A 112,492-nucleotide genomic window follows, 5' to 3' on the forward strand; every position below is an offset into this window, starting at 1 on the left:
CGGCACGCTGGTCAACGAGGGCCACATGGACCGCGTCGTGCGCCATGCGATCGCCCAGGGACTGAACCCGGTGACGGCGATCCAGATGGCGACCATCAACACCGCCCAGCATTTCCGGCTTGAACGCGAGCTCGGTTCGATCGCGCCCGGCCGGCTGGCCGACGTGCTGATCGTATCCGATCTCGCCACGCTAGAAATCGACGAAGTGTTCGCGCGCGGCGTCAGGCTGGCCAAGGCCGGCCGTCTGGAAATCGAGATCGCGCCCTACCCTTATCCGGCGAGCGCGCGCGACACGGTCCGGCTCGGCAAGACGCTTGCCGCGGCCGATTTCGACATTCCCGCCCCCGACAACAGCGCCGAAGTGCGCGCCCGCGTCATCGGCGTGATCGAAAATCAGGCCCCGACCAGGGCGCTGGAGGCCGACCTTGCGGTCGAGGACGGGATCGTGGCGATGGACCGGCGCAACGATGTCTGCCAGATCGCGCTGGTCGAGCGCCACAAAGGCAGCGGCGCGGTCGTCAACGGCTTCGTGTCGGGCTTCGGCTATACCGAGGACTGCGCGATAGCCTCCACCGTCGCGCATGATTCGCATCACATGATCGTCGTCGGCACCAACAAGGACGACATGGCGCGCGCCGCCAACCGGCTCGGCCAGGTCGGCGGCGGCGTGGTGATGGTCTCGAAGGGCAAGGAACTGGCGCTGGTGGAAATGCCGATCGCCGGGCTGATGTCGGACGAGCGCGCCGAGATCGTCGCCGCCAAGGCCGAAAAACTGTCGGCGGCGATGCGCGACATGGGCTGTTCGCTCAACAACGCCTACATGCAGCACTCGCTGCTGGCGCTGGTCGTCATCCCGGAACTCAGGATCTCCGACCTCGGCATCATCGACGTGACGAAATTCGAGAAGGTGGATCTGTTCGTGTGATCAGCCGGCGAGCGCGGCGGCAACCATGAAGCGGTGGCCGTCGGGCGTGCGCACGGCGAATTCACGCATGCCCCAGGGCCGGTCGGCGGGCGGAAACAGAATGTCGGCGCCGCGGCCCGACACCGCCTCGAACCAGGCATCGACGTCGGCCACCTCGAGATAGCCGAAATATTGGTGGTCGCCCAGATCGCGCGGATGGATGGCGTCCGGACAGCTGCCGAGCATGATGGTCACCTTTCCCGAGCGCACGAACACCCAGCCCTCGGGTTCGCCGGCGATTTCGAACCCCATCACCTCGACCCACCAGCGGGCGGTGACCCCGGCATCCGGCACGGCAAGCACGTGGGCGGCGCCGCGCATAGCCTGCGGCATCACTCGACCCCCACCGTCGACAGGACCTCGGCCGGCGTGGTGATGACGATGCTGGCGGCCGAGACCGCGGTCTGGCCGAGCCCCTTGGCGAGGTTTTCGATATTGCCGGCAAGATCCGTGCGGCGCTGCACGAACGTGTCGCCGGCCTTCAGCCGGTCGCCGATCAGCTTCACCAGCACCGGGTTGTCGGCGAACTTGGTGTGGTTGAGCCGGTCGCCCGCCTCGACGTCGGTGACGTTGATGACGACGATGCCGTAGCTGGCAATGTCGTCGGCGTCGGCATACTCGCCGAGCCTAGGCCGGTTGCCGGCGATCAGGCCGGACAGGTTCAGCGCCCGGTCGTTTTGCGACAGCATGACGAAGAATGGTTTGTCGGGCTTGCCATAGCGCTTCATCTGGCTCTTGAACACGTCGACATCGACGTCCGGCGACGCCAGCACCACGTCGCCGAGCTTGCCGCCGATATCGCGGTCGCCGGAAATTGCTAGCTGGCGCAGCGCTTCCAACGTCAGCCAGTTGCCCATCGAATGGGCGATGATGTCGATGCGCTGCGCCCCGGCGCGGCGCACGAGCCGCAACGTGCGCTCCAGGCCGTCGCGCGCGGTGGTGGCGGAATCGCGATCGTAGACATAGTCGACGGTGCGCCCGCGCGAGGCCCAGGTGAAAAGCACCGGCGCGCCGTCATAGCCGGCGTCGTGCACGATCTGCGTCAGGCGGTAGACGGCTTCGTCGAAACGGGTGTTGAAGCCGTGGATGAAGACCAGGGCCCTGCCCCCGCGCGCCGCGATCGTCTTGGCGAGCCCGGCCTCGAAGGCGGCCTCGTCCTCATAGCCGCCGACCCCGGTGGCGGTGAAATATCTGGATGGGTCGCGGGTGCTGTTTTTCGGCCGCTCGAGTGCGCCGACCTTGTGGATCGCCGGCACGGTCACGTCTGTCACCGCAAAACTCAGCGTCAGCGAGCGCTCGCCGTCGAAGACCTCGCGTGGCTCGGCCGAACGCTGGCGGGTTGTGGCAACGAACAGCCGGTGCTTGCCGGCGATCTCTGCCGCGGTCGCCGACACCGTCTCGGTGCCGACCAGGAGATGCGCGCCCTTGTTGGCGCAGCCCGCGAGCGACGCCGCCAGCACCCCGAAAGCCAGAATTTTTAGGAACTTCGCCGCCACCGACAGGATCCGACCTCCACGCCTGTGCCTTCCGATAAGCAGATCGGCCAGGCCGCGTCTACCCGTCATGACGGCAATAAGGGGCGCGGACGAACACAATGTCTTGCGCACTGTCACGGATCTGCCCGGCAACCGGCGGATTCGGCGCGCCGATCACCGCGCCCAAAATACCGGCGTAAAGATCACCAGCACGGCGAGAATCTCCAGGCGTCCGAGCATCATGGCGAGCGACAGGATCCATTTCGCCACATCCGGCAGCGGCGCGAAATTGCCGGCCGGGCCGATATAGTCGCCGAGGCCCGGGCCAACATTGGTGAGCGCGGTGAGCGCGCCCGTCATGGCGGTGATCAGATCAAGGCCGGTGGCCGACAACAGCACGGTGGCGATCGCCCACAGCACGAAAAACGACGAGATGAACAAAACGACCGCGCGCTGCATGTCGTCGTCGACCGGCCGATCGCCGTAGCGCACCGTCTGCACCGAACTCGGATAGACGAAACGGCGCAAACCGTTGGCCATCAGTTCGAACAGGATGATGAAGCGATAGGCCTTGATCCCCCCGCAGGTCGAGCCGGAACAGCCGCCCAGAAACGTGGCGACGAAGGCGCAGGCGACCACGAACGGCCCCCAGGACGTATAGTCGTGGGTCGAATAGCCGGTGGTCGTGATCAGCGACATGAAGTTGAAGGTGGTGTGCGTCAGGGTCTCGAAGAACGGCGCCCCGGTGGTGATGCGCGTATAGATGGCGGTCGCGACGGCGAAAAACACCACATAGCCGGCAAACACGCGGATCTGCGGGTCGCGCAGCGCGTCGAGCCGGCCGCGCACCATGAACAGGATCAGGATCGAAAACGGCAGCGCGCCGATGAACATGAACACGATCGCGATCCACAGGATCGCCGAATTGTGGGCGAAATAACCGAACGAGGCGTCGTGGGTGGAAAAACCTGCCGTGGAGATGGTGGTGAGCGCGTGGTTGAGCGCGTCGAAGCCGCTCATGCCGGCAGCCGCATAGGCGATCCCGCAGGCCAGCGTCAGCGCCGAATAGATGCTGATCAGGCTGATGGTGAAGGTCGACAGCCGCTCGAACGGGCGGTCCTCGATATCGGTCGATTCGATCTTGAAATAGGACACGCCGCCGACATTGAGGAACGGCAGGATGAACAGGCCGAGCGCGATCACACCGAGCCCGCCCATCCATTGCAGGATCGAACGCCACAACAACAGGCCCGGCGGCAGGAAATCGAGCCCGCTCAGCACCGTACTGCCAGTGGTGGTCGTCGCCGAGACCGATTCGAAGATCGCGTCGGCAAGCGACATTTCCAGCGACGAGGCGAGAAAGGGCACCGCGCCGACCATCGCCGTGGTCGCCCACAGAAGATTGACCATCAGGAAGCCGAAACGCGAGGAGACCGGCGGCGGCCGCCCCTGGGTGGCCAGCGCGACGGCAAGCGACAGACCGCCGGTGAAGAACGCCGACAGTGCGAACACGCGCCAGTCGGGATTGCCCTGGTAAAGGTCGACAAAAGCGGGAATCAGCATCGCCAGCGACAGGTAGATCCCGAAAATCGCGGCTATGTGGATCGCGGCGCGGAAGGCGAAGCTCTGCACGAAAAGCAAACCCCGATCTGAGCGGCTGCCGGACTCCTGTCGGCCCCGTCGTGGCGCGCCGACAGTGGCGGGACGCGGCCTTTTATGCAATAGGGCGCGAAGGTGCAACCTGCAGGTGGAACGGATCGTGGTCGACAAATCGGGGCTCGCCGGTTTCTGTGCCCGCGTGGACGAGGCCGCACAGGCCATGCGCACGCTGTTTGCCGAAACGCAGCTGCAGGAAAACGAACACCTGTCGCGCAAGACCGGAGCCCGCGTCTTCTTGAAGCGCGAGGACCTGACCCCGGTACGGTCCTACAAGATACGCGGCGCCTATAATTTCTTCCGCAAGGCGCTGGCCCGTCGCGACGCGCCGCAGTCCTTCGTTTGCGCCTCGGCCGGCAATCACGCCCAGGGTTTCGCGCATGTCTGCCGCCAGATGCGCAAGACCGGCGTGATCTTCATGCCGGTCACAACGCCGCGCCAGAAGATCGACAAGACGGCGACGTTTGGCGGCGACTTCATCGACATCCGCCTGACCGGCGACTTCTTCGACGAATGCCTGGCCGCGGCGCTGGCGCACGCCGACGAGACCGGGGCGCTGATGGTACCGCCCTTCGACCATGCCGACATCATCGAGGGCCAGGCAAGCGTGGCGCATGAAATCGCGCGCCAGATGCCGGACGGAGCGCCCGACATGATGATCCTGCCGGTCGGCGGCGGCGGGCTGGCTGCCGGCATAACGCGCTACGGCGCGGCCAACGACTGGGCGACGCGCTTCGTGTTCGCCGAACCCGGCGGCGCGCCCAGCCTCAGACGGAGCCTCGAGGCCGGACGCCGGATCAAGCTCGCCCGTGTCGACAATTTCGTCGATGGGGCTGCGGTCGCGGAAATCGGGCGCGAGCCGTTTAGCCGGCTGAAAGGTTTCGCCGCCGCGGACGTGCATCTCGTTCCCGAAAACCGGTTGTGCGCGACCATGATCGAAATGCTCAATGTCGAGGGCGTGGTGCTGGAACCTGCCGGCGCGCTCGCCATCGATACGTTGAAGGATTTTTCGCGCAAGGAGTTGAAGGGCAAGACCGTGGTCGCGGTCGTTTCGGGTGGCAATTTCGACTTCGAGCGCCTGCCCGACGTGAAGGAGCGCGCACTGCGTTTCGAGGGCTTGAAGAAATATTTCGTCTTCCGCTTTCCCCAGCGGCCGGGCGCCCTGCGCGATTTCCTCGACCTGCTCGGCCCCGAGGACGACATCGTGCGGTTTGAATATCTGAAGAAATCGGCGCGCAATTTCGGCTCGGTGCTGATCGGCATCGAAACCAGAAAGAAGAAGAATTTCGCCGCGCTGCAAAAGCGCTTCGACCAGGCCGGCTGGTCCTATCAGGACATTACCGACAACGAGGTGCTGGCGGGTTTCATCATATGAGCGACACGGTCTGGATCGTCCTGTTCCGCGGCGTCGGCGGCAAGAGGCAGCTACCGGTCAAGCTGTTGCGCGAAAAGCTCCAGCAGGCCGGCTTTCGCCGGGTCGCGACCTATATCAACAGCGGCAATGCCGTCGTGGCGAACGACCGGCCGCGCGACGCCGCGCACGCTGCGATCGTCCAGCTGTGCGCGCGCGAACTGGGCTTCGAGAAGGACATATACCTGCTGTCGCTTGCCGAATGGGAGCGGCTGATCGCACAAAACCCGTTCCCCGGGGCAACCGGTACGGGCAAGTTCCTGCACGCCGCGGTCCTGGGCGCGTCGCCCGACGAGGCCGATGTCGCCGCCCTGCGGGCGCACGCCGTCGACGGCGAAAGCATCGCCGTCGTCGATCGGGTCGCCTATCTCCACACACCGCACGGTTTCGGGCGCTCCAAACTGGCGGAAAAATTCGACAAAGGCATCGGCGTTCCCAACACCGCGCGCAACTGGAACACGGTCGTCAGACTGGCCGAACTGGCGCGCGCCGCGGCCGAGAACGCGTGAGGCAACGCGGCGCAGAAGCAATATCGCCGCGGAACGGCAGAAGAGATTTCGTTTGCTTTCCCGGCCGAACTCCCCCATATGGCAGCCAGACGCAAGGGCCGGCACCGACCGGCCCGCCTGAACTGGCCTTGCTGCGTCTGGTTCCCCTTCCCCGTTTTGGTAGGTGCGAACGATCACCCGCGCGCGTTGGCGCGCGGAACGACAGCGCAGCCGCGCGTGCCCTCAGGTTCGCCGCCTCGTCGTTTTTGACATCATCTTAACGGCAGGTTGCGCCCTGCCGCGCAAAAGGCGGTGCCAAGCCGCCGAAAGAGAAGAATTTTGACAGTTATCGATACCGCGAACCCGCAAGGCGGCTTCGCCGATCTCGGCATCGCCGGCGCCCTTTTGAAAGCGCTGGCCAAAGCCGGTTTTTCCGACCCCAAGCCGATCCAGAACCAGGCCATCCCGCATATGCTCAAGGGCCGTGACGTGCTCGGCATCGCCCAGACCGGCTCGGGCAAGACGGCCGCGTTCGCGCTGCCCGTCTTGTCGGCCATCATGGCGCTCGGCGCGCGCCGGCAGCCCAAGACCGCGCACGCGCTGGTTCTGGCGCCGACGCGCGAACTCGCCGTGCAGATAGAGGAAGCCTTCCGGCTGTTTTCGCGCGGCGCGCATATCACCACCGCGCTGGTGCTCGGCGGCGTCTCGCGCAGCAGCCAGACCAAGCGCCTGCGCGACGGCGTCGACGTGCTTGTCGCAACGCCCGGCCGGCTGACCGACCTCGTGCGCGCCGGCGATGTCCGGCTTTCCGAGACGCGCTGGCTGGTGCTGGACGAGGCCGACCGCATGCTCGACATGGGCTTCATCAATGATGTGCGCCGTCTGGCGCGCGCAACCCATCCCAAACGTCAGGTCGCGCTGTTTTCGGCGACGATGCCGGCCGAGATCGAAAAGCTCGCCATGGAGCTGCTCAAGGACCCGGTGTCGGTGTCGGTGGCGCCGCAATCGACGACCGTGGCCGAAATCCGCCAGCACGTGGTGCTTGCCCGCACCAAGCAAAAGCGCGTCGTGCTGACGCAACTGCTCGCCGAGCCGGCGATGAAATCCGTGATCGTGTTTTCCCGCACCAAGCACGGCGCCGACAAAGTGACCCGCCAGCTCGAGCAGGATGGCATTTCGGCGGCCGTGATTCACGGCAACAAGTCGCAGAACGCGCGCCAGAAGGCGCTCAACGGCTTCCGCGGCGGTGACGTGCGCGTGCTTGTGGCAACCGACATCGCCGCGCGCGGCATCGACGTTCCCGGCATCACCCATGTGGTGAACTACGATCTGCCGGACGAGGCCGAGACCTATGTGCACCGGATCGGCCGCACCGGCCGCAACGGCGCCGACGGCATCGCCATCACGCTGTGCGCGCCCGATGAACGCGCCAAGCTGCGCGCCGTCGAACGGCTCGCCCGCACCCGCCTGGAGATCATGGCCGACCATACCGGCGAACCCGATCCCGCCCCGCAGCCCCGCCCGGCGCGGGGTACGGCCGAAACCGAAACGGATCGCCCGCGGGCCAAGGCCTTCAAACCGGCACGCAGCCATGACGGCAAGCACAAGCCCCGGGCCGCCGCCGCCAAGGACGCCGGCGCCCCCGACAAGGCGCGCCCGCAGCGTCGTCGCCGGCGCCCGCAGCGCGCGCGCTTCGCCAAGGCGGCCTGACCGGCCCTGGTCCAATATGTGACGGCCCCGCGGCGATTGTGCGGGGCCGTCGTCTTTCTGTAGTCTCTGCGGCAGGGCCGGCCCCGGCTGGCCATGGCGCGAAGGATCGCGCCGTGAGCTCCAGCACATACGGAAAAAGATGGCCGGCATCGTCGCATTCGCCTTCGCATACATTCTCTCGCAGTTCTACCGGTCCTTCCTCGCCGTTCTGACGCCCGCGCTCACAAGCGAGCTCGGCGCCAGCAAGGCGGATCTGTCGCTGGCCTCCGGCGCCTGGTTCATCGCCTTCGCGCTGATGCAGTTCATCGTCGGCGTCTCGCTCGACCGGTTCGGACCGCGCCGCACCGCCTCGATCATGCTCGCCGCCGGCGCCGGCGGCGGCGCCATGCTGTTTTCCCTGGCCAGCGCGCCCTGGATGATCGTTGCGGCGATGACGCTGATCGGCATTGGCTGCTCGCCGGTGCTGATGGCGCCGCTGTTCATCTTCGCCAAGACCTATTCGCCGGTGCGCTTCGCGGTGCTGACGTCATGGTTCGTCGGCATCGGCACGCTGGGAAACGTGCTGGGCGCGGCGCCGCTCGCCGCCGCGGCCGAATTGTTCGGCTGGCGTCCGGTGATGGCCGGGCTCGGCGCGGTCACGCTGGCGGTCGCCGCAGCGCTCTATCTGATCGTGCGCGATCCGCCGCCCGACGCGGAGGCTGCCGGCGGTTCGACCGGGTTTTCCGGCTATCTCGAGTTAATGCGGCTGAAGGTGTTGTGGCCGGTCATTCCGCTGACGGCGATCAACTATGCCCCGCCGATCGGTATTCGCGGCCTGTGGGCTGGTCCGTTTCTGACCGACATGCACGGCGCCGACACCCTGATGATCGGCAACGTTACCCTGTTCATGGCGCTCGGCATGGTCGCCGGCTCGTTTGTCTACGGGCCGCTCGACACCGTCTTTCGCACCCGCAAATGGGTCGTGATCGCCGGCAATGCGATCTGCCTCGCCGCGATCGTCTTTCTGGCGCTGTTTCCGGCCGCCTCGCTCATGGCCGCGGCGACCGCGCTGGTGGTGATCGGCATCACCGGGGCGAGTTACGGCATGCTGATGGCGCATGCGCGCGCCTTCTTCCCCCGCCACCTGACCGGCCGCGGCGTGACGCTGATGAATTTTTTCGCAATCGGCGGCGTCGGACTGATGCAGTTCGCCACCGGCGGGGTCGTCAGCGCGGCGACGAGCCCGCAGCAGCCGGCGACCGCCTATGTGGCGCTGTTTGCCTTTTATGCGCTCACCCTCGGTGGCGCCTTCGTGATCTATCTGTTCTCGCGCGACGCCGCGCCGGAGCGCGGCTGAGGCCGGTCATGCAACGCTTGCCTTTTCGCCCCAACTGCGCATAAGGCTGTGCCGCATCGAGATGCTGAAAAAGAGACCGTCGCGATGTCGCTCCCCGAAAAAGCCTTTCCCGTCTCCTGGGACCAGTTCCACCGCGACGCGCGCGCCCTCGCCTGGCGACTGACCGGCAATGGCGGAACGTGGAAGGCGATCGTGTGCATCACCCGTGGCGGCCTGGTGCCGGCCGCCATCATCGCGCGCGAACTCGGCATTCGCGTCATCGAGACGGTTTCGATCGCCTCCTATCACGACTATACCGCGCAAGGTGAGCTGAAGGTCCTGAAGGAAGTGAGCCCGGTGCTGTTGGAAAACGACGGCGCCGACGTGCTGATCGTCGACGATCTTACCGACACCGGCAAGACGGCCGCCGTTGTACGGGCGATGATGCCGAAAGCCCATTTCGCAACCGTCTACGCCAAGCCGAAGGGGCGCCCCCTGGTCGACAGTTTCGTCACCGAAGTGTCGCAGGACACCTGGATCTACTTTCCCTGGGACATGGGTTTTACCTATCAGCGGCCGATTTCCGAAGACGACCGCGACTAAGGCCAGCCCGCCGGGCATCATGTCCGCAAAGAAAAGAAGCATCAGGAATATCAGCGGTCGACCGCAGGTTCTTGAATTCTCACGATAAAGCCGTATTTGATTTATATAGTCGGCTCAACGGCCCGCAAGCCGTCGCGCCGACGATATGAAATATTCACCGCCGGCTGGCATGTTTCATGACATCGGCTAAGCTACTGATTCCTTACGCGGAGATTCGGTCCACCCATGCTGATCAGTCAGCGCTCTTGGCAACATTCGGTCGACAGGGTCAGGCGCCTTCTGGGCGGCGTGCCGCCGCGCGTCCAGGTGGCCGCGCTGCCCTGGCGCCAGGGCGGTCGCGGGCTCGAGGTGATGCTGATCACCAGCCGAGAGACCGGTCGCTGGGTGCTGCCGAAGGGCTGGCCGGAAAAGGGCGAATTGCTGCACGAATCGGCCGCGCGCGAAGCAGCCGAGGAAGCCGGCCTGCACGGCACGATCTGCGCCGAGGAGATCGGGCATTATCTCTATGGCAAGAACCTCAAGACCGGGCTTGAAGCCCGCTGCGAGGTTCTCGTTTTCCCCCTGAAGGTCGAGCAGATCGACAAGACTTGGCCCGAGAAGGGCCAGCGCCTGCGCAAATGGTTTCCCACCGGCGAGGCAGCGACCCGGGTTCGCGAACGCGATCTCGCCGAACTGATCGGCGACTTCGCGATTCCGGCCTGATCCGCGCGCGCCGCCGCTTGGACGGTTTTCCACGACTATTCGTCCTGTCATGCATCGAGCACCGTGAAGCGGCCTTGAGCCCGCACGCCACCTCCTCTACCGCAGGGGCTGAGATGGGAGCGGGATCGTGATGACCGAGACCAGCGAGACGGCGCGCAAGGCGACGCTCGACAAGGATCTGGAAAAGCTTGCCCAGGTCGAGGAAGCGACCAGCTTTCTCGCCCGCGGTCTGGCCGCGCCCGGGCTCGCGCTTTTCTTCATGGCGTTCGTCGCCATCGCCGTCGCCATGTTCGTCGCCGGCGAGCCCGGCGCGGTCGCCATCATCGCCGCCGCCGCGATCGGCGCCTATATGGCGCTCAACATCGGCGCCAACGACGTCGCCAACAATGTCGCCCCGGCCGTCGGCGCGCGCGCGCTCACGATGGGCGGCGCCCTGGTCATGGCCGCGCTTTGCGAAACCGCCGGGGCGCTGATCGCCGGCGGCGACGTCGTCGACACCATTTCCAAGGGAATCATCGACACCGGCGCCGTTGCCGGCCCGGGCATTTTCGTCAGCGCCATGATGGCGGCCCTGCTCGCCTCGGCGGTCTGGGTCAATCTGGCAACCGCGATCGGCGCGCCGGTGTCGACCACCCATTCCGTCGTCGGCGGGGTGATGGGCGCCGGCATCGCCTCGGCCGGCTTCGCCGCCGTCAACTGGCCGGTCATGGGCGGCATCGCGGCGAGCTGGGTGATCTCGCCGCTGCTCGGCGGCGTGATTGCGGCGCTGTTTCTGGCCTTCGTGAAATCGCGCATCATCTACCAGGACGACAAGATCGCCGCCGCGCGCCTCTGGGTCCCGGTGTTGATCGGCATCATGGCCGGCGCGTTCGCCGCCTATCTCGCCACCAAGGGACTGAAGAAGATCGTCCACCTGCCGGCCGCCCATATCGCGCTGATCGGGGTCGGAAGCTTCCTGCTCGCCTGGGGCCTGGCCCATCTCGGCGTCGCGCGCCAGTCGCGGGGCATGGAAAACCGCAACCAGTCGCTGCGCCGGCTGTTCGCGCTGCCGTTGATCATCTCGGCCGCGCTTCTGTCTTTCGCGCACGGCGCCAACGATGTCGCCAACGCCGTCGGCCCGCTCGCCGCGATCGTCCAGGCGGCCAGCGGCGGCGAACTCGCCGCCAAGGTCTCGATACCGTTCTGGGTGATGCTCATCGGCGCGTTCGGCATTTCGCTGGGTCTGCTTCTGTTCGGCCCAAAGCTGGTGCGCATGGTCGGCGAGCAGATCACCAAGCTCAACCCGATGCGCGCCTTCTGCGTCGCGCTTTCGGCCGCGATCACCGTCATCGTCGCTTCCTGGTTCGGCCTGCCGGTCAGTTCCACCCATATCGCCGTCGGCGCCGTGTTCGGGGTCGGATTTTTTCGCGAATGGTATACGCAGAACTCGTCGCGCCGGCGCGCCTATCTGGAACGCAAGGGCGTGCGGCTGCGCGCCGAGCGCCGGCTGCAGGCAAACAACGACGACCCCGTGGTGTTCGACGACGACGAGGACGAGGCCGACGCCGGAGCCCAGACGTTTTCGCGCGAGGAGGCCAAGCGGCGCAAGCTCGTGCGCCGTGCCCATTTCTCCACGATCGTCACCGCCTGGGTGGTCACCGTCCCCTCCACCGCCCTGATCGCCGCGCTGATCTTCCACGGGCTGGCCTTCCTGTCCTGACAGCGGCCGGCCGTCCCGGCCGAACGGCGGAATTGCAGCCTTCCAGCAAGCGCCACCGGCAAAACCCCGCCATCCCCGCTATCCACATTTACGACACACAAGATGTTGCGGTCATAAAACTTCCAAGAACGAGCCCTTGACGCTAAGGGACGAGTCGCTTTTTATTGGCCATGCGCTCTTGTTGAGGGTGCGGCCGGAGAGTTCCGAGCCCGGTCTTTTTCCAGATTATTGTGCGTTTGAGCCGCTGTCCGCCCTGATCGAAGGGCTGATGGATGCTGTGGAAAAAACCGTGCCAAGGGGGACCTGAAATCGACGGATCGGGGTGGCAAAAATTGTTCGTTAACACTATATTTAGTGTTTGCGCCCAACCTCGACACTAGATAGCGTATACATCCCCTGGGACGGGGAATCGCGTTCAGCGGCAGTACGAGGAACCCGCCGCCCTTGCCGCTCGGCCAGGAAGGTGCTTTTGAGACACCTTCTCGACCACGGACAAGGATCGGCGAAAGGAGACCCGGGCGCGCCCGACGGCGCGGACGGGAAAGGCGGACCTGTGCGTTTGGGCGAGCGTTTTGCGCTCGTGGACGAAGGCACTATATTTAGGGACTAGAGGGACCAGGATGCGCATCGAGCGTCGTTTCACCAAGCACGGCCGGTCGGCCTACGCGGAGATCGATTTCCGCAAGGCCACGAGCGAAATCAAGAACCCGGACGGCTCGGTCGTCTTCAGGCTCGCCGACATTGATGTGCCGAGACAGTTCAGCCAGGTCGCGGCCGATATCCTGGCCCAGAAATATTTCCGCAAGGCCGGCGTGCCCGCCCGGCTGAAGCGGGTCGAGGAAAACGACGTGCCGTCCTTCCTGTGGCGCTCGGTCGCCGACGAGGCGGCCCTGGCCGAGCTGCCCGAGGACGAGCGCTACGGTTCCGAAACCGATGCGCGCCAGGTCTTCACCCGTCTCGCCGGCACCTGGACCTATTGGGGCTGGAAGGGCGGCTATTTCGACGGCGAGGACGACGCTCAGACCTTCATGGACGAGCTGTGCTACATGCTCGCCACCCAGCGCGTGGCGCCCAACTCGCCGCAATGGTTCAACACCGGCCTCTACTGGGCCTACGGCATCGACGGCCCCGGCCAGGGTCATCACTACGTCGATCCCTTCACCGGCAAGCTGACCCGGTCGAAATCGGCCTACGAGCATCCCCAGCCGCATGCCTGCTTCATCCAGTCGGTCGGCGACGATCTCGTCAACGAGGGCGGCATCATGGATTTGTGGGTGCGCGAGGCGCGCCTGTTCAAATACGGCTCCGGCACCGGCTCCAATTTCTCGCAGCTGCGCTCGGAAGGCGAAAGCCTGTCGGGCGGCGGCAAGTCGTCGGGTCTGATGAGCTTTTTGAAGATCGGCGACCGCGCCGCCGGCGCGATCAAGTCGGGCGGCACCACCCGGCGCGCGGCCAAGATGGTGGTTGTCGACGTCGACCATCCCGACATCGAAGCCTATATCGACTGGAAGGTGAAGGAGGAGCAGAAGGTCGCCTCGCTCGTCACCGGCTCCAAGATCGTAAAAAAACATCTCGACGCGATCATGAAGGCCTGCGTGAACTGCGAGGCCGACAATGGCGACTGTTTCGACCCGGCCAAGAACCCCGCGCTCAAGCGCGAGGTGCGCGCCGCCAAGAAAAACGCCGTGCCGGAAAACTATATCCGCCGCGTCATCCAGTTCGCGCGCCAGGGCTACACCGCGCTCGATTTCAAGACCTACGACACGGACTGGGATTCGGAAGCCTATCTGACTGTATCGGGGCAGAATTCCAACAATTCGGTCTCGCTCAAGGACGACTTCCTGCGCGCGGTCGAGGCTGACGGCGACTGGGACCTGATCCGCCGCACCGACGGCAAGGTCGCCCGCACCGTCAAGGCCGGCGATCTGTGGGAGAAGATCGGCCACGCCGCCTGGGCCTCCGCCGATCCGGGCCTGCATTTCAACACCACCATGAACGACTGGCACACCTCGCCGGCCGCCGGCCCGATCCGTGCGTCGAACCCGTGCTCGGAATATATGTTCCTTGACGACACGGCCTGCAATCTGGCCTCGCTCAACCTGCTCGCCTATCGCGGCAAGGACGGCGCCTTCGACATCGCCGCCTACGAGCACTCGGTCCGGCTGTGGACCATGGTGCTCGAGATTTCGGTGATGATGGCGCAGTTCCCGTCGAAGGAGATCGCCAGGCTTTCCTACCAGTACCGCACGCTCGGCCTCGGCTACGCCAATATTGGCGGGCTGTTGATGACCGCGGGCATTCCCTACGATTCCAAGGAAGGCCGCGCCATCTGCGGCGCGCTGACCGCGATCATGACCGGTGTGGCCTACGCCACCTCGGCCGAGATGGCCGGCGAGCTCGGCGCCTTCCCCGACTACGAGCGCAACGCCGACAATATGCTGCGCGTGATGCGCAACCATCGCCGCGCCGCGCACGGCCAGGCCGACGGCTATGAAAAGCTCGCCGTCGACCCGGTGCCGCTGATCGCCGAGGATTGCCCCGAGCCGGCCCTGATGGAGCACGCCCGCAAGGCCTGGGACCGCGCGCTCGAGCTCGGCGAAAAGCACGGCTACCGCAACGCCCAGGCGACCGTGATCGCGCCGACCGGCACGATCGGCCTCGTCATGGATTGCGACACCACCGGCATCGAGCCCGATTTCGCGCTGGTGAAGTTCAAGAAACTGGCCGGCGGCGGCTATTTCAAGATCATCAACCGCGCCGTGCCGGAGGCGCTGCGCACGCTCGGCTATTCCGAGGCCCAGATCGCCGAGATCGAGGCCTATGCGGTCGGCCACGGCAATCTGAACCAGGCGCCGGGCGTCAATCCCGGCACGCTCAAGGCCAAGGGCTTCGGCGACGAGCAAATCGCCGCGCTCAACGCCGCGCTCAAGAGCGCCTTCGACATCAAGTTCGTGTTCAACAAATGGACGCTCGGCGAAGCGTTCTGCAAGGAGGGTCTCGGCCTCACCGACGAGCAGCTCGACGACTTCTCCTTCGAGATCCTGCCCGCGCTCGGCTTTTCCAGGAAGGAGATCGAGGCCGCCAACATCCATGTCTGCGGCGCGATGACGCTGGAAGGCGCGCCGCACCTCAAGGACGAGCACCTGCCGGTCTTCGACTGCGCCAATCCGTGCGGCAAGGTCGGCAAGCGCTACCTGTCGGTGGAAAGCCATATCCGCATGATGGCGGCCGCCCAGCCCTTCATCTCGGGCGCGATCTCCAAGACGATCAACATGCCCAACGACGCCACGGTCGACGACTGCAAGGCCGCCTACATGCTGTCGTGGAAGCTGGCGCTGAAGGCCAACGCGCTCTACCGCGACGGCTCCAAACTGTCGCAGCCGCTCAACGCCTCGCTGATCGCCGACGAGGAGGAGGACGAGGACGACGCGGTCGAGACCCTGGTGGCGCATCCGGCCGCCGCGCGGGCCGCCGCCGTCACCGAAAAGATCGTCGAGCGCATCGTCGAGAAAGTGGTGCGCGAGCGCGAGAAACTGCCCAACCGTCGCAAGGGTTATACGCAAAAAGCGGTGGTCGGCGGCCACAAGGTCTATCTCAGGACCGGTGAATTCGACGATGGCCGGCTCGGCGAGATCTTTATCGACATGCACAAGGAAGGCGCCGCCTTCCGCGCGATGATGAACAATTTCGCCATCGCCATCTCGCTCGGCCTGCAATACGGCGTGCCGCTGGAGGAATATGTCGAGGCCTTCACCTTCACCAAGTTCGAGCCGGCCGGCATGGTCCAGGGCAACGACGCCATCAAGAACGCCACCTCGATCCTCGACTACGTGTTCCGGGAACTGGCGGTTTCCTATGTCGGACGCCACGACCTCGCCCATGTCGACACGTCGGACTTTTCCAACACCTCGCTCGGCAAGGGCATTTCCGAGGGCCGGTCGCTGCCGGTTTCCAAGGGACTGACCCGTGGCGCCGCCTTCCAGGTGGTGTCGGGCTCGGGCGAGCCCAAGGGCCAGGCCAGCGGCGGCGACAGGCTGGCCCGCCAGCCCACCGCCCAGGGCAGCAATGTGCGCGCCATCGCCACGGCCGCCACCGCGGCCGCACTCAAGCCGGCCGTGTCGGAACTGCAGCACCAGGCGACCGCCTTCAAGCGCGACTACGAGGAGCGCGCCAGGGAACTCGCCGACGATGTCGCGGCAGAAGACGGCGCCGCGGAGACCTCCGGGGCCGGAGCGGCCTTTTCCGATGCCGCGCACAAGGAAGCGAGCGAAGCCAAGGCGCTCGCCGCCGAACGACGCCAGAAAGCGATCATGCAGGGCTATACCGGCAATATGTGCTCGGAATGCCAGAACTTCACCATGGTCCGCAACGGCACCTGCGAAAAATGCGACACCTGCGGGTCGACGTCAGGGTGTAGCTGAGCGGCGACCACACCGATCAGTGAGAAACCTCCCCGTGATGGCCTGACCCATCGCGGGGAGTTTTTCCGAAAGGCCGGCGCCATCATCACGCAGGTCGAACGGTTCGCTACCGCCCCGCTCTCGTCATCCCAGGGCGAAGCAGAAGGCGCAGACCCTGGGATCCATGCCTGAACGGCGCGGCCGCGGGAGGGTGAAGAATGAGAGGGGTCGCATGCACGGCCATGGCAACGGCTTCGTTGCAGCAATGGCGGGTGTTGCGTGCGACCTCGACGCCGTCGGCGCCGCGTTGGCCGAAGGAGTCGCCGAGGGCCGCCACCAGCGCCAAGCCGCCTGATGCCCGGCGCGGCGACGTCGGTGCGCCGCCGGCAACCCGGCTTCTATTCGGCGGCCTGTTTGTCCTGTGTCATCGTGTCGAAATCGGAGGCGTCGTGGCGCTCGTGCAACTGGCCGGCCGGATCGCCGGACGTCCGGTTGACCATGCGCCCGCGCTTGACCGCCGGCCGGGCGTGTATCTGGTCGGCCCAGCGGATGACATTCTTGTATTCGTGCACCGACAGGAACTCGCCCGCACTGTAGTTCCAGCCCTTCACGAGACCGCCATACCAGGGCCAGACCGCCATGTCGGCGATCGTGTAGTCGTCGCCGGCCAGATAATCGCTATCGGCCAGCCGCCGGTCGAGCACGTCGAGCTGACGCTTGACCTCCATGGCGAAGCGATTGATCGGATATTCCCATTTTTCCGGGGCGTAGGCGAAAAAATGACCAAAACCACCGCCGAGATAGGGCGCCGAGCCCATCTGCCAAAACAGCCAGTTCAGACATTCGGTGCGCGCCGGCTGCGTGGTCGGCAGAAATGCCCCGAATTTTTCGGCCAGGTAGAACAGGATCGAGCCCGATTCGAACACCCGCACCGGCTCGGAGCCGCTACGGTCCATCAGCGCCGGGATTTTTGAATTCGGGTTGACCTCCACGAAGCCCGAGCCGAACTGGTCGCCGTCGCCAATGCGGATCAGCCAGGCGTCGTATTCCGCGCCGGTATGGCCGAGCGCAAGAAGTTCCTCCAGCATGATCGTCACCTTCACCCCGTTGGGCGTGGCCAGCGAATAAAGCTGCAGCGGGTGCTTGCCCACCGGCAGGTCCTTGTCGTGCGTCGCACCGGCGACCGGCCGGTTGATCGAGGCGAAGGTGCCGCCGCTTTCCTTGTCCCACGTCCAGACTTTCGGCGGGGTATAGGCGGTGGTGTCCGGCATGCGTTGGCTCCTGGAGCTGATTGTATGGTGTCGGGCTGAGATAGGTCGATCGTCCGTCGAACGCCATGCCCAACGATTGGTCCACACAATATTGTGTTCTCCAGGCCACAATTCACCCGATGCGGCATGACCGAGCGGCCGATCGCGGGCGACGGCCCGTCCGCCTGCCTATCCGGCAGCCCGCGCCAGCCATTTTCGCCATGCGCCGGCGTCGCCGCGAAACACGTTCAGGTCGATGCGGCCGTCGACGCCATGCGACAGGCCCGAGCCTGAATATTGCCAGAACAGCCATTCGCGGCCCGGATAGACTTTTGACGGATGGGCCGCGACCGAGCGCAGCCAGAACGGATGGTTCGGGAACGCACCCTTGAGATTGTCGGCGTAGAAATCGGGCGCGGTGTAGATCACCGGCCGCTGGCCGTAGTGCTTTTCGAGACGCTCGAGAAAGACCCGCATCTTCTCGAGCACGGTTTCGCGCGACGGGCGCTTCTTGCAGGCCGACAGATGGTTCCACTCCACGTCCAGGACCGGCGGCAGCGCGCCCTTTTCCTTCGGCACGTTGCGGATGAACCAGTCGGCCTGCGAAGAGGCCGAGCGGCACCAGTAGAAAAAATGATATGCGCCGCGCGGGATGCCGGCCGCCCTGGCCGCGCGCCAGTTCGTCTTGAACATCGGATCGACATGGTCGCCGCCGTCGGTCGCCTTGATCCAGGCGAAATTGGCCCCCTGCCCGCGCAGCTTGACCCAGTCGATCTCGCCCTGCCAGCGCGATACGTCGACGCCGTGCACGGCGTGATCGGCGGGCGTGACCTTGCCGAAATTGATCGGATGGGCATCGCGAAAGCGCTGGCGCACCACCTTGCCGCCTGGCGCGGGCGCGGGCCTGACAGTAGGTCTGGCCGGCGCGATCAGGGCGACCTTTTCGGCCGCCGCCGCGGTCACGATGTCGGGCTCGGCAAGCGCCGTGACGCCGGCGCCGATCTCCTCCTCACCAGCGCCGTCGCCTTCCGGCACGACGGCGGCCGGCCGGACGATCGAGCTTGTCGTTTCCTGCGACGGGCCGACGCTGCTCAAGGCATCAAGCCCGGGGCTGGTCGTGCACGCGGCAAGCGCGACACAGGCAAAAACGAGGACGGCGATGGCGGGCGAACGCATGAGGACCTGTACGCGGGACAAAACAGGGCGACGGCGCATCACGCACCGTTTGACCAAACCGGCGTCGATCCTCGTTCAAAAAGACCAAGAAAGTTTGAATCGAATTTTTACCATGTCCGCTTCGCGCCTCGGCGCGAAGCGGCCTTCGATCAAGATCGCGGCTCAGGCGCAGAGCCGCAACGGCCCCGCACCCACCGTACTGACGGCGCCCTCGCAAAAGGTCCGCGGCGACCGGCCGGTCTTATGGGCGCGCATATGCACCTTGTCGGCCAGACGTCTGATCTCGCCAGGCGACACGCCGTCGCTCCTCATCATCATCAGAATGATCGGATCGTTCAGCAATTCATCGAGTGTGGCTTCGTCCTGCAGCATGTCCGTCTCCGAATCTTCAAGCCCGCCCGTTTCGTCTAGGCGGGCAAGGTGACGGCCCGATGTCCGATTGGTGACGAACCGGTGGCCGGTCAGAGATATCGCGGCCATATTGCTTAACGCTCAGACGATCGTCAGGCCGAGACCGCCGATCGGCAGACCGAGCACCGACGTGCTCCAGTGCTGGCCGGCGACGACCGGCAAGGCGCGCGTGACGGTGCCGGTAGCGATCACGTCGCCGGGTTCGAGGCCGCGCGCGAACGGATGCGGATCGAAGCCCTCGACAAAATGCCTGAGCGCGGAGACCGGACCGCCAAGCACGTTTTCGGCCGCGCCGCGCTCCACCACCTCGCCGTCGCGCATCAGGGCAAGCGTGAAATCGCGCAGCGCTTCCAGCCATTCGCCAACCGGTCGCGCGCCGACCGGCAGCATGGGTCCGAGCAGAAGCCGCCCGTGCAGCCCGCACGCCGCCACGGTGTCGGCCGGCCGGAACCGCCAGCCGGGATAGACGGACTGCACGATCTCGAAACCGTGCCCGACCGCGTCGATACACGAAAACAGCGCCGCCTCGTCCATGCCCCTGTGCGGCGCGCTTCTGAGCCGAAAGACGATCTCGGGCTCGATGCGCGGTTCGGGCATGGCCGTCACCGCCATCGCGCCGGGCGCCTGCGGCGTACCGGCCTCGCCGAGCGTGTGCTGGTAGACCGGTCCCCAGATCGGCGCAAAGACGCCGTATTCGGACCAGATCGTGCGATTGGTGAAGCCGATCTTCCAGCCGGCAATGCGTTCCCCGCGCAACCCGCGCCGCGCGGCGATCGCAGCCGAGACGCGATAGGCGTCTTCAAGACCGAGATCGGGCCAGGTCTCGGTCACCGGCGCGATCTGCCGCCCGGTTTCCAGCGCGGCCAGGATCCGCTCCCCGAGACCCTCGACCTCGCGCAGCGGAAGGTTGCCGGCATCGTTCATGACCAACCCGTCTCACGATTTTCGCCGCGCCGCCATGCCTGCGACGGCGCGAGCATCTGCTTCGTCAATGCTTGCGCGCCTGCACGAAATAGGCGTCGATCTCGGTCTCGCCAAGCCATTTTGCCGCTTCCAGCCGGTGCAGCCCTTCAACCAGGACGTTGCGCTTGCCGTCGTGCCGGACCTGGATCGGCATCTTCATGCCGTTTTCCAGAATATCCTCGGCCAGATGCCGCACCGTATCGGCGTGCAAAGTCTTGCGCCGCGCGGTCGGCACGTAAATCGAGGCGATCGCGACCTTCTCAATCCTCAGCATCTGGGCTCCCGGCTGATTGTCCTGAAACCGCGATCATGGGCGGGCCGACAGCCAGAGTCCAGCACGGCGTACGCCGGGCCAATCGCCCAAAGCCGCCGCGCGACATATCCGCCCGTACGCCGCTGCGGATGGAAACCAGGACCTGCCCGGCCGCATTTCGGGTCGCGGCGGGCCGAAACCATACTTGACCTTCCAGTTACCGGAACCACGATATTGATCGCAGCGTGGCGCGCCACCCGAACGGCATGTCGCGTCAGCCCCATTCGAGGAGACGCCCTTTGAAATCATCCCGAACGTTCTTTCTTGCTTCGACGCTTGTTCTTGCCCTGGCATCTCACGCTGCGCTCGCGGCCGAGCGAGGCACGATCACGGTGTGGAAATCGCCCTGGTGCGGCTGCTGTCAGGCCTGGGCCGACGCGGTCGAAAAGGCCGGTTTCGACATCAAGATGCACGATGTCGAGGATCTCGCCCCGGTCAAGAAACAGGCCGGCGTTCCCGACGCCATGCAGGCCTGTCATACCGCCGCCATCGACGGCTATTTTCTCGAGGGTCACGTGCCGCTGGAAGCCGTGGACAAGCTGCTTTCGGAACGGCCGCAGATCGCCGGCATCGCCGTGCCCGGCATGCCGCAGGGCTCGCTCGGCATGGGCCACGATCCGGACGCCAGCTATCTCGCCTATGCGATCGCGCGCGAGACCGGTGTCGAACCGTCGGTGTTTTATCGCGCCGGCCGCTGACGGCGAACGACTATACCTGCCGCAAACGCTGCCGCGGCCTCCTCGGCCACCCGCCTGCCTTGCGCGGCGCCCAGTCGCCAAAGGCGGTCGGGCCGGGCTGCGATCTGCGCGCCGCCCTTACCGAAGGGCGTCGTCGGCGGCCGACAGGCCCGCCAGCACGGCCGGGATCGCGGCGGGCAAATCTTCCGCGACCAGCCCCGCCCCCAGGCGCAGTCCGGCGTCGCCGTGCAGCCACACCGCCGCCGCCGCGGCCTCGAACCCCGGCATGCCCTGCGCAAGCAGGCCGGTAATCAGACCGGTCAGCACGTCGCCGGACCCGGCGGTGGCCAGATAACGGCTGGCATGCGCGTTGATTGCCGCCAGCCCGTCCGGCGCGGCGATCACGCTGTCGGCCCCCTTCAGCACCACGGTCGCGCCGGCGCGCGCGGCCGCCCGGCGGGTACGCTCCACCTTCGAAGCGCCCGAATCCATGCCCAGATCGGGAAACAGCCGGGTGAACTCGCCTTCGTGCGGCGTCAGCACCACGGACCCGGCCTTTCCGGCTCCGTCCCCTCTCAGGCAGGCAAACAGCGTATCGGGCGCGTCCTCGAACGAGGTCAGCGCATCCGCGTCGAGAACCAGGCCCAACCCGCGTTCGTGTCGCAGTCCTGCCGCCATGGCAACGAAAGCGCGGCATTTTTCGCCGACGCCGAAGCCCGGCCCGATCGCCAGCGCCGACAGTTTGCGTTCGCCGGCGAAGGCGGCGACATGGTCGGGATCGTCGGCGCGTTGGAGCATGATCGCGGTCAGATGCGCGGCATTGACCTGCAGCGCCGAGGCCGGCGACAAAAGCGTGACCGCCCCTGCCCCGGCGCGCGCCGCCGCCATCGCCGCCAGCCTGGCCGCGCCGGTCGCCGCGGGGCCGCCGGACAACACGCCGGCATGGCCGCGGCTATATTTGTGGCTGAGCGGGTCCGCGACCAGAAGAGCCTCCCGCCACAGGCGGGGTGCATTTTCAAACAGGTCGAGGCCGATCTCGGCCAGCACCCGGCGCGGAATGCCGATATCGGCAACCTCGACCGCACCGCAAAGCCCGCGGCCCGGAAAAAGCAGATGACCGGGCTTGCGCCGGAAAAAGGTGACCGTGTGCCGCGCGGCCATCGCCGCGCCGAGCACGGCGCCGCTTTGCCCCGAGACACCGGACGGCAGATCGACGGCCACCACCGGCGCGCCCGACAAACGCGCCTTGTCGACCAGCGCGGCAAAAACACCGTCGAGCGGCCGGGCAAGGCCGGCGCCGAACAGCGCGTCAACGACAACGTCGTGCGGCGTGGCGCAAAACGCCTCCAGCGGCCGCACCGTGTCGGGGAAATCGGCAAGCGCGCGCGCCGCGTCGCCGCCCTCGCGCGGCGCCGGACCGAGATAGGCCGAGACCTCCATCCCCGCCTCGCGCAGGAAGCGCGCCGCCACCAGCCCGTCGCCGCCATTATTGCCGGGACCGCACAGAATATGCGCATGGCGGGCATGCGGAAAATGCGCCAGCACCGCGGCGGCCACCGCGCGCCCGGCATTGAGCATCAGCCCGTAGCCGTCCAGCGGTCCGCCCGCAATCGCCAGACGATCGGCTTGGGCCATCTGGTCCGGCGTCAGCAATTCGTCGTTCACCGCGCATCTCCCTGTTTGCGCCGACATTATCCGCCCGGGCGTGCCCTAGCCACGGCGTTGCCTGCCGTTTTTTTGTGCCGGTTGCACAAGAATTAATCACGCCTCATGATGTGAGGGCACAGCCTGCAATCCTGTGCCTCGTCAAACCAGCGCCCACATCGCACAAATTCCCTATTTTGCGCGCCGTGGACGAAGGCGGGGTTTGTCTCTCGGGCATGGACCGAACTGGCACGGTTCATGCTTTTGAGGTCGCAGCGCGGGAAAACCACCCGACATCGATGCCAGCGGAGGCCGAAACCTAGATGAAAAAGATCGAGGCGATCATCAAGCCGTTCAAACTCGACGAGGTGAAGGAAGCGCTTCAGGACGTGGGCCTGCAAGGCATCACCGTCACCGAAGCCAAGGGTTTCGGACGCCAGAAGGGCCATACCGAGCTCTATCGCGGCGCCGAATATGTCGTCGACTTCCTGCCGAAGGTGAAGGTCGAGATCGTGCTGTCCGACGATGCGGTCGAAGCGGCGATCGAGGCGATTCGCAAGGCCGCGCAGACCGGACGGATCGGAGATGGCAAGATCTTCGTCTCCAGCATCGAAGAGGTCGTGCGCATCCGAACCGGCGAAACCGGCGTCGAGGCGATCTAGCCCGGCCGCGCCGGGTTCAGGCCGAGTTTTCAGGCAAAGCGGCTTTGACAGGAAAACCGGGCGGCGTGTCTGTTTGCAAAAAGACGACGACCGCTCATCACAAATTGCCCGCAAGGCATGTCACACGTCAGACAGGGAAAGAGAGACCATGACGACAGCCAATGATATCCTCAAGCAGATCAAGGACAACGACGTTAAGTTCGTCGATCTGCGCTTCACCGACCCCAAGGGCAAGATGCAGCACGTCACCATGGACGTGGTGGCGGTCGACGAGGACATGTTCGCCGACGGCGTCATGTTCGACGGCTCCTCCATCGGCGGCTGGAAGGCGATCAACGAATCCGACATGGTGCTGATGCCGGACACCGAAACAGCCCATATGGACCCCTTCTTCGCGCAGTCCACGATGGTTGTGCTGTGCGACATCCTCGATCCGGTGTCGGGCGAAGCCTATAATCGCGATCCGCGCACCACGGCCAAGAAGGCGGAGGCCTATCTGAAGTCCGAAGGCGTCGGCGACACCTGCTATGTCGGTCCGGAAGCCGAGTTCTTCGTTTTCGACGACGTCAAATACAAGGCCGATCCCTACAACACCGGCTTCATGCTCGATTCGACCGAATTGCCGTCCAATGACGACACCCACTACGAAACCGGCAATCTCGGCCACCGCCCGCGCGTGAAGGGCGGTTATTTCCCGGTGCCGCCGATCGATTCCCTGCAGGACATGCGCTCGGAAATGCTGACCGTGATGGCGGAGATGGGCGTCGTGGTTGAAAAGCATCACCACGAGGTCGGGGCCGCACAGCATGAACTGGGCATCAAGTTCGACACGCTGACCCGCAACGCCGACAAGTTGCAGATCTACAAATACGTCATTCACCAGGTCGCCAACGCCTACGGCAAGACCGCAACCTTCATGCCCAAGCCCGTTTATGGCGACAACGGCTCAGGCATGCATGTGCATCAGTCGATCTGGAAGGACGGCAAGCCGACCTTCGCCGGCAACGAATATGCCGGCCTGTCCGAAAGCTGCCTGTTCTATATTGGCGGGATCATCAAGCACGCCAAGGCGATCAACGCCTTCGCCAACCCCTCGACCAACTCCTACAAGCGGCTGGTTCCGGGCTTCGAGGCGCCGGTGCTGCTCGCCTACTCGGCCCGCAACCGCTCGGCCTCCTGCCGCATCCCCTACAGCACCTCGCCGAAGGCCAAACGCGTCGAGGTCCGCTTCCCCGATCCCGCCGCCAACCCCTACCTTTCTTTCGCCGCCATGCTGATGGCGGGGCTCGACGGCATCAAGAACAAGATCCATCCGGGCCAGGCCATGGACAAGGATCTCTACGACCTGCCGCCGAAGGAACTGAAGCGCGTGCCGACGGTGGCCGCGTCGCTGCGCGAGGCGCTTGCCAGCCTCGACAAGGACCGCGCCTTCCTCAAGGCCGGCGGCGTGTTCGACGACGACCAGATCGACGCCTATATCGAACTCAAGATGCACGAAGTGCTGCGTTACGAGATGACGCCGCATCCGGTCGAGTTCGACATGTATTATTCGGTCTGATCGCCCCCCGCGGGACCGTTGCGAACCGCACGAAAGCCCCGCGGCCAGGCCGCGGGGCTTTCTGCGTTGTGGAAACACGACATAAAGCGGGGCGGCGCATTGTCGGCATGGGCACGAACTCTCTAACTGGGCGCCTTGAAAATCGGCAACGGGGAACGGACATGATGGCGGCAGCGCGCTTGGCGGTGAGCGGATCGGTCTTGGGCGTGCTGGCGATCGTGCTCGCCGCGTGTCAGACGATGAGCAAGGAAGAATGCGCGGTCGCTGACTGGCGCATCGTCGGCGAGACCGACGGAGCGGCCGGACGCGGCACCGACTACATTCTCAAACATGCCAAGGCTTGCCAGCGCGTCGGCGTCGTGCCGGACCAGTCGGCGTGGCTGGCCGGACGCGAAACCGGCCTGATCCGCTACTGCACGCCGCAAAACGCCGTCCGGGTCGGAACCGAGGGCAAGAGCTACGCCAATGTCTGTCCGCCGCAGCTCGATGGCCTGTTTACGCAGGGCTACCAGTTCGGCATGCGCGTGTATGACGCACGCGCCCGGCGCGACAGGGTTCAAAACGACATTTCCCGCAAGGAGAACGAACGCCGCGAACTGACCGCCTCGCTCGGCAAGGACCCGGCCAAGGACGCCGCCATCCGCGCCCAGATCAGCCAGCTCGACCGCGACATCGGTTTTCTTTATGGCTCCCAAAGCAGCGTCAATCTCGAACTGGGCCGCGCCGAGGCCGAGGCGGAGGGCTTCCTAGCCTCTCTCTAGCGCCTCGTCCGCGGCAACGGCGCGGGCGTCGAGACGCCGCGCCAATTCGCGCCGGATCTCGATCCAGGCGAATCGGATTGAATTTTCGACGATCTCGGCGTCGTAGCGCTTGAGCCCGTCGGCGATCGGCGCCCAATCAAGCAGCGCGCGGGGACTTTCGCTAAAGGCGTCGCCACCCGCCTCCAGGTTCGCCCAATGCACGCCCTCGAGCCGCGCATCGAATGCCGTCAGCCATGCAGCCAAAGTCGCTTCGTCGCGCATGTCGGCCGCGTTGTCGGCCAGCCCGGCACGAAAGCAGGTTCTGGCGAGGGCGCTCCGGCCCGCTTCGTCCAGCGCCGCCTCCGCGCCGACACGCACACCCGCATGCACGGCGAGGTCGGAAAGCGCCGCGACAAACACGTGCATCTTGGCGATGTTGACCGAAGCCACGAACACCTCGTCCTCGAACATCGAGGGATAGCGCGTGCCCATGCGCGCCTTGAGATAGCCGTAGAGCTTCTTCTGCGTGACGAAGGCCGCCCGTGTGCTGACGAAGTCGCACAACGCCGCCACGCTGTCGATCGGCGCCGTGTCGCGCCGCACCGACAGCCGCGACGCGAATTCGCGCAGGAACGTCAGTCCGGATGCCAGTTTTCCGCTCATCCCGCGCCCCGTCCACAACCGATGAATACGACCAATGTCTCAATTTCCATTGTCTTGCCGATAGCCGATCCTGCCCGATCATCGGTGTGAGTCCCGGCCGGGATTCCGTGATGAGCCCGCTCGCAGCCAATGCTGCCAGCACAATGTAGGGAGGGAAAACACCATGTCCGGCGAACACGCTCAACTGAGCGACGAAGCCCGGGATCGCTATTGGTCGAAAACCAGGAGCCTGACGATCGTCGTGCTCGTGCTCTGGTTCTTCTTCTCACTTGTCATCCCCTGGTTCGTCAGCTCGCTCAACAGCGTCAATTTCCTGGGCTTTCCGCTTGGCTACTACATGATCGCCCAAGGCTCGCTGATCGCCTTCGTTGTTCTCATCTTCTTCCAGAACTGGCGCCAGGACCAGATCGACGAAGAATTCGGCGTAGCCGACGAATAGGAGGCGTATCATGGCCATGATCAAGGGAAATTTTCTAGACAATATCGGCCGCGTCTACGGCATCTACACCGGCGGCTTCATCGCCTTCATCATCCTGATGGCGATCCTCGAGCAAATGGGGGTTGGCGCCGACACGATCGGTATCCTGTTCGTCGCCTTCACCATCGCCATCTACGCGCTGATCGGCTGGCTGTCGCGCACGATGGAGGTCGACGCCTACTATGTCGCCGGCCGCCAGGTTCCGGCGGTCTATAACGGCATGGCCACGGCGGCCGACTGGATGTCGGGCGCGTCCTTCGTGGCGCTCGCCGGCGGTATCTATTTCGGCGGTTACGGCTACATGGCCTTCATCGTCGGCTGGACCGGTGGCTACGTGCTCGTCAACTCGCTGATGGCGCCTTATCTGCGCAAGTTCGGCTGCTACACCGTGCCCGACTTCGTCGGCACCCGTTATGGCGGCAATCTGGCCCGCTTCTGCGCGGTCGTCGTCCTCGTGGTGGCGTCGTTCACCTATGTGACGGCACAGATCAACGCCACCGGCACGATCGCCGCCCGCGCCCTGCACATTCCCTTCTCTTACGGGGTGTGGTTCGGCTTGCTCGGCATCCTGCTGTGCTCGATGCTGGGCGGCATGCGCGCCGTCACCTGGACCCAGGTGGCGCAGTATATCGTGCTCATCATCGCCTATCTGGTGCCGGTGATCTGGATGTCGAACGCGCAGGGTTTCGGCATCATTCCGCACTTCACCTATGGCGAGGCGGCGACCACCATAGCCGGGCTCGAAACGCAATACGGGCTCAATCCGCCGGCCGAGGCCGTCCCCGGCCTGTCGGTGCTGACCACGCCCCATACCGGGCCGGTCGGCGATCTGGCGGAGTGGAAATTCGTCACGCTGGCTCTTTGCATGATGGCCGGCACGGCATCGCTGCCGCACATCCTCATGCGTTACTTCACCACGCCGTCGGTGCGGGCGGCGCGCAAATCGGTGGCCTGGTCGCTGCTGTTCATCTTCCTGCTCTACTTCACCGCACCGGCGCTCGCCACGCTGACGAAACTGCAATTGCTCGATCCCAGCCTGCCGACGGCCATCATCGGCAAGTCGATCGAGGAGGTGCAGAACCTGGCCTGGATCCAGAACTGGTCCAGCGTCGGCTTCCTATCGGTCGTCGACCAGAACGGCGACGGCATCCTGCAACTGAACGAGTTCTTCATGCGGCCCGACATCGTCGTTTTGGCAACGCCGGAAATCGCCGGCCTGCCCTACGTCATCTCCGGCCTCGTTGCGGCCGGCGGCATGGCGGCGGCGATGTCGACTGCCGACGGTCTGCTTCTGGCGATCGCCAACGCGCTTAGCCACGATCTTTACTACAAGATCATCGACCCGAAGGCGGACACCGCCGTCAGGCTGATCGTGGCCCGCGTGCTCCTGGTCGTCATCGGCGCGGCGGCGGCCCTGATCGCGTCGATGCAGCTGACCGGCATTCTGGGAGCTGTGGCCTGGGCATTCTGCTTCGCGGCATCGGGCCTGTTCTTCCCGTTGGCGCTCGGCGTGTGGTGGAAACGGGCCAACACGCCCGGCGCGATCGCCGGCATGGTCCTGGGCTTCGCCTCGGGCTCGGCCTATCTCTACTACGTCTATACCGGCGGCACGCCGTGGATGGGTCTCGACCATCTGCGCTTCGGCATCGTCGGCATGGCGACCAGCCTCGTGGCCATGGTCGTCGTCACCCTGCTGACGCCGGCGCCGGACGAGGAAACCCAGCGCATGGTCGACGAAACCCGGGTGCCGACCGGGCCGGCCATTCTTGCGGCCAAGCACTGACTTGACGCACACTGCGCGCGGGGACGGGAACAACTCCCGTCCCCGCGTTTTCGCGCAACGGACCCTTTCGGCATGGACCACACATTCGCGGCCTTCCCCCTCTGGGTGATCGTCATCGACTACCTGCTCGGCATCGTCATGTGGACGCTGATCGGGCGAGCGGCGATGAACGTCTTTTTGCCGGAGGATTCCGACTTCTTTTTCATGAAATTCTTCGTGCGGGCGACCAACCCGATCCTGCGCCTGTTCCGCCCGATCACGCCGTCTTTTCTGCTCGAACCGCTGGTGCCGGTCTTCGTTGCCTGGTTCTTCTACATGATCCGCTTCTACCTGATGCCCTGGCTCCTGGGCTATTCGGTCATGGGCATGCTGTCCTTCCCGCTGGAAGGGGAAATCGCGCGGGCGCTCTACCGGATGTTCGGCGGCGGCTGAAGAAAGGCCGGCGCGGCCGCCGGTTCAGTCGAGGGTCGCCATAAGCGCGTGGGCGGCGGCGATGTCGGCAAAGCGCATGGCGCGCTTGCGCGCCGCCTCGGCATCCTCGCCCCACTGGGCGATGTTCCAGTCCTCGTCCACATGCGCCCCTGCCCAGGCATGGTCGAGATCGATGGCGCCATCCTCGAGCGACAGGGCGATCAGCGCCGAACCGGTCAGCGTTGTCATCACATGCAGGCAGGCGAGCCGGAAAGGATCGCTGCGCGCGCGCAGATGGACACCAACCGCGGCGATCGACTCGCGCGGCTGCTCGACATGCATCACCCCCTCGGCAAGCACGAAACGCGCGCCCAGCCGCGTCAGCGCCCAGTCGAGCACCGGGTCCCAGGCCTCGGCCTGCAGCGCGGCCAGCCGTTCCGGGTTGCCGGCCCGGTAGCACACCAGGTCCGACGCGGCGAAGCGCAGAATATCCTCCAGCACCGCCTGCGGATCATGCGCGACGCCGTCGATCACCGTATTGGCGATGCGCGTCACCGGCATCGTCATCGGATCGATGATCTCGCCTTGCGCGGCGAACTCGCCGGCCACCAGTTCGGCCGCCGCCGCATTGGGCAGCGCAAGCAGCGCCCTGCCCGGCGTGCGCACCGGCTTGCCGTCGAGCCGCACCTCGTGGCCGCTGTCGCCGACCGACACGGTGGCCTGCGTGTAGAAGCGCTTCGGCAAAGGCTGGCGCATCTTTTCCTGCGCCCGCTTCATCGGATCGGGCCCGGCCAGACCGCGTTCGTCGTCGAGATCGTTGAGTATGTCGCGCATGATGTTGTCCATCGGCAAAAAGAAAAACGGTTGAGGCGGCTCAGCCTCGCGGCTGGCGCCGCGACGGCCGGTTGGCAAGCACAATACCGACCGCGATCATGCCAAGCGCGGCCACGATGCGCACCGAAACCGGTTCGGCAAGCAGCAGGCCGCCCAGAATGACCCCAAAAGCCGGCGTCAGAAAGGCGAAACTGGCAAGCGCGCCGGCCGGGTAGCGCCGCACCAGCCAGAACCAGACCAGATAGGTGAGTGCGACGACGTAGATGGCCTGAAACAGCATCGCGCCGCTCGCAAGAGCCGTGACCTCACGCAGGGCGGGACCCGAGACCGCCAGCAGCGGCACGGCCATCAGCGCTGACACAACAAGCTGGTAGAGCAGCACCTTTTCCGGGCTCGCCGCGGCCAGGCTGCTTTTGCGGACCACCAGCACCGTTGCGCCCCAGAGCGCGCCGGCGATCAGGCACATGATGTCGCCGCGGACGGCGGTCGGACCGGGGGCGCTGAGCTTGTCGGAAAAGACCAGGACCACGCCGCCGAAGGCCAGCACAGTCCCTGCGAGCTTCAGCATCGACATGCGTTCGCCGAGAAGGAAATGTGCGCCCACCAGCACCCAGAACGGCATGGTGTTGAGCATCAGCGCGCTGCGTGCGACGCTGGTATAGTCCAGACCCCAGAACAAGAGCACGAATTCGCCGCCGAAAAGCAGCCCCGCCAGAATGCCCGGCCACATCGTGCCGTCGCGCTCGAACAGCGCGACCCTGCGCCAGCGGCACCAGCCGTACACGCACAAGGCCGCGATTGCCGAGCGCAAGACCGTCAGCATGACCGGGCTGTAGCCGACACCCGCCAGCTTGGCGGCAACCCCGTTCAGCCCCCACGAGAAGGTGAGCACGATCATCAATCCGGCCGCAGAGGCGTCGATCGCGCCGTGCCGTTCGACGGGCTGCGCGACGCCGCTCATGGGTCCGGCGCCTCGTTTTCGTCGAAACCGAGCAGGTTGAAGCTCTGCACCATATGCGGCGGCAGCGGCGCGGACACGTCGATCATTCCGCTGCGCGGGTGCGGAATCACGATCCGGCGCGCGTGCAGGTGCAACCGGTTCTGGATACCGCCCGGCAACTCCCAGTTCTGGTCGGCCTCGAAATATTTGGGGTCGCCGATGATCGGGCAGCCGATCGAGGCGGCGTGGACACGCAGCTGGTGGGTCCGGCCGGTAAACGGCTCCATCTGCAGCCAGGACAGCGTCATGCCGGCCTGTTCGATGACCCGATAGTGCGAGATCGCATGGTCGGCCCCCGCTTCGCCATGCCGGGCAACCCGCATGCGGTCGCCGTCGGGTGTCTGTTCCTTGACGAGCCAGGATGATATCCGGTCCTCGCGCTTGCGCGGCACACCCTTGACCAGCGCCCAGTAGGTCTTTTTGGCGTCACGCCCGCGAAAGGCTTCGGCCAGCCGCATCGCCGCCAGGCGCGTGCGCGCCACCACCACGGCGCCCGACGTGTCGCGGTCGAGGCGATGCACCAGCCGGGGCTTTTCGCCCTTCTTGCTGCGCCAGGCCTCCAGCATCTGGTCGAGATGGCGCGACACGCCCGAACCGCCCTGCACCGCCAGGCCGGACGGCTTGTCGAAGACAAAGACCTGCGGGTCCTCGTAAAGCAGCATCTTCGACAGGAGATCGGCGTCGCTGCGGTCGCGCATGGTGCGCTGCGTCAGCGGCGCCTCCCCCTTGCGGTCGACGGCAAGCGGCGGAACCCGCACCACCTGCCCCGGCTCGACGCGCGTGTCCGATTTCACCCGGCCGCCATCGACCCGGATCTGGCCCGAGCGCAGCAGCTTTTGCAGCTGCCCGAAACCGAGGCCGGGGAAATGCGTCTTGAACCAGCGATCGAGCCGCATGCCGGCTTCGCCGCTTTCCACCGTGATCTGCTCTACGCCCGCCATCGCCTGTCGCCGGTCATGTCCGTTTCAAGCCGCGCACTTACCATCAGGCAAGGGTTCTTGCGAGCCACAATCCGCAAAACAGCGCGCCGACCGCGCCGATCACACTGGCGGCCAGGTAAAGCGCGGCCAGAGCGATGGCGCCGCGCTCCCACAAAAGCGCAACTTCGAGCGAAAAGGCCGAGAACGTGGTAAAGCCGCCCAAAAGGCCGGTGGCCACGAACAGGCGCAACTCCATCGGTGCACCGACGCGACGGGCAAGCAACTCGATGAACAGCCCCATGGCGAAACCGCCGACAATGTTGACGGTCAGCGTCGCCCAGGGAAAGCCGGGCCCCAGCAGGCGCAGAAACAGCATTCCGGTCAGATGGCGCAACGACGCACCGATGGCGCCGCCGGCCGCGATGATGGCGATATCCTTCATGCGGCGACACCTTGGCCATCGCCGGCCCTAAGTCAATCGGGCACGTCGGGTTGTCGAACCGGCCACAGGGTTGGCGACCGCCCGTCAGCGTCCCGCCAGCGATCGAAACGCGCCGTCTCCGCCGTCCTCACCCCGCCTGCCGCTTGGTCGGGGCCTGATCGTCGCTGCAGTGCGCGACGAAGCCGGTCACAAAGGCGGCGAGCGCGTTCCAGTTGGTGAACTCGTGGTCCTTGGTCACGTCGGTCGGCCCGCCCTCGCGATAGGCGATGTGCTTCATCAACAGACGCTTGAGGAAATCGTAGCGCGGGTAGCGCAACGCGCCGGCCGCCTGGTGCACCATCGCCGGATGCCAGCCGGTCTGATCGAAAAACGTCTGGGTGATCTTCTGGATCTCGGCGTGTTCCTCGGGAAACGGCGATGCGGAGGCCAGCGACACCGAGATGAAGGCGCCAGGCAGATCGGCAAGTGCGGTATCGTGCGTGGTCAGCCAATGCGCGATCGCGCTCGGGAATTGTCCCATATGGACCGGCGCGCACACGATGACCGCGTCGGCCAGGTCGAGATCGGCATCGCCAAGGTCGCCGGCGTCGAACACCGTGACCTGATGGCCGAGGCTCTGGATGGTCGCCGAGACGTTGCGCGCGATCTTGCGCGTATGGCCCTCGACCGTTCCGTAGATGACGATGACATGCATGCGACTGTTCCTTTCCTGATCTCGGAAGGGTCAGCAGACTCGCACCGCGCAAGCCTGGAAGGTGAAGTCGGTATCGGGTTCGGTCCGCGAGGCGTCGAACTGGCGCCCGTCAACGCACTGAACCCGCGCCTCGAACACGCGCCGACCGCCAAGATCGTATTCGCGCGCGGCGATGAAATAGCCGACCTCGCATTGTTTTTCGGCCGCGATGGCGCGCGTGATCTCGTCCAGCCATGCCGGATCGGTGGACTGCGCCACGGCCGGCAACGTCAAGGCGCCCCCAACGAGCAGCGACGTGATCAACGCTCTGAAAGCCAAGGCTCGTTCTCCGAAAACCGCCCATACGATGACGGTTTCGGCCACGGACGTCCTTGATCCCGGTCAAGCGGTCGACAGATTATTTACCGCCCCAGCGCCGCCAGCTGGTCGCGCAGGCGAGCGCCGACTTGCAGACCCAGCGCGGCGGCCGGACGATTGACGGCCGAGACGACGCCGCCGGCCAGACTATCGTCTGCCTCGCCGATGCGCGCCGTGTCGTGGGCGACCGCGCAGGCGGCGATGCCCGCGCGCGCCAGCCGGTCGAGCCCGGCAATCCCGGCCCGCTGCTTGCCGATGCCGGCATCGTTGAAGACGTAGAGCCTGGCTGCGACCGCCGCCGCGAAACGCGCCGCGCTGACGCCGCCATGCGAGCCGGTCACCACAACCTTGCCGGCATCCGCGGGCGATATCTGGGTGATGGAATCGATCAGCACGAGGTCGACATCGCCGAGCCTGTCGCCACGGCGACCGGTTCCGGCGATGTCGGCGTCGTTCCCGTTCATCCGCCCGAACGGTCCCGACGCAACTTGGCCCAGTAGTCGAGCCGTTTGCGGATATCGCGCTCGAAGCCGCGCTCGGGCGGGTCGTAATAGGTCTGGCGCCCCATCCGTTCGGGAAAATAGTCCTGACCGGAAAACGCGTCGTCCTGGTCGTGGTCGTAGAGATAGCCGCCGCCATAGCTCTCCGCCTTCATCAGCTTGGTCGGCGCGTTCAAGATATGCTTGGGCGGCATCAGCGAGCCGTGCTGCCTGGCGTCGCGCATCGCCGCCTTGAAGGCGGTATAGACGGCGTTCGATTTCGGCGCGGTGGCCAGATACACGCAGGCCTCAGCCAAGGCCAGTTCGCCCTCGGGCGAACCGAGATAGTCGTAGGCGTCCTTGGCCGCATTGGCGACGACGAGCGCCTGGGGATCGGCCAGGCCGATATCCTCGCTTGCCATGCGCACCAGCCGCCGGCCGATATAAAGCGGGTCCTCACCGGCATCGAACATGCGCGCGAGATAATAAAGGGAGGCGTCGGGATCGGAGCCGCGCACCGATTTGTGCAGCGCCGAGATCAAATTGTAATGCCCGTCCTGGCCCTTGTCGTAGATCGGGGCGCGGCGCTGGACTATTTCCTGCAAGGCAGCCGCGTCGAACACCTCGTCCGCGCCCGCCGCGCGCCAGATCTCCTCGGCAAGCGTCAACACGGCGCGGCCGTCGCCGTCGGCCATCCGCGTCAGCACGGCGCGCGCGTCCTCATCAAGCGGCAGCGGTCGCTCCTCGATCGTCTCGGCTCGTGTCAGAAGCAGCGCCAGGGCCTGCGCGTCGAGCGCTTTGAACACCAGAACCCTGGCCCGCGACAACAGCGCGGCGTTGAGCTCGAAGGACGGGTTTTCCGTCGTTGCGCCGACGAGGATCACCGTGCCGTCTTCCATCACCGGCAGGAAGGAATCCTGCTGGGCGCGGTTGAAGCGATGGATTTCGTCGACGAACAACAAGGTCTGATGGCCGTTGGCGCGCCGCAGCCGCGCCGCCTCGAACACCTTCTTGAGATCGGCGACGCCGGAAAAGATCGCCGAAATCTGCTCGAAGGCGAGCCCGGTCTCGCCCGCAAGCAGGCGCGCCACGGTGGTCTTGCCGGTTCCGGGCGGCCCCCAGAAGACCATCGAGCCGAGCGAACCCGAGCGGATCAGTCGCGTCAGCGCGCCGTCCGGCCCGGTCAGATGCTCCTGGCCGACGACGTCGGCGAGTTTTTGCGGCCGCAGCCGATCGGCGAGCGGGCGGGCCGGCTCGCGTTTCGGTGCCTCCTCGGTCTTAAACAGATCCCCCATGCGGCGCGCACCACCCCGTCAGTAACGCAGCATCTGGCGCAGCAACTGTCCGTCGCGCTCGACGGTGAAGCGCCACCAGCGCGTGTTTTCGGCCGCCGCGGAGACCAGCGCCTCGACCGTATCGATCGGCACACCGTTGACTTCCCGCACGATGTCGCGCGGCCGGAACCCGAACCCGGCCGCAGGCGATCCGCGCGGCACCTCGACCATCGCCACGCCCGTCGTGCGCGCCGGCAGGCGCAGGCGCCGGGCAAGGCGCGGCGACAAAGCGGCCACGCTGGCGCCGGCAAACGGACTCTCGCCGGCGATCTCGACCGGGCCGCCGCCGCTGCCTTCCGGCGCCCGCGCCAGCGTCACCGTAAGCTTGCGCTTCGCGCCCTGGCTCAGGACGTCGAAAGCAACCGCGCTGCCCATCGGCTGCGTGGCCAGACGATAGCCGAGCGCGTCGACATGCTCGATCGCTGCGCCGTTGAGCGCCAGCACCACGTCTCCCGGCTTGAGCCCCGCCGTCGCCGCCGGGCCGTCCACGTCGACCGCCGTTACCAGGGCGCCGGCCGGGCGCTCCATGCCGAGCGCCTCGGCGATCTGCGCGGTGACGGGTTCGAACTGCGCCCCCACGAAAGGCCGTTCGAAATGGTCCTCGCCCTGACGGGCGGCTTCCACCACCGCGCGCACCATGTTGGAGGGAATGGCGAACCCGATGCCGATCGAGCCGCCCGTGCGGCTGTAGATCGCCGTGTTGATGCCGACCAGGCGGCCGGCCATGTCGATCAGCGCCCCGCCCGAATTGCCCGGATTGATCGCCGCGTCCGTCTGGATGAAGAACCCGAAATCGACAATGCCGATATGGTTGCGCGCCAGCGCCGACACGATGCCGCTGGTGGTCGTTTGACCGACGCCGAACGGATTGCCGATCGCCAGCACGAGATCGCCCACCTCCAGCGCATCGGAATCGCCGATACCGATTGCCGGAAACGCCGCATCGGCCTCAATCTTCATCACCGCCAGGTCGAGCGATTCGTCTTTGAGCAGGATCGTGCTTTCATATTCGCGGCCGTCCGACAGCGCCACCTTGATGTCGTCCGCCTCGCCGATGACGTGATAATTGGTCACGATGATACCGGAGGGATCCACAATCACGCCCGAGCCGAGCGATGACTGCACCCGGGGCGGCATACGCCGGCCGAAAAACTGCTCGAAGAACGGATCGCCGGCAAAGGGCGAACGCGTCGCCACGACCTGCTTGGCATAGACATTGACGACTGCGGGCGCGGTTTCGCGCACCAGCGGCGCGAAGGAAAGCTGAATGTCCTGGCGCGCGAACGGCACCCGGCGCTCGGGCCCGCTCTGGGCCTGGCCGGATTCCGCGGCCGCCTTGTCATCCGGCCCGTCCCGGCCGGGCAGGAGTTCGTTCAAAAGGCCGCGCAGGCCGCCGGCATCCTCCTGCGCATGCAAAGGCACGGCGGCGCCAAGCGGCATCAGGGCGGCAACCGCCAACGAAACCATCACGGCGGCCATAAATTTGTGCATCAACGAATCCTCCATCACGGCACTCGTCGCATTGTCACCTTGATTGTGCAAATTGGAAGGCGATCCGGGACCGCAGGGGCCGCACCGGGCATCTTTGTGCGCAGCCGGCATTCCGACCGACCAGGCCGCGCGGCCCGCGACCTGATCGCGGCGCTGTGGCCGGTGCTCGCGTTTATGAGAACGAATACTCTATCGCGCACGCAAAAAAGGGGCCGAACGGCCCCTTCCTGCACTTCCGCGACTGACCGTGTGCGCTTACGCGGCCTCGGTCTCCTCGACCTTTTCCTCTGCTTCGACGCGGGCGCGATCGGCGGCGCCCTTGGCCGAGACGTCGCGGTCGACGAACTCGATCACCGCCATCGGCGCGTTGTCGCCATGGCGGAAACCCGCCTTCATGATGCGCAGATAGCCGCCATTGCGCTCGGCGTAGCGCGGCGCGATGGTGTCGAACAGGCGTTGAACCAGCTTGTCGCTGCCCACGCGCGAGATCGCCTGGCGCCGGGCATGCAGATCGCCGCGTTTGCCGAGCGTGACGAGCTTCTCCACGATCGGACGCAGTTCCTTGGCTTTCGGCAAGGTGGTGGTGATCTGCTCATGCTCGATGAGCGAGGCGGCCATGTTTGTGAACAGGGCCTTGCGGTGGCTTGCGGTGCGGTTCAGCCGGCGGCCGGAACGTCCGTGGCGCATGAGCCTTCTCCTTCAAATCCAAACTGTCCGGACCTGCCGGCTCTTAATACTGATCTTCGTAGCGCTTCGCGAGATCTTCGATATTGTCCGGCGGCCAGTCCGGCACTTCCATGCCGAGATGGAGGCCCATGGCGGCCAGAACTTCCTTGATCTCGTTCAAGGATTTGCGCCCGAAATTCGGCGTGCGCAGCATTTCGGCTTCCGTCTTCTGGATCAGGTCGCCGATATAGACGATGTTGTCGTTCTTCAGGCAGTTGGCCGAACGCACCGACAGTTCCAGCTCGTCGACCTTCTTCAGAAGGGCCGGGTTGAAGGCCAGTTCGGTCACCTGTTCCTGGGCGACTTCCTTCTGCGGCTCCTCGAAGTTGACGAACAGGCCGAGCTGGTCCTGCAGGATGCGGGCAGCAAACGCCACCGCGTCCTCGCCGGTGATCGACCCGTCGGTCTCCAGCGTCATCGACAGCTTGTCATAGTCGAGAACCTGGCCCTCGCGGGTGTTTTCGACCTTGTAGGACACTTTCTTGACCGGCGAGTACAGGCTGTCGACGGGGATCAGCCCGATCGGCGCGTCCTCGGCGCGATTGCGCTCGGCTGGCACGTAGCCCTTGCCGGTATCGACGGTGAACTCCATACGGATCTCCGCGCCCTCGTCGAGCGTGCAGATCGCGTGATCGGGGTTGAGAACCTCGATATCGCCGACCGTCTGAATATCGCCGGCCACGACGACACCCGGCCCCTGCTTGCGCACGACCATGCGCTTGGGACCGTCGCTCTCCATCCGGATCGCGATTTCCTTGATGTTGAGGATGATGTCGGTGACGTCCTCACGCACGCCGGCGATGGAGGAGAATTCGTGCAGGACGCCGTCGATCTGGACGGCGGTCACCGCGGCGCCGCGCAGCGACGACAACAGCACGCGCCGCAGCGCATTGCCGAGCGTCAGACCGAAGCCGCGTTCCAACGGCTCGGCGACAAGCGTCGTCACCGTCTTGTTTTTGGACGAGAACTCGATCTTGTTGGGCTTGATCAGTTCCTGCCAGTTCTTCTGGATCATGTGTTTGTCCTTCCGGTACCCTGCCACCATCCAATCGTGGCGGGCGATCTGGAACCCGCGGAGGAGCGCACAAGGCGCTCATGCGGCATGGTGTCGACGTGCGTCAGACCCGGCGCTTCTTGCGCGGGCGGCAGCCATTGTGCGGGATCGCCGTGACGTCGCGGATCGACGAGATCGTGAATCCAGCCGCCTGCAGCGCGCGCAGCGCCGATTCGCGGCCCGAACCCGGTCCGCTCACCTCGACATCGAGCTGGCGCATGCCGTGCTCCTGCGCCTTGCGGGCGCAATCCTCGGCGGCGATCTGGGCCGCGAACGGGGTCGATTTGCGCGATCCCTTAAAACCCTGCGCGCCGGCCGACGACCAGGCGATGGTGTTGCCCTGCGCGTCGGTGATGGTGATCATGGTGTTGTTGAAGGTCGAGCTGACATGCGCCACGCCCGACGAAATGTTCTTGCGTTCGCGGCGGCGAACACGAGCGGCTTCCTTGGCCATTTTGTTCCTTTCGTTCGATATCGACGCCGCCGTAATGCCAGCGGCTACACCTTGAGAGGCAGACGGGTCTCAGCCACAGGCCGGTGGAACCGGTCCGGCGGCACCCGCCCTGCCCGCTCTTACTTCTTCTTGCCTGCGATCGCCTTGGCCGGACCCTTGCGGGTGCGCGCATTGGTATGGGTGCGCTGGCCGCGAACCGGCAGCGAGCGGCGATGGCGCAGGCCGCGATAGCAACCCAGGTCCATCAGACGCTTGATGTTCATCGAGACTTCGCGCCGCAGGTCGCCCTCGACCTGATAGTCGCGGTCGATCGATTCGCGGATATGCATGACCTCGGCGTCGGTCAACTGGTTGACCCGGCGATCGGACGGGATGTTCGCCTTGGCGACGATCTCGGCCGCGAATTTCGGGCCGATGCCGTGAATATACTGCAGCGCGATGACGACGCGCTTGTTGGTCGGAATGTTGACGCCGGCTATACGAGCCATCTGTATCTCCATGTGGGCCGATCAATGCCGGCGCTTGTGTGCAATCGCTCCGCGTCCGGTGGAGCCCGGCCCCTGCGAAGGTTCCCTTCAGATGCAACAACAAAGCCGAGCCGAACCGGCCCAGCCGACTGTCTGTCTGATGGGAGACGCGCCGCTATAGTCCAAGCAGCCCGTCCCGTCAACCGGTCTTTCAGCTTACCGGCGCGATTTCCTGGAGAACGGCCTCGATCGCCTCGGTAACCGCGTCGATCGAAGCCATGCCGTCGACGCCGACCAGCTTGCCCTTGGCGTGGTAATAGCCGATCAACGGCGCCGTCTTTTTGTAATATTCACGCAGGCGCTCGTCGAACACTTCCGGGTTGTCGTCCTTGCGCGGCGGCTGGCCGGCGGCCTGCGCCTCCTCGGCCCGCTTGACGATCCGGCCGACGAGGGCCTTGTCGTCAACAACGAGTTCGATCACCGCGTCCAGCCCCTTGCCGCGCTCGCACAGCATCGCCTCGACCGCGTCGGCCTGGGCCAGCGTGCGCGGATAACCATCGAGGATGAAACCACGCGCGCAGTCCGGCTGATCGATCCTCTCGCCGACAATCGCATTGACGATCGCATCCGAAACCAGTTCGCCTGCGTCCATGACCGCCTTGGCCCGGCGCCCGACATCGGTTTCGGCCTTGACGGCGGCCCGCAACATGTCTCCCGTCGACAGTTGCGGAATGCCGTGCCTTTCGACAAGCCTTTGCGCCTGCGTCCCCTTCCCCGCTCCCGGCGGACCGAGCAGTATCAGCCTCATCGACCCCTCTTTCCTCCGCGAAGCTTCGATTTCTTGATCAGCCCCTCATACTGATGTGCGATCAGATGTCCCTGGACCTGCGAAACGGTGTCGAGTGTTACGCTGACCACGATCAGGAGGGAAGTACCACCAAGGTAGAAGGGCACGCCGGTCGCCGAAATCAGAAACTCGGGCACCAGACACACCAGCACGAGATAGAGCGCGCCGACGACCGTGATGCGCGTGAGCACATAGTCGATATATTCGGCCGTCCGCTCGCCCGGGCGATAGCCGGGAATGAAGCCCGAATGCTTCTTCAACTGGTCGGCCGTATCCTTCGGATTGAACACGATCGCGGTGTAGAAGAACGCGAAGAAGGCGATCATCGAGGCGTAGAAGATCATGTAGAGCGGCTGACCGTGCCCGAGCGTCGCCAGGATCGAATTGGCCCAGCCAGGCAGGGTCGACGTGTCGGAAAAGCCCGCCAGCGTTGCCGGCAGAAGCAGCAGCGACGAGGCGAAGATCGGCGGGATGACGCCGGCAGTGTTGAGTTTCAGCGGCAGGTGCGAGGTGTCGCCCTGGAACATGCGGTTGCCGACCTGACGCTTCGGGTACTGGATCAGCAGCCGACGCTGTGCGCGCTCAAAGAAAACGATCAACGCGATAAGCGCGATCGCCAGCACGATGATCGCCAGGATGATGCCGGTCGACAGCGCCCCGGTACGGCCGAGTTCCAGCGTGCCGCCGAGCGCGGACGGCAGACCGGCGACGATACCGGCAAAGATGATCAGCGAAATGCCGTTGCCGATGCCGCGAGCGGTGATCTGCTCGCCCAGCCACATCAAGAACATGGTGCCGCCGACAAGCGTGATGACGGCCGAAATACGGAAGAACCAGCCCGGATCGGTGACGATGTTCGCCCCGCTCTCCAGCCCGACCGTGATGCCGTAGGCCTGCACGGTGGCGAGCAGCACGGTTCCGTAGCGCGTGTACTGGTTGATGACCTTGCGGCCCTGCTCGCCTTCCTTCTTCAGCTGTTCCAGCGTCGGAACCACCGACGTCATCAACTGCATGATGATGGAGGCCGAGATGTAGGGCATGATGCCGAGCGCGAAAATCGCCATGCGCTCGACTGCGCCGCCGGCGAACATGTTGAACATGCCGAGCACGCCGCCCGACTGCTGCTCGAAGGCCTGTGCGAAGGCTTCCGGATTGATACCGGGAATGGGGATATAGGTGCCGAGGCGGTAGACAAGCAGCGCGCCGAGCGTGAACCAGATTCTCTTTTTCAGGTCCTCCGCCTTGGCGAAGGCGGCGAAATTGAGATTGGATGCGAGTTGCTCAGCAGCTGATGCCATGGGAAATTCTCCGCTTCGTCACGCCGCGGGTCCGTTCGTTGCGAACGGCGTGCGTCGCCGAAGCCCCGAAATAGGCTCCGGCCAGCCAAGATGCAAGCGGCGGCCTTGGGCCGCCGCTATTGGTCGCACCGGGTGCCGGTCTATTCCGCCGCGGGCTTTTCCGGCACTTTGACGGAACCACCGGCCTTTTCGACCTTCTCCACGGCCGCCTTGGAGGCGCCCGCGATGTCGAAGTTGACCTTGGCCTTCAGTTCGCCGTCCGACACCAGGCGCACGCCGTCCTTGACGCGGCGAATCACGCCGGCCTTGACCAGCGCCTCGGCTGTCACCGTGTCCTTGGCGTCGAGCTTCTTGGCATCGAGCGCGATCTGGATACGCGCCAGCGACACAACGTTGAATTCCTTCGGGAAAGGAACCTTGAAGCCACGCTTGGGCAGGCGCCGGTAGATCGGCATCTGGCCGCCCTCGAAGCCATTGATGGACACGCCCGACCGCGACTTCTGGCCTTTCACGCCACGCCCGCCGGTCTTGCCCAGGCCGGAGCCGATGCCGCGTCCGACGCGCTTGCGCGAATGGGTCGCGCCGTCCTTGTCACTCAGTTCGTTGAGTTTCATGTCGATACTCCAGCGCCGCTCAGGCCTCGCCCACAACGCGGACGAGATGTTGCACTTTCGCGATCATGCCGCGCACGGAGGGCGTATCCTCCAGCGTGCGCCGGCGATGCATCTTGTTCAATCCCAACCCGATCAGTGTCGCGCGCTGCGCGCCCGGGCGACGAATGGGACTGCCGGTCTGCTCGACCGTAACGGTCTTGCCGCTTTTCTTCTCAGCCATTGTCCTGCTCCTCAGTCAGCCGATCGACGGACTATTCTTCGGCGGCGGCGGTGCCGCGGCGCGCCTGAAGCGACGAATATTTGATGCCGCGCTGAGCGGCGATGTCCTTCGGATGCATCTGCTGCTTGAGCGCGTCGAACGTGGCGCGCACCATGTTGTAGGGATTGGAGGTTCCCATAGACTTGGCGACCACGTCGTGCACGCCGAGCGTCTCGAACACCGCGCGCATCGGACCGCCGGCGATGATGCCGGTACCGGCCTTGGCCGCCCGCAAGAGCACCTTGCCGGCGCCATGGCGGCCGGAGACGTCGTGATGCAGCGTGCGACCCGAGCGCAACGGCACGAAGATCATCTCACGCTTGGCGCTCTCGGTCGCCTTGCGGATGGCCTCCGGCACTTCGCGCGCCTTGCCGTGGCCGAAACCGACGCGACCCTTCTGGTCGCCCACCACGACGAGCGCGGCGAAACCGAACCGACGGCCGCCCTTGACGACCTTGGCGACGCGGTTGATGTGAACGAGCTTGTCGACAAATTCGCTGTCGCGCTCGTCGCGATCACGGTTGCGACCGTCCCTACGATCTTGTGCCATTTTCCTGTTCCTTGTTCTTTTCCGGAAGCACGGTTGGAGTTGAGGACCCGCACGGCGTCATACCGGCCGCGCGGGCGGTGATCAGAAGCTCAGACCGCCCTCGCGGGCCGCCTCGGCCAGCGCCTTGACGCGGCCGTGATAGAGATAGGCGCCGCGGTCGAACACGACGTCCTTGACGCCCGCCTTGACGGCGCGTTCGGCAAGCAGCTTGCCGACGGCGGCGGCCGCGTCAGAATCCGCGCCAGTCTTGAGCGACCCCTTGAGGTCCTTTTCCAGCGTCGACGCGGCGGCGACGGTATGGCCCTTTTGATCGTCGATGATCTGGGCGTAGATGTTCTTCGACGACCGGTGAACCGAAAGCCGAAGACGATCGCCCGATACCGCCTTCAACTGACGGCGAACGCGGGCGGCGCGGCGCTGAGCGGGATGCTTCGAAGCCATGGCCTGCTTTCCTTACTTCTTCTTGCCTTCTTTGCGCACGATGCGCTCGTCGGCATAACGCACGCCCTTGCCCTTATAGGGCTCGGGTCCACGATACTTGCGGATTTCCGCGGCGACCTGGCCAACCTTCTGGTTGTCGATGCCGCTGACCACGATCTCGGTCGGCTTCGGCACCGAAAGCTGGATGCCCTCGGGCGCCTCATAGACGACCTCGTGGCTGAAGCCCAGTGAAAGCTGCAGGTTCTTGCCCTGCATGGCTGCGCGGTACCCGACGCCGGTGATTTCGAGCCGCTTCTCAAAGCCGCTCTTCACCCCGTTGAGGATGTTGTCGATGATCGTGCGCGACATGCCCCATTTGGAGCGCGCGTCCTTGGACTGGTCGCGCGGATCGACTTTGATGCCCTCATCGTCGAGCTTCACCAGAACTTCGTCGTTGACGACGAAGGTGAGCTCGCCCTTCGGACCCTTCGCGGTGACGGTCTGACCGTCGACGCTGGCCGTCACGCCCTCGGGCACCGGCACGGGTTTCTTACCAATACGAGACATTTTCCCGACCTCGTCTTCCTGTTCCGTTTCCCTGCCCGATCAGAAGATCTGGCACAGGACCTCGCCACCGACATTGTTCTCGCGCGCCTCGTGATCGGCCATCACGCCCTTGGGCGTGGACAGGATCGAGATGCCGAGGCCGTTGGAAACCTGCGGGATCGATTTTGCCGACACGTAAACGCGCCGACCGGGCTTCGACACGCGGGCGATCTCGCGGATCACCGGCACGCCGTCGAAATATTTCAGTTCGATCTCGATTTCCGACTTGCCGTTGTCGAAGTCGGTCTGGCTGTAATCGCGGATATAGCCTTCCGACTTCATCACTTCCAGGACGCGGGCGCGCAGCTTGGACGCCGGTGTGGACACCGTGTTCTTCTTGCGGCCGTAGGCGTTGCGGATGCGGGTCAGCATATCGCCGAGAGGATCACTCATGGACATCGCACGCCCTCCTTACCAGCTCGACTTCACAAGGCCCGGGATCATACCCAGCGAGCCCAGTTCACGCAGCGCCACACGAGACATGTTCAGCTTGCGATAATAGGCACGCGGGCGACCGGTCACCTCGCAGCGATTGCGGATACGCACCTTCGAGGAGTTGCGCGGCATCGCGGCGAGCTTGAGCTGCGCGCGGAAGCGGTCCTCCATCGGCAGGTCGCGGTCCATCACGACCGCCTTGAGCGCGGCGCGCTTGGCGGCGTGACGCGCAACGAGCTGGCGACGACGCTTGTTCTTTTCGACTGAGCTGGTCTTTGCCATTTCAGATTGTCCTTTCTCGCTGCCGTTACTGCCTGAACGGGAAGTTCAGGGCCTTGAGCAAGGCCCGAGCCTCGTCGTCGGTCGGGGCAGTCGTGCAAACGATGATGTCCATTCCCCAGATCTGGTCGACCTTGTCGTAATTGATCTCGGGAAACACGATGTGTTCCTTGATGCCCATGGCGAAATTGCCGCGTCCATCGAAGCTTTTCGGATTCAGGCCGCGGAAGTCGCGCACGCGCGGCAGCGCGATCGTCACCAGACGATCGACGAAGTCGTACATACGATCCTTGCGCAGCGTCACCTTGGCGCCGATCGGCATGCCCTCGCGGACCTTGAAGCCGGCGATCGAGTTGCGGGCGCGGGTCACGACGGCCTTCTGGCCGGCGATCAGCGCCAGGTCTCCCGCCGCCGTGGTCGGCTTCTTGGAGTCCGCCGTGGCCTCGCCGACACCCATATTGATGACGACCTTGTCGAGACGCGGAACCTGCATCCCGTTGGCGTAACCGAACTGGTCGCGAAGCGCCTTGCGGATCGTCTCGTTGTAGAGCTTTTTCAGGCGGGGTTCGTAAGCCGTCTCAGACATCGATCGCTACTCCCGAGCGCTTGGCGACGCGCACCTTCTTGCCGTCCTTGACGTCGAAGCCGACGCGGGTCGGCTTGCCGTCCTTGGGATCGGCGAGCGCGAGGTTGGACAGGTGGATCGGCGCGTCGAGCGCGACGATGCCGCCTTCCTGGGTCTGCGTCTGCCGCTGGTGGCGGCGCACAACATTGATGCCACGCACGACGGCCTTGTCGTCCTTCGGCATGACTTTCACAACTTCACCGGTACGGCCCTTGTCCTTGCCGGCGAGCACGACGACTTTGTCGCCCTTACGGATCTTCTGCATCAGTCCGGCTCCTTAAAGCACTTCCGGCGCAAGCGAGATGATCTTCATGTGGCTCTTCGCGCGCAGTTCGCGCGGAACCGGTCCGAAGATACGCGTGCCGATCGGCTCTTTCTTGTTGTCCACCAGAACGGCGGCATTCTTGTCGAAACGAATGACGCTGCCGTCCGGACGGCGGATGTCCTTGGCCGTGCGCACCACGACCGCCCGCATCACATCGCCCTTCTTCACGCGGCCGCGCGGAATGGCTTCCTTGACCGACACCACGATGATGTCGCCGACGGAAGCGTATTTCCGCTTCGAACCGCCCAGCACCTTGATGCACATGACACGACGGGCGCCGGAATTATCCGCGACGTCGAGGTTTGTTTGCATCTGAATCATGACTGGCCGCCTTCTTCTTGTTCAGGGGGACAGGCCAACGCCCTCCCCGGCTTCCTTGATCGTTGCTATTCGGCCTGCGCTTCGGTCACCACGACCCAGCGCTTGTCCTTGGAGATCGGCCGCGATTCCTGGATGAACACGCTATCGCCGACCTTGTGGCTGTTGGCTTCATCGTGCGCCTTGTAGTTCTTCGACGTACGCACGGTCTTCTTCATCACCGGATGGGTGAAGCGACGCTCGACCTTGACGACGACGGTCTTGTCGTTCTTGTCCGACACGACCGTGCCCTGCAGGATGCGCTTTGGCATTTGTTTGTCCTTACGCCTTCTTGTCCGCCGATTTCTCGACGACGATGGTCTTGATACGCGCAATGTCCCGACGGACCTGCTTGACGCGCGCGGTCTTCTCGATCTGCCCGGTTGCCTGCTGGAAGCGCAGATTGAACTGCTCCTTCTTCAGGCCCGCGAGATCGTCGGTAAGCTGGTCGAGGGTCTTGGCCCTGATATCCGAGGCTTTCATCTGTCAGCCCTTTCTATTCGACGATGCGCTGCACGAAGCGCGTCTTGACGGGAAGTTTGGCCGCCCCGAGCCGCAGCGCCTCGCGCGCGATCGTCTCGTTGACGCCGTCGAGCTCGAACATGATCCGGCCCGGCTTGACCCGGCAAACCCAGTAATCGACCGAGCCCTTGCCCTTGCCCATGCGGACTTCGGTCGGCTTCGACGTCACCGGCACGTCCGGGAAGATGCGGATCCACACCCGGCCCTGACGCTTCATCTCGCGGGTGATCGCCCGGCGAGCGGCCTCGATCTGGCGCGCCGTCACGCGCTCGGGCTCGAGCGCCTTCAGACCGAAGGACCCGAAATCGAGATTGGTGCCGCCCTTGGCCGCGCCATGGATCCGGCCCTTGAACTGCTTGCGGAACTTCGTGCGCTTCGGCTGCAGCATCGTTTTCTACTCCAAATTCCGTTTTGCCCGCGGCAACCGATCAGGCGTTTTCGCGACGACGGCCACCGCCGCCCTGATTCTCGCTCTCGACCACACGGCGTTCGGACGCCATCGGATCGTGCTCGAGGATCTCGCCCTTGAACACCCAGACCTTGACGCCGCAGATTCCGTAGGCGGTCTGCGCCTCGGCGGTCCCGTAGTCGACATCGGCGCGCAGCGTATGCAGCGGCACGCGACCTTCGCGATACCATTCCATGCGCGCGATCTCCGCGCCGCCCAGACGGCCGGCGCAATTGATGCGGATGCCTTCCGCGCCCAACCGCATGGCCGACTGCACGGCACGCTTCATGGCGCGCCGGAACGCGACGCGACGCTCGAGCTGCTGGGCGATCGACTGTGCGATCAGCGTCGCGTCGATCTCGGGCTTGCGCACCTCGACGATGTTGAGATGCGTCTCCGACTGGGTCATTTCGGTCAGCTTGCGGCGCAGCTTCTCGATGTCCGCGCCCTTCTTGCCGATGATCAGGCCCGGGCGCGCGGCATGGATCGTCACGCGGCACTTTTTGTGCGGACGTTCGATCACCACCTTGGAAATCGCGGCCTGCTTGAGCTCCGACATCAGATATTTGCGGATCTTGATGTCCTCGTGCAGCAGCTTGCCGTATTCGCCGGTATTGGCATACCAGCGCGAGTCCCAGGTCCGGTTGATGCCGAGACGAAGCCCGATCGGATTGACTTTCTGGCCCATCAGGCGGCCTCCACGTTGTCTTCTACTTCGCGAACCACGATCGTCAGGTTCGAGAATGGCTTCTCGATACGGCTGGCGCGACCGCGGCCGCGAGCATGAAACCGCTTCATGGTGATCGACTTGCCAACGAAGGCTTCCGCCACGACCAGCGAATCAACGTCGAGGTCATGGTTGTTTTCCGCGTTTGCGATCGCAGATTCCAGTGTCTTTCTGACCGTGCCGGCGATGCGCTTGCGCGAGAATTCGAGATCCGCGAGCGCGCTCGCCACCTTCTTGCCGCGGATCATCGCAGCAACCAGGTTAAGCTTCTGAGGGCTGACGCGGATCGTGCGCAATACGGCGCGCGCCTCGTTGTCAGCAAGCCGGCGCGGAGCTTTGGCCTTGCCCATCTTTATTTCCTCTTCGCCTTCTTGTCCGCCCCGTGGCCGTAATAGGTCCGGGTCGGCGCGAATTCACCGAATTTATGCCCGACCATGTCTTCCGACACGGAAACCGGCACATGCTTCTGGCCGTTGTAAACGCCAAAGGTCAGACCGACGAACTGAGGCAGAACGGTGGAGCGACGGCTCCAGATCTTGATCACCTCGTTGCGGCCGCTCTCGCGCACCTTCTCGGCCTTCTTCAGCATGTAGCCGTCGATGAATGGGCCTTTCCAGACTGAGCGGGTCACTTCGCGTTACCTCTTATGACTTGCGCGCATGACGCGAGCGCATGATGAACTTGTCGGTCGACTTGTTGGAGCGCGTGCGCTTGCCCTTGGTGGGCTTGCCCCACGGCGACACCGGATGGCGACCGCCGGACGTGCGGCCTTCACCACCGCCGTGCGGGTGGTCGACCGGGTTCATGGTCACGCCCCGGTTATGCGGACGCTTGCCGCGCCAGCGCGTGCGGCCCGCCTTGCCGTCATTGATGTTGGCGTGGTCCGGATTGGAGACCGCGCCGATCGTGGCAAAGCACGAACCATGCACCAGGCGCTGCTCGCCGGAATTCAGCCGCAGGATCGCCATGCCTTGGTCGCGACCAACCAGCTGCACGTAGGCACCCGCCGAACGCGCGACCTGACCGCCCTTGCCGGGCTTCAGCTCGACATTGTGCACGATCGTGCCGATCGGCATCGCCGACAGCGGCATCGCGTTGCCCGGCTTCACGTCGACCGACGCACCGGCGATCACCTTGTCGCCAACAGCCAGACGCTGCGGCGCCAGGATGTAGGACAATTCGCCATCGTCGTAGCGGACCAGCGCGATGAACGCCGAGCGATTGGGATCGTATTCCAGCCGCTCCACCGTCGCCGACACGTCGAGCTTGCGCCGCTTGAAGTCGACCACGCGATAGGTCCGCTTGTGACCGCCGCCGATGAAGCGGGCGGTCACCCGACCGGCATTGTTGCGCCCGCCGGATTTCGTCAGCCCCTGCGTCAGGCCCTTGACCGGCTTGCCTTTGTAGAGGCCGGAGCGATCGACGATGATCAGCTGGCGCTGACTCGGCGTGATCGGATTGTACTTCTTGAGTGCCATAACCCTACCTCAAGCCTCTCAAAGACCCGTCGCGATATCGATCGACTGGCCCTCGGCCAGCGTCACGACGGCTTTCTTGAAATCGCTCTGCTGGCCGATAGTGCCGCGGAAGCGCTTCACCTTGCCCTTGCGAATGAGCGTGTTGACGGCCATGACCTTGACGCCGAACAGCGCCTCCACGGCAGCCTTGATCTCCGGCTTGGAAGCCTTGCGGGCGACCTTGAAGACCACCTGGTTGACTTCCGAGGCCATGGTCGACTTTTCCGTGATCACCGGGCTGACGATCACGTCGTAATGGCGCAGATCCGTCATTTGAAACGCTCCTCGAGAGCCTCGATGGCCGATTTCGACAGAACCAGCGTACCGCGGCGCAAAATGTCGTAGACATTGATGCCCTGGATGGGCAGCACGTCGATATTGGGGATGTTCGCCGCCGCCCGCTTGAAGTTGGCGTCGATCTCGGCGCCACCGATCATCAGCGCGTTGTCGAGGCCGAGCTTCTGGAAGCTGGCGAGCAACGCCTTGGTCTTGGCTTCCGGCAACGTCAGGTCGTCGACCACGATCAGGTTCGAGGCCTTGGCCTTGGCCGACAGGGCATGCTTCAGACCGAGCGCGCGCACCTTCTTGGGCAGCTCGTGCTCGTGGCTGCGCACCACCGGCCCGTGGGCCCGGCCGCCGCCGCGGAACTGGGGAACCCGCGCCGAGGAGTGACGGGCGCGGCCCGTACCCTTCTGCCGGTACATCTTGGCGCCGGTGCGCGAAATCTCCGAACGCCCCTTGGTCTTGTGGGTGCCCTGCTGCTTCTTGGCCAGTTGCCAGCGCACGACGCGCTGCAGCAGGTCCTCACGCGGATCGAGGCCGAAAATCTCTTCCGACAGAGACGCCTTGCCTGCGTCCTTGCCGGCCAGCGTTGTGATCTTGATATCCATCACTCGGCACCTTCCTGAGCGGCGGCTTGACTTGCGCCGGCGTCGTTGGCGGCAGCGGCCCGGAACGCGGCCGGCTTCGGCGCGTTGTCCGGCAGCGACGCCTTGACGGCGTCGCGGACCAGGATCCAGGCGCCCTTCGAACCGGGGACCGCGCCGCGGACCAGGATCAGCCCGCGATCGACGTCCGTCGACACCACTTCGACATTCTGGGTGGTGACCCGCGTATGGCCCATATGGCCGGCCATCTTCTTGCCCTTGAACACCTTGCCGGGGTCCTGGCGCTGACCGGTCGAACCGTGCGAACGGTGCGAGACCGAGTTACCGTGGGTGGCACGACCGCCGCCAAAATTGTGGCGTTTCATCACGCCCTGGAACCCCTTGCCGATCGAGGTGCCGGTGACGTCCACCTTCTGCCCCGCGACGAAATGGTCGGCCGTGATTTCGGCTCCCACGTCGAGCAGGCATTCCGGCGACACGCGGAACTCGGCCAGCTTCGACTTGGGCTCGACGGACGCGGTGGCGAAATGGCCCCGCAGCGCCTTGGTCGTATTCTTGACGCGGGCAAGCCCTACGCCGAGCTGGACAGCCGTGTAGCCGTTCTTTTCCTGGGTGCGCTGCGCAACAACCTGACAGTTCTCCATCCGCAGAACCGTCACGGGCACATGTTCGCCCGCTTCGTTGTAGATGCGCGTCATCCCCACCTTCTGTGCGATAACACCTGAACGCATCGGTTCGATTTCCTTCTCAAGAGTTCCCGGGCGGGGCTCGAGCGCCCCACCGCGCCTCTTCTCAACTCGTTAGAGCTTGATCTCAACGTCAACGCCGGCGGCCAGATCGAGCTTCATCAGCGCGTCAACCGTCTGCGGCGTCGGATCCACGATGTCGAGAAGACGCTTATGCGTGCGCATCTCGAACTGTTCGCGGCTCTTCTTGTCGATATGCGGCGAGCGGTTCACAGTGAACTTCTCGATCCGCGTCGGCAGCGGAACCGGCCCGCGAACATTCGCCCCGGTACGCTTGGCCGTCGACACGATCTCCCGGGTCGAGGCGTCGAGCACACGATGGTCGAACGCTTTGAGGCGAATTCGGATATTTTGTCCGTTCATGGATAGTGTCCTTGTTTGGCGGGGTGCGACGGGTTTGCCGCGCCCGCGCCAGACCGGTTTTTTGCCTTATTCGGTGATCGAGGCGACGATGCCCGCGCCCACGGTGCGTCCGCCCTCGCGGATGGCGAAGCGCAGCTTTTCTTCCATGGCGATCGGCACGATCAGTTCGACGTCGACCGTCACATTGTCGCCCGGCATCACCATCTCCGTGCCTTCCGGCAGCGTCACAACACCCGTCACGTCCGTCGTGCGGAAGTAGAACTGCGGACGGTAATTGGTGAAGAACGGCGTGTGGCGACCGCCCTCCTCCTTCGTCAGGATATAGGCTTCCGCCTTGAACTTGGTGTGCGGCATCACCGAACCCGGCTTGCACAGGATCTGCCCGCGCTCAACGCCCTCGCGGTCGACACCGCGCAGAAGCGCGCCGATATTGTCGCCCGCCTGGCCCTGGTCCAGAAGCTTGCGGAACATCTCCACGCCCGTCACCGTCGTCTTCGTCGTCGGCCGGATGCCGACGATCTCGACCTCCTCGCCCACCTTCACGATGCCGCGCTCGACGCGCCCCGTCACAACCGTGCCGCGGCCCGAGATCGAAAACACGTCCTCGATCGGCATCAGGAACGGCTGGTCGACCGGACGCTCCGGCGTCGGGATATAGGCGTCGACTTCCTTCATCAGCGCACGGATCGCGTCCTCGCCGATCTCCTTGTTCGAATCCTCAAGCGCGGCAAGCGCCGAGCCCTTGACGATCGGGATGTCGTCGCCCGGGAACTCGTAGGCCGACAGAAGCTCGCGAACCTCGAGCTCGACGAGCTCCAAAAGCTCCGCATCGTCGACCTGGTCGACCTTGTTCAGGAAAACCACGATCGCCGGAACGCCGACCTGCCGCGCCAGCAAAATGTGCTCGCGCGTCTGCGGCATCGGGCCGTCGGCCGCCGACACAACCAGGATCGCGCCGTCCATCTGCGCCGCGCCCGTGATCATGTTCTTCACGTAGTCGGCGTGCCCAGGGCAGTCGACATGCGCGTAGTGACGCGCATCCGTCTCATACTCGACATGCGCCGTCGAAATCGTGATCCCGCGCGCCTTCTCCTCCGGCGCCGCGTCGATCATGTCATACGCCTTGAACTCGCCGAAAAACTTCGTGATCGCCGCCGTCAACGACGTCTTGCCGTGGTCAACATGACCAATCGTGCCAATGTTCACATGAGGCTTATTACGCTCGAATTTACCTTTTGCCATGTGACTTCTCCATTTCCTTCCACCCGCTCGCGGGCATTGTTGACTTCGACGTCAATCCCTCGGGACTACGCGTATTTTTTCTGAATTTCCTGCGCGACCGCAGTCGGAACAGGTTCGTAATGATCGAACAGCATCGTGTACTGGGCGCGGCCCTGCGACATGGAGCGCAGATTGTCGACATATTTGAACATGTTGGCCAACGGCACCATCGCGTTGATCACCGTGGCGATACCACGGGCTTCCGTGCCCTGGATCTGGCCGCGCCGCGAGTTCAAGTCGCCGATCACGTCGCCGACATAATCTTCCGGCGTCACGACCTCAACCTTCATGATCGGCTCCAGCAGCTGTGCGCCGGCCTTTTGCGCACCTTCGCGAAAGGCTGCGCGCGCGGCGATCTCGAAGGCGAGCACCGAGGAATCGACGTCATGGTAGGCGCCGTCGATCAGCGTCGCCTTGACGCCGAGCATCGGGAAGCCCGCCACCGGACCGGAAGACAACACGCTCTCGATGCCCTTCTGGACGCCGGGGATGTACTCCTTCGGCACCGAACCGCCCACGATCTTGGATTCGAAGACGAAGTCCTCGCCGTCGGCGTTCGGCTCGAACACGATCTTGACGCGGGCGAACTGGCCCGACCCGCCCGACTGCTTCTTGTGGGTGTAGTCGATCTCGGCGACCTTGGTGATCGTCTCGCGATAGGCAACCTGCGGCGCGCCGACATTGGCCTCGACCTTGAATTCGCGCTTCATGCGATCGACCAGGATGTCGAGATGCAACTCGCCCATGCCGGCAATGATCGTCTGGCCGGATTCCTCGTCCGTACGCACGCGGAAGGACGGATCCTCCGCCGCGAGCCGGTTGAGCGCCATGCCCATCTTTTCCTGATCGCCCTTGGTCTTGGGTTCGATCGCGATCTGGATCACCGGGTCGGGGAATTCCATCCGTTCCAGGACAACCGGCTTGAGCGGATCGCAAAGCGTGTCGCCCGTGGTCGTCTCCTTGAGGCCGGCCAGCGCGACGATGTCGCCGGCGAACGCCTCGTCGATGTCCTCGCGCGAATTCGAATGCATCTGCAGCATGCGGCCGATGCGCTCGCGCTTGCCCTTGACCGTGTTTTCCAGACCGACGCCCTTCTTCAAGACACCGGAATAGATCCGGCAGAAGGTGAGCGAGCCGACGAACGGGTCGTTCATGATCTTGAAGGCCAGCATCGACAGCGGCTCGTCGTCTGACGATTTGCGCTCGGTCTCCTGCTCGGTCTTCGGGTCGATACCCTTGATCGCCGGCACTTCGACCGGCGACGGCAAGAAGTCGACGACGGCGTCGAGCAGCGGCTGAACACCCTTGTTCTTGAAGGCCGAGCCACAGAACATCGGGAAGAACTTGACCGCGACCGTACCCATGCGGATCAGGCGGCGCAGTTCGTCATTGGATGGAAATTCGCCTTCGAGATAGGCCTCGAGCGCCGCCTCGTCCATTTCAACGGCGGTCTCGATCATCTTCTCGCGATATTCCTCGGCCTTCGCCTGCATGTCGGCCGGAATGTCGACGACATCCCATTCAGCACCGAGATTTTCCGACTTCCAGACCAGCGCCTTCATCTCGATCAGATCGACGACGCCGGCAAAGTCGCTTTCCGCACCGATCGGCAACTGCATGACAACGGGCGTCGCGCCGAGACGTGAAGAAACCATCTCGACCGAGCGATAGAAGTCGGCGCCGATCTTGTCCATCTTGTTGCAGAAAATCATGCGCGGCACATGATACTTGTCGGCCTGGCGCCACACGGTCTCGGTCTGCGGCTCCACGCCGGCATTGGCGTCGAGCAGCGCGATCGCGCCGTCAAGCACGCGCAGCGAACGCTCGACTTCGATCGTGAAGTCAACGTGCCCGGGCGTGTCGATGATGTTGAAGCGGCGCTTCTTGCCGTCGCGCCCCTGCCAGAAGGTCGTGGTCGCGGCCGACGTGATGGTGATGCCGCGCTCTTGCTCCTGCTCCATCCAGTCCATGGTGGCGGCGCCATCATGGACTTCACCGAGCTTGTGCGACTTGCCGGTATAAAACAGGACGCGCTCGGTCGTCGTTGTCTTACCGGCATCGATATGCGCCATGATGCCGAAATTGCGATAATCTTCGATTTTGTAGTCGCGGGCCATCTTCGTGCCTTTCGCTCGTCTTTCCGCTCTGCCGCTTACCAGCGATAATGGGCGAAGGCGCGGTTCGCCTCGGCCATGCGGTGCGTGTCTTCGCGTTTCTTGACGGCGGAACCGCGATTGTTCGCGGCATCCATCAACTCACCGGAAAGTCGGTCGACCATCGTGGTCTCGTTGCGGCCGCGCGCGGCACCGATCAGCCAGCGGATGGCCAGCGCCTGGCGGCGCTCCGGGCGCACGTCCACGGGAACCTGGTAGGTCGCGCCACCGACGCGGCGCGAACGAACCTCGACATGCGGCGCGACATTGTCGAGCGCCTGGTGGAACACGCCGACCGGCTCCTGCTTGGTCTTGTCTTCGATCTGCTGCATCGCGCCGTAGACGATGGTCTCGGCGATCGACTTCTTGCCGTGCAACATGATCGCGTTCATGAACTTGGTGACAACCAGATCGCCGAACTTCGGGTCCGGGTTGATCTCACGCTTTTCTGCTCTGTGACGACGGGACATCTTTTCTCAGCCTCAAAACTGGCAGGCCCAACCCCGGATCGCCGCATCGCGCCGCCCGGGATGACCTTCGCTCAGGTCACTTCGGACGCTTGGCACCGTATTTGGAACGGCGCTGCTTGCGGTTCTTCACGCCCTGCGTGTCGAGCACGCCGCGGATGATGTGGTAACGCACGCCGGGAAGGTCCTTCACGCGACCACCGCGGATCATCACCACCGAGTGCTCCTGAAGATTATGCCCCTCGCCGGGAATATAGCCGATCACCTCGAAGCCATTGACGAGGCGGATCTTCGCAACCTTGCGCAGCGCCGAGTTCGGCTTCTTCGGCGTCGTTGTGTAGACGCGCGTGCAGACACCGCGCTTTTGCGGGTTCTGCTGCATGGCCGGAACCTTGTTGCGCTTCACCGGCGCGGTGCGCGGCTTGCGGATCAGCTGGTTTACGGTAGGCATCAAACCTTCCTTCTCTTCCAATTCCGTGTCTTCAGGCCGTCATCGGGCCGCTCGCAGCGCCTTTTCCATACGCAAAGCCGGGCAAAACGCCGCCTAGCGGCTTGCCCGAACAAAAAAGCAGAGGAAGCGGGAGCCCCGCCTCATGCGCGCCGGATATGTCGTCGCTCGTAGAACGAACCCTGTTTGAGACGAACTTCAGGACGCGTCGTCCCGAAAGGCCAAGTCTCACATCGGCTCAGACGAGGCGGCTAATACGCGCAAGCCACCAAACCGTCAACCCCGCGGGCCGATAAATCGCACCGAACCCGCCGCACGCCGCCTGTCGCGCAATATTATGTCGTAATCGTGCCCACCATCCTGCTGATCGAACCCGTGTTGGCCTGTCGCCCCGGCGCCGGACATGTCACAACACCGTCGGTTATCCGATTCGACCCCTGCGGGGCGCAGCCAGGGAATCACTCCATGCAGGACAACGACAACCAACCCGTCACCATCATCACCGGTCGGGTCTGGGAGCAGAAGGGGGGCGACCCGCTCGGCGTGCACGTCTTGCTGGTCGCTCCCGACGACGACACCGCCGTGCGCTCGGCGCTGGAGGCGCTGGCGCGCGAAGGGTATGTCGAGGCCGAACTCGATCGTATCGGCGACATGGACGGCGTTCCCGACGACGAGCCGCATCTGACCGCCTACGAGGGCGCGCTCGCCGGCGAGATCTCGATCGTTACGTTTGACGAGCCGTTCTGAGCCGGCCAGTCGCCGACGCGCAGAACGAGGCCGACGCTTCAGAACCCGCGGGTCATCTTGAGATAGCCGAAGTGACGGTCGATCCCGGTGCTGACGCCGCGCAGCTCGGCATCGTTCGGCGTTTCACGCATGTCGACGCCGCTGACCTCCGGCAGATAGGAGTATTCGTACCCCAGCGCCACCGTCCAATCCCGCATCAGCGCGTATTGCAGCTCGATCCTGGCCGACGCACCAACCACGAAGCCGGAATTGTCGAAATGCAGCGTGTCCTTCACGCGATTGCCGCCCCCGACACCGGTCACCTGTCGAAAATCGGCCTCGCCCCAGTGATAGGCCCAGTTGAGCGCGCCACCGACGGTCACACGGGTGCGCTCGGTGGGAAACAGGACGAGGTCGAGCCCCGTCGCCACCCCCGCATAATAATCCTGGGTCTCCATCTTGTAGCGCTGGTAGAAGCCGGGAAACGGATTGCCGCCGAATGTCAGTTTCGCCTTCGCGCGCGAGTCGAAAGCGATGCCCTCCCCGTAGAGCCCCGCCCGCAGGACGACGACCGGAGAGCGGGTGTCCTCTTCGTCGAGGATGAAGCTCTTGCCATAGCCCGCCGCGCCGATTGCCCAGTTGCTGCTGATCTCGCCTTCGCCGTAAAGGCCGAAACCCGGCGCGGTGCCGATCACCCCGGTGCCGTACATAGGATGGCCGCGCCCGAAGGTGAAACCGGTGCCCGTAACCCCGTCTTGCCCGATTTCGGCCCGGCCGGACGCCTTCTCCTTGCCGCCGCTATAGTCGAACGAGCCGTAGACGAAGCCGTAATAGTCGCCCAGCGGCGAACCGCGCTTGCCGAGCCCGTACTCGAAATCCACACCGCCGCCGAACCGGTCGACATAGCTGGGCATCCAGTAGAGAAACGTCTCGCTGACGTCCAATCCCAGCTGCCTGCGAACCGTGCCCACGCCCAATTCGGAGGGGTTTTCGACCCGTTCCGCACGAAGTCGTCCCCCGACCTTCAGGCAGGTCTCCGTCCCGGGAATATAGAAGAAGCCCGTGCCGTACGCGTCGCACACGCGCACATACTCAACCGCGGTTCCGTTCTCGGCGCGAGCAGTCGCGCCGGCGGCACACGCCACCAAGGTGGCGGCCGCAACTCGTGCGAAGTGCATCATTGCTCCCCTCCCTACAGGGCGCGTCGACGCTGCGCTGACGCGCCCCGTTAGGATGGCGACATGTTCGGTGGATATGCAAGCAACTATTGCGCGCATTCCTGGAACAAAGCGCGTATGTCCACCGCCTGCGTCGGTTCCGCCAAGCCCAAAGCGCGTTCCCGGTTCCAATAGAGCTGTGCCGGCAATGAAAAAGGCCGTCCGGTGGGGCAAATAACCGGACGGCCTAGAACGCGGCTGGGAGGTCATGGACCCGATCGATGCCGCACCGTCATCTAAGCGGCCTGCCGCGGTGGCGTATGTGAGGTTTTTCACCCTCCGCCCATCTCACGATGCCATGCGCCCCTACCAGACGAGGCGCCGAACGAAAAAAGCCGCCGGCCAGGGCCGACGGCTCTAAAGTTCGGCGACCGATGCGCCGTCCTTATTCGACGGTTTGCGTGGACATGTCCGCCAGCATCGGCTCGGCCATCTCCACGCCGGACGCCTTGCGGCGTTCGTCGAGGATCAGTTCGTCGCGCTGAACGGCAATGCGCCGGATCTGGCTCATCACCCCGCCGGTGCCGGCCGGGATCAGGCGACCGACAATGACGTTCTCCTTCAGGCCCTGCAGCGTGTCGGTCTTGCCGGCAACCGCCGCTTCGGTGAGAACCCGCGTCGTCTCCTGGAAGGAGGCGGCGGAGATGAAGGACGGCGTCTGCAACGACGCCTTGGTGATGCCAAGCAGCACCGGCTGGCCCTGGGCCGGTTTCTTGCCGTCCTCGACCAGGCGGTCGTTGATCTCGTCGAACTCGATCGAATCGACGTGATCCCCGGGGATGTAGACCGAATCGCCCTGCTCGGTGATCTCGATCTTCTGCAGCATCTGCCGCACGATGACCTCGATGTGCTTGTCGTTGATCAACACGCCCTGGAGCCGGTAGACCTCCTGGATCTCGTTGACCAGATAGGACGCCAGCGCTTCCACGCCCCTGATGGCCAGGATGTCGTGCGGCGCCGGGTTGCCGTCGAGAATGTAGTCGCCCTTCTCGATGCTGTCGCCGTCCTGGAGGTGGAACGGCTTGCCCTTCGGGATCAGGTATTCGACCGGATCGCCCCCCTCCTCGTGCGGCTCGATGATGATTCGGCGCTTGTTCTTGTAGTCGCGCCCGAACCGCACCGTGCCGTCGATCTCGGCGATGATGGCGTGGTCCTTCGGCCGGCGTGCCTCGAACAGTTCCGCCACCCGCGGCAGACCGCCGGTGATGTCCTTGGTCTTGGCGCTTTCCATCGGAATACGCGCCAGAACGTCGCCGGGCTTGACCTGCGAGCCCGGCTCGACCGACAGCACCGTCTCGACCGACAGCATCACCCGGGCGTCGCCGCCCTTGGAGAATTTGCCGATCTTGCCCTTGGCGTCCATGATGGTGATCGCCGGCTTGAGGTCGGCGCCGCGCGGCGTCGAACGCCAGTCGATGACCTCGCGCTTGGTGATACCGGTCGATTCGTCGGTGGCCTCCTGCACGGACATGCCGTCGACCAGATCCTCGAAGGCGACCGTGCCTTCGATCTCGGTCATGATCGGCCGTGTGTAGGGGTCCCACTCGGAGATGCGCTGGCCGCGCTTCACCTTGTCGCCGTCGTCGACGAAGATGCGCGATCCGTAGGTCACCCTGTGGACGGCGCGTTCCTTGTCGGCCTCGTCGAGGATGACGACCGCCATGTTGCGGCCCATGACGACCAGATCGCCGTCGGAGTTGCGCACCACGTTGCGGTTGCGGATCTGCACCTTGCCTTCATAGGACGCTTCCAGGAAGGACGAATCGACCACCTGCGCGGTACCGCCCATGTGGAAGGTGCGCATGGTCAACTGCGTGCCCGGCTCGCCGATCGACTGCGCCGCGATGACGCCGACCGCCTCGCCCATGTTGACGGGCGTGCCGCGGGCGAGATCGCGCCCGTAGCAGACCGCGCACACACCGACCTTCACGTCGCAGGTGAGCGCGGAGCGGATGCGGATCGACTGGACCCCGGCCTTTTCGATCTGTTCGACATCGCGCTCGTCCATCAGCGTGCCCGCCTTGACGATCACGTCGCCGGTGACGGGGTGATTGATGTCCTCGAGCGCGGTGCGGCCGAGCACACGCTGGCCGAGCGAGGCCACGACCTGGCCCGCATCCACGATCGGCTGCATGGTCAGGCCCTTGTCCGTGCCGCAATCGACCGCGTTGACGATGCAGTCCTGCGCCACGTCGACGAGACGGCGCGTCAGATAACCCGAGTTCGCCGTCTTCAAGGCGGTGTCGGCCAGGCCCTTGCGGGCGCCGTGGGTGGAGTTGAAATACTCCAGAACGGTCAGGCCTTCCTTGAAGTTGGAAATGATCGGCGTTTCGATGATTTCGCCCGACGGCTTGGCCATCAGGCCGCGCATGCCGGCGAGCTGGCGCATCTGGGTCGGCGAGCCGCGGGCACCCGAATGCGACATCATGTAGATCGAGTTCATCGGCTTCTGGCGGCCATTGTCCAGGAACTCGACCGCCTTGATGCGGCCCATCATCTCGTCGGCGACTTTCTCGGAACATTTCGCCCAGGCGTCGACGACCTTGTTGTACTTCTCGCCCTGAGTGATCAGGCCGTCATTGTACTGCTGCTCGTATTCCTTCGCCAGCGCCTCGGTCTCGCCGACCAGCTTCTGCTTGGTGTCGGGGATCAGCATGTCGTCCTTGCCGAACGAGATGCCTGCGCGGCAGGCATGACCGAAGCCGAGCGCCATGATCCGGTCGCAGAAAATGACCGTCTCCTTCTGGCCGCAATGGCGATAGACCGTATCGATCATCCGAGAGATGTTCTTCTTGGTCATCTCCTGGTTGCAGGTCTCGAAAGGCACGTTGACGTTCTTCGGCAGAAGCTCGCCGATGATCATGCGCCCCGGTGTGGTGTCGTGGATATGCGAAACCGGTTTGCCGTCCGCGTCGACCGTCTTGAAGCGCCCCTTGATCTTGGTGTGCAGCGTCACCGCCTTGGTCTCGAGCGCATGATGCAGTTCGCCCATATCGGCAAACACCATGCCCTCGCCGGGCTCGTTCTCGTTGACGATTGACAGGTAATAGAGACCCAGCACCATGTCCTGTGACGGCACGATGATCGGCGCGCCGTTGGCCGGGTGCAGGATGTTGTTGGTCGACATCATCAAGACGCGCGCCTCGAGCTGGGCTTCCAGCGACAGCGGCACGTGCACGGCCATCTGGTCGCCGTCGAAGTCGGCGTTGAACGCGGTACACACCAGCGGATGAAGCTGGATCGCCTTGCCCTCGATCAGCACCGGCTCGAAAGCCTGGATGCCGAGGCGGTGCAGCGTCGGCGCGCGGTTCAACAGCACCGGATGCTCGCGGATCACCTCATCGAGAATGTCCCAGACTTCCGGCTTTTCCTTCTCGACCAGCTTCTTCGACTGCTTGACCGTCGAGGAAAACCCCTTGGCGTCGAGACGGGCATAGATGAACGGCTTGAACAGCTCCAGCGCCATCTTCTTCGGCAGACCGCACTGGTGCAGCTTCAGCTCCGGACCGGTCACGATCACCGAACGGCCGGAATAGTCGACGCGCTTGCCGAGCAGGTTCTGGCGGAAACGGCCCTGCTTGCCCTTCAGCATGTCCGACAGCGACTTCAGCGGGCGCTTGTTGGCGCCGGTGATGACGCGGCCGCGGCGGCCATTGTCGAACAGCGCGTCAACGGCCTCCTGCAGCATGCGCTTTTCGTTGCGGATGATGATGCCGGGCGCGCGCAGTTCGATCAGCCGCTTGAGGCGGTTGTTGCGGTTGATGACGCGACGATAGAGATCGTTCAGGTCGGAGGTGGCGAAACGGCCGCCGTCGAGCGGAACCAGCGGACGCAGGTCCGGCGGGATCACCGGGATGATCTTCATGATCATCCACTCCGGACGGTTGCCCGACTCGATGAAGTTCTCGACCACCTTGAGGCGCTTGAGCAACTTCTTCTGCTTCAGTTCGGAGGTCGTGGTGGCGAGCTCCTCGCGCAGATCGACCGCGACCTTCTCCAGTTCGAGCGAGCTCAACAGCTCATGGATCGCCTCGGCGCCGATCATCGCGGTGAAGGCGTCCTCGCCGTAATTGTCGACGGCGACCATATAGTCTTCCTCCGACAGAAGCTGGTGCAGCTTCATGTCGGTCAGACCCGGCTCGGTGACGATGTAGTTTTCGAAATAAAGGACGCGCTCGATATCCTTGAGCGTCATGTCGAGCAGCGTGCCGATGCGGCTCGGCAGCGACTTCAAAAACCAGATATGGGCGACCGGCGCGGCCAGCTCGATATGACCCATGCGCTCGCGGCGCACGCGCGACAGCGTGACCTCGACACCGCACTTCTCGCAGATGATGCCCTTGTATTTCATCCGCTTGTATTTGCCGCACAGGCACTCATAGTCCTTGATCGGACCGAAGATGCGCGCGCAGAACAGGCCGTCGCGCTCGGGCTTGAACGTGCGGTAGTTGATGGTCTCCGGCTTTTTGATCTCACCGAAGGACCAGGACAGGATCTTGTCCGGGCTGGCGAGCGAGATCCGGATCGAATCAAACGTCTGCGCCGGCGCCTGCGGGTTGAAGAGATTCATGACCTCTTGGTTCATGCCGTGCTCCTGTTCGAGACCGTGACGGCCCCTTGTCGAAATCCACCGGGACCCGTGGTCCCTTTTGATCGGCTGCGCGCTGCCGGTTGGCGTCGCCGCGGCCTTGTCTCGGCCGCCCGCCCCCGCGATCGGGGAGCGGGCGGCGTGTTTTCCTACTCAGCCGCGTCCGGCAGCTGGGCGGGCTCGTCGTCGACGCGCGTGTTTTCCAGCTCGACATTGAGACCGAGCGAACGCATCTCCTTGACCAGCACGTTGAAGCTTTCGGGGATGCCAGCTTCGAACGTGTCGTCGCCGCGCACGATCGCCTCGTAGACCTTGGTACGACCGGCGACGTCGTCCGACTTCACCGTCAGCATCTCCTGCAGCGTGTAGGCCGCGCCATAGGCCTCGAGCGCCCACACCTCCATCTCGCCGAAGCGCTGGCCGCCGAACTGCGCCTTGCCGCCCAGCGGCTGCTGGGTAACGAGCGAGTACGGGCCGATCGAACGCGCATGGATCTTGTCGTCGACCAGATGGTGCAGCTTCAGCATATAGATGTAGCCGACCGTGACCTGACGATCGAACGTCTCGCCGGTGCGCCCGTCATAGAGCGTCGACTGGCCGCTTTCGTGAAGCCCGGCCTGCGCCAGCATCTCGTTGATGTTGGCTTCGTGGGCGCCGTCGAAGACCGGCGTGGCGATCGACACGCCGCGTTTGACCTGCTCGGCAAGTCTCATCACGCTGTCGTCGTCGTAGCGGCGCACCGGTTCGTTGCGGTCATTGTCCGGATAGATCGATTCCAGCGTGGTGCGCAGCGGCTTGATATCGCCGCCCGCCTTGTAGGCCTCGATCAGCTCGCCGATCTTGTTGCCCATGCCCGCGCAGGCCCAGCCCAGATGGGTTTCCAGGATCTGACCGACATTCATCCGGCTCGGCACGCCGAGCGGATTGAGCACGATATCGGCGTGGGTGCCGTCCTCCAGGAACGGCATGTCCTCGACCGGAACGATCTTGGACACCACGCCCTTGTTGCCGTGACGGCCGGCCATCTTGTCGCCGGGCTGGATCTTGCGCTTCACCGCGACGAAGACCTTGACCATCTTCATCACGCCGGGCGGCATCTCGTCGCCGCGCTGCACCTTCTCCACCTTGTCCATGAAGCGCTGCTCGAGCGCGTTCTTGGAATCGTCGTACTGTCCGCGCAGCGCCTCAAGCTCGCTCTGCAGCTTCTCGGCGTCGACGGCGAACTGCCACCATTGCGAACGCGGATAGTCGTCCAGCATCTCCTTGGTCAGCTTGGAGCCCTTCTTGAAGCCCTTCGGGCCCGCGATCGGCTCCTTGCCGACAAGCATGTCGGCCAGGCGCGCATAGGTGTTGCGGTCGAGGATCGCCTGCTCGTCGTCGCGATCCTTGGCCAGGCGCTCGATTTCCTCGCGCTCGATCTGCATCGCGCGCTCGTCCTTCTCCACGCCGTGGCGGTTGAAGACGCGAACCTCCACCACCGTGCCGAACGTGCCGGGCGGCATGCGCATGGAGGTGTCGCGCACATCCGATGCCTTTTCGCCGAAGATGGCGCGCAGCAGCTTTTCCTCCGGCGTCATCGGGCTCTCGCCCTTGGGCGTGATCTTGCCGACCAGGATGTCGCCCGGCTGCACCTCGGCGCCGATATAAACGATGCCCGCCTCGTCGAGGTTCTTCAGCGCCTCTTCCGAAACGTTCGGAATGTCACGGGTGATCTCTTCCGGCCCGAGCTTGGTGTCGCGCGCGGCCACTTCGAATTCCTCGATGTGGATCGACGTGAACACGTCGTCGCGCACGATGCGCTCGGACAACAGGATGGAGTCCTCGTAATTGTAGCCGTTCCAGGGCATGAACGCGACGAGCACGTTGCGGCCGAGCGCCAGATCGCCGAGATCGGTCGACGGCCCGTCGGCGATGATGTCGCCCTTCTCGATCCGGTCGCCCACCTTCACCAGCGGACGCTGGTTGATGCAGGTATTCTGGTTCGAGCGCTGGAACTTCTGCAGCCGGTAGATGTCGACGCCCGATACGGCGGCGTCAACGTCGTCGGTCGCCCGGATGACGATACGCGTGGCGTCGACCTGGTCGACGATGCCGGTGCGCCGGGCGCCGATGGCAGCGCCCGAATCGCGCGCCACGATCGGCTCCATGCCGGTGCCCACGAACGGCGCCTCGGCGCGCACCAGCGGCACGGCCTGCCGCTGCATGTTGGAGCCCATCAGCGCGCGGTTGGCGTCGTCGTTTTCCAGGAACGGGATCAGCGCCGCGGCGACCGACACCATCTGCTTGGGCGACACGTCCATCAGATCGACATTGTCGCGCGGGGTCATCATCACCTCGCCGGCGTGGCGGCAGATGACGAATTCCTCAACGAAGCCGCCATCCTTGTCGAGCTTGGCGTTGGCCTGCGCGACATAGTGCTTGGCCTCCTCCATCGCCGACAGATAGACGACGTCGCTCGACACCTTGCCGTCGACGATCTTGCGATACGGGCTTTCGATGAAGCCGTATTTGTTGACGCGGGCGAAGGTCGCGAGCGAATTGATCAGGCCGATATTCGGGCCTTCCGGCGTCTCGATCGGGCAGATGCGGCCATAATGCGTGACGTGGACGTCGCGCACCTCGAAGCCCGCCCGTTCGCGGGTGAGACCGCCCGGTCCAAGCGCCGAGAGGCGCCGCTTGTGGGTGATCTCCGACAGCGGATTGGTCTGATCCATGAACTGCGAGAGCTGCGAGGAGCCGAAGAACTCGCGCACAGCCGCAGCCGCCGGCTTGGCGTTGATCAGATCCTGCGGCATCACCGTGTCGATCTCGATCGAAGACATGCGCTCCTTGATCGCGCGTTCCATGCGCAAGAGGCCGACGCGGTACTGGTTTTCCATCAGTTCGCCGACCGAACGCACGCGGCGATTGCCGAGATTGTCGATGTCGTCGATTTCGCCCTTGCCGTCGCGCAGGTCGACCAGCGTGCGCACGACCGCGACAATGTCCTCCTTGCGCAGGACACGCATCGTATCGTCCGTCTCCAGCTCCAGGCGCATGTTCATCTTGACCCGGCCGACGGCCGACAGGTCGTAACGCTCGGAATCGAAGAACAGCGAGTTGAACATCGCCTCAGCGGTTTCCAGCGTCGGCGGCTCGCCCGGGCGCATGACCCGGTAGATGTCGAACAGCGCGTCCTGGCGGCCCTCGTTCTTGTCGACGGCGAGCGTGTTGCGGATATAGGCGCCGATATTGACGTGATCGACGTCGAGAACCTGCACCTCCTGGACGCCCGCTTCGTCGAGCACCTTGAGGGTCTTTTCGTCGAGTTCGTCGCCGGCTTCGAGATAGATCTCGCCAGTCGCCGGATTGACGATGTCTTCGGCGAGGTAGCTGCCGAAAATATCCTCCTCCGTGGCGCGGATCGCCTTCAGACCCTTTTCGCCGAGCTGCTTGGCCTGGCGGGCGGTGATCTTCTTGCCGGCCTCGACCACGACTTCGCCGCTGTCGGCGTCGACCAGGTCGAGGACCGTCTTGCGGCCACGGAAACGGTCGGCCGAGTAGGGAATGCGCCAGTTCTCGCCGTCCCGCACGAGCGACAGCTTGTTATAGAAGGTCGACAGGATCTCCTCGCCGTCCATGCCCAGCGCCATCAACAGCGAGGTCGCCGGAATCTTGCGGCGACGATCGATGCGGGCGTGCACGATGTCCTTGGCATCGAATTCGATATCGAGCCAGGATCCGCGATAGGGGATCACACGGGCCGCAAACAGGAGTTTGCCGGAGGAATGCGACTTGCCCTTGTCGTGATCGAAGAACACGCCCGGCGACCGGTGCATCTGGGAGACGATGACGCGCTCGGTGCCGTTGACGATGAAGGTGCCGTTCGACGTCATCAGCGGCATGTCGCCCATATAGACGTCCTGCTCCTTGATGTCCTTGATCGACTTGGCGCCGGTGTCCTCGTCGATGTCGAACACGATCAGGCGCAGGGTCACCTTCAGCGGCGCGGCATAGGTGAGGTCGCGCTGACGGCATTCCTCGGTATCGAATTTCGGCGCCTCGAATTCGTAACTGACGAATTCGAGCATCGCCGCTCCGGAAAAGTCCGTGATCGGGAACACGGATTTGAAGACCGCCTGCAATCCCTCGTCGGGGCGGCCGCCTTCCGGCTCCTCGACCATGAGGAACTGGTCGTAGGACGCCTTCTGAACCTCGATCAGGTTCGGCATTTCCGCCACTTCGGGAATATTGCCGAAGAATTTGCGGACACGCCTGCGGCCGTTGAAGGTGTGGGTCTGGGCCATCGTCACTCCTTGCTGCCTTGCCGGCTTCTTGTCGGGCCGCGGGGCAATCCTCCGCGCGGCAAATCAAAACGGATGAAAACCCGTTTCCTGAAGGCCGCGACCGGCCCACAGGAAAAGGGTTCTCGTCTGCCCCTTGCAAGCGGGGCCGGCGGGCGGACCAGGTCCACCCGCCGAACACGCGTACTTACTTCAATTCGACCTTGGCGCCAGCGCCTTCGAGCTGAGCCTTGATCTTGTCGGCCTCGTCCTTGGACACGGCTTCCTTGACCGGCTTGGGCGCGCTCTCGACCAGGTCCTTGGCTTCCTTGAGGCCGAGACCGGTAATGGCGCGCACTTCCTTGATCACGTTGATCTTCTGCGCGCCGGCATCGGTCAGGACGACGTCGAACTCGGTCTTTTCCTCGGCCGGAGCCGCATCGGCGCCCGCGCCGCCGGCAGCGGCGACCGCGACCGGAGCAGCGGCGGAAACGCCCCACTTTTCCTCAAGCATCTTCGACAGCTCGGCCGCCTCGAGGACGGTCAGGCTCGACAGGTCTTCTACGATCTTGGCGAGATCAGCCATTTTTTCAATTCCTTACAAGGTTCGAACACAATTGGGTGACAGCGAGGAACGGCCTCATGCCGCCTCGTCCTTTTGGGCATAGGCGCCAACGACGCGCGCGAGCTGCGCGGCCGGGGCACTGACCACCTGCGCGATCCGGGTCGCCGGCGTGGAGATCATCCCCACCAGCTTGGCGCGAAGCTCGTCGAGCGACGGCAAGGTCGCAAGCGCCTTCACGGCATCGGCGTCGAGATTGGTGGTTCCCATCGCGCCGCCGAGAATGACGAGATTGTCATTTCCCTTGGCGAAATCGGAGGCCACTTTCGGCGCCACGATCGGATCGTCCGAATAGGCGATCAGGGTCTGTCCGTTGAACAGATCCTGCATGCCTTCGGAGGGTGTGCCCTTCAGGGCGATTTTGGCGAGACGGTTCTTCGCGACTTTGACGGTACCGCCGGCTTCCCGCATCTTCGTGCGAAGATCGTTCATTTGCGCGACGGTGATACCGGCATAGTGGGCCACGACGACCGTTCCGGCGCTCGCGAAAACACCGTTCAGTTCCGTGACAAGTTCGCGTTTTTCCGCTCTGTCCACTGCCTGTCTCCAGTTGACAACCGCTCCAAAGAACGGCTGTCGGGTTGCCTTTTGCCGGGCGGGCCATCCAAACTGGATCACCCGAACGGCGTTCGAGGATCCTGCCCCCTTTCACCACGCCGGCCGGGGCCGGCACGCGGGCAAAAGGCAAACACGGTTCGAACCATTCATCGAGGCCTTGGCCTCTTTGTCCGGTCGACCCCGTCTCATGCAGGCCCATAGCGGATTAAGGAAAACCGCCTGCAATCTCGGACAGGATTTCCGGAGGCCTCGCGGCCGCCGGATTCCGGGCCCGTGGGTCCGGAATTCTGCTTCCGCAGCCGGCGTCGCCGCCGACCGCGGATGTCACATCACGCCTCGGCGAGCGAGGCGACGTCGATCTTGAGCCCGGGGCCCATCGTCGAGGAGATCGCAACCTTCTTGACATAGTTGCCCTTGGCGCCGGTCGGCTTGGCCCTAATCACCGCATCGGTGAAGGCGCGCACATTCTCCACGATCTTGTCGGCATCAAACGAGGCCTTGCCGACGCCGGCATGCACGATGCCGGCCTTTTCGACGCGGAACTCGACGGCGCCGCCCTTCGAGGCCTTGACCGCGGCCGCGACATCCATCGTCACCGTGCCGACCTTGGGGTTCGGCATCATGCCGCGCGGACCGAGCACCTTGCCGAGACGGCCGACCAGCGGCATCATGTCGGGGGTCGCGATGCAGCGGTCGAAATCGATCTCGCCCTTCTGCACGGTCTCCACCAGGTCCTCGGCGCCGATGACGTCTGCGCCGGCTTCCTTGGCCTCGTCGGCCTTCGCGCCGCGGGCGAAAACGGCGACGCGGACGTCGCGACCGGTGCCGTTCGGCAGGTTGACCACGCCGCGGACCATCTGGTCGGCGTGACGCGGGTCCACGCCGAGATTCATCGCCACCTCGATGGTCTCGTCGAACTTGGCGGTGGCGCGCTCTTTCAGCAGCCCGACAGCCTCGGCGAGATCGTAATTCTTGTCCCGGTCGATGCCGTCACGCGCCGCCTGGATACGTTTTGCAATTTTCATGGCCATTTCGCTCACCCAACCACTTCGAGGCCCATCGAGCGCGCGGAGCCCTCGACCATGCGCATGGCGGCCTCGACGTCATTGGCGTTGAGGTCCTTCATTTTCGCTTCGGCGATCTCGCGCACCTTGTCGCGCGACACCTGGCCGGCGACCTGCTTGCCGGGCTCCTTGGAGCCGGACTTCAGCTTGGCGGCCTTCTTCAGGAAAAACGTCACCGGCGGCGTCTTCATGGTGAAGTTGAAGGATTTGTCCTGATAGTAGGTGATCACCACCGGAATCGGCGCACCCTTCTCCATCTCCTGGGTCTGGGCGTTGAACGCCTTACAGAACTCCATGATGTTGATGCCACGCTGACCGAGCGCCGGGCCGATCGGGGGCGACGGCGTCGCCGATCCCGCCGGGACCTGGAGCTTGAGCTGGCCTGCAATCTTCTTAGCCATTTCTCATCTGCCTTGGTTCACATGCCGGCAAGGCCGGCAACTGCAGTTTGGTGGTGCGGACATGTCGACCGGCAAAAGCCGACTGTCCTTCCACCGCTCGTGACGGGCGCGGCCCGCCTTCCCCGCCCGTTATGGGAGCGGGATAAGCCGGTCAGGCTTTTTCGACCTGACCAAATTCCAGATCGACCGGCACCGCCCGGCCGAAAATCGACACCTCGACCTTGAGGCGCGAACGTTCCTCGTCCACCTCCTGGACGTGACCGTTAAAGGAGGCGAACGGCCCGTCGGAGACACGCACCTGTTCACCGATCTCGAAGGTGATCGACGGCTTGGGACGCTCCACGCCCTCCTGCACCTGGTGCAGGATGCGATCGGCTTCGGCGTCGGTGATCGGCACCGGCTTGGAATCGCCGAGAAAACCGGTCACTTTCGGCGTGTTCTTGATCAGCGAAAACACCGCGTCGGTCAGATTGGCGCGCACCAGCACGTAGCCCGGAAAAAACTTGCGCTCGGCGTCGACCTTGCGGCCGCGGCGCACCTCGACCACCTTTTCGGTCGGCACCACCACCTGCTCGACAAACTTTTCCAGCCCCTTCTGCCGGGCCTTGTTCTCGATGTCCTCGGCGACCTTTTTTTCGAAATTCGAATAGGCGTGGACGATGTACCACCGCGCGGTCATGTCAGGCGTTCTCCATAATGCGGGTCGTTATCGTCCAAGATTCAGAAGCAGTTCCACGCCGAGCGCGAGGATCTGATCGGCGGCGAAGAAAAACAACGCAGCAATGACTGCGAAGATCAGCACCATGATCGTGGAAATCGTCGTCTCGCGCCGGGACGGCCATGTGACCTTGGACGTTTCCTGACGCACCTGCTGCAGGAAAACGAAAGGATTGGAAGTTTTTGACGCCATATGCCGCTCTGTTTCACAAAGCCCGTTGGCCGGACTTCTTTTTCGAATGCTCCCGCGAGGGAGAAACTGCACGGTGCCAAACACGCCGCCTGCCGAATCAGCGCTATCGCCCATGCAATAAAGGCGCGCAAAGCCATTTCCGGCTCCGCACACCGTGGTCCTGAATGGCCCTACATAGTCCCGAAAGCGGGGCCATGCAAGTGGCTTTTCAAACCGGTGTCGTCGCCGGCGGAACCATCCAATCGTCCCGCAACCCTGTCGATACCCGATAATCTTCGCCGCGCGAGACTGGCAGGGGCAGAGGGGCTCGAACCCCCGACCTGCGGTTTTGGAGACCGCCGCTCTACCAACTGAGCTATACCCCTAGGCGCCGCGTTCGCGCACGGCAGCGCTTCGTAAGGTCTTCCGCCGCGTCTGTAAAGGGTGCTTCGCGCTCGCGGCGGCGTTTTCGACCACGACAATCCGCGCCCCGGCGCACCGCGCCCTCTCCGGCTTCAAAAAGACCAGGGGCGACCGCAAGGCCGCCCCTGGATAGTGTCCTTGTTTGGCGGGGTGCGACGGGTTTGCCGCGCCCGCGCCAGACCGGTTTTTTGCCTTATTCGGTGATCGAGGCGACGATGCCCGCGCCCACGGTGCGTCCGCCCTCGCGGATGGCGAAGCGCAGCTTTTCTTCCATGGCGATCGGCACGATCAGTTCGACGTCGACCGTCACATTGTCGCCCGGCATCACCATCTCCGTGCCTTCCGGCAGCGTCACAACACCCGTCACGTCCGTCGTGCGGAAGTAGAACTGCGGACGGTAATTGGTGAAGAACGGCGTGTGGCGACCGCCCTCCTCCTTCGTCAGGATATAGGCTTCCGCCTTGAACTTGGTGTGCGGCATCACCGAACCCGGCTTGCACAGGATCTGCCCGCGCTCAACGCCCTCGCGATCAACACCGCGCAGAAGCGCGCCGATATTGTCGCCCGCCTGGCCCTGGTCCAGAAGCTTGCGGAACATCTCAACGCCCGTCACCGTCGTCTTCGTCGTCGGCCGGATGCCGACGATCTCGACCTCCTCGCCCACCTTCACGATGCCGCGCTCGACGCGCCCCGTCACCACCGTGCCGCGGCCCGAGATCGAAAACACGTCCTCGATCGGCATCAGGAACGGCTGGTCGACCGGACGCTCCGGCGTCGGGATATAGGCGTCGACTTCCTTCATCAGCGCACGGATCGCGTCCTCGCCGATCTCCTTGTTGCTGTCCTCAAGCGCGGCAAGCGCCGAGCCCTTGACGATCGGAATGTCGTCGCCCGGGAACTCGTAGGCCGACAGAAGCTCGCGAACCTCGAGCTCGACGAGCTCCAAAAGCTCCGCATCGTCGACCTGGTCGACCTTGTTCAGGAAAACCACGATCGCCGGAACGCCGACCTGCCGCGCCAGCAAAATGTGCTCGCGCGTCTGCGGCATCGGGCCGTCGGCCGCCGACACAACCAGGATCGCGCCGTCCATCTGCGCCGCGCCCGTGATCATGTTCTTCACGTAGTCGGCGTGCCCAGGGCAGTCGACATGCGCGTAGTGACGCGCATCCGTCTCATACTCGACATGCGCCGTCGAAATCGTGATCCCGCGCGCCTTCTCCTCCGGCGCCGCGTCGATCATGTCATACGCCTTGAACTCGCCGAAAAACTTCGTGATCGCCGCCGTCAACGACGTCTTGCCGTGGTCAACATGACCAATCGTGCCAATGTTCACATGAGGCTTATTACGCTCGAATTTACCTTTTGCCATCGTCTCTTTCCCTGGCGATCAGAACTGGAATGCGGTTCGGATTGGGGGCGATTAGCGACAAAGGCCGCAAAAGACAAGGGCGAAATGGGCCCGGACGGCATCGCGCCCGGGCCGTTGCTCAGTTGTTTTCGGGCGCGGTTTCGGCCTCGAACGCCAATCGCGCCACCTGGACGAAAAGCCACAATGTCGGCACCGCGACCAGCATCGACACCACGGCGAGCGCTGTTCCGGGCAGATGCAGCAGGGAAGCCAGCGAATACAACGTGACAATCTCGACCGTCGCCATCTGGCCGCAGATCAGGATCGTGATCGCAAAAACCCCAAACAGGCTCGACGCGGTAATCACCTGACGTCTGCTCAAACCGGCGTCGGCACCGGCCGACACACCAAGCTCGCTATTCATTTGCGTGCAACCTCGAAGAAACCCGCACGGCGCGGGCAACCTGGATTGCGGCACCGCGATTGCGTCTTTTCCAAGGCAAAAGGGTTTCACGGCGAGGGCGATCGCGCCCCGCAGCGCGGCACAGACGCGATCATGATCGCGCTGGAAATCAGCGCCTTATCAAATGAATGGCTGGAGCGGGTAGCGGGAATCGAACCCGCATATTCAGCTTGGAAGGCTGCTGCTCTACCATTGAGCTATACCCGCGGTCGTCAGGCTTCCGGTGGGCGGTGGTGGAGGGGGCTGGATTCGAACCAGCGTAGGCATAGCCAACGGATTTACAGTCCGTCTCCTTTAACCACTCGGACACCCCTCCGTCGCTGCGCCGGAGCCTGGAACGCGGGTCTTACCGCGCCTTCGGAAACGTCGTTGCCGTCCCCGAATTCCGCGAAGCGCCTTATGGCGGGATGGCCTTGCGGTGTCAACCGAAACGTCACCCGAAAAACACCCCGCCCCCGGCCCCTGAGACAACAACCGGCAATTCCGCGCCGGGCGGGGCAATTTGACCCTGTGCGGCCATAGCCGCGAGGCCGCGCGGGCGATATAGAGGCACCATGACCGACGACGAAAAAACCGGCTCCGCCAAGGATACCCATTATGCCCGGCTGCGCCGCGCCCACCGCGACCGCAAGGCCGGCGGCGGCGCGCCGCGCCCCCGGCCCGGCTCCGGCGAACCCGGATCGGCCCCGCCCGAGGGCCGCGTCTATCTCTATGGCCTGCACACCGTGCGCGCCGCGATCGCCAATCCCGACCGGACCATCCACAAATTGCTGGCGACACGCAATGCGCTGGCACGGCTGGAGATCGCCGACATCGACGCCCTGCCCTGTGCGGTCGAGCTCGCCGAACCGCGCGCCATCGACAGGATCGCCGGCGGCGATGCGGTGCACCAGGGCGTGGTTCTGGAAACCGAACCGCTGGCGCCCAAACCGCTTTCAGCCCTCGGCGACACGCGCCTGGTGGTGGCGCTCGACCAGGTCACCGATCCCCACAATGTCGGCGCGATCCTGCGCACCGCGGTCGCCTTCGGCGCCGGCGCGCTGATCACCACCGCCCGCCACAGCCCGTCCGAATCGGGCGTGCTGGCCAAATCCGCCTCCGGCGCGCTCGAGCACATCGACCTGATCGCAGTGCGCAATCTCGCCGCCGGGCTGGAAGCGCTGCATCAGGCCGGCTTCTTCACGGTCGGCCTGGATTCGGAAGGGCCCGACGAGCTCGAGGCCAGCCTCCAGGGCGACCGCGTTGCCTTGGTGCTCGGCGCCGAGGGCAAGGGCCTGCGGCAAAAAACCCGGGCGACAGTGAACAGGCTGGCCCGGCTGACCATGCCGGGGCCGATCCACTCCCTCAACGTCTCCAACGCCGCGGCGGTGTCGCTCTACGCCGCGCAGCGGCATCTCGCCAAACGCTAGGCTCTACCGGACCGGGCGCCGGTCCCGGCGGCGCTTGCGCCCGCGATCGGCGTTCAAGACACGCAGAGATTGCGGCAGGTCGTCCTAGCGCTTTTTTGGTTGCAGGAAGACGGCTTTTCGTGCACGCTCTCGATCGCACAACCTATGAGAGAGAATGGCCCGGGACCGCCAAGCGGCCCACCCCCTCCTTCGCCCGCAAACGGGCGACGGCGCGAGGTTTCGTGTCCCGGCCGCAAGCGGCGCACAGACCGCGGCAAACGCGCGAAACGGGAGGCTTTCATGACGCAATATGACGACATCTTCATGCGCGACGCGCTCGACGACACCGGACAGATCCCGTCGGGCGTGCGCACCGCCTATCACTCGCCGGACATCATCCCGTGGGGCAACCAGACGGTGAGCGACCCGCAGACGTTCTTCGTCGACAATTACGACCAGAATCCCGGCAAGAACCTGGTCGCCAACGAGATCAACTACATCTACACGCGCGGCAAAAACCTTGCCAGCGCCGCCGCCAACGGCCAGATCTATCTCTATTGGGTGAAGTCGAGCCTTTTGTCGCAGCCGAGCGAGTGGCGCAACAACAAGGTGCCGACGGCCACGCCGGGCCAGAACTATTCCAATGTCAGCGCCAGCCAGGCCAACCAGATCGTGGTCGGGGAATCGGCCTTTCAATGGTCGGTGCCCGCCCCGCCAACGGGCTATCATTACTGCCTGGTCTCCCAGGTGGTGACCGCCGCCAATCCCAACCCGATTCCCGACGATTTCAACTCGACCGGCGGGTTCGTCGGCTGGGTCGTGGACAATCCCGGCATCGCCTGGCGCAACGTTTCGGTGCTGTCGAACGCCTCGCCGCCGAGCTACCAGGTCACCACCGCCTTCCAGAACCTGGACGACACCGAGGAGCTCTACGCCTTCACCGTCGAGGCCCGCAACCTGCCGCAGGGCACGACGGTCAGCCTGGTCTGTTCCGAAACCGGCCCCAATCCGCCGATCAACTCGTCCGGCACCGTCACCCAGCAAAATCCCTGGTATCTTTATACCGAAAACAGCCTGCCGGCGCATTTTTCGTCCGGGCTGGTGACGACGGTGCGCCTGCCCTCAGGCCAGTCCTGGCCACCCGACGCGACCATCGACATCACCTATAACCGCATCGTCGGCTCCCGCGACCAGGAGATCCTGCTCCGCCACGCCAAGACCCCCGCCGAGATGGGACTGCCGGAAGAGCTGCACGACAAGGTCAGCGGCACGATGGTGCGGCTGGGCACCTACAACATCGTGGTCGATTCATGACTGCGCGCGCGCCGGCTCCGGCGCGCCGTTGAACCGACGGGCGTCCGCTGAGCGCCCGTCTTTCGCACCAATCGGTTACGCGCGGGATCCCTGCGGTCGGCGCAGGCGCTTCGTACGGGACCCCGCGCCCCAGGAGGCTACAGCCATGACCTATACGCCGCCCGCCGAACAATCCGTCACGCTTTCCCTGAACGCGGAAGCCTATGTCAATCTCGGCACCGATATCGGCATCGACTTCACCAATCGTTCCGCCTTCACCATCGAGGGCTGGTTCAAGTTCAACGGGCTGTGTCCCGACTCGACCTTGTTCGAGAAGCCCGGCCAGTTTTCCTTCAAGACCCGGGGGCAAAAGGTTTCCGCCAGCTTCGTCGGCCAGCCCATGCCGCTGGAGACCGACGACATCCTCAACACCGAGACCGACTTCCACGTCGCCGTCACCTATGACGGCCAGACCCTGTCGCTTTACGTCAACGGGCTGTTGCGCGTGCAGTCCTCGTTTTCCTTCACCCCGCCGCCGGCGAACCAGAACCCGGCCGTGATCGGCCGCGACCTGCAGGCCTATTGCCACTACGTACGGCTGTGGTCGGTCGCCCGCCAGCAGGACGAGATCTATGCCAATGAATGGACCTACCTGACCAGCGGCACCGGGCTGCAGGCGGCCTATGCCTTTTACGACTATCCCGCCAAGGACGTCTCGCCCAACGACCGTTCGTTGACGCTGATGAACGGGGCTCGCTCGGAATCGACCGCGCCGTGCCTGCTTTATGCCGGCACCGCCTATTGCCAGCCGCTCCAGGACACCGACGTCAATCCCGGCGGCGGCGGCACCGACGACTACACCATCTTGGCCTGGATCCGGCTGCAGGATCTCGGCACCCAGCAGGCCATCTTGTGCAATGGCGACCTGAACCAGCAAAGCGGCATCGTGCTTTATGTCGACACCGACGGCACGGTGGTGGGCCGGCGCGGCGACACCTCGGGCGCCAGCGTCACCTCCGGGTCGACCAAGCTGCAGCCCAATTTGTGGTACTCGATCGGCTACACCTATGCCTACGATTCCGGCAGCGGCAGCGGCACGCAGACCCTCTATGTCAACGGCGTTTCGGCAGGCAGCGGCACCGCCGGAGCCATCGCCGCGCTCGCCCAGGGCGACATCATCCTCGGCGCCGGCGACGACAGCGCCACCGCCAATCAGCTCATGAACATGAACGGCTACATGCAGTTCCTGAGCGTGTGGAATACCGCCCTGGCACAGGCCGACATCCACCAATGGATGTATCATGATCCGACCACGGAAACGGCCTGCCTGGCCAACTACAATTTCTCCACCCCGCCGCTGGCCCAGGATCTCGTCGACGGCAATCCGATGGCCCTGGTGCGCGGCGCCGATCTCGTCGTGCTGCGTACCATTCCCGTTTCCGACGGCGCCACCCATCAGGACGTTCTGCACCGGCGGGCGCCGCCGCGCCCGCAAAAGCGGTTTTCGAATGCCCGCATGGTCGGCAGGCCCGAACCGACCGAGCCCTTCCGGCCGGCCGAGATGCCGAATGCCGACAACACCCGCGCCTGGGTCGAGCATTTCGCCCGGCAATTGCCGAACAACCTGCCGCATGGCGAGCACCAGCGCCTGCGGCGTGAATTCCAGACCGCGGTCGACGACGCGATAGCCAATCCCGAACCGGCCTTCCAGGTCCTGCACGAATTCGATGGCGACGATCACGTGCTCGTGCTCGTCAACGAGCACGGCCACGAGGAAATTTTCCGCGCCGCGCGCGACGAGCTCGACGACTGCACGGTGTGGAAGGTCCGGCTGATCGTGACGGTGCTGATCGGCGTCTACACCGTGTTCGGACCGATCATCCGTGCCGGCCCCGTGACCAACTGGCTCGGCGAGCGCATCAACACGGTCGGCTTCTGGCCGCAGGTAAGCGCCATCTTCAATGCCGGCGTCACACCCAACAGTTTCCTGCAGATGATGCGGCTGCTCTACGAGTTCGGCTGGATCACCACCGTGGGCAAGCTGATGCTGGCACAGCTGAGCTGGTGGGACGTGGCGGTGATCGGGCTGCGCGTGGCCTCATTGCTGGTGCCCGGCGCGGCCGCCCTTCAGGTGGCCTATTTCCTGGCCAAGGTGGTTTATTCGGTCGCCTCGGTGGTCAATGTGTGGAACGACCGCCCGGCCGGCTGCTGAGCCGCCGCAGTATGACCGGTTCGCCGGACGGCGGGCCGGCATCGCGGCCGGCCGCAGATCGCCCGCGATCAGGCCAGCCTGACGTCCTGTTCGGCCATCGCGCCGAGGGCGCCGATTTCCACGCGGTTACGGCCGGCATGCTTGGCCGCGTAGAGGCGGCGGTCGGCACTCCGGTAGAGCTGCGAGAACGTCGCCGGCGGCATGAATGTCACCCCGCCAATGCTCAATGACAGCCTGTAGCGTTCGCCGGTTGGCTTGAATTCCACCGCCTCCACGGCGGCCCGGATACGCTCGGCTATCGCCAGCGCCTGCGTCAGATCGAGGCCGGGCAAAAAGACGCCGAACTCCTCGCCGCCGATACGGGCCACAAGATCGATGTCGCGCACGGCGGAGCGGATGACACCGGCGATCAGCCTGAGTGCCTCATCGCCGCTGTCGTGGCCGAACAGGTCGTTCACCGCCTTGAAGCGATCGACGTCGAGAATCAGCAATGCTCCGCTTCCCGGCTCCCGAACTTCGTCGAACCGGCTGAGATAACCGTCGACCAGCGAGGAGAACGCCCGGCGATTGAGACAGTTGGTAAGCGAATCCGTGGAGGCCACGGTGAGCAGTTCGCGATGCGCGAGCGACAATTCGCGCAGCTTGCTCAACAGGAAATAGAAGAAGGGCGGCGCCACCAGGGCCGGAATGATCAGATTGTTGACCCAGCGCTCGCCCAGCGCCCACTGACCGCTTTCGATCGAATAGCCGTCAAGCACGAAAGCAAGAAGCATGCACATCAGCGTGCCGAGCACGGTCATCACGTAGACCCTGCCCTTTCCGGTTGGCGATAGATCGATCATGGTCGGCCAATCATTCGTTTGTCGCCACACACGCTAGCGACAAAACGTTTAAGCGAGGTTGTGCGGAAAGGGTCAAAATCGAGTGGTCCGGCGCTCTGCCTGCGCACCGGGCCTCACAATGCAGTGATTGTTGGCAATCCGTCACCCGACCGCCGCAAAAACGAACCGATTGCTTCCAATATGGTTAGCAAGCTCGAAACGAGGCAGAGACCGTGAACGACATCACGCGGATGAAGACCCAGTCGCAACCTGCGCGCTGGACGCCATGGGGCGAAATCCCGATCGCTGGCCAAGCCGGCGTAACGGCGGAAAATCGGCAACAAGCCGAGCATGCCACAGTGTCGCTCCGCAAGAGGCTGGCCTGGCTCGAACGTCTCGCCCGGTTCCAGGCCAAGACCTGACAACGCCCGATACCGGCAAACGCCGATACGCGGACGCCGGGCGGGCCGTTGCGACCGGAGCCCGGTCACAGGTGCCCGGGCCGGTTGCACCCAAGCCTCTCCCGGCGCATTTTTTTTCGTGCGGGACAGCAAAGCCGCGCCGCGGATCGCCAACTCCCCGTACGACGCAAGCCTGCTAATTTACCGGAAGCAAATCAATTGAGGGATTCGCCCCATGGCGGGGCGCATGCCGCAACGTCATGGTCGGCTCCTGTTTAATGAGGAGCTAAACCATGACGATCGAATATTTGGGACGCCGAGCTTTCCTGGGCCTGTTGGGCGGCATCGCCCTGGCGGGCTGCACCGTGACTCCGCCCGGCAATGGTGTCGGCCCCGCGCCGCAGCCCCAACCACAGCCGCAGCCCCAACCGCAGCCGCAACCCCAGCCCCAGGGGCCGAGTATCCTGCTGCAGGCGAATTCCTTCTATAATGGCCGCGACGGCAGCGGCAAGAAGATCAGGGCTTTCGTGTCACGCAGCGGCGAGATTATCCGGGTCGATTCCAAAACCGGGCGGAACTTTTCGCAAGTCTACCGCTATCGCAGCGGCAACACATACGGGTCCGGCAGCTATACGGTCCGGGTCACGTCGCGCAAAAGCTTTGTGTGGAACGGACCGTTTGGCCGCGTCACGATGAACGACTGATCCCATCATGCCCCGGCCCGCCGCAGGAGCACTCCCGGCGGGCCTCCACCTTCTTTGCCGACGGCTCGGACAAGAAAGCACCAGGGAACGATCGCCGCACGATACCCGAACCGGGCTGGACTCCAACGGGCTGGACTCCAAAGGATTTGCGCTCCAGGCCGAGCTGTGCGCCCGCCAGCCTGTCGGGCAGGAGCACATTGCCCCTGAATTGATGCAACCTCGTTCGTGTTGCAGTCTACGGTTCGATGAGTCCATCGCGCATGGCGCGAACCAACAAGGTGGCGGTTGAATGCACCTCGAGTTTGCGCATCAGGTTCGTGCGGTGGTTGTCGACCGTCTTGGCGCTTATGCCCAGATGTTCGGCGATACCGTTGTTGGACAATCCGCGCGCGATGCATTGCAGCACTTCCGTCTCGCGGCGCGTCAGACTGTCATTGGCCGCGTCTTGCGCGATGCAATGGGTAACGCCCGCTCCAACGACGGTTCGGCCCGAAACGATGTCTCGAAGTCCCTGACACAACTCTTCAACCGCACCGGATTTCAAGAACAGGCCCGCCGCTCCGGCTTCTATAAGTCGCCGCAAGGTTTTCGCGGACGGGCTTCCCGTCACGATAGCGATTTTCGTTTTCGGGCTCCAGCGCCGCGCCTCGAGCAACACCTCCAGTCCCGAAGCGCCGGGCATGACCAGATCCAGCACGGCGCAGTCCGGCGACAGGCGCTTGATCTGCGCAATCGCCTCGATGCCGTTGCCGGCGGTGCCGACGACGTTGAATTCATGCATCGTCTCGATCGCCGAGCGCGTGCCACCGACCGTCAGCGCATGATCGTCGGCAATGACTATGCTGATAGGAATGCCGCCTCTCCCCCGAAAGTCGCCGACTTGAACCGCAAATGGCACAGCCTGCCGTTTTTGGCATGTTTTGCTGTGCTGTGCCAATTGCCTATCGCCCAGGCTCAGGACCGCACGCTTACGCTCGACGGCCCGGTCGATCCGGACACGGTCGGCGGCTATATCGACCTACTGCTCGACGAGGATCATTCGCTGACCATCGCCGACGTCAAGGGCGAAAACCGCGACCTGTTTTCACCGACGACCACGCGCGTGCCCGACGTGGGCTACTCCGACGCCATGGTGTGGCTGCGCCTGAAGGTGAAAAACGTCGACGCCCGGACCACCGACTGGCGCCTGCACTTCAAGGAGAATTTCAAGCAGGTCTTCCACGTCTATATCGTCGACGACAGCGATCGGACGACCCACCCCTTGGCCCAGGACCGCGATTCGGCCTTTTCCACCCGCCCTGTCGCGCATCCCGAGTTGGTGGTACCGCTCTCCCTGAGACCGGGCGCGGCGGCGACTGTCTATGTGCGTTTCTGGACCGAAGGGGCGACCTATCTGCCGCTCGCCATCGAGACGGCCGAGAGTTTCAGAGAAGTCTCGACGCGCCAGGCCGCCAAGCAGTTCATCTATTACGGCATGATGGCGATCCTGATCGTCGCGGCGCTATTGGCCGGCATCGTACTGCGTCATCCGATCTTCCCCGCCTATATCGCCTATTCCACCGCCACCTTGGTCTACATCATGCATGTCGACGGTGTCGCCTTCCAGTATCTGTGGCCGGGCCTGCCGGCCTTCAACAGCTACGCCTCGGTCGTCGCGGGCGGCTCCTATGCCGTTTTCGGCGCGATCTACGCGCGGATTTTTCTCAACACGCCGAAATATCATCGCGTCGTCGACAAGTTCCTGCTCGCCGTCATCGTCGTCACGGCGACGATGATGGTCGCCGGCCTCCTCGTCGAGCCACGGCTGATCAAGAAATACCTGATCCTCGTCGTTCTGTTCGCGGTCGCGCTGTTCACCGTTGCCGCGCTGCTGGCCGCGCGCCATCGCTTCAAGCAGGTGCGCTTTTACGTGTTTGCCTGGCTGGGAGCGACGGTATCAGCCATGCTGATGATGGCGCGCCACTGGTTCGGGATCGAGGTCACGCAGGAATTCCAGCACGACAGCATGCGCGTGGTGATGATCTTCGACGCCGTCATGATGGGTATGGCGATCGTCGATCGTTATCATCAGTTGCGCGAAGAACGGCAAAGGGCGTTGCGCGCGAGCCTGGAGCAGGCCCAGCGCAATCTCGACATGAACATGCGTCTGCGCAATCTGGAGGCGCGCTACGAGCTCGCCCTGGAAACCACGACCAGACACAAGCAGCACATCGAAAACACGGTTCACGACATCCGTCAGCCGCTGCATGCGCTCCGCCTGGCCGTGCAGGGCGTGATGAGCGACGACAGGGCCGGACCGGCACGCAATTACGCCGATATCTACGACAGTTTCGACTATCTCGAAGCACTCGTCGCCGACCACCTCAAGGGCCCCGCGCCCGACCGGGCCGGCGAAACCGGCGCCGAGATCGATCTCGGCGACATCCTGCGCAGCGTGCACGAAATGTTCGTACCCGACGCCGAGACCAAGGGGCTTCGCTTCCGCTTCGTCGCAACCAGCCTCGTCACGCCCGTTCCGGCCCTGGCGGTCATGCGCATCGTTTCCAATCTCGTGTCCAACGCCATCAAATACACCCCCTCCGGCAAGATTCTCCTGGGCGTGCGCCGGTTGAAGGATGGATGCCGCATCGAAATGCACGATAGCGGTCCCGGCCTTACGGCCGAAACGTTCAAAGAGGCCTGCCGGCGCGGCGCGCGGCTGGACAGCGCCTTCACCGTCAGCGACGGCAATGGCCACGGTCTGGCGATCGTGGTCGAACTGGCCGAGCGCTACGGCTACCAATTCGAACTCCTCAGCACCGGCGCCTCCGGCACCGCCCTGGGTGTGACGATCCCGTTTCAGAACAGGCAAGCCGGGTGAAACCGCGCAACGCACCCTTCCAAAACCAGCTGCAACCGGTCGGCAGACATCAAAACCGCGAACCAGGGAAGGCAGGGAGACCGGCCGCGAATTTGTGAAACCGGCCTTTCATGCTAGCCTGCGCCGTCATGAAACTGTTGCGCGCTTGCTTTTCTGTCGCGGCGCTGCTGGCCGCGGGGCCGGTATTCGCCGAGCCGGAATGCACGTGTCTTGCCAACGGCACCCGCTACGCGGAAGGGTCGGTGGTGTGCATCCGGCTGACGAGCGGATCCTGGCTGGCGCGCTGCGGCAAGGTGTTGAACAACACGTCGTGGCAAAAAATCCAGGACGGCTGTCCGACCACCTTGCTTTCGCCCGCAAAAGCCGACCCGCCACCTGCCCTGCAGGAGACGGCATCGCAATCGTCCGACCGAGACTGAAAGCCCGCACCGCAGCGCCTTGGGCTCGAGACCCGCTGCCGTCCCTGCCCGGCAAGCGCGCATGCGGCGGTGAACGAGGCCACCTGTCATCCTAACGTCGCCGGAAGAACGCGGCAGCCTACCGGCCGAGACCTTTGCGGATAATGTCCTGGGAGAGCGCGATCGCCGTGCGCCGGTCGGATTCACCGGCCAGCGAGAATGCCTCTTCCTGCATGCCGCGAATCCAGCTCTGGTCGATGGGAGCCGCGCGCTCGAGCGCGGCCGTCATCATTGCCAGCCCCTTCACGACCTTGCCACTCTGGAACAGAAGGTTGCCGAGCGTCGCCTGCGCGCCGGCATGTCCCTTCTCGGCCGCAAGCTGCAGCCAGCGCCCGGCCTGGCGGACGCTGGAACGCACGCCTTCCCCGGCCAAAAACATCTTGCCGATCTCGTACTGGGCGTTCGGATTGCGGTAATTGGCGGCCGCGCGCATGTAATATTCCTGCGCGGCGGCCGGGTTCGGCTTGATCGGCGTACCGGGTATGCCGCGGCGCAGATAGCCGGCCAAGGCCACCAACGCATCCGACACGTAGCTCTCCTCCGGACTGCCCGGCGCGACGTCCTGACGGACAATCTCGCTGAACGCCTTGAAGGCCTCGTAGTCGTTGCGCGCGATCCCGTCGCCTTCGGCATACATGCGCGCCAGCTTCCAGCGCGCGCCGAGTTGGCCCTTCTCGGCCGCGTAGCGATAGGCCTCGATCGCCTCTTCCTTGTGTCCCTGCTTGTAGGCGGAAAACCCGAGACGGAACACGGCCCAGGGGCTGGTGTCCTTTTCCTGCACGGTGTTCGGGTCGAGCGCGGAGGCCCCCCCGACGCTTCCGCACATCAACACAAACGCACTGACAAGGACCGGAACGATCCGACTGGTAATCAGCATGACAAAACAGTTCTTTTGTTCTTTGCGAGCGACCCGGTCCGCGCCACGCCGGCCCCTACCGCCCGGCTTGTTCGGTTGATCGTTCCATCAAGGCACCACACGCCGGAGACAGCTTGCCCGCGCCCGCGCCTATCTGCGCACCCGCGGCTGCGGCCCCGCCGCAACACGGCCGACACCGACCCGCGCCCTGCGGCAAAACAAAATCTGGCCTCGACGGTCTTGTTGGCGTCCATCTATGTCCTCGCCACCCTTTGGCGGCTCTCCCCGTCGCTGGTCACGACGGGCGTTTCGACACCATAGGGGTTGCGATCCGTTTATGGCGGGATCGGGGCAAACCGCCCGCCAACACCGGTATACATCAATGCTTGTTGCCAGAGTGTTGCCGAATCGCCACAAGCACGGAGCCGAACGGTGGAGATCAAACACTCCGCGCTTCGGCCGCGCTCCGCGCCTGCTCAGCCGCGGGCTTCACCGCTCTTTTTCTCGCGCGTGAGAACCGAGGCCACCACCGAGCCGACAATCAACATCGCCGTCACCAGAAGCGCCGCGGTGGCGGGGATTTCGTAAAAATGCGCCACCAGCATTTTCGCGCCGATGAAGATCAGCACCAGCGACAGGCCGGTCTTGAGATGGTGGAACTCGCGCATCATCCCGGCCAGCACGAAAAACAGCGCGCGCAGCCCCATGATGGCGAACACGTTTGAGGAAAAGACGATGAACGGGTCGTTGGAGACGGCCAGCACGGCCGGAATCGAATCGACGGCGAAGACCAGGTCGGTCACCTCGACGGTGGCCAGCACCACGAAAAGCGGCGTCATGAAAAGCAGGCCGCCACGACGTACGAAAAATCGCGCGCCCTGATAGTCGTCGGTCACGCGCCCGGTCCGCTTGAGCAGTTTCACCACCCGGCTTTCGCCCGGATCGATCATGTCGTCGCCGCACATCATCATCTTGTAGCCGGAAAAGACCAGCAGCGCGCCCAGCGCCATGCCGACGACGAAGAACTGATCGACCAGCTTCACGCCCGGAACGATCAGCGACAGGCGCATCACGATGGCCCCGACAATGCCGTAAAACAGCACGCGATACTGCGCCTCCGGCGGCACCCGGAAATAGGAGAAGATCAGGGCGATCACGAAGATATTGTCGAGCGACAAGGCCTGTTCGACCAGATAGCCGGTGAGGAATTCCGACCCGCGCCGGGCGCCGGCGAAATAGAACAGGCCGGCGGCGAAGACCATCGCCAGCGACACATAGCCGGCAACGGTAAACCCGGCCTCGCGCGCCGAAATCACGTGATCGCGGCGGTGCAGGACAAAAAGATCGAGAAACAGAATCAACGCGACGAAGGCCAGAAATCCGGGCCAGAGCCACTCATGGTGAAGCATAAAAAGGCTGCGCGTTGCGCCGCGTGAGCGCGTTTGTCGTCGGTCCGACATCACAGGCAACGCCTTGCCTGCCAGAGGGGCCCGGCCCGTGTGACTACCTCTATGTGCGCTCAACCGCCTGTTTTTTCAAGCATGCCGAAATTTTTTTGATCGGCGGCGTCCGGTGCCCGATCGCGTCGGCCTTGCACCGTCTCGTCGCTGCTATCCGGCCTCGGCGACGCGGGCATGCGCGGTCTTCAGCCGGTCGCGCGAGGCCTGGAACTCGGCCATCTTTTCACGCTCGCTGGCAACGATTTCCTCCGGCGCGCGGGCGACGAATTTTTCGTTGGCGAGCTTCTTTTGAATACGCGAGATCTCGCCGTCGAGCTTGGCGATCTCCTTTTCCAGCCGGGCGGCCTCCGCCTTCAGGTCGATCAGGTCGCCGAGCGGCAGACAGGCCGTCGCCTCGCCGACCACGATCTGCGCCGACCCCTTCGGCGCCTCGTTCTTTTCCGCAATGTCTGAAACCCGCGCCAGGCGCCGGATCGCCTCGCCGTGGCGTTCCAGCCTTTCCAGGGTCAGCGGCGCGGCATCGACCATGACCAGCGGCGCGGTCGCCGACGGCGGCACGTTCATTTCGGAGCGCACCGAGCGTAGGCCGGAGACGAGCTCCACCAGCCAGTTGATCTCGGCCGCCGCCGTCTCGTCCTCAAAGGCGAGGTCCGGCCAAGCCGTCACCGCCAGCATCTCCTCGCGCGGCGCGCCGTCCGGCGCGGTACGGGCCCAAAGCTCCTCGGTCATGAACGGCATCATCGGATGCAGCAGCTTGTAGATCTGCTCCAGCGCATAGGCCGCGCAGGCGCGGCTCTCGGCCGCGGCGGCCTCGTCGCCCCCCGCGAAAACGGGTTTCAGGAGTTCCAGATACCAATCGCAGAACAGGTTCCACACGAACCCGTAGGCCGCTCCCGCGGCCTCGTTGAAGCGATAGGCGCCGATCGCCGTGGTGATCGCCTGTTCCGTGCGGGTCAGTTCCGTCAGGATCCAGCGGTTGATGGTCAGCCTCACCGCCTGCGGATCGAAGTTCGGATCCGCGGCGACCCCGTTCATCTGCGCAAAGCGGGTCGCGTTCCAAAGCTTGGTGCCGAAATTGCGGTACCCGGCCACGCGCGCCGGGTCGAGCTTCACGTCGCGGCCCTGGGCGGCCATGATCGTCAGCGTGAAACGCAGCGCGTCGGCGCCGTACTGGTCGATCAGCTCCAGCGGGTCGATGACGTTGCCTTTCGACTTCGACATCTTGGCGCCGTTCTTGTCGCGCACCAGCGCATGCACGTAGACGGTGTGAAACGGCTCCTCCTCCATGAAATGCAAGCCCATCATCATCATCCGCGCGACCCAGAAAAAGATGATATCGAAACCGGTGACCAGCACCGAGGTCGGATAATAGCGCTGCAATTCCGGCGTCTCGTCGGGCCAGCCGAGCGTGGAGAACGGCCAGAGCGCCGAGGAGAACCAGGTATCGAGCACGTCTTCGTCGCGGGTCAGAATCTCGCCGGGCGCGAAATTCTCCAGCTTCTCCTCAACCCACGCCTTCCACGGCGTATCGATGGCAAGATAATATTCGACCGCGGCGTCGAGCGCCTCCTTCTCGGTCTTTTCAACGAAGACGTGACCGTCCGGCCCGTACCAGGCCGGGATCTGGTGTCCCCACCACAACTGGCGTGAAATGCACCAGGGCTGGATGTTTTCCATCCATTCGAAATAGGTCTTTTCCCAGTTTTTGGGCACGAAATCCGTGCGCCCCTCGCGCACGCTCTCGATCGCCGGGCGCGCCAGGGTCTTGGCGTCGACATACCACTGGTCGGTCAGGAACGGCTCGATCGGCACGCCGCCGCGGTCGCCATGCGGCACCATGTGCCGGTGCGGCTCGGTCTTTTCCAGAAAGCCGCCCTCCTCCATCATCGCGACGATTTTCTTGCGCGCCTCAAACCGGTCGAGCCCGTCGAGTTCGTCCCACGCCGCGCGCTGTGCCTTCGAGGGCTCCAGGCCGTCGAGAAAATCCTCGTTGCCGGTGATCGCCACCCTGGCATCGACGGAAAGGATGTTGACGGCGCGCAGCTTGTGGCGCCTGCCGACCTCGAAATCGTTGAAATCGTGCGCCGGCGTGATCTTGACCGCGCCCGAGCCCTTTTCAGGATCGGAATAGTCGTCGGCGACGATCGGGATCCTGCGGCCGACGATCGGCAGCTCGATCTGCATGCCGATCAGGCCGCTATAGCGCTCGTCCTCGGGATGGACGGCGACCGCGGTGTCGCCGAGCATCGTTTCGGGCCGGGTCGTGGCCACCGTGATGAAGCTCGACGGATCGGCCGGATCGAAGCTCGCACCGGCGATCGGGTAGCGGAAATGCCACAAATGACCGTCGAGCTCGACCTGCTCGACCTCCAGGTCGGAGATCGCCGTCAACAGCTTCGGGTCCCAGTTGACCAGCCGCTTGTCCTTGTAGATCAGCCCCTGCTTGTAGAGTGCGACGAACACCTCGATGACGGCCTTCGACAGGCCCTCGTCCATGGTGAAACGCTCGCGCGACCAGTCGCAGGACGCGCCCAGCCGCTTCAGCTGGTTGACGATCGTGCCGCCCGATTCGGCCTTCCACTGCCAGACACGGTCGATGAAATCCTCGCGCGACAGGTCGCGGCGATGGATCTGCTTTTCCATCAGCTGGCGCTCGACCACCATCTGCGTGGCGATGCCGGCATGATCCATGCCCGGCTGCCACAACACGTCCTTGCCGCGCATGCGCTCGAAGCGGACCAGAATGTCCTGCAGCGTGTTGTTGAGCGCGTGGCCCATATGCAGCGAGCCGGTGACGTTGGGCGGCGGAATGACGATCGTGAAGCTTTCCGCCCCGTGCGCTGCGCCCGCGCCGGCGCGGAAAGCGTAGCCGTCCTCCCACCGTTTGCCGATCCGGGGTTCGACGCTCGCCGCGTCATAGTTTTTTTCAAGCATTGGAATGTCCGCGCCAGCAGGGCTCTGTCAGAGCCTGGTGTAAAGCCGACAGATCAGACCGAGTCAACTGCGGTGGCGCCCCGCCTGCCCGCCCCGGCGGGCGGACCGGCGACACTCGCCACAGGCCGTTTGCCGCGCGCATGCAACCCCGCCCGCCAAGCGGGTGGGTTGCGCTTGGCGGCAACGAGGCGCCCGGGCGCGTCAGCCGCCGCGCGCAACCCGCTCGATTTCCTCGCGCACCAGCTTTTCCACCAGCGTCGGCAGGTTGTTGTCGAGCCATTCCTGCAGCATTGGCCGCATCATCTCGGCGGCCATGTCGTCGAAGCGCTGGCGCCGGTTTTCCGCGAACGCGTCCGAAAGCTCCTCGAACGCGGCGGCGACCTGACGGCTGGTCTGCTCCGACAGGATGGAGGATGCGCGCCCGCCGGCCACCGCCGCGAACGGCTGCGGGATGCTGTCTTCGCGGGGTGGCGACGGCGGCGGGCCCGGGTCGATTTCGGTTTCCAGGGCGACCGACCAGCCGGCATCGTCCTCAGCCGCGGCTGCGTCGTCCTCGGGCGCGCCGTCCGACGCCGTGACCCATGTCGGCAGGCCTTGCTCTTCCGCGGTCGAAGCCTCGTTGTCGGCCGGCGTCGCGCGTTCCTCTTCGCCGAGAATCCGACCGGTCGTGCGCTCTGTCTCGACCATGCCCGTCTCGTCCGGCTCGGTTTCGCTCGACGCAGGCGCCTCGCTGGTGACCGGCTTGACCAGCGACGCGGCAGGCGCGTCGGCCTTTGCGTCAGCAGGACCCGCCTGGTCGCTGTCTTCGATGATGCGCCGGATGGAAGCCAGAATCTCTTCCATCGACGGTTCTTTTTGCAGATTCTGCGCCTGTGGCACGATGGATTCCGCCGCTTCGCTGCCCATTGGCCGATACTCCCTGACTGCCGGGAAAGGCTCCCCGAATCAGCCCCAGCCTAAACGAATGAACTTTATGAGAGAATCCCCGCCAGCGAACGGTTTGGGGTTTCACACAGGATTGCGGGACTGGCTCGTCCGCCAGCTCACCGACCGTCGGGGGTACGCAGGCCGTACCATTTGTCCTTCACCGCCTCGTAATGCTCCTCGGGCCGGTATTCGGCGACCTTGAGGCCCAGAGTGCGCATCGAAAGCCGGCCGACCGCGGAAAGAATGGCATAACTTGCCACCACCAGATCGCGTTCGGCCGTCACCAGATTGATCTGCGCGGTGATGACGTCATCCTGGGCGTCGAGCACGTCGAGCGTGGTGCGCTGGCCGACATTGCGCTCCTCGATCACACCGTCAAGCGCGAGCTGGGCCGCCGACACCGCCTCGCGGTTGGCCGCCACCACCTCCGCGCTCGCCGTATATTGCGTCCAGGCCGACGTGACCGCCGCGCGCACGCCGTCATGGGCGACGTCGACCTCGATGCGGGCCTGGCCGAGCTCTTCCTTGGAGCGGCGCACATTGGTCGCGGCCGCGCCGCCCTGATAGATCGGAATGGTCAGCGTGGCGCCGATATTGGCGGCATTGAAGGTGCCGCTGGTGCCGGTCAGATCGGGCGAATTGTTGCGATAACCGCGCGAAACGCCGGCGCTTGCCGTCACGCCGGGCAGCAACGCCCCCTCGGCAGACTTGACCGCGTAGGAGGAGGCGTCGACCAGATTCTGCGTCGACTTGATGGCCGGATGCTCGGCCGCCGCGATCGCGATCGCCTGGCCGAGCTTGGCCGGCAGGAGCTTGGTCAGCGGGCCGGCCGGACGCAGCTTGCCCGGATCGTCGCCGATCACCTGGCGGTAGACGGCCGAACTCGACAGCACCGCCGCGCGCGCCGCCGACAGCTGGGCGACGGCGCCCGAGCGCCCGGCTTCGGCCTGCGCGACGTCCGTGCGCGTGCCCTCGCCCACCTCGAAGCGCGAGCGCGCGGCGCGCACCTGCTCCTTCAGGAAGGCCAGATTGCGCTCGCGCAGCGCCGCGATCTGCCGATCGCGGATGACATCCATATAAGCCGCCGCCGCGTTGAACAGCGTGTTCTGCTCTGTGTTGCGCAGCGCCTCGTTGGCCGCGCGCACCCGCGCCTCGGCGGCACGCACATTGTTTTTGGTCTGGAAACCGTCGAACAGGGTCTGCCTGATCTCGACGCCGAACGAGCCGGTCGAGATCCGGGTGCCGGCCTGGCTGGCATAATTGACCGACCCGACCGCCGCGATCGTGGGGCGATAGCCCGATTTGGCGAGCGGCACGCCCTCGTCCGTCACCCGAACCCCGGCCCGTGCCGAATTCAGGCCCGAATTGTTCTGATAGGCTTTGGCGAGTGCCCCAGTGATGGTTTCCGCTCCGGCCGGCGCGACCATCAGCGCCGAAAGCAAAAACGCAGCGATAAACTTACCGTTCAACGACGCCACAACCAACCTCTCAACACGACCCAACGCAACCGCGGGTGTTTTTGACTGCTCTCGAGCGCCGTTTCGAGCGCTGCTCGGTCACGCCGGGAGAGCTCAAGAACGCCCACCGCAACAAACCCGACGTCGCAACATGCCGGCTCCGCAACCGCCATGCAACCGTTCAGCCCCCCAGCCACGCCCTTGGCAGGCGGTTCCGGCCCTGCGCGCTAGAACTCGAACGCGGGCGCGGCCTGGAAACCGGGCAAGGGCTTCACCGCCGCGTTGAAGGCCCAGCGCCCCGACACGTGCCCGCCCTGCTTGAGATAAAGCCGCGCCGCGCCGGCATTGCCATGGCCCTCGACGGTGACGAGACGGCCGCCTTCCTTCATCTGCTCGAAGAGCGCGTCGGGTATCCGGTCGACCGCGCCTGCAACCAGAATGACGTCGTAGGGCGCCTCGGACGGATAGCCCGCTTCCAAAACGCCTTCCACGACCGCGACGTTGTCGCAGCCGAGTTCCGACAGGCGCTCGCTGGCCTGGGCGGCGAGTGTCGCATCGCTTTCCAGCGCGATGACCGAACCGGCGAGCTGCGACAGGATCGCCGCCGAATAACCGGTGCCGGTCCCGACATCGAGCACGACGTCGCCCGCGTCCACCTCGGCGAGCTGGATCAGCTTGGCCAACGGCGACGGCTCCATGAGAAAACGCCGCGCTTCGCCGTCCGGCGGCGTGATGTCGACATCCTCGTCGATATAGGCAAGTTCCCTGAGGCGCGCCGGCACGAAGGCCTCGCGCGGCACCGACAGAAATGCATCGAGAATCGACAGGTTCGTCACGTCGGTCGTGCGCAATTGGCCATCGACCATCTTTGTCCGCAACTGCTCGAAATCAGCGCTCATCCCGCCTGCCCATCTTCACCGCCAAGCGGCCACACGAACGAAGTGGGCGGCTGGCGCCGCCCCGACATGATGGAACCCGGGAATTGGAGGCCTCGCCCGGAATCGAACCGGGGTGCAAGGATTTGCAGTCCTCTGCGTAACCACTCCGCCACGAGGCCTCGCCCCCCAGGCTTTACGAAGCGATCTGTTAACAGAGGGTCACCGGACCGACAAGCGCCTGAATCGATTTTCCGCAACCCAGTGCGCGCTTCAGTCGGAGCGGGTCTCGGACATTTTCCGTCTGCGCTCCCACCACACCACCAGCCGTCGGCGCAGCCGGCGAATCACGGCGATGTCGTAGGACAGGACGATCAACCCGAGCGGCGCCATCCAGTAGCCCAGGACGGGCAGGAACCCGAAAAACAGCCCCAGAAACACCAGAAGCCCGCCGACCAGGATGCGCACCAGGCGCGAGCGCGGCATCGGCACGGTGCGGCCGTAAAACCGGAAGGTCGGTGTCGGCTTCGTCTCGTCTGTCCCGGTGTCCCGCATCGCTCGCTCCTGCGCGATAGCGCCGGCACCCCGCCGGCGCTGCATCGCGGTCGCCTCATATGAAGGCTTGCGGTGGCAATTGCGAGGCGCCGGCAGGGCTTTGCCGAGTGATTTTTCCCGCCAAAGGCCCGTTTCGGCCGAATTCGCCAAAATGACGCTTGGCAAAGCCGAAACGGTTTTGCTATAGGCAGCCCACTTCGCGAGCCCGTGTTCCCCGGTAGCTCAGCGGTAGAGCAACCGGCTGTTAACCGGTTGGTCGCTGGTTCGAATCCGGCCCGGGGAGCCATTTTTTTCCAAAATGCCGCCGGCCAGACAGGTAAACTGGCGCATCGCCGCGCCCGTCGCCCTGCCCTCGCGCTGTCATCGCGCCGACATATAGTGCTGCTAGCAATTGGGTGGCATTGAGATCGTCGCCGCGCGCCGACCACGGATGAACTGGCGGTGCGTGTTGCGATGCAGGGAAAGGTCGGGGCAAACCCGGCCTTTTTCGTTTTCTTGGCGCCCGAAAAACCTCTCCGGCTGCCCCCCGCCAAAAAGCTCGTTCTCGCCCCGACGCCAGGCGCCGGCGGAAACAGCGGCCGCGGCCGGCGGATCGGCAAAATCGGCGCGCTTTCTCGTCGTCGATGAAATCCAGATGACGGCCGCGCGCGTATCGGCAAGCAATCACCTGCACACAGCACCAGTCTTCATTCCGGATAGCCACCCTTGCCTACCCAGAAAACCGATACGCCCCGCGAGCCGCCGGTAATCGTGCTGTTCCGCAACGATCTGCGGCTTGCCGACAATCTGGCGCTGAAGGCGGCGGCAGACACCGGCCGGCCGGTGCTGCCGGTATTCGTTTTCGACGACGGCGCGGATGGCGGCCGCCCACCCGGCGGCGCGCGCCGCTGGTGGCTGCATCACGCGCTCGAACGGCTGCGCGCTTCACTTTCCGAGCGCGGCGCAGGCCTGATCCTGCGGCGCGGGCCGACCCTGGCCACGGTGCTGTCGCTGGTCGACGACACACAGGCGAACGCGGTTTTCTGGAACCGGCGTTACGATCCCGCCGGCATCGCCGCCGATTCGGCGCTGAAAACAGCGCTGCGCGAACGTGCCCTGGAGGCAAAAAGCTTCGACAGCCACCTGCTGCACGAACCGTCACGCCTGACGACGGGAACCGGCGGGCCCTACAAGGTCTATTCGCCGTTCTGGCGCGCGCTCGCCGCAAGCGGCGAGCCGCGCGCGCCCGTCGCCGCGCCGAAGGCGATCCGTCCGCTGCCGGAGGCGGTCGCCTCCGATGCGCTCGAAAGCTGGTCCCTGCTGCCGACCGCGCCCGACTGGGCCGGCGGCCTGCGCGATGCCTGGACCCCGGGCGAAGCCGGCGCGCGGCAGCGCCTGGCGGAATTTCTGGACGCGCGGCTGCAGCACTATGCCGAGGGGCGCGACCGGCCCGCCGATGCCGTGACCTCGCGGCTTTCGCCGCATCTGGCTCATGGCGAGATCACGCCGTTCCAGATCTGGCACGCACTTGCCCGCCCCGACCTCGACACGCCCGCGCGCGATCTGGAAAAATTCCGCCAGGAGATCGCCTGGCGCGAATTCTCCTATCACCTGCTGTTTCACAATCGCGATCTCGCATCGCAAAACGTCAACCGGGACTATGATGGTTTTGCCTGGCGGCCCGACGCCGGCCTGCTTGCCGCCTGGCAACAAGGACGCACCGGCTATCCGATCGTCGATGCCGGCATGCGCCAATTGTGGCGCACGGGCTGGATGCACAACCGCGTACGCATGGTCGCCGCCTCCTTTCTGACCAAGCATCTGTTGCAGGACTGGCGCGAGGGCGAAGCCTGGTTCTGGGACACGCTGGTCGACGCCGACCCGGCCAGCAATCCGGCAAGCTGGCAATGGGTGGCCGGCTCCGGCGCCGACGCAGCCCCTTATTTTCGCATCTTCAACCCGGTCCTGCAGGGCGAAAGATTCGATCCGGACGGGGCCTATGTGCGCGACTTCGTGCCCGAATTGGCCCGGCTTCCCAACCGCTACATCCACAAGCCCTGGCAGGCGCCGGCCGACACGCTATCTGAGGCCGGCGTGAAACTCGGCGCCACCTATCCCGTAGCTATCGTCGAACACCGCAAGGCCCGCGCCGCCGCGCTTGCGGCCTACGACGCGATGAAAGGAACACGATGACGGTTGTCGCCATTCGCCGCAAGGCCGATCCGGGCCGCAGGAAGATCGCGATCGTGGGCTCCGGCATTTCCGGTGCCGCCGCGGCCTGGGCCCTGCATCCGCGCCACGACGTAACCCTGTTCGAGGCCGCCTCCCGGCCGGGCGGACACACCGCCACCGCCAGCATCGATTATCAGGGACGCGAGATCGCCGTCGACACCGGCTTCATCGTCTATAACGAACTCAACTATCCCGAACTCACCCGGCTGTTCGCGCATCTGGGCGTGGCCACCCAGGAGAGCCGGATGGGGTTTTCGCTGTCGCTCGACGACGGGCGACTGGAATGGAGCGGCCAGACCTACCGGACGATCTTCGCCCAGAAACGCAACGTGTTTTCGCCGTCCTTCCTGTGGATGCTGCGCGAGATCCTGCGCTTCAACCGGCAATGCCTGGCCGACCGCGAAGCGGGACTGCTCGGCGGGGTGACGATCGGCGACTATCTCGCCCGGCGACGATTCTCCGCCGCCCTGCGCGACGATTACCTGATCCCGATGGCGGCCGCGATCTGGTCGACCCCCCGGGCGAAAATGCTCGACTATCCGGCCGCGACTTTCGTGTCGTTCTTCGAAAACCATCGGCTGATCCACAATGAGCGCCCGGCCTGGCGCACGGTGACGGGCGGGGCCCAGACCTATCTCGACCGGCTCCTGGCGCCGCTGGGCGACAGGCTGCGGCTGTCCCGGCCGGTCGAGGCGATACGGCGCGACGATGCCGGCGTGACCGTGTTCGCGCGCGGCGCGGCGCCCGAACGCTTCGACGAGGTGCTGCTTGCCTGCCATACCGACCAGGCGCTCGCCATATTGGACCAGCCGAGCCAGGTCGAACGCACCGTCTTGTCGGCGATCCCCTACCGGCCGAACCGGGCGATCCTGCACCGCGACCCGCGGCTGATGCCAAAACGGCGCGCAGCCTGGGCGGCGTGGAATTATATGCGCACCAGCGCCATGGACACCGAGACCGAGGTCTGCGTAACCTACTGGATGAACGAATTGCAGGGGATCGACCCGGCCTGTCCGCTGTTCGTCTCGCTCAATCCGGTCACCGAGCCGCGAGCCGACATGGTGTTCGGGGAATGGTCCTTCGACCATCCGCAATTCGACGCCGCCGCGCTGTCGGCGCAGGCGCGGCTGGACGACATCCAGGGTCGCGGCCACTGCTGGTATGCCGGCGCCTGGACCGGGCACGGTTTCCACGAGGACGGCCTGCGCTCGGGACTGAACGTCGCCGAGCGGCTCGGCGCCTCGGTTCCCTGGCGCCAGGCCCTGCCCCGCGCCGCCGAACCGGCGCTCGCGGCGGAATAGGTGACGCGATGACCACGGCCCGGCGCGTAACGACCCTTGCCGAAAACGGTCCCCCGCCGCGTGAGGCGGCGTGGCTTTATCGCGGCCAGGTCATGCATCAGCGGCTTTCCCCGTTCGGTCATCGTTTCGCCTACGCGGTCTATTCGCTGCTGATCGACATCGACCGGCTCGACGAGGTCGACCGCCTGTCGCCGCTCCTGTCGGTCAACCGGCCCAACGTGCTGTCCCTGCGCGAGGACGACCATACCGATGACGGCCTCTCGCTGCGCGCGCATGCCGATCGGCTGCTGGCCCAGGCCGGCCTTGGCGAACGGGCCGCGCGTATCGTCTTGCTCGCCTATCCAAGGGTGTTCGGCTACGTCTTCAATCCGCTTGCGGTCTATTTCGCCTATGATGGCCAGGACCGGCTGATCGCGGCGATCTACGCCGTCCGCAACACGTTCGGCGAACGGCACACCTATGTCGCGCCGGTCGCGCCCGGCGAACTCTCCGAAGCGGGCCTGCGCCAGAGCCGCGACAAGCTTTTCCACGTCTCGCCCTTCATCTCCATGGACGCGCGCTATCATTTCCGCATTCTGCCGCCGGGGCGCGCCGTCAAGCTTCGCATCCACGAGACCGAGGCCGGCAGGCCGGTGCTCGCAGCGACGTTTTCGGGCGACGGCGCGCCGGTCACCAATGCCGGGCTTTGCCGTTGCCTCTTGCGATTTCCGCTTCTGACATGGAAGATTATCGCCGGCATTCACTTCGAGGCGTTGCGTCTGTGGCTGAAGGGAGCGCCATTCTTCAGGAGCCCGCCTCCCCCTCGACGGGCCAGCTTTGGCGACACCGAGGCGCGGGAGGCGGACGCATGAGGTTGCCGCGACGACGGCGCGCTGCGGGAGGGGACAGGAGAACGCGATGGTTGGGATCGCAGCTGAGGCACCGGAAACGATCTGGTTGAATGCGGACAATTTCGCCGCGCGCACGCGCGGCCTGCCGCGCCGCGCGCGCATGGTATTGTCGGCCGCGATGCGGCTTCCCAGGGGCACGCTGACGATCGTTTCGCCCGACGGGCGCCGGTTCGGCGTCGGCGGCAACGCCGCCGGCCCTGACGCGCACCTGATCCTCAACAATTGGAAACTGCCCGGCCGCGCCTTTTCCCTCGGCACGATCGGAGTGGCCGAATCCTATATGGACGGCGACTGGGACAGTCCCGACGTGACCACCTTCCTGGAGCTTTTCGTGGTCAATCAGGAAACCGGCGAAGAGGTCGCCGGCGGCGCGAGCCGGGTGTTGATGGCGTTCCAGCGCCTGCGTCACTGGCTCAACGAAAACACCCGCACCGGCTCCAAACGCAATATCTCTGCCCATTACGATCTCGGCAACAATTTCTACCGGACCTGGCTCGACCCGAGCATGACCTATTCCTCGGCGTTGTTTTCGACCGGCGCCAACGACCTTGAATCCGCCCAGGCGGCCAAATACCGCGCGCTCGCCCGCGACGGCGACGTGGGACCGTCGAGCCACGTGCTGGAGATCGGCTGCGGCTGGGGCGGGTTCGCCGAATTCGCCGCGCGCGAGATCGGCTGCAAGGTGACCGGCCTGACGATCAGCCGCGAACAGCATGATTTCGCGCGCGAGCGCATCCACAAGGCAGGTTTGGCCGAGAAGGTCGACATCAAGCTGCAGGATTACCGCGACGAACAGGGTCGCTACGACAATATCGCCTCGATCGAGATGTTCGAGGCGGTCGGCGAAAAATACTGGCCGGTGTTTTTCGGCAAGGTCAAGGAATGCCTGAAGCCGAACGGAACCGCAGCCTTGCAGATCATCACCATCAACGAGGACGCCTTCAAGCTCTATCGCAACCGGCCGGACTTCATCCAGCGTTACATCTTCCCCGGCGGCATGCTGCCGACACCGGAGATCCTGCGCAGTCTCGGCGCCGAACAGGGGCTTTCCTTCCTGCGCGAACGGGCTTTTCCGCAGGACTACGCCCGCACGCTGGCCGAATGGCGCGCCCGCTTCTGGGCGTCGTGGGAAAAGATCATGCCACTCGGCTTCGACGAGCGTTTCAAGAAGTTGTGGGAGTTCTACCTGCATTATTGCGAGGCCGGCTTCCGGGCCGAATTCATCGACGTCAGGCAGGTGGTCTACAAGGCCTGATGCGTCGCGGAGGCCGGGTGGCGACGCGCAGCACGCCGGCTGTTGTCCGAATGTGTTAATTGCTTCGCTGTCGGCCCGTTCTGCCGCGCGCACACTGAGACCGTCCCCTGAAAGGAGGGTTTCATGGCGAGCAATCGTTTCAGCGAATATGACTGCAAGGGTCTTACCGAGGTCGGCAAGCTGATCATCGGCTCGGCCGACGCCGTGGTCGCGCAGATGCGATCCTGGTCCAACCATCCCAACCAGGACATTCGCGGCCTGGTGATGAAGTCGCTCAGGATCCTGTTCAAATTCCTGCAGGACATGTGGACCGACGCACGGATGGAATACAGCCGCAAGAGCTGCGGAAGCGGCGATCTGGCCAAGGATATCGGCAGCAACTTCCCCTCGAGTCCGGCCAATCCGCAAGACCCGCTCTGACGGCCTTTCATCCGGGCGCGCCGTAACGCCTGCGAAAGCGGCTCTTGTCGCCGTCCTTGCACTAGAGTGGAAAGATCGTGCTCCTTCAAAGTGTTGGAGCACGATCTCGATTCAATCTCGCAACATCCGCGCCTAAAGCGTGATGCGGTATTGGGCGAAACCGTCGGCGCCCTCGCCGGCGGCCTCGATCGCCACGCCCTTGACGTCGGCGATGAAGTCCTTCGCCTTCGGCCCCGTTTCAAACAGCACGGTCGCGCCGTCCACCGGCGCAAACGACCAGTTGGCGTCGGCGGCCGGGTTGATGGTGCCCTGCTCGACGATGAAGCGCACGATCACGTCGCGATTGGTGTCCGGCGCCTGGAAGATCACCTTGTCCGGGCCGATCTCGGGGAAATTGCCGCCGCCGCCGGCGCGGTAATTGTTCGACGCAACGACGAATTTCTGCTCCGGATCGATCGGTTTGCCGTCGAACGCGAGCGCCACGATCCGGTTGGCGCCCTCGTTGATGAGATTGCCCTTCGGATCGTATTTCGGCGGCTGGGCCAGGTCGATCCTGTAGGTCACGCCGTCGATGACGTCGAAATTGTAGGACGGAAACGTCGCATTGATCAGCGGCTGATCGGCCTTGCCCGGCTCGACCTGGTTGAAGATGCCGGCCGACATTTCCAGCCAGTCCTTGACCTGGGCGCCGGTCACCAGCACCGCCTGGACCGTGTTCGGATAGAGATAGAGGTCGGCGACGTTTTTGATCGCGATGTCGCCCGCCGGCACGTCGGTATAATAATCCGGCCCGCCGCGACCGCCGGCCTTGAACGGCGCGGCCGCCGACAGCACCGGCAGGTCCTTGTACTCGGTCTCGCTCAGCATGTCGGCGATGTACCAGGTCTGCGCCTGGGACACGATCTGCACGGAGGGATCGTCGGCCACCAGCGCGAAATAGGAATGCAGCGGCGCCGCGGTTTTGCCGACGGCGGTGCGCACATAGGCCAGTGTCGCCTCGTGCATGTCGCGGGCCGCGTCCTCGACCTCGGCCTTGCTTTCGACCAGTGGCTTGGCCTTGCGGTCGACGCGCTCGAAGATCGGCCTCGCCTCGCTGGTCGAGGCGCTCACCCGCCAGTTCTTGCCGTCGCGCTCCAGCATCAGGTCGATCAGGCCGAGATGCGAGCCCCAGAACCCGCCCATCACCGCCGGCTTGCCGCCGATCGTGCCCTTGGCGTTGTCGACACCCTCCATGCCCTCGAATTTCGGGCCGGGGAAGTCGAGATGGCTGTGGCCGGTGACGATCGCGTCGATGCCGTCGACGCCGGCCAGGTGCAGCGAGGCGTTTTCGAGGTTTTCCTCGTACTGGGCCGGCCCGACGCCCGAATGCGACAGGGCAATCACGATATCGGCGCCTTCTTCGCGCATTTGCGGCACCCAGGCCTCGGCCGCCTTGACGATGTCGCGCGTCATTGCCTTGCCGGTCAGGTGGCGGGCGTCCCAGTTCATGATCTGCGGCGGCACGAAGCCGATCAGGCCGACCCGGATCGGATGGTCCTGGCCCGCGCCGTCGGTGATCGTCTTGTCGAGGATCACGTACGGCTTGATGAACAGCGTGTCGTCGCGCGCGTTGGCAGCCAGCGACCCTTTGGTCAGGTTGGCGCACACGAACGGGAAGTTCGCGCCCGCCAGCACCTTGAACATGAAGTCGAGCCCGTAATTGAACTCGTGATTGCCGAGCGTGGAGCATTCATAGCCCAGCGTGTTCATGGCGGAGATGATCGGATGCATGTCGCCATCCTTCATGCCGCGCTGATAGGCGATATAGTCGCCCATCGGGTTGCCCTGCAGGAAATCGCCATTGTCGATCAGAATCGAATTGCCGGCCTCGGCGCGGATCCCGTCGATGATCGCGGCGGTGCGCGCCAGTCCCATCGTGTCGTTGGGCCGGTCGGCGTAATAATCGTAGGGAAAAACGTGCACGTGCAAATCGGTCGTTTCCATCAGCCGCAGATGGGCCTGATTGGCACTCGCCCGCGCGGCGAAGGGATGGAGCATGACCACACCGCCCAGTGCTGCCGCACCGGACAGGAATAGGCGGCGGGAAATCGGATGGAGCATTTCGGACATTGTCGTCTCCCTGGATTTCTGGACGGGCGCGCCAAAATAGCTACGTGTCGGGTCGCGGTGTCGCGCGCTTCTTCCAGCAGATTTCGATGACGGTCGCATGACTGCCCCGGAAACGATCGCGAGCGCGGTCCTGTCGCCATCACCAAGACATCGAGTGTCGGTCCGAAATCTGCGCGAGGCAAGGCTGAAACGCAGGCAGGCCGCGATTGTGACGCCGCCCGGCGTCGTTCGGGGCGCGGCGTGTGGCTCAGGTAGCGCTGGTGCGTGAGGCGGCCGGCGCATCGCCCGGCTGCCCGTAGGTCGCCAGGAAATCGGCGACCCCATCGCCCGGCATCGGGCGCCCGAAATGGAATCCCTTCAGGCTGTCGACACCGATGCCGCGCAGGAACGCCTCGTGCTCGGCCGTTTCCACTCCCTCGGCCGTGACCTGCATGCCCAGCGTGCGGCCGATGGTGACGATCGAGCGCAACACGCTGACCGTGCGGTTGTCGGCGGCGCCCTGGCCGACCAGAGACTGGTCGATCTTGATCTTGTCGAACGGAACCTCGCGCAGCGACGGCAGCGAGGAGTAGCCGGTCCCGAAATCGTCCATGGCGACCGTGACGCCGAGCGCGTGCAATTGCGCCGCCACCCGCGCCACCAGATCGACGCCGCCGCGATAGGCGCTTTCGGTGACTTCGAGCTCCAGCCGGTCCGGCGCCAGGCCGGTGGTCTCCAGCACGCCGCGTACCCGTTCTGCCAGATCGCCATGTTCGAGCTGGCGCGGGGAAATGTTGACCGCCACCCCCACGGCCTGCGGCCAACCGGCTGCACAGCGGCAAGCCTCGGCGAGCACCCAGGCGCCGATTTCTCCGATACTTCCGGTCTGCTCGGCAAGCGCAACGACGTTGTCTGGCCTGACAAGCCCGTAGACGGGATGGCGCCAGCGCGCCAGCGCCTCGAAAAGGATCGGCTGCCCGGTGCACGCCAGAACCACGGGCTGGAACTCGACGAAGATCTCCCCGCGCTCGACAGCCTTCCACAGATCGAGCTCAAGCTGCTTCCTGCGCGCGAAGGCCGCGCCGGCCTCGCTGCTGGCCAGACGCACCTGCTCCTTGCCGCGCGACTTGGCGTCGTAGAGCGCGATGTCGGCGAGCTGCATCAATTGCTCGGGATCGCCGCCGTCGTCGGGCAGCACGGCAACCCCGGCGCTCACACCGACCTTGAAGGTTCCGGCCAGGGATTCGACGGGGCGCGCCACCTCGTGCACGACATTCTCGACGATCTCGCGCAGACGCGTGGCGTCCATGTCTTCCTTGATCTCGACGATGGCGGCGAATCCGTCGCCGCCGATCCGCGCCAGGAAGGAATCGCGCGGCAGGAAGCCGGCGATGCGCCGCGTGGTGGTCTGAAGCACGGCGTCGCCGACCGAATGGCCGGCGGCGTCGTTGATCGCCTTGAAATCGTCGAGGTCGAACAGCACCAGCGCGAAGCGGCGCGAACCCGCTTCGGCAAGTCCGCGCGCGCGCGCCAATTCGTGGGTAAAGCGCGCGCGGTTGCCAACGCCCGTCAGGCTGTCGTGATGGGCGAGATATTCGAGCTCCCGCTCCTTGGTTTTCTGCGCGCCGATATCGCGTCCGATACCGCGGAACCCCGCGAAGATACCGTCGCGATCATAAGTCGGTGTACCCGTTATCGACCACCAGCGCTCGTGCCAGTCGATCACCAGAAGCACCGGACAATCCCGGAACACCTCGCCGCGCAAGAGATGATGCAAGACCTCCTCGCGCCTGTCGCCGGCCCTTTCCTCGGGTGACGCACACGTCGTCAGCACCCGATCGAGCCGCAGCTGATTGACCTTGTCAGCCGACAGTCCCGATTGCCTGGCAAAGGAATCGGAGATGCGCACGAGATTCAACCGGGAATCGCATTGCCAGTGCCAATCGCTTGAATTTGCTTCGAAATCATGAAGAAGCAGTGAGATAAGCTGGGTCTGCTCGCCCACCTGCGCCATGGCGACGACCCGCTCCGCGAACGCGCTGGCATGCTGGCGCAGCGCGATCGGAAAGGCGAGCGCGTAAACGCCGATCAGCTGGAGCTCGAAAGCATGGTCTGCGACGCCGGCCCGCGTGAAGCTGACGATCATCATGATCGCCATCGGCATCGAGAAGGCGAACACGGCCCGCGGCAGGGCGGCGAGAATGAAGGCCGAAGAAGCGAGATAGGCCGTCAACAGCACCGTCAGGACGTGGCGAACGTCGTCCTCCGCGCCGGCGTAGAAGATCAGCGCCAGGCTGCCCCATACCGCGCCGAACAGAAAACAGGTCGCGATGTTGCGCCAATACTGGGCGGCGACCTCGTCGCGCGCCGGCCTGTGGCCGGCCAGAGGCGGTCCGCTCAGAATGTCGAAAATGATCACGGCCAGCATGACGACGAACCAGGCCGGCGCAATCGACGCGCTGCTGGATCGCGCGAGCGCGTCGAGCGCGATCAGCGCGCCAAGCAGATGCGCCAGGATGGCGACCGGCCGCAGCCGGTTGATCGCCTCGACCTGGTCGGTGCCTACAAGCAGGCGTTGCTCGGCCGTCATCGCCCGGCGACGCGTGATCTTCGATACGAAGTCCTTGCCCAGCCATCCACCCAGGAAGGCCGTCCCGGTGCGCTCTCCCATATCTGTCCCGAACTGAATTCCCTTGCGGCAGGACGACCTTAGCCAGACCAGGAAACGAAATGCCTTACCGATCCGATAGAATTTTAGGAGTTGGCCATCCACCCGCCATGCCCGACGGGCGCCTGGCTGAACCGGCACAACGGTTCAATCTGACCGTGAAAGGCTCTACCATGAAGGTTCAGTTTCCCCGCCGTGCGGCGTGTGCCGCGGCAACGGCCGAAGGGCGATTTGGATGCGATGACCGATTACGTGCAAATTCTGGCTGATCGCCTCGCGGTTTTTGTCGAAACCGCCATCCGCTACGCCTCCGATGCATGGTTCTTCTATCAGGTCGGGCTCATCGTGCTGCTGTTCGCGCTGGCCAAGCCGGTCGGCCGGGCGCTGGAAACCAGGCTCGAGGGCCTGGCGCGGCACATCAAGGGCCAGCCCGGCCTGTTGCGGATCGCCGTGGCCACGATCCGCCGCACCGACTGGATCGTCTTCGTGCTCTTGTTGTTCGTGGCGCTGACCGCGCTCAGGGAACTCACCTGGCCGAGCCGGAGCTGGCTGGTTTCGACCGCGTTTTCGCTGGCGCTGGTATGGCTTCTGGTCTCCGTCGCGTCGCGGGTAATCCGCAACCGCGTCGCCGCGCGCTCGGTCGCCTGGCTGTTATGGCTTTATGCCGCCCTGGTGATCCTGCGGCTCGACAACACCGCCGCAGAGTTGCTCGACCGGCTGGCCCTGCCCGTCGGCGAACTGCGTATATCCGCATTGATGGTGCTGAAGGTCGCCATCCTGCTCACCGCCGCGCTGTGGCTTGCCAATGCGATCGGCAATTTCGTCGAGCGCCGCGTCCAGAGTTCGGCCGAGCTGACGCCGTCGATCCGGGTCCTGATCGGCAAGATCGCCAAGATCGGCCTGGTGCTGCTCGCCGGCGTCGTGGCGTTGTCGGCCGTCGGCGTCGATTTGACCGCGCTGACGGTGTTTTCCGGCGCGGTCGGCGTGGGCCTGGGTTTCGGCCTGCAGAAAGTGGTCTCCAACTTCATCTCCGGCATCATCATCCTGCTCGACAAGTCGGTCAAGCCGGGCGACACGATCTCGCTCGGCGACACATTCGGCTGGATCCGCGAGCTGCGGGCCCGCTTCGTCTCCGTCGTAACCCGAGACGGGCGCGAATATCTGATCCCGAACGAGGACTTCATCACCCAGCGGGTGATCAACTGGTCGTTCAGCGACGAGTTGGTGCGCCTCGACGTCGCCTTCGGCGTCTCCTACGAGGCCGACCCGCACACCGTCAGCGCGCTGGCGATCGAGGCAGCGGCGAGCGTCGGGCGTGTCGACGCCGACCGCCGGCCGGTGTGCTGGATGACCGGGTTCGGCGAGTCCTCGCTGGATTTTGTGCTGCGCTTCTGGATCCGCGACCCCCAGCAGGGCCTGACCAATGTCCGTGGCCGGGTGCTCTTGGCGCTGTGGGACGCTTTTAAGGAAAACGGCGTCCAGATCCCCTACCCGCACCGCGAGATCGTCATGAAGACGCCGGTCCGGGTCGAGAGCGGCGCACCGGCTGATCCGCCGCTGCGAGACTGACGCGGGACCGACGGCCAACGCTGTTCAAGCCGTCTCAAACAGCCCGCCCTCGTCCGCGCCGATCTCGATGGTGAGCGAGACGTGATGGGGCCGCGTCAGGGCGAAGATCGCCGCCTCGACCACATCGCGGCTGGTGGCCTGCCGTCCCTTGCGCCTGATGCCGGCCTCCTCCCAGTCGTTCTGTCCCGGCTGCGCGTCGTCGAGATAGGGCGGGTTCACCAGGATCGAGCGGAATTTCGTCCCCGAAAATGCCTGCCTGAACCCGTCCGCCAGGGCCACCTGTCCGCGCTTGGCGGCATAGAAGGGAACCGACACCGACTGCAGCGCGGCATTGGGCAGCCCGCTGATCGAGCCAATGGTCACTACGTCCGGCGCGTCGGAATTGTCCATCGCCGCGCGCAGGCCCTGGACGAGCAGGAACGTTCCCGTCACGGCGGCATTGACCACTGCCAGAACGTCGGCCTCGTCATAAGGCTCGGCACTGGCTTCAAGCCACATGGCGCCGTTGTTGATCAGGATGTCGACCCGCTGCTTCAGCGCGCAGATTCGGGAGGCCGCCTGTCGCACCGACGCCGCGTCGGCAAGGTCCAGTGCCACCGTTTGCGGCGCCGTGCCGCCGCGTTCAACAACCAGTCCGGCGATGGCGTCGAGATCGGCGACCCGCCGCCCGCAAAGAACCAGCTCGCAGCCGGCATCCGCGAGCGTCAGGGCGAAGGCAGCCCCCAAACCGCGCCCGGCGCCGGTGACGACCACCACTTTTCCCGCAAGCTCGTTCATGCCTGGCTCCTTATAAATCTTAGCGACGTCTTATGAAACAAACCGGCAAGGATTGCCACCGCGTGGCGCTTTGGCGTTCGGCGTCGCCGCCCTCGAGGATCCGCTCGCGTTTTGGCTTACCGCGGCTCAGCGCCCGGCAGCGGGCCTGACGACGCAGATGCGTCAGGCGAGGTCGGGCCTGACGCCGACACCGGTGCGGTCGATCACCTCGCGCAGGGCGAAGGAGGAGTTGATCTTGATGACATGCGGCATCGCCGTCAGCCATTCCTTGTGCACGCGCTCGTAATCCTCCAGATCGCGCGCCGCGATCCTGATCACGTAATCGTATTCGCCCGACATCAAATGACACGACAGTACGTTGGGGCAGCGTTTGATGGCCGCCTCGAACTCGGCCAGCGACTTCTCGAACTGGCCCGACAGCGAAATATGTACGATCGCCGTCATTTTGTAGCCGAGCGCGGCGTTTGACAGCTTGGCGTGATACCCGTGGATGACCCCGGTTTTTTCCAGATTGTCGAGCCGCCGCGAGCAGGCCGACTGCGACAGTCCCACCTTTTCGGCAAGCGCGGCGTTGGAAATCCGGCCGTCCCGCTGCAACGTATCGAGAATGGCGTAATCGATCCGGTCGAGGCTCATAGTCGGGACTATCTTCGATTTTTTTTCTAAAATACGCAAGGAACAGCGAAAATTCCCGAGCGCCCTCGGCGACTTCGCAAACACATGCGCACCGCAATGTGCTCTAATCAACATCCATCCCGAATACAACCCGCAACCGGTGGAGGAGAGCTGTTATGCTTGTGGGCTGCCCGACGGAAATCAAGAACCATGAATATCGCGTCGGCCTGACCCCGGGCTCGGTACGCGAATACATCGCCCACGGCCACGACGTGCTGGTGCAAAGCGGCGCGGGCACCGGCATCGGCGCCGACGACAGCGCCTACAAGGCGGCAGGCGCGCGCATCGCCAAGACCGCCGAGGAGGTTTTCGCCAAGGCCGACATGGTGGTCAAGGTCAAGGAGCCGCAGCCCGGCGAATGGGTGCAACTGCGCGAAGGCCAGCTTCTCTACACCTATCTGCACCTCGCTCCCGATCCGGACCAGACCGAGGGTCTGGTCAAGTCGGGCGTGACGGCGATTGCCTATGAGACCGTCACCGACGACCGCGGCGGCCTGCCCCTGCTGGCCCCGATGTCGGAAGTCGCCGGACGGCTGGCGATCCAGGCCGGCGCCACCGCGCTGCAGAAGGCCAATGGCGGCCGCGGCGTGCTTCTGGGCGGCGTGCCCGGCGTGCTGCCGGGCAAGGTCGCCATCATCGGCGGCGGCGTCGTCGGCCTGCAGGCGGCCAAGATGGCGGTCGGCCTCGGCGCCGACGTCAGCATCATTGACCGCTCGATCCCGCGCCTGCGTCAGCTCGACGACATTTTCAACGGCCGCATCCACACCCGCTATTCGACCGTCGAGGCGCTCGAGGAGGAATGTTTTTCGGCCGATATCGTCGTCGGCGCGGTGCTGATCCCGGGCGCCGCGGCGCCGAAGCTGGTCACCCGCGAGATGTTGTCGGGCATGAAGAAGGGCGCGGTCCTGGTCGATGTCGCGATCGATCAGGGCGGTTGCTTCGAGACCTCGCACGCCACCACCCACGCCGAGCCGACCTACGAGGTCGACGGCATCATCCATTATTGCGTGGCCAACATGCCGGGCGCGGTGCCCGTCACCTCCGCCCACGCGCTCAACAACGCCACCTTGCATTACGGCCTCCAGCTTGCCGACAAGGGGTTGCGTGCGCTGGCCGACGACACCCATCTCAGAAACGGGCTCAACGTTCACCGGGGCAAGATCACCAATCGCGCGGTGGCCGAAGCGCTCGGCTACGAAATGGCCGAACCCAGGACCGTGCTCGCCGCCTGAGCGGGTTAAAGTTGTCCCTCCTCCCGGCCCGCGGCTCTTCTAGCCGCGGGTCGTCTTTTCGAGGCGGCCGTCGACATCGCCCCGTGGCGGCCGTCCATGCGAAACGAACATCCCTTGTCTGAATGAAACCTATTGAAACCCGATCTCGACCCTGAACGGGTTCGGCGAGCGGGCGTCATTGTTGCCGTCCCTGACCTCGAGCCTGTAATGGCCGGGCCCGTCGACAGGCAGACGCGCTTCGGTAACGCCGCCCTTGCGCGGCGGCCCGACCCAGCTACCCGCCTTGCCCTCGCTGTTCCACAGCCGCACATGCATATCGAGTTCGGGATCGACCTCGTCGATCACCACCAAGAGCTCCCCCGCCCGCGGTACGTCGACAAGATACCAGTCGGCGTCTCCTCGCGGCAGCATGGTGGCATGCAAGATGTCTCCGGGAGACACGGCCCGCGCCGCGCCGAAACTGTTGTTCGGCTCGAACCGGTCCCCGGTCGCGGTAAAGACCGTCTTCAACGTCGCGTGATCGATCGAGCGTGCGTCGTTGTTGCCGTCCGCGACCTCGATGAAGTAGCTGCCTTCCGTAGCCAGATCGACAAACCCCTCGGTCAGCCCGCCCTTGCGGTAAGGCGCCACCCAATTGCGGATGACGGCGCGGTTGGCGTCCCACACCCGGTAGTGCAGATCGAGATTGTCGGGGCCCTCGTCGATCGAAATCGCCAATTCCCCCTGCGCCGGCACTTCCACCCTGAACCAGTCCCGGTCGCCCTTGGGCAGGATGTTGAATAAGATCTCCCCGCCGGGCGTCAATGGCGCCGCCTCAGCCGGCCCGTTATTGGGCTCGTACTGGTCGGGCTGCGGTGTGAACGCCAGCCGGTACTCGAAAAGCCGCGCGCTCGAAGCATCGGAATTACCGTCCGCAATCTCGACGAAATAACGGCCGGGACGCGGCAGGTCGACAAATCCGTCGGTGTCCCCGCCCCGTCTGAGCGGCGCGATCCAGTTGCGGATCACGTCCTTGTTGGAATCCCACACCCGCATATGGATATCGAGTTGTTCCGGCGATCCGGTCGCCAGCATGCGCAGTTCGCCGGGCTGCTCGACGTCGATGCTGAGCCAGTCGCGGTCGCCGCGCGGGAAGATCGCCAGCTTGCGCCGGCCGGAGCGTTCGACCGGCGCTGCGTCGGCAAAGCTTTCGTTCGGCTCGGTCTCGTCCTCGACAGGCGTGAAGCTGGCCGACAGGTCGAAGGTTTCGTGGCTCGATGCGTCATTGTTGCCATCGGCCATCTCCAGCACGTAGACGCCCGGTACCGCCAGTTCCGCCTCCAGCACGGTGTCGCCGCCGGCGCGGGCCGGCTGCTGCCAGTTCTTCACCACGTCGCCGTCGAGGTTCCACAGTCGCAAGGCGATGTCGAGACGGTCCGGCACGTTTTCCGCAACGACGCTCAAGAGCCCCGGCTGCGCGATCCAGAACCGCAGCCAGTCGCGATCGCCGCGCGGAAAGATCGCCGGACGGACAGCGCTGGGCAGCGGCAGCGGCATTGCCGCGCCGACCGTGTCGTTCGGTTCCAGCGGATCGTTCGACGGCAGGAATTCGAAATCGATCGCAAACGGCGCGGCGCTGTCGGCGCTGTTGTTGCCGTCGGCGATCTCGATCCGATACTCGCCGGCTGCCGGAATCTCGAAAACGGCGTCGAGCGCACCACCATCGCGCGGGGCGCCCTGCCAGTTGCCGGCAACGGCGACATCGGCGTTCCAAAGCCGGGCGTAAAGGTCGATGTTTTCCGGCGGCGCCTCGGCGCCGACGCGCAGCAGGCCGGCGATCGGCACCGTCAGCCGATACCAGTCGCGATCGCCGCGCGGGGTGATCCTGCCCTCGACACGGGCGTCGGGCGGAATGGCCTGGGCCGAGCCATAACTGTCATTGCCGTCGGCCTCCACGATCGGTTTCGGCGCGGCGCGGCGGTAGTCCCGCGCGACCGGCGCCGCCACCTTCTCCGCCCACACCGGCTTGCGGATGGCGCGGTTGCCGAAAAACCCTTCCGCGCGCGTCGAGCGCACGGCGACGCCGTTTTCGGCCGCCGCCGCGGCCACCACGATTTCCTGCGGCGCCGGCGGTGCCGGCTGGGTCGCCGCCTGGTCGGCGACCGGCCGGGCCGCCGACGCCGAACCGGTGTCGTCCTGGATCGCGACCTCGACCGCGGGGGCGGGTTTCAGGTAGACCTCGTCGACCAGACGCACCAGAAGCTCCGGCCGCTGCATGCCGCCCGTCGCCTCGAAGACACGGCCGGCCGCGCGCCGGAACATCAGCCCCACTTCCACGCCCGGCGTGGCGATTTCCTCAAGCAGGGCCTCGCTATAGGGCGAATGGTCGCCGGTGCCGTCGCTGGCCACCTCGCCGGCGGCCGCCGCATAGGCGATGATCGCGCCGCGGCCCGAAAGCCGCATCAACGACAGACCCTCGAGCGGGCGCGCCGCGCGGTCGTCCTGTACCGTTTTTGCGATGGCGTCGACATAGGGATTGTCGCGACAGGCATCGAGCACGACAAGCGTCACCCGCGCCCGGCTTTCCATCTCGGCCACCACCTCGCCGATGTCGATGGCGCTATAGCGCAGCGCGCGCTCGCTCGATATGTCGACATCGACCGGCAGCAGGAAGTTCCGCCCGGAAATCTGCATGCCGTGCCCGGCATAAAACAGGAACGCGATGTCGGCGTCCGTCAGCCGCCGGGTAAACGCGTCGATCGCGGAAATCGCGGCGCGGCGGTCGATGTCGTTTGCCAGCGTGACGTCGAAGCCGAGCGCTTCGAGGGATTCGCCGATCGCGCTGGCGTCGTTGATCGTGTTGACCAATTGTCCGGTGCCTTCGTACGCACCGTTGCCGATCACCAGGGCGACCCGCTTTTGCGCCCAACAGGCGCCCGCCGTTCCGAAGAACGCTAGGAAGAGGATGAACAACAGCTTGCGCATGTAGCCCCCACGCGCCGGTTTCGCTCCGTTTGTCTACCAACCAGTCTATCGGAAAAAATGGCGAAATCACGAGATTTTCCCGCAAAACAGACCGAATTCGTCGCTTCGAGCCGCACGAACGATGTCTTTTTTCCGCGATCCGCCGACGGAAATCCGCAACGCGGCGAAACTTTGTACAGCGGCTCTCACGAAGCGGACCGGTCTGGCGGGCTCACGCCGCGCCGCCCGTTGCCTCTGGGGTTTCGGTCGCCGGGTCTTTCGAAACGGACAGCCGAAACGCCGGCCTCAGGCGCGTTCCACGCGCACCTGATAACAATTATTGCTGGCCGAGCGTATGTGCAGATAGGCGATCTCGGGCCGTTGCAGCAATTCATGCGCATACATGCAGATCTGGTGCGTCGGCACGACGCTGCCGGAGCCGTAGACGATGCGGTCGTCGGGACCGTAACCACGCAGGATATAGCGCGGCGTGGCCTGCAACATCGCCGGCACGATGTCGGTCTCGGGCGCCCGTCGGCATGGGTCGGCGTGCAGGAAGATCGGTCCCGTCTCGGCGTAGGGCTGCAACGCGGGAAACGGCCGGTAGGCGAGGGTCAGATAGGCTTCGCCCTTGCCGACGGTCGTCAGGCAGTGGCGGCACGGTATGCCGTCCCCATCGGACATGCGCCGCTCAGCCACATGACCGTAGGCGTCGGGACCGCCGGCCTGCAGCGCGCGGACCGCGTCGGTGGGCAGGGCGACAAAACGAAAAAGCATCGGTGACCTCCTGGAATGGAAGGTCCAGCGCTAAGGCCGTCCGTGCCGCGCCGCCACCCGATTCCGGCCATGCCGACACGCCCTCACGTCCACGGCTCGACGACCTCCTCCGCCCAGGAGACCGCAACGAAGCCCATTTTCTGGTAGAGTTGCAGCGCGCGCGGACTGTCGAGCGTGTTGGTGTGGATGGTGACTTTTTTGGGATCGTGCGCCCAGGCGGCATCGATCGCGCCCGACAGGAAGAAGCGCGCCAGCCCGCGACCCTGAAACTCCGGCATCAGCCCGAAATAGAGGATTTCGACCTCGCCGGCGAGACGCGACAGGTCGAGCTCAAAAAACCCGGCCGGCGCGCCGTCGACGTAAAGCACCTCGATCTCGGTCGCCGGCCCGTGCACGGCCTCGGCGAGCGCGGCGTCCGAACAGTTCCGGCGCAGCGACCAGTGATGCGGCCGGCCGACCTGTTCGTAGAGATAACGGTAAAAATGCAGCGGAACGGACCCGACGCGCATCATGGCGAGCCGCGGCCCGAGCGGCATCGAAACCGGCTTGCCCGGCGGCGCGGTCATTTCCAGATGGGTGACGCGCGCCTTAAGCGTCTTCGTTCGCGCCATGGTCACGGTTCGCCGGTTTCGACCGGCGTATCGTCGCGGCTGCCCCATTCCGTCCACGACCCGTCGTAAAGCCGGGCGTCGCCATGACCGAGCGTCTCCAGCGCCAGCGCAAGCACGGCCGCCGTCACCCCCGAACCGCAGGAGGTCACCACCGGCCGCGACAGGTCGATGCCGGCCGCCTCGAAGGCCTGCCTCAAGGCCGCTGGCGGCAGCAGGGCGCCGTTTTCGGCCAACGACATCGCCGGCACGTTGCGCGCGCCGGGCATGTGACCCGAGCGCACGCCCTGGCGCGGCTCCGGCTCGCTGCCGGCAAAACGCCCCGGCGAGCGCGCATCCGCGATCTGGCTCGTGCCCTGCTCCACGATCCGGCGCATGTCATCCAGCGTCGCCACACGGCTTTCGTCGAAATCGGTCTCGAACAGGCAGGAGGCGACCTTGGTCGGCTTTGCTGTCACGAACCGTCCCTCCGCTTTCCAGCGATCGATCCCGCCTTCCAGAATGCGGACCGTCCTGGCGCCCATGACGCGGAACATCCACCAGGCGCGGGCCGAGGAAAACAGGCCCGGCCCGTCATAGACCACGATCGTGTCGCGGGCCGAAATGCCCATCGAGGCGGCAAAGGTGGCAAAGGTCCGCGGCGACGGCAGCGCGTGCGGCAGGTCCGAATCCGGATCGACGACCAGATCGTGATCGAAAAACACCGCGCGGGGAATGTGGCCGGCGTCATATTCGGCGCGCGCGTCGCGGCCCTGCGCCGGCAGATACCAGGACGCGTCGACGATCGACAGGCCCGGATCGTTCAGATGTTCGGCCAGCCACTCGGTCGTGACGAAGAAGGCTCCATTGTCGGTCATCTCGATCACCCGGTTCAGGGCCGCCGCCGGCGGCGAAACATTCCCCATTCCTGTCGCATTTTTGCCGCCCCGCGAAAAGCCGCATGCCAGCCGGGCGGTCGTTTATTCGCGAAACCGCCGGCAAGAACAACTCGCGCGGCCCCGCAACGGTTCTGGCGGGACGGCGCGTGATGTTGTGGACCGGCACGCACTGCCCGCACTCCGGTCTGACCCTTGATCCGGCAGTCAGGCCGGCAGCGGGCCGAACCGGATGCGGAAACGACGGTTTTCGCGCCCCTTCTTCTCGATCTTGCCGATATGGATTTCGCCCACTTCCTGGGTCTCCGACACATGCGTGCCGCCGCAGGGTTGGCTGTCGACCGCCGCCTCGGCGCCGATGCACACCAGCCGGATACGGCCCGAACCCGCCGGCGGGCGCACGTTCTTGGATTTCACCAGGCCCGGATTGGCGGCGAGTTCGTCCTCGCCGATCCATTGGGTAAAGATCGGATGATTGGCCGTAACCAGCGCCATCATCTGCGCCGTCACGCCCTCCTTGGTCACGCCGGCGTCGGGCAGGTCGAAATCGACCCGCGATTCCTCCTCGCCGACCGCCGCGCCGGTGATCGGATAAGGACACACCACGCTCAGCAGGTGACAGGCGGTATGCATGCGCATCAGCCTGTAGCGCCGCGCCCAGTCGATATGCAGCACCAGCGTCTCGCCGATTTCCGGCCGGGCCGCGTCCGGGGCCGGCAGATGAACGATCTCGTCCTTGGTCTGGCCGGTGATCGTGCCGGCAATCGCGATCCGCGATCCGTCGGCGCGTTCGAAAAAACCGGTATCGCCGGGCTGGCCGCCCGACGTGGCGTAAAAGTTCGTCCTGTCGAGAACGATCCCGC

At 64.7% G+C, this 112,492-nt stretch carries 110 protein-coding genes and 5 tRNA genes (2 of these 115 running past the window's edge); 32 read left to right on the forward strand and 83 right to left on the reverse strand.

From position 1 onward, the window contains the following. Positions 1 to 925 carry the 3' portion of an adenine deaminase gene (ade, locus tag ACT2B0_RS09850; RefSeq protein WP_473464152.1) on the forward strand. It extends 893 nt beyond the left edge of the window, so the window shows 925 of its 1,818 coding nt (coding positions 894–1,818); the start codon falls outside the window, past its left edge; its stop codon occupies positions 923 to 925. Here ade and ACT2B0_RS09855 read toward each other — a convergent pair whose 3' ends face one another. From ACT2B0_RS09855 to ACT2B0_RS09865, 3 genes are all read right to left on the reverse strand, one after another. Further along, positions 926 to 1,297, reverse strand: coding sequence for a VOC family protein (locus tag ACT2B0_RS09855; RefSeq protein ID WP_473464155.1), 372 nt, complete (start codon positions 1,295 to 1,297; stop codon positions 926 to 928). It lies immediately after the preceding gene. Then, positions 1,297 to 2,466: an alpha/beta hydrolase gene (locus ACT2B0_RS09860; protein WP_473465902.1), complete on the reverse strand. Its 1,170-nt coding sequence runs from the start codon at positions 2,464 to 2,466 to the stop codon at positions 1,297 to 1,299. The genes ACT2B0_RS09855 and ACT2B0_RS09860 overlap by 1 nt, the downstream gene beginning before the upstream one ends. A gap of 147 nt (positions 2,467 to 2,613) precedes the next feature. Next, positions 2,614 to 4,071 (reverse strand): TrkH family potassium uptake protein, encoded by a 1,458-nt coding sequence (locus ACT2B0_RS09865; protein ID WP_473464158.1) that lies wholly within the window; start codon positions 4,069 to 4,071, stop codon positions 2,614 to 2,616. Positions 4,072 to 4,258: 187 nt separating this feature from the next. Between ACT2B0_RS09865 and ilvA the strand changes: the two genes are divergently transcribed. The 8 genes from ilvA to ACT2B0_RS09905 all read left to right on the forward strand — a co-directional run bounded on the left by ilvA (position 4,259) and on the right by ACT2B0_RS09905 (position 16,444). After that, entirely contained in the window at positions 4,259 to 5,470 is a 1,212-nt protein-coding gene (gene ilvA, locus ACT2B0_RS09870; RefSeq protein WP_473465906.1) for a threonine ammonia-lyase IlvA, read from the forward strand. Continuing rightward, a complete protein-coding gene (locus tag ACT2B0_RS09875) occupies positions 5,467 to 6,015 on the forward strand; it encodes a DUF1697 domain-containing protein (RefSeq protein WP_473464161.1) in 549 nt (182 codons plus the stop codon). The genes ilvA and ACT2B0_RS09875 overlap by 4 nt, the downstream gene beginning before the upstream one ends. A 318-nt stretch (positions 6,016 to 6,333) precedes the next feature. Next, positions 6,334 to 7,704 (forward strand): DEAD/DEAH box helicase, encoded by a 1,371-nt coding sequence (locus ACT2B0_RS09880; RefSeq protein ID WP_473464164.1) that lies wholly within the window; start codon positions 6,334 to 6,336, stop codon positions 7,702 to 7,704. A 139-nt stretch (positions 7,705 to 7,843) separates the two neighbouring features. Next, positions 7,844 to 9,040, forward strand: coding sequence for an MFS transporter (locus tag ACT2B0_RS09885; RefSeq protein ID WP_473464166.1), 1,197 nt, complete (start codon positions 7,844 to 7,846; stop codon positions 9,038 to 9,040). Positions 9,041 to 9,124: 84 nt separating this feature from the next. Continuing rightward, positions 9,125 to 9,622 carry a xanthine phosphoribosyltransferase gene (gene gpt / locus ACT2B0_RS09890; protein WP_473464169.1) on the forward strand — a complete coding sequence of 166 codons (498 nt, stop codon included), beginning with the start codon at positions 9,125 to 9,127 and terminating at the stop codon, positions 9,620 to 9,622. 225 nt (positions 9,623 to 9,847) lie between these two features. Beyond that, a complete protein-coding gene (locus tag ACT2B0_RS09895) occupies positions 9,848 to 10,324 on the forward strand; it encodes an NUDIX hydrolase (RefSeq protein WP_473464171.1) in 477 nt (158 codons plus the stop codon). Positions 10,325 to 10,454: 130 nt separating this feature from the next. Next, a complete protein-coding gene (locus tag ACT2B0_RS09900; protein WP_473464174.1) occupies positions 10,455 to 12,023 on the forward strand; it encodes an inorganic phosphate transporter in 1,569 nt (522 codons plus the stop codon). Between the two features lie 620 nt (positions 12,024 to 12,643). Beyond that, on the forward strand, positions 12,644 to 16,444 hold the full coding sequence (locus ACT2B0_RS09905; RefSeq protein ID WP_473464177.1) for a vitamin B12-dependent ribonucleotide reductase: 3,801 nt from the start codon (positions 12,644 to 12,646) through the stop codon (positions 16,442 to 16,444). Positions 16,445 to 16,821: 377 nt separating this feature from the next. On the opposite strand, the gene yghU is transcribed toward ACT2B0_RS09905, so the two are convergent. The 5 genes from yghU to ACT2B0_RS09930 form a co-directional block, all read right to left on the reverse strand. Then, entirely contained in the window at positions 16,822 to 17,694 is an 873-nt protein-coding gene (gene yghU, locus ACT2B0_RS09910) for a glutathione-dependent disulfide-bond oxidoreductase (protein ID WP_473464179.1), read from the reverse strand. Between the two features lie 168 nt (positions 17,695 to 17,862). After that, complete coding sequence (locus ACT2B0_RS09915; RefSeq protein ID WP_473464182.1) at positions 17,863 to 18,849, reverse strand: glycoside hydrolase family 25 protein; 987 nt, start codon at positions 18,847 to 18,849, stop codon at positions 17,863 to 17,865. Between the two features lie 162 nt (positions 18,850 to 19,011). Next, positions 19,012 to 19,221, reverse strand: a complete 210-nt coding sequence (locus tag ACT2B0_RS09920; protein ID WP_473464184.1) for a hypothetical protein — start codon at positions 19,219 to 19,221, stop codon at positions 19,012 to 19,014. Positions 19,222 to 19,341: 120 nt separating this feature from the next. After that, entirely contained in the window at positions 19,342 to 20,184 is an 843-nt protein-coding gene (locus tag ACT2B0_RS09925; RefSeq protein WP_473464187.1) for a 2-keto-4-pentenoate hydratase, read from the reverse strand. Between the two features lie 64 nt (positions 20,185 to 20,248). Beyond that, positions 20,249 to 20,497, reverse strand: coding sequence for a ParB N-terminal domain-containing protein (locus ACT2B0_RS09930; protein ID WP_473464190.1), 249 nt, complete (start codon positions 20,495 to 20,497; stop codon positions 20,249 to 20,251). 278 nt (positions 20,498 to 20,775) lie between these two features. Between ACT2B0_RS09930 and ACT2B0_RS09935 the strand changes: the two genes are divergently transcribed. Further along, complete coding sequence (locus tag ACT2B0_RS09935) at positions 20,776 to 21,234, forward strand: DUF411 domain-containing protein (RefSeq protein WP_473464193.1); 459 nt, start codon at positions 20,776 to 20,778, stop codon at positions 21,232 to 21,234. A 117-nt stretch (positions 21,235 to 21,351) separates the two neighbouring features. Here the strand turns inward: ACT2B0_RS09935 and ACT2B0_RS09940 are convergent, their stop codons facing one another. Continuing rightward, the gene (locus ACT2B0_RS09940; protein ID WP_473464195.1) at positions 21,352 to 22,878 is read right to left on the reverse strand and encodes an NAD(P)H-hydrate dehydratase; all 1,527 of its coding nucleotides are present in this window, start codon (positions 22,876 to 22,878) and stop codon (positions 21,352 to 21,354) included. 302 nt (positions 22,879 to 23,180) lie between these two features. Between ACT2B0_RS09940 and ACT2B0_RS09945 the strand changes: the two genes are divergently transcribed. The 3 genes from ACT2B0_RS09945 (at position 23,181) to ACT2B0_RS09955 (ending at position 25,838) form a co-directional block, all read left to right on the forward strand. After that, positions 23,181 to 23,519, forward strand: a complete 339-nt coding sequence (locus ACT2B0_RS09945; RefSeq protein WP_473464197.1) for a P-II family nitrogen regulator — start codon at positions 23,181 to 23,183, stop codon at positions 23,517 to 23,519. Between the two features lie 148 nt (positions 23,520 to 23,667). Then, positions 23,668 to 25,077, forward strand: coding sequence for a type I glutamate--ammonia ligase (gene glnA, locus ACT2B0_RS09950; RefSeq protein WP_473464199.1), 1,410 nt, complete (start codon positions 23,668 to 23,670; stop codon positions 25,075 to 25,077). Positions 25,078 to 25,238: 161 nt separating this feature from the next. Further along, complete coding sequence (locus ACT2B0_RS09955; protein WP_473464201.1) at positions 25,239 to 25,838, forward strand: DUF2799 domain-containing protein; 600 nt, start codon at positions 25,239 to 25,241, stop codon at positions 25,836 to 25,838. Here ACT2B0_RS09955 and ACT2B0_RS09960 read toward each other — a convergent pair. Then, positions 25,824 to 26,480 carry a hypothetical protein gene (locus ACT2B0_RS09960; protein ID WP_473464204.1) on the reverse strand — a complete coding sequence of 219 codons (657 nt, stop codon included), beginning with the start codon at positions 26,478 to 26,480 and terminating at the stop codon, positions 25,824 to 25,826. The genes ACT2B0_RS09955 and ACT2B0_RS09960 overlap by 15 nt on opposite strands. Before the next feature lie 163 nt (positions 26,481 to 26,643). On the opposite strand from ACT2B0_RS09960, the gene ACT2B0_RS09965 reads away from it, so the two are divergent. From ACT2B0_RS09965 to ACT2B0_RS09975, 3 genes are all read left to right on the forward strand, one after another. Continuing rightward, positions 26,644 to 26,919 (forward strand): DUF4212 domain-containing protein, encoded by a 276-nt coding sequence (locus ACT2B0_RS09965; protein WP_473464206.1) that lies wholly within the window; start codon positions 26,644 to 26,646, stop codon positions 26,917 to 26,919. Between the two features lie 10 nt (positions 26,920 to 26,929). Continuing rightward, positions 26,930 to 28,741 carry a sodium:solute symporter family protein gene (locus ACT2B0_RS09970; RefSeq protein ID WP_473464208.1) on the forward strand — a complete coding sequence of 604 codons (1,812 nt, stop codon included), beginning with the start codon at positions 26,930 to 26,932 and terminating at the stop codon, positions 28,739 to 28,741. A gap of 72 nt (positions 28,742 to 28,813) precedes the next feature. Continuing rightward, positions 28,814 to 29,173 (forward strand): YggT family protein, encoded by a 360-nt coding sequence (locus tag ACT2B0_RS09975; protein ID WP_473464210.1) that lies wholly within the window; start codon positions 28,814 to 28,816, stop codon positions 29,171 to 29,173. A gap of 24 nt (positions 29,174 to 29,197) precedes the next feature. Here the strand turns inward: ACT2B0_RS09975 and ACT2B0_RS09980 are convergent, their stop codons facing one another. The 40 genes from ACT2B0_RS09980 to rpsL all read right to left on the reverse strand — a co-directional run bounded on the left by ACT2B0_RS09980 (position 29,198) and on the right by rpsL (position 55,581). Further along, the gene (locus ACT2B0_RS09980; RefSeq protein ID WP_473464213.1) at positions 29,198 to 29,986 is read right to left on the reverse strand and encodes an ATP12 family chaperone protein; all 789 of its coding nucleotides are present in this window, start codon (positions 29,984 to 29,986) and stop codon (positions 29,198 to 29,200) included. 40 nt (positions 29,987 to 30,026) lie between these two features. Next, positions 30,027 to 30,947 carry a DMT family transporter gene (locus tag ACT2B0_RS09985; RefSeq protein ID WP_473464215.1) on the reverse strand — a complete coding sequence of 307 codons (921 nt, stop codon included), beginning with the start codon at positions 30,945 to 30,947 and terminating at the stop codon, positions 30,027 to 30,029. Further along, on the reverse strand, positions 30,944 to 31,927 hold the full coding sequence (locus ACT2B0_RS09990) for an RluA family pseudouridine synthase (protein WP_473464218.1): 984 nt from the start codon (positions 31,925 to 31,927) through the stop codon (positions 30,944 to 30,946). The genes ACT2B0_RS09985 and ACT2B0_RS09990 overlap by 4 nt, the downstream gene beginning before the upstream one ends. Positions 31,928 to 31,970: 43 nt before the next feature. Continuing rightward, a complete protein-coding gene (gene crcB / locus ACT2B0_RS09995) occupies positions 31,971 to 32,348 on the reverse strand; it encodes a fluoride efflux transporter CrcB (RefSeq protein ID WP_473464221.1) in 378 nt (125 codons plus the stop codon). A gap of 127 nt (positions 32,349 to 32,475) precedes the next feature. Then, entirely contained in the window at positions 32,476 to 33,042 is a 567-nt protein-coding gene (locus ACT2B0_RS10000; RefSeq protein ID WP_473464223.1) for a flavodoxin domain-containing protein, read from the reverse strand. 30 nt (positions 33,043 to 33,072) lie between these two features. Next, positions 33,073 to 33,405, reverse strand: a complete 333-nt coding sequence (locus ACT2B0_RS10005; RefSeq protein ID WP_481658478.1) for a hypothetical protein — start codon at positions 33,403 to 33,405, stop codon at positions 33,073 to 33,075. Positions 33,406 to 33,443: 38 nt separating this feature from the next. Beyond that, on the reverse strand, positions 33,444 to 33,863 hold the full coding sequence (locus ACT2B0_RS10010; RefSeq protein ID WP_473464228.1) for a hypothetical protein: 420 nt from the start codon (positions 33,861 to 33,863) through the stop codon (positions 33,444 to 33,446). After that, positions 33,860 to 35,173, reverse strand: a complete 1,314-nt coding sequence (locus ACT2B0_RS10015; protein WP_473464231.1) for a replication-associated recombination protein A — start codon at positions 35,171 to 35,173, stop codon at positions 33,860 to 33,862. The genes ACT2B0_RS10010 and ACT2B0_RS10015 overlap by 4 nt, the downstream gene beginning before the upstream one ends. Before the next feature lie 18 nt (positions 35,174 to 35,191). Further along, the gene (locus ACT2B0_RS10020) at positions 35,192 to 36,703 is read right to left on the reverse strand and encodes a DegQ family serine endoprotease (protein ID WP_473464233.1); all 1,512 of its coding nucleotides are present in this window, start codon (positions 36,701 to 36,703) and stop codon (positions 35,192 to 35,194) included. A gap of 255 nt (positions 36,704 to 36,958) precedes the next feature. Further along, on the reverse strand, positions 36,959 to 37,390 hold the full coding sequence (gene rplQ / locus ACT2B0_RS10025) for a 50S ribosomal protein L17 (protein ID WP_156712466.1): 432 nt from the start codon (positions 37,388 to 37,390) through the stop codon (positions 36,959 to 36,961). A gap of 43 nt (positions 37,391 to 37,433) precedes the next feature. After that, complete coding sequence (locus ACT2B0_RS10030) at positions 37,434 to 38,444, reverse strand: DNA-directed RNA polymerase subunit alpha (protein WP_473464236.1); 1,011 nt, start codon at positions 38,442 to 38,444, stop codon at positions 37,434 to 37,436. Positions 38,445 to 38,547: 103 nt separating this feature from the next. Next, positions 38,548 to 38,937, reverse strand: a complete 390-nt coding sequence (rpsK, locus tag ACT2B0_RS10035) for a 30S ribosomal protein S11 (RefSeq protein ID WP_106569162.1) — start codon at positions 38,935 to 38,937, stop codon at positions 38,548 to 38,550. A 119-nt stretch (positions 38,938 to 39,056) separates the two neighbouring features. Further along, positions 39,057 to 39,425, reverse strand: coding sequence for a 30S ribosomal protein S13 (gene rpsM / locus ACT2B0_RS10040; RefSeq protein ID WP_473464239.1), 369 nt, complete (start codon positions 39,423 to 39,425; stop codon positions 39,057 to 39,059). A 190-nt stretch (positions 39,426 to 39,615) separates the two neighbouring features. After that, positions 39,616 to 40,212: an adenylate kinase gene (locus ACT2B0_RS10045; RefSeq protein ID WP_473464241.1), complete on the reverse strand. Its 597-nt coding sequence runs from the start codon at positions 40,210 to 40,212 to the stop codon at positions 39,616 to 39,618. After that, entirely contained in the window at positions 40,209 to 41,549 is a 1,341-nt protein-coding gene (gene secY / locus ACT2B0_RS10050; protein ID WP_473464244.1) for a preprotein translocase subunit SecY, read from the reverse strand. The genes ACT2B0_RS10045 and secY overlap by 4 nt, the downstream gene beginning before the upstream one ends. A gap of 140 nt (positions 41,550 to 41,689) precedes the next feature. Continuing rightward, positions 41,690 to 42,163 (reverse strand): 50S ribosomal protein L15, encoded by a 474-nt coding sequence (gene rplO, locus ACT2B0_RS10055; RefSeq protein ID WP_473464246.1) that lies wholly within the window; start codon positions 42,161 to 42,163, stop codon positions 41,690 to 41,692. Positions 42,164 to 42,182: 19 nt separating this feature from the next. Continuing rightward, a complete protein-coding gene (gene rpmD / locus ACT2B0_RS10060; protein ID WP_473464249.1) occupies positions 42,183 to 42,383 on the reverse strand; it encodes a 50S ribosomal protein L30 in 201 nt (66 codons plus the stop codon). A 31-nt stretch (positions 42,384 to 42,414) separates the two neighbouring features. Beyond that, entirely contained in the window at positions 42,415 to 42,972 is a 558-nt protein-coding gene (gene rpsE, locus ACT2B0_RS10065; protein ID WP_473464251.1) for a 30S ribosomal protein S5, read from the reverse strand. Between the two features lie 81 nt (positions 42,973 to 43,053). Further along, the gene (rplR, locus tag ACT2B0_RS10070) at positions 43,054 to 43,413 is read right to left on the reverse strand and encodes a 50S ribosomal protein L18 (RefSeq protein ID WP_473464254.1); all 360 of its coding nucleotides are present in this window, start codon (positions 43,411 to 43,413) and stop codon (positions 43,054 to 43,056) included. 12 nt (positions 43,414 to 43,425) lie between these two features. After that, complete coding sequence (gene rplF, locus ACT2B0_RS10075; protein ID WP_473464256.1) at positions 43,426 to 43,959, reverse strand: 50S ribosomal protein L6; 534 nt, start codon at positions 43,957 to 43,959, stop codon at positions 43,426 to 43,428. 39 nt (positions 43,960 to 43,998) lie between these two features. After that, complete coding sequence (rpsH, locus tag ACT2B0_RS10080) at positions 43,999 to 44,397, reverse strand: 30S ribosomal protein S8 (protein WP_106569153.1); 399 nt, start codon at positions 44,395 to 44,397, stop codon at positions 43,999 to 44,001. Between the two features lie 12 nt (positions 44,398 to 44,409). Then, positions 44,410 to 44,715 (reverse strand): 30S ribosomal protein S14, encoded by a 306-nt coding sequence (rpsN, locus tag ACT2B0_RS10085; RefSeq protein WP_473464260.1) that lies wholly within the window; start codon positions 44,713 to 44,715, stop codon positions 44,410 to 44,412. A 25-nt stretch (positions 44,716 to 44,740) separates the two neighbouring features. Next, positions 44,741 to 45,298 carry a 50S ribosomal protein L5 gene (gene rplE / locus ACT2B0_RS10090; RefSeq protein ID WP_473464262.1) on the reverse strand — a complete coding sequence of 186 codons (558 nt, stop codon included), beginning with the start codon at positions 45,296 to 45,298 and terminating at the stop codon, positions 44,741 to 44,743. Next, positions 45,291 to 45,602: a 50S ribosomal protein L24 gene (gene rplX, locus ACT2B0_RS10095; protein WP_473464265.1), complete on the reverse strand. Its 312-nt coding sequence runs from the start codon at positions 45,600 to 45,602 to the stop codon at positions 45,291 to 45,293. Before rplX ends, rplE begins: the two co-directional genes overlap by 8 nt. Positions 45,603 to 45,614: 12 nt before the next feature. Beyond that, entirely contained in the window at positions 45,615 to 45,983 is a 369-nt protein-coding gene (gene rplN / locus ACT2B0_RS10100) for a 50S ribosomal protein L14 (protein ID WP_106569149.1), read from the reverse strand. A gap of 65 nt (positions 45,984 to 46,048) precedes the next feature. Then, the gene (gene rpsQ / locus ACT2B0_RS10105) at positions 46,049 to 46,291 is read right to left on the reverse strand and encodes a 30S ribosomal protein S17 (protein WP_473464268.1); all 243 of its coding nucleotides are present in this window, start codon (positions 46,289 to 46,291) and stop codon (positions 46,049 to 46,051) included. Between the two features lie 10 nt (positions 46,292 to 46,301). Then, entirely contained in the window at positions 46,302 to 46,502 is a 201-nt protein-coding gene (rpmC, locus tag ACT2B0_RS10110) for a 50S ribosomal protein L29 (RefSeq protein WP_473464270.1), read from the reverse strand. 13 nt (positions 46,503 to 46,515) lie between these two features. Beyond that, positions 46,516 to 46,929: a 50S ribosomal protein L16 gene (rplP, locus tag ACT2B0_RS10115; RefSeq protein WP_106569146.1), complete on the reverse strand. Its 414-nt coding sequence runs from the start codon at positions 46,927 to 46,929 to the stop codon at positions 46,516 to 46,518. Between the two features lie 40 nt (positions 46,930 to 46,969). Beyond that, complete coding sequence (gene rpsC, locus ACT2B0_RS10120) at positions 46,970 to 47,677, reverse strand: 30S ribosomal protein S3 (protein WP_473464273.1); 708 nt, start codon at positions 47,675 to 47,677, stop codon at positions 46,970 to 46,972. Then, a complete protein-coding gene (gene rplV / locus ACT2B0_RS10125; RefSeq protein WP_106569144.1) occupies positions 47,677 to 48,066 on the reverse strand; it encodes a 50S ribosomal protein L22 in 390 nt (129 codons plus the stop codon). Before rplV ends, rpsC begins: the two co-directional genes overlap by 1 nt. 2 nt (positions 48,067 to 48,068) lie before the next feature. Continuing rightward, positions 48,069 to 48,347 carry a 30S ribosomal protein S19 gene (rpsS, locus tag ACT2B0_RS10130; protein WP_106569143.1) on the reverse strand — a complete coding sequence of 93 codons (279 nt, stop codon included), beginning with the start codon at positions 48,345 to 48,347 and terminating at the stop codon, positions 48,069 to 48,071. A 13-nt stretch (positions 48,348 to 48,360) separates the two neighbouring features. Continuing rightward, positions 48,361 to 49,194: a 50S ribosomal protein L2 gene (gene rplB, locus ACT2B0_RS10135; protein WP_473464276.1), complete on the reverse strand. Its 834-nt coding sequence runs from the start codon at positions 49,192 to 49,194 to the stop codon at positions 48,361 to 48,363. Positions 49,195 to 49,212: 18 nt separating this feature from the next. Continuing rightward, complete coding sequence (locus ACT2B0_RS10140) at positions 49,213 to 49,506, reverse strand: 50S ribosomal protein L23 (RefSeq protein ID WP_473464278.1); 294 nt, start codon at positions 49,504 to 49,506, stop codon at positions 49,213 to 49,215. Beyond that, complete coding sequence (gene rplD / locus ACT2B0_RS10145; protein ID WP_473464280.1) at positions 49,503 to 50,123, reverse strand: 50S ribosomal protein L4; 621 nt, start codon at positions 50,121 to 50,123, stop codon at positions 49,503 to 49,505. Before rplD ends, ACT2B0_RS10140 begins: the two co-directional genes overlap by 4 nt. After that, positions 50,123 to 50,851 carry a 50S ribosomal protein L3 gene (gene rplC / locus ACT2B0_RS10150; protein ID WP_473464283.1) on the reverse strand — a complete coding sequence of 243 codons (729 nt, stop codon included), beginning with the start codon at positions 50,849 to 50,851 and terminating at the stop codon, positions 50,123 to 50,125. The genes rplD and rplC overlap by 1 nt, the downstream gene beginning before the upstream one ends. 69 nt (positions 50,852 to 50,920) lie before the next feature. Continuing rightward, on the reverse strand, positions 50,921 to 51,229 hold the full coding sequence (gene rpsJ, locus ACT2B0_RS10155; protein WP_007009511.1) for a 30S ribosomal protein S10: 309 nt from the start codon (positions 51,227 to 51,229) through the stop codon (positions 50,921 to 50,923). A 66-nt stretch (positions 51,230 to 51,295) separates the two neighbouring features. Beyond that, complete coding sequence (gene tuf, locus ACT2B0_RS10160) at positions 51,296 to 52,471, reverse strand: elongation factor Tu (protein WP_348516088.1); 1,176 nt, start codon at positions 52,469 to 52,471, stop codon at positions 51,296 to 51,298. 65 nt (positions 52,472 to 52,536) lie between these two features. Further along, positions 52,537 to 54,627, reverse strand: a complete 2,091-nt coding sequence (fusA, locus tag ACT2B0_RS10165; protein ID WP_473464287.1) for an elongation factor G — start codon at positions 54,625 to 54,627, stop codon at positions 52,537 to 52,539. 35 nt (positions 54,628 to 54,662) lie between these two features. Further along, positions 54,663 to 55,133 carry a 30S ribosomal protein S7 gene (gene rpsG, locus ACT2B0_RS10170; protein ID WP_156712441.1) on the reverse strand — a complete coding sequence of 157 codons (471 nt, stop codon included), beginning with the start codon at positions 55,131 to 55,133 and terminating at the stop codon, positions 54,663 to 54,665. 76 nt (positions 55,134 to 55,209) lie between these two features. Further along, on the reverse strand, positions 55,210 to 55,581 hold the full coding sequence (gene rpsL / locus ACT2B0_RS10175; RefSeq protein ID WP_146300991.1) for a 30S ribosomal protein S12: 372 nt from the start codon (positions 55,579 to 55,581) through the stop codon (positions 55,210 to 55,212). Positions 55,582 to 56,043: 462 nt separating this feature from the next. Between rpsL and ACT2B0_RS10180 the strand changes: the two genes are divergently transcribed. Next, positions 56,044 to 56,325 carry a transcriptional regulator gene (locus tag ACT2B0_RS10180; protein WP_348511246.1) on the forward strand — a complete coding sequence of 94 codons (282 nt, stop codon included), beginning with the start codon at positions 56,044 to 56,046 and terminating at the stop codon, positions 56,323 to 56,325. Positions 56,326 to 56,363: 38 nt separating this feature from the next. Here ACT2B0_RS10180 and ACT2B0_RS10185 read toward each other — a convergent pair whose 3' ends face one another. From ACT2B0_RS10185 to ACT2B0_RS10250, 14 genes are all read right to left on the reverse strand, one after another. Further along, positions 56,364 to 57,485 carry a porin gene (locus ACT2B0_RS10185; protein WP_348511245.1) on the reverse strand — a complete coding sequence of 374 codons (1,122 nt, stop codon included), beginning with the start codon at positions 57,483 to 57,485 and terminating at the stop codon, positions 56,364 to 56,366. A gap of 421 nt (positions 57,486 to 57,906) precedes the next feature. Then, positions 57,907 to 62,106 (reverse strand): DNA-directed RNA polymerase subunit beta', encoded by a 4,200-nt coding sequence (gene rpoC, locus ACT2B0_RS10190; protein WP_348511244.1) that lies wholly within the window; start codon positions 62,104 to 62,106, stop codon positions 57,907 to 57,909. Between the two features lie 152 nt (positions 62,107 to 62,258). After that, positions 62,259 to 66,395 (reverse strand): DNA-directed RNA polymerase subunit beta, encoded by a 4,137-nt coding sequence (rpoB, locus tag ACT2B0_RS10195; protein ID WP_473464291.1) that lies wholly within the window; start codon positions 66,393 to 66,395, stop codon positions 62,259 to 62,261. Between the two features lie 184 nt (positions 66,396 to 66,579). After that, complete coding sequence (gene rplL / locus ACT2B0_RS10200; protein WP_473464293.1) at positions 66,580 to 66,957, reverse strand: 50S ribosomal protein L7/L12; 378 nt, start codon at positions 66,955 to 66,957, stop codon at positions 66,580 to 66,582. Positions 66,958 to 67,011: 54 nt separating this feature from the next. After that, positions 67,012 to 67,530 (reverse strand): 50S ribosomal protein L10, encoded by a 519-nt coding sequence (gene rplJ, locus ACT2B0_RS10205; protein ID WP_473464296.1) that lies wholly within the window; start codon positions 67,528 to 67,530, stop codon positions 67,012 to 67,014. A 350-nt stretch (positions 67,531 to 67,880) separates the two neighbouring features. Beyond that, on the reverse strand, positions 67,881 to 68,582 hold the full coding sequence (gene rplA, locus ACT2B0_RS10210) for a 50S ribosomal protein L1 (RefSeq protein WP_473464298.1): 702 nt from the start codon (positions 68,580 to 68,582) through the stop codon (positions 67,881 to 67,883). A 5-nt stretch (positions 68,583 to 68,587) separates the two neighbouring features. Next, positions 68,588 to 69,016: a 50S ribosomal protein L11 gene (rplK, locus tag ACT2B0_RS10215; RefSeq protein WP_106573703.1), complete on the reverse strand. Its 429-nt coding sequence runs from the start codon at positions 69,014 to 69,016 to the stop codon at positions 68,588 to 68,590. Positions 69,017 to 69,167: 151 nt separating this feature from the next. After that, on the reverse strand, positions 69,168 to 69,695 hold the full coding sequence (gene nusG, locus ACT2B0_RS10220; protein ID WP_473464301.1) for a transcription termination/antitermination protein NusG: 528 nt from the start codon (positions 69,693 to 69,695) through the stop codon (positions 69,168 to 69,170). Positions 69,696 to 69,722: 27 nt separating this feature from the next. Beyond that, positions 69,723 to 69,926 (reverse strand): preprotein translocase subunit SecE, encoded by a 204-nt coding sequence (gene secE, locus ACT2B0_RS10225; protein WP_473465907.1) that lies wholly within the window; start codon positions 69,924 to 69,926, stop codon positions 69,723 to 69,725. 289 nt (positions 69,927 to 70,215) lie between these two features. Then, positions 70,216 to 70,291 (reverse strand) — tRNA-Trp (locus ACT2B0_RS10230). A gap of 230 nt (positions 70,292 to 70,521) precedes the next feature. Then, positions 70,522 to 71,697 (reverse strand): elongation factor Tu, encoded by a 1,176-nt coding sequence (tuf, locus tag ACT2B0_RS10235; RefSeq protein ID WP_348516088.1) that lies wholly within the window; start codon positions 71,695 to 71,697, stop codon positions 70,522 to 70,524. 118 nt (positions 71,698 to 71,815) lie between these two features. Continuing rightward, on the reverse strand, positions 71,816 to 72,100 hold the full coding sequence (locus ACT2B0_RS10240; protein WP_473464305.1) for a hypothetical protein: 285 nt from the start codon (positions 72,098 to 72,100) through the stop codon (positions 71,816 to 71,818). Positions 72,101 to 72,272: 172 nt separating this feature from the next. After that, positions 72,273 to 72,346, reverse strand: a tRNA-Gly gene (locus ACT2B0_RS10245). 24 nt (positions 72,347 to 72,370) lie between these two features. Further along, positions 72,371 to 72,455: transfer RNA gene (locus ACT2B0_RS10250), tRNA-Tyr, on the reverse strand. Between the two features lie 238 nt (positions 72,456 to 72,693). Between ACT2B0_RS10250 and ACT2B0_RS10255 the strand changes: the two genes are divergently transcribed. From ACT2B0_RS10255 to ACT2B0_RS10265, 3 genes are all read left to right on the forward strand, one after another. Continuing rightward, positions 72,694 to 73,548, forward strand: coding sequence for a TrmH family RNA methyltransferase (locus tag ACT2B0_RS10255; protein WP_473464308.1), 855 nt, complete (start codon positions 72,694 to 72,696; stop codon positions 73,546 to 73,548). A gap of 279 nt (positions 73,549 to 73,827) precedes the next feature. Continuing rightward, complete coding sequence (locus ACT2B0_RS10260; protein WP_473464311.1) at positions 73,828 to 74,841, forward strand: hypothetical protein; 1,014 nt, start codon at positions 73,828 to 73,830, stop codon at positions 74,839 to 74,841. Between the two features lie 145 nt (positions 74,842 to 74,986). Further along, positions 74,987 to 77,032, forward strand: a complete 2,046-nt coding sequence (locus ACT2B0_RS10265) for a LamG domain-containing protein (protein WP_473464314.1) — start codon at positions 74,987 to 74,989, stop codon at positions 77,030 to 77,032. Between the two features lie 68 nt (positions 77,033 to 77,100). Here ACT2B0_RS10265 and ACT2B0_RS10270 read toward each other — a convergent pair whose 3' ends face one another. Beyond that, positions 77,101 to 77,874, reverse strand: a complete 774-nt coding sequence (locus ACT2B0_RS10270) for a GGDEF domain-containing protein (protein ID WP_473464316.1) — start codon at positions 77,872 to 77,874, stop codon at positions 77,101 to 77,103. A gap of 212 nt (positions 77,875 to 78,086) precedes the next feature. Between ACT2B0_RS10270 and ACT2B0_RS10275 the strand changes: the two genes are divergently transcribed. Continuing rightward, positions 78,087 to 78,275 carry a hypothetical protein gene (locus tag ACT2B0_RS10275; RefSeq protein ID WP_473464319.1) on the forward strand — a complete coding sequence of 63 codons (189 nt, stop codon included), beginning with the start codon at positions 78,087 to 78,089 and terminating at the stop codon, positions 78,273 to 78,275. Between the two features lie 272 nt (positions 78,276 to 78,547). Further along, positions 78,548 to 78,958, forward strand: a complete 411-nt coding sequence (locus tag ACT2B0_RS10280) for a hypothetical protein (protein WP_473464322.1) — start codon at positions 78,548 to 78,550, stop codon at positions 78,956 to 78,958. 235 nt (positions 78,959 to 79,193) lie between these two features. On the opposite strand, the gene ACT2B0_RS10285 is transcribed toward ACT2B0_RS10280, so the two are convergent. Further along, complete coding sequence (locus ACT2B0_RS10285) at positions 79,194 to 79,895, reverse strand: LuxR C-terminal-related transcriptional regulator (protein ID WP_473464325.1); 702 nt, start codon at positions 79,893 to 79,895, stop codon at positions 79,194 to 79,196. Here ACT2B0_RS10285 and ACT2B0_RS10290 point away from each other — a divergent pair, their 5' ends adjacent. Continuing rightward, the gene (locus ACT2B0_RS10290; RefSeq protein WP_473464328.1) at positions 79,896 to 81,818 is read left to right on the forward strand and encodes a sensor histidine kinase; all 1,923 of its coding nucleotides are present in this window, start codon (positions 79,896 to 79,898) and stop codon (positions 81,816 to 81,818) included. Between the two features lie 128 nt (positions 81,819 to 81,946). Next, positions 81,947 to 82,237 (forward strand): hypothetical protein, encoded by a 291-nt coding sequence (locus ACT2B0_RS10295; RefSeq protein ID WP_473464330.1) that lies wholly within the window; start codon positions 81,947 to 81,949, stop codon positions 82,235 to 82,237. Positions 82,238 to 82,355: 118 nt separating this feature from the next. Here the strand turns inward: ACT2B0_RS10295 and ACT2B0_RS10300 are convergent, their stop codons facing one another. From ACT2B0_RS10300 to ACT2B0_RS10335, 8 genes are all read right to left on the reverse strand, one after another. Then, positions 82,356 to 83,153 carry a tetratricopeptide repeat protein gene (locus tag ACT2B0_RS10300; RefSeq protein WP_473464333.1) on the reverse strand — a complete coding sequence of 266 codons (798 nt, stop codon included), beginning with the start codon at positions 83,151 to 83,153 and terminating at the stop codon, positions 82,356 to 82,358. A 455-nt stretch (positions 83,154 to 83,608) separates the two neighbouring features. Then, positions 83,609 to 84,541 carry a TerC family protein gene (locus ACT2B0_RS10305; protein ID WP_473464336.1) on the reverse strand — a complete coding sequence of 311 codons (933 nt, stop codon included), beginning with the start codon at positions 84,539 to 84,541 and terminating at the stop codon, positions 83,609 to 83,611. A 201-nt stretch (positions 84,542 to 84,742) separates the two neighbouring features. Beyond that, entirely contained in the window at positions 84,743 to 87,526 is a 2,784-nt protein-coding gene (locus ACT2B0_RS10310) for a valine--tRNA ligase (RefSeq protein ID WP_473464338.1), read from the reverse strand. 201 nt (positions 87,527 to 87,727) lie between these two features. Continuing rightward, a complete protein-coding gene (locus tag ACT2B0_RS10315; protein WP_473464340.1) occupies positions 87,728 to 88,432 on the reverse strand; it encodes a PopZ family protein in 705 nt (234 codons plus the stop codon). Between the two features lie 137 nt (positions 88,433 to 88,569). After that, on the reverse strand, positions 88,570 to 89,931 hold the full coding sequence (locus ACT2B0_RS10320) for a TolC family outer membrane protein (RefSeq protein WP_473464342.1): 1,362 nt from the start codon (positions 89,929 to 89,931) through the stop codon (positions 88,570 to 88,572). A 206-nt stretch (positions 89,932 to 90,137) separates the two neighbouring features. Next, positions 90,138 to 90,809, reverse strand: coding sequence for a protein-L-isoaspartate O-methyltransferase family protein (locus tag ACT2B0_RS10325; RefSeq protein ID WP_473464344.1), 672 nt, complete (start codon positions 90,807 to 90,809; stop codon positions 90,138 to 90,140). 84 nt (positions 90,810 to 90,893) lie between these two features. Further along, positions 90,894 to 90,967: transfer RNA gene (locus ACT2B0_RS10330), tRNA-Cys, on the reverse strand. A 91-nt stretch (positions 90,968 to 91,058) separates the two neighbouring features. Then, positions 91,059 to 91,340 (reverse strand): hypothetical protein, encoded by a 282-nt coding sequence (locus tag ACT2B0_RS10335; protein WP_473464347.1) that lies wholly within the window; start codon positions 91,338 to 91,340, stop codon positions 91,059 to 91,061. A gap of 211 nt (positions 91,341 to 91,551) precedes the next feature. Here ACT2B0_RS10335 and ACT2B0_RS10340 point away from each other — a divergent pair. The 6 genes from ACT2B0_RS10340 to ACT2B0_RS10365 all read left to right on the forward strand — a co-directional run bounded on the left by ACT2B0_RS10340 (position 91,552) and on the right by ACT2B0_RS10365 (position 97,417). Further along, a tRNA-Asn gene (locus ACT2B0_RS10340) sits at positions 91,552 to 91,626 on the forward strand. A 419-nt stretch (positions 91,627 to 92,045) separates the two neighbouring features. Then, positions 92,046 to 93,512, forward strand: coding sequence for a cryptochrome/photolyase family protein (locus ACT2B0_RS10345; protein ID WP_473464349.1), 1,467 nt, complete (start codon positions 92,046 to 92,048; stop codon positions 93,510 to 93,512). After that, positions 93,509 to 94,852 (forward strand): NAD(P)/FAD-dependent oxidoreductase, encoded by a 1,344-nt coding sequence (locus ACT2B0_RS10350; RefSeq protein WP_473464352.1) that lies wholly within the window; start codon positions 93,509 to 93,511, stop codon positions 94,850 to 94,852. Before ACT2B0_RS10345 ends, ACT2B0_RS10350 begins: the two co-directional genes overlap by 4 nt. Before the next feature lie 8 nt (positions 94,853 to 94,860). Continuing rightward, positions 94,861 to 95,703 carry a DUF1365 domain-containing protein gene (locus ACT2B0_RS10355; protein WP_473464354.1) on the forward strand — a complete coding sequence of 281 codons (843 nt, stop codon included), beginning with the start codon at positions 94,861 to 94,863 and terminating at the stop codon, positions 95,701 to 95,703. A 46-nt stretch (positions 95,704 to 95,749) separates the two neighbouring features. Continuing rightward, on the forward strand, positions 95,750 to 96,997 hold the full coding sequence (locus tag ACT2B0_RS10360; RefSeq protein WP_473464356.1) for a class I SAM-dependent methyltransferase: 1,248 nt from the start codon (positions 95,750 to 95,752) through the stop codon (positions 96,995 to 96,997). A gap of 123 nt (positions 96,998 to 97,120) precedes the next feature. Continuing rightward, complete coding sequence (locus tag ACT2B0_RS10365) at positions 97,121 to 97,417, forward strand: hypothetical protein (protein ID WP_156712411.1); 297 nt, start codon at positions 97,121 to 97,123, stop codon at positions 97,415 to 97,417. 132 nt (positions 97,418 to 97,549) lie between these two features. Here ACT2B0_RS10365 and ACT2B0_RS10370 read toward each other — a convergent pair whose 3' ends face one another. Both ACT2B0_RS10370 and ACT2B0_RS10375 read right to left on the reverse strand, forming a co-directional pair. Next, the gene (locus tag ACT2B0_RS10370; protein ID WP_473464359.1) at positions 97,550 to 99,526 is read right to left on the reverse strand and encodes a bifunctional 2',3'-cyclic-nucleotide 2'-phosphodiesterase/3'-nucleotidase; all 1,977 of its coding nucleotides are present in this window, start codon (positions 99,524 to 99,526) and stop codon (positions 97,550 to 97,552) included. 247 nt (positions 99,527 to 99,773) lie between these two features. Then, positions 99,774 to 102,176, reverse strand: coding sequence for a putative bifunctional diguanylate cyclase/phosphodiesterase (locus ACT2B0_RS10375; protein ID WP_473464363.1), 2,403 nt, complete (start codon positions 102,174 to 102,176; stop codon positions 99,774 to 99,776). 237 nt (positions 102,177 to 102,413) lie between these two features. Here ACT2B0_RS10375 and ACT2B0_RS10380 point away from each other — a divergent pair, with 237 nt between their 5' ends. After that, positions 102,414 to 103,742 (forward strand): mechanosensitive ion channel family protein, encoded by a 1,329-nt coding sequence (locus tag ACT2B0_RS10380; protein ID WP_473464366.1) that lies wholly within the window; start codon positions 102,414 to 102,416, stop codon positions 103,740 to 103,742. 24 nt (positions 103,743 to 103,766) lie between these two features. Here ACT2B0_RS10380 and ACT2B0_RS10385 read toward each other — a convergent pair whose 3' ends face one another. Further along, positions 103,767 to 104,519: an SDR family oxidoreductase gene (locus tag ACT2B0_RS10385; RefSeq protein ID WP_473464369.1), complete on the reverse strand. Its 753-nt coding sequence runs from the start codon at positions 104,517 to 104,519 to the stop codon at positions 103,767 to 103,769. Between the two features lie 162 nt (positions 104,520 to 104,681). Further along, positions 104,682 to 105,155: an Lrp/AsnC family transcriptional regulator gene (locus ACT2B0_RS10390; protein ID WP_473464372.1), complete on the reverse strand. Its 474-nt coding sequence runs from the start codon at positions 105,153 to 105,155 to the stop codon at positions 104,682 to 104,684. Between the two features lie 155 nt (positions 105,156 to 105,310). Here ACT2B0_RS10390 and ald point away from each other — a divergent pair, with 155 nt between their 5' ends. Further along, positions 105,311 to 106,426, forward strand: coding sequence for an alanine dehydrogenase (gene ald / locus ACT2B0_RS10395; protein ID WP_473464375.1), 1,116 nt, complete (start codon positions 105,311 to 105,313; stop codon positions 106,424 to 106,426). A gap of 129 nt (positions 106,427 to 106,555) precedes the next feature. On the opposite strand, the gene ACT2B0_RS10400 is transcribed toward ald, so the two are convergent. The 5 genes from ACT2B0_RS10400 to ACT2B0_RS10420 all read right to left on the reverse strand — a co-directional run. Further along, the gene (locus ACT2B0_RS10400) at positions 106,556 to 109,390 is read right to left on the reverse strand and encodes a caspase family protein (protein ID WP_473464377.1); all 2,835 of its coding nucleotides are present in this window, start codon (positions 109,388 to 109,390) and stop codon (positions 106,556 to 106,558) included. 285 nt (positions 109,391 to 109,675) lie between these two features. Next, positions 109,676 to 110,146, reverse strand: a complete 471-nt coding sequence (locus ACT2B0_RS10405) for a DUF1203 domain-containing protein (RefSeq protein ID WP_473464380.1) — start codon at positions 110,144 to 110,146, stop codon at positions 109,676 to 109,678. Positions 110,147 to 110,229: 83 nt separating this feature from the next. Beyond that, the gene (locus ACT2B0_RS10410; RefSeq protein ID WP_473464383.1) at positions 110,230 to 110,757 is read right to left on the reverse strand and encodes a GNAT family N-acetyltransferase; all 528 of its coding nucleotides are present in this window, start codon (positions 110,755 to 110,757) and stop codon (positions 110,230 to 110,232) included. Between the two features lie 2 nt (positions 110,758 to 110,759). Beyond that, the gene (sseA, locus tag ACT2B0_RS10415) at positions 110,760 to 111,611 is read right to left on the reverse strand and encodes a 3-mercaptopyruvate sulfurtransferase (protein WP_473464386.1); all 852 of its coding nucleotides are present in this window, start codon (positions 111,609 to 111,611) and stop codon (positions 110,760 to 110,762) included. 225 nt (positions 111,612 to 111,836) lie between these two features. Beyond that, positions 111,837 to 112,492: the 3' portion of an alanyl-tRNA editing protein gene (locus ACT2B0_RS10420; RefSeq protein WP_473464389.1), read on the reverse strand. The gene runs 85 nt beyond the window's last position; only the last 656 of its 741 coding nucleotides appear in the window; its start codon lies beyond the right edge, outside the window; it ends in the stop codon at positions 111,837 to 111,839.

Source organism: Nitratireductor sp. J20-h4 (genome assembly GCF_056780505.1).

Coding starts and splice junctions, on each gene's coding strand:
- rplF (WP_473464256.1), bottom strand. CDS start 43,959: ATGTCTCGTATTGGTAAGAAACCCGTGCCGGTGCCCGAGGGCGTGACG.
- rplE (WP_473464262.1), bottom strand. CDS start 45,298: ATGTCTGAGACGGCTTACGAACCCCGCCTGAAAAAGCTCTACAACGAG.
- fusA (WP_473464287.1), bottom strand. CDS start 54,627: ATGGCCCGCGACTACAAAATCGAAGATTATCGCAATTTCGGCATCATG.
- rplD (WP_473464280.1), bottom strand. CDS start 50,123: ATGGATATCAAGATCACAACGCTGGCCGGCAAGGACGCAGGCAAGGCG.
- ACT2B0_RS10310 (WP_473464338.1), bottom strand. CDS start 87,526: ATGCTTGAAAAAAACTATGACGCGGCGAGCGTCGAACCCCGGATCGGC.
- ACT2B0_RS10315 (WP_473464340.1), bottom strand. CDS start 88,432: ATGGGCAGCGAAGCGGCGGAATCCATCGTGCCACAGGCGCAGAATCTG.
- ACT2B0_RS09970 (WP_473464208.1), top strand. CDS start 26,930: ATGGCCATGATCAAGGGAAATTTTCTAGACAATATCGGCCGCGTCTAC.
- secE (WP_473465907.1), bottom strand. CDS start 69,926: ATGGCGTCAAAAACTTCCAATCCTTTCGTTTTCCTGCAGCAGGTGCGT.
- crcB (WP_473464221.1), bottom strand. CDS start 32,348: ATGAAGGATATCGCCATCATCGCGGCCGGCGGCGCCATCGGTGCGTCG.
- ACT2B0_RS10300 (WP_473464333.1), bottom strand. CDS start 83,153: ATGCTGATTACCAGTCGGATCGTTCCGGTCCTTGTCAGTGCGTTTGTG.
- rplC (WP_473464283.1), bottom strand. CDS start 50,851: ATGCGTTCAGGTGTTATCGCACAGAAGGTGGGGATGACGCGCATCTAC.
- rpoC (WP_348511244.1), bottom strand. CDS start 62,106: ATGAACCAAGAGGTCATGAATCTCTTCAACCCGCAGGCGCCGGCGCAG.
- ACT2B0_RS09945 (WP_473464197.1), top strand. CDS start 23,181: ATGAAAAAGATCGAGGCGATCATCAAGCCGTTCAAACTCGACGAGGTG.
- ACT2B0_RS10280 (WP_473464322.1), top strand. CDS start 78,548: ATGACGATCGAATATTTGGGACGCCGAGCTTTCCTGGGCCTGTTGGGC.
- ACT2B0_RS10325 (WP_473464344.1), bottom strand. CDS start 90,809: ATGAGCGCTGATTTCGAGCAGTTGCGGACAAAGATGGTCGATGGCCAA.
- rplR (WP_473464254.1), bottom strand. CDS start 43,413: ATGGCTTCGAAGCATCCCGCTCAGCGCCGCGCCGCCCGCGTTCGCCGT.
- ACT2B0_RS09955 (WP_473464201.1), top strand. CDS start 25,239: ATGATGGCGGCAGCGCGCTTGGCGGTGAGCGGATCGGTCTTGGGCGTG.
- ACT2B0_RS10255 (WP_473464308.1), top strand. CDS start 72,694: ATGACCGACGACGAAAAAACCGGCTCCGCCAAGGATACCCATTATGCC.
- rpsG (WP_156712441.1), bottom strand. CDS start 55,133: ATGTCCCGTCGTCACAGAGCAGAAAAGCGTGAGATCAACCCGGACCCG.
- rplX (WP_473464265.1), bottom strand. CDS start 45,602: ATGCAGAAGATCCGTAAGGGCGACAAAGTCGTCGTGCTCGCCGGCAAG.
- ACT2B0_RS09895 (WP_473464171.1), top strand. CDS start 9,848: ATGCTGATCAGTCAGCGCTCTTGGCAACATTCGGTCGACAGGGTCAGG.
- rplA (WP_473464298.1), bottom strand. CDS start 68,582: ATGGCCATGAAAATTGCAAAACGTATCCAGGCGGCGCGTGACGGCATC.
- ACT2B0_RS10185 (WP_348511245.1), bottom strand. CDS start 57,485: ATGATGCACTTCGCACGAGTTGCGGCCGCCACCTTGGTGGCGTGTGCC.
- rplK (WP_106573703.1), bottom strand. CDS start 69,016: ATGGCTAAGAAGATTGCAGGCCAGCTCAAGCTCCAGGTCCCGGCGGGA.
- ACT2B0_RS10240 (WP_473464305.1), bottom strand. CDS start 72,100: ATGAATAGCGAGCTTGGTGTGTCGGCCGGTGCCGACGCCGGTTTGAGC.
- ACT2B0_RS10045 (WP_473464241.1), bottom strand. CDS start 40,212: ATGAGGCTGATACTGCTCGGTCCGCCGGGAGCGGGGAAGGGGACGCAG.
- ACT2B0_RS09900 (WP_473464174.1), top strand. CDS start 10,455: ATGACCGAGACCAGCGAGACGGCGCGCAAGGCGACGCTCGACAAGGAT.
- ACT2B0_RS09985 (WP_473464215.1), bottom strand. CDS start 30,947: ATGAGCGGCGTCGCGCAGCCCGTCGAACGGCACGGCGCGATCGACGCC.
- rplN (WP_106569149.1), bottom strand. CDS start 45,983: ATGATTCAGATGCAAACAAACCTCGACGTCGCGGATAATTCCGGCGCC.
- ACT2B0_RS09990 (WP_473464218.1), bottom strand. CDS start 31,927: ATGGCGGGCGTAGAGCAGATCACGGTGGAAAGCGGCGAAGCCGGCATG.
- ACT2B0_RS10000 (WP_473464223.1), bottom strand. CDS start 33,042: ATGCATGTCATCGTCATCTACGGAACGGTCGAGGGCCATACGCGCAAG.
- ACT2B0_RS10350 (WP_473464352.1), top strand. CDS start 93,509: ATGACGGTTGTCGCCATTCGCCGCAAGGCCGATCCGGGCCGCAGGAAG.
- ilvA (WP_473465906.1), top strand. CDS start 4,259: ATGCGCACGCTGTTTGCCGAAACGCAGCTGCAGGAAAACGAACACCTG.
- ACT2B0_RS10385 (WP_473464369.1), bottom strand. CDS start 104,519: ATGAACGAGCTTGCGGGAAAAGTGGTGGTCGTCACCGGCGCCGGGCGC.
- ACT2B0_RS09980 (WP_473464213.1), bottom strand. CDS start 29,986: ATGCGCGACATACTCAACGATCTCGACGACGAACGCGGTCTGGCCGGG.
- ACT2B0_RS10030 (WP_473464236.1), bottom strand. CDS start 38,444: ATGATCCAGAAGAACTGGCAGGAACTGATCAAGCCCAACAAGATCGAG.
- rpsJ (WP_007009511.1), bottom strand. CDS start 51,229: ATGAACGGACAAAATATCCGAATTCGCCTCAAAGCGTTCGACCATCGT.
- ACT2B0_RS10295 (WP_473464330.1), top strand. CDS start 81,947: ATGAAACTGTTGCGCGCTTGCTTTTCTGTCGCGGCGCTGCTGGCCGCG.
- rpsC (WP_473464273.1), bottom strand. CDS start 47,677: ATGGGCCAGAAAGTCAATCCGATCGGGCTTCGTCTCGGCATCAACCGG.
- ACT2B0_RS10305 (WP_473464336.1), bottom strand. CDS start 84,541: ATGCTTCACCATGAGTGGCTCTGGCCCGGATTTCTGGCCTTCGTCGCG.
- rpsL (WP_146300991.1), bottom strand. CDS start 55,581: ATGCCTACCGTAAACCAGCTGATCCGCAAGCCGCGCACCGCGCCGGTG.
- rpsM (WP_473464239.1), bottom strand. CDS start 39,425: ATGGCTCGTATAGCCGGCGTCAACATTCCGACCAACAAGCGCGTCGTC.
- ACT2B0_RS10410 (WP_473464383.1), bottom strand. CDS start 110,757: ATGGCGCGAACGAAGACGCTTAAGGCGCGCGTCACCCATCTGGAAATG.
- ACT2B0_RS10380 (WP_473464366.1), top strand. CDS start 102,414: ATGACCGATTACGTGCAAATTCTGGCTGATCGCCTCGCGGTTTTTGTC.
- ACT2B0_RS09930 (WP_473464190.1), bottom strand. CDS start 20,497: ATGCTGAGGATTGAGAAGGTCGCGATCGCCTCGATTTACGTGCCGACC.
- ACT2B0_RS10140 (WP_473464278.1), bottom strand. CDS start 49,506: ATGACGGATCTGCGCCATTACGACGTGATCGTCAGCCCGGTGATCACG.
- ACT2B0_RS09925 (WP_473464187.1), bottom strand. CDS start 20,184: ATGAACGATGCCGGCAACCTTCCGCTGCGCGAGGTCGAGGGTCTCGGG.
- sseA (WP_473464386.1), bottom strand. CDS start 111,611: ATGACCGACAATGGAGCCTTCTTCGTCACGACCGAGTGGCTGGCCGAA.
- rplL (WP_473464293.1), bottom strand. CDS start 66,957: ATGGCTGATCTCGCCAAGATCGTAGAAGACCTGTCGAGCCTGACCGTC.
- ACT2B0_RS10390 (WP_473464372.1), bottom strand. CDS start 105,155: ATGAGCCTCGACCGGATCGATTACGCCATTCTCGATACGTTGCAGCGG.
- ACT2B0_RS09885 (WP_473464166.1), top strand. CDS start 7,844: ATGGCCGGCATCGTCGCATTCGCCTTCGCATACATTCTCTCGCAGTTC.
- rplP (WP_106569146.1), bottom strand. CDS start 46,929: ATGCTGCAGCCGAAGCGCACGAAGTTCCGCAAGCAGTTCAAGGGCCGG.
- ACT2B0_RS09960 (WP_473464204.1), bottom strand. CDS start 26,480: ATGAGCGGAAAACTGGCATCCGGACTGACGTTCCTGCGCGAATTCGCG.
- rpsE (WP_473464251.1), bottom strand. CDS start 42,972: ATGGCACAAGATCGTAGGGACGGTCGCAACCGTGATCGCGACGAGCGC.
- ACT2B0_RS10265 (WP_473464314.1), top strand. CDS start 74,987: ATGACCTATACGCCGCCCGCCGAACAATCCGTCACGCTTTCCCTGAAC.
- ACT2B0_RS10270 (WP_473464316.1), bottom strand. CDS start 77,874: ATGATCGATCTATCGCCAACCGGAAAGGGCAGGGTCTACGTGATGACC.
- ACT2B0_RS09920 (WP_473464184.1), bottom strand. CDS start 19,221: ATGCTGCAGGACGAAGCCACACTCGATGAATTGCTGAACGATCCGATC.
- rplQ (WP_156712466.1), bottom strand. CDS start 37,390: ATGCGCCACGGACGTTCCGGCCGCCGGCTGAACCGCACCGCAAGCCAC.
- ACT2B0_RS09975 (WP_473464210.1), top strand. CDS start 28,814: ATGGACCACACATTCGCGGCCTTCCCCCTCTGGGTGATCGTCATCGAC.
- ACT2B0_RS10335 (WP_473464347.1), bottom strand. CDS start 91,340: ATGCGGGACACCGGGACAGACGAGACGAAGCCGACACCGACCTTCCGG.
- ACT2B0_RS10370 (WP_473464359.1), bottom strand. CDS start 99,526: ATGTCCGAAATGCTCCATCCGATTTCCCGCCGCCTATTCCTGTCCGGT.
- ACT2B0_RS10180 (WP_348511246.1), top strand. CDS start 56,044: ATGCAGGACAACGACAACCAACCCGTCACCATCATCACCGGTCGGGTC.
- ACT2B0_RS09915 (WP_473464182.1), bottom strand. CDS start 18,849: ATGCGTTCGCCCGCCATCGCCGTCCTCGTTTTTGCCTGTGTCGCGCTT.
- rpsK (WP_106569162.1), bottom strand. CDS start 38,937: ATGGCCAAGGAAGCCGCTCGTGTTCGCCGCCGCGAACGCAAGAACATT.
- rplB (WP_473464276.1), bottom strand. CDS start 49,194: ATGGCACTCAAGAAGTACAATCCGATCACGCCGAGTCAGCGCCAGCTG.
- ACT2B0_RS10260 (WP_473464311.1), top strand. CDS start 73,828: ATGACGCAATATGACGACATCTTCATGCGCGACGCGCTCGACGACACC.
- ACT2B0_RS10015 (WP_473464231.1), bottom strand. CDS start 35,173: ATGGGGGATCTGTTTAAGACCGAGGAGGCACCGAAACGCGAGCCGGCC.
- nusG (WP_473464301.1), bottom strand. CDS start 69,695: ATGACCGCGCGGTGGTACATCGTCCACGCCTATTCGAATTTCGAAAAA.
- tuf (WP_348516088.1), bottom strand. CDS start 71,697: ATGGCAAAAGGTAAATTCGAGCGTAATAAGCCTCATGTGAACATTGGC.
- rpsN (WP_473464260.1), bottom strand. CDS start 44,715: ATGGCAAAGACCAGCTCAGTCGAAAAGAACAAGCGTCGTCGCCAGCTC.
- ald (WP_473464375.1), top strand. CDS start 105,311: ATGCTTGTGGGCTGCCCGACGGAAATCAAGAACCATGAATATCGCGTC.
- gpt (WP_473464169.1), top strand. CDS start 9,125: ATGTCGCTCCCCGAAAAAGCCTTTCCCGTCTCCTGGGACCAGTTCCAC.
- ACT2B0_RS10355 (WP_473464354.1), top strand. CDS start 94,861: ATGACCACGGCCCGGCGCGTAACGACCCTTGCCGAAAACGGTCCCCCG.
- yghU (WP_473464179.1), bottom strand. CDS start 17,694: ATGCCGGACACCACCGCCTATACCCCGCCGAAAGTCTGGACGTGGGAC.
- ACT2B0_RS09875 (WP_473464161.1), top strand. CDS start 5,467: ATGAGCGACACGGTCTGGATCGTCCTGTTCCGCGGCGTCGGCGGCAAG.
- ACT2B0_RS09905 (WP_473464177.1), top strand. CDS start 12,644: ATGCGCATCGAGCGTCGTTTCACCAAGCACGGCCGGTCGGCCTACGCG.
- tuf (WP_348516088.1), bottom strand. CDS start 52,471: ATGGCAAAAGGTAAATTCGAGCGTAATAAGCCTCATGTGAACATTGGC.
- ACT2B0_RS09855 (WP_473464155.1), bottom strand. CDS start 1,297: ATGCCGCAGGCTATGCGCGGCGCCGCCCACGTGCTTGCCGTGCCGGAT.
- ACT2B0_RS09965 (WP_473464206.1), top strand. CDS start 26,644: ATGTCCGGCGAACACGCTCAACTGAGCGACGAAGCCCGGGATCGCTAT.
- rpmD (WP_473464249.1), bottom strand. CDS start 42,383: ATGGCTGAGAAGAAAAGCGGCAAGACCGTTACGGTCGAGCAGACCGGC.
- ACT2B0_RS10360 (WP_473464356.1), top strand. CDS start 95,750: ATGGTTGGGATCGCAGCTGAGGCACCGGAAACGATCTGGTTGAATGCG.
- ACT2B0_RS10365 (WP_156712411.1), top strand. CDS start 97,121: ATGGCGAGCAATCGTTTCAGCGAATATGACTGCAAGGGTCTTACCGAG.
- ACT2B0_RS10400 (WP_473464377.1), bottom strand. CDS start 109,390: ATGCGCAAGCTGTTGTTCATCCTCTTCCTAGCGTTCTTCGGAACGGCG.
- glnA (WP_473464199.1), top strand. CDS start 23,668: ATGACGACAGCCAATGATATCCTCAAGCAGATCAAGGACAACGACGTT.
- rpsH (WP_106569153.1), bottom strand. CDS start 44,397: ATGTCCATGAGTGATCCTCTCGGCGATATGCTGACCCGCATCCGCAAC.
- rplV (WP_106569144.1), bottom strand. CDS start 48,066: ATGGGCAAGGCCAAAGCTCCGCGCCGGCTTGCTGACAACGAGGCGCGC.
- ACT2B0_RS10010 (WP_473464228.1), bottom strand. CDS start 33,863: ATGAACGGGAACGACGCCGACATCGCCGGAACCGGTCGCCGTGGCGAC.
- ACT2B0_RS10405 (WP_473464380.1), bottom strand. CDS start 110,146: ATGCTTTTTCGTTTTGTCGCCCTGCCCACCGACGCGGTCCGCGCGCTG.
- ACT2B0_RS10375 (WP_473464363.1), bottom strand. CDS start 102,176: ATGGGAGAGCGCACCGGGACGGCCTTCCTGGGTGGATGGCTGGGCAAG.
- rplO (WP_473464246.1), bottom strand. CDS start 42,163: ATGAAACTCAACGAACTGAGTGACAAGGACGGCGCGACCCATTCGCGC.
- ACT2B0_RS10020 (WP_473464233.1), bottom strand. CDS start 36,703: ATGCACAAATTTATGGCCGCCGTGATGGTTTCGTTGGCGGTTGCCGCC.
- secY (WP_473464244.1), bottom strand. CDS start 41,549: ATGGCATCAGCTGCTGAGCAACTCGCATCCAATCTCAATTTCGCCGCC.
- rpmC (WP_473464270.1), bottom strand. CDS start 46,502: ATGAAAGCCTCGGATATCAGGGCCAAGACCCTCGACCAGCTTACCGAC.
- rpsQ (WP_473464268.1), bottom strand. CDS start 46,291: ATGCCAAAGCGCATCCTGCAGGGCACGGTCGTGTCGGACAAGAACGAC.
- rpoB (WP_473464291.1), bottom strand. CDS start 66,395: ATGGCCCAGACCCACACCTTCAACGGCCGCAGGCGTGTCCGCAAATTC.